The sequence below is a fragment of the uncultured Halomonas sp. genome, from assembly GCF_947501415.1.
Classification (GTDB): domain Bacteria; phylum Pseudomonadota; class Gammaproteobacteria; order Pseudomonadales; family Halomonadaceae; genus Halomonas.
The window spans coordinates 223883-325210 of sequence record NZ_CANMVL010000009.1; the positions used below are offsets into that span (position 1 = coordinate 223883).

86 protein-coding genes, 1 tRNA gene and 1 pseudogene (1 of these 88 running past the window's edge) are annotated in these 101328 nt (G+C 64.7%); 38 read left to right on the forward strand and 50 right to left on the reverse strand.

Translation table 11 applies throughout. The features are described from left to right. The 8 genes from pheT to Q0894_RS07185 all read right to left on the reverse strand — a co-directional run. Positions 1-8, reverse strand: partial view of a phenylalanine--tRNA ligase subunit beta gene (pheT, locus tag Q0894_RS07150; RefSeq protein ID WP_299232933.1) — the 5' end (the start) only. The gene continues 2389 nt to the left of window position 1, outside the view; only the first 8 of its 2397 coding nucleotides appear in the window; its start codon is at positions 6-8; the stop codon falls past the left edge of the window. A 40-nt stretch (positions 9-48) separates the two neighbouring features. Further along, positions 49-1068: a phenylalanine--tRNA ligase subunit alpha gene (gene pheS, locus Q0894_RS07155; protein ID WP_299232937.1), complete on the reverse strand. Its 1020-nt coding sequence runs from the start codon at positions 1066-1068 to the stop codon at positions 49-51. A 127-nt stretch (positions 1069-1195) separates the two neighbouring features. Continuing rightward, on the reverse strand, positions 1196-1549 hold the full coding sequence (gene rplT, locus Q0894_RS07160; RefSeq protein ID WP_013332273.1) for a 50S ribosomal protein L20: 354 nt from the start codon (positions 1547-1549) through the stop codon (positions 1196-1198). Positions 1550-1586: 37 nt separating this feature from the next. After that, positions 1587-1781, reverse strand: coding sequence for a 50S ribosomal protein L35 (rpmI, locus tag Q0894_RS07165; protein WP_132041111.1), 195 nt, complete (start codon positions 1779-1781; stop codon positions 1587-1589). 113 nt (positions 1782-1894) lie between these two features. Further along, on the reverse strand, positions 1895-2437 hold the full coding sequence (infC, locus tag Q0894_RS07170) for a translation initiation factor IF-3 (protein ID WP_299233204.1): 543 nt from the start codon (positions 2435-2437) through the stop codon (positions 1895-1897). An 11-nt stretch (positions 2438-2448) separates the two neighbouring features. Continuing rightward, positions 2449-4368, reverse strand: coding sequence for a threonine--tRNA ligase (thrS, locus tag Q0894_RS07175; protein WP_195687105.1), 1920 nt, complete (start codon positions 4366-4368; stop codon positions 2449-2451). Positions 4369-4642: 274 nt separating this feature from the next. Next, a complete protein-coding gene (locus Q0894_RS07180) occupies positions 4643-5290 on the reverse strand; it encodes an OmpA family protein (protein WP_299232966.1) in 648 nt (215 codons plus the stop codon). Between the two features lie 258 nt (positions 5291-5548). Then, positions 5549-6016: a DUF2489 domain-containing protein gene (locus tag Q0894_RS07185; protein ID WP_299232968.1), complete on the reverse strand. Its 468-nt coding sequence runs from the start codon at positions 6014-6016 to the stop codon at positions 5549-5551. Positions 6017-6210: 194 nt separating this feature from the next. Between Q0894_RS07185 and Q0894_RS07190 the strand changes: the two genes are divergently transcribed. After that, a complete protein-coding gene (locus tag Q0894_RS07190) occupies positions 6211-7668 on the forward strand; it encodes a DASS family sodium-coupled anion symporter (protein WP_299232971.1) in 1458 nt (485 codons plus the stop codon). Between the two features lie 116 nt (positions 7669-7784). Here the strand turns inward: Q0894_RS07190 and cyoE are convergent, their stop codons facing one another. The 4 genes from cyoE to Q0894_RS07210 are packed head-to-tail and all read right to left on the reverse strand — an operon-like array spanning position 7785 to position 11098. Then, complete coding sequence (cyoE, locus tag Q0894_RS07195; RefSeq protein WP_299232973.1) at positions 7785-8738, reverse strand: heme o synthase; 954 nt, start codon at positions 8736-8738, stop codon at positions 7785-7787. Then, the gene (locus tag Q0894_RS07200) at positions 8731-9798 is read right to left on the reverse strand and encodes a COX15/CtaA family protein (protein WP_299232976.1); all 1068 of its coding nucleotides are present in this window, start codon (positions 9796-9798) and stop codon (positions 8731-8733) included. Before Q0894_RS07200 ends, cyoE begins: the two co-directional genes overlap by 8 nt. Positions 9799-9824: 26 nt before the next feature. Continuing rightward, complete coding sequence (locus Q0894_RS07205) at positions 9825-10373, reverse strand: hypothetical protein (protein WP_299232979.1); 549 nt, start codon at positions 10371-10373, stop codon at positions 9825-9827. After that, entirely contained in the window at positions 10370-11098 is a 729-nt protein-coding gene (locus tag Q0894_RS07210; protein WP_299232981.1) for an SURF1 family protein, read from the reverse strand. Before Q0894_RS07210 ends, Q0894_RS07205 begins: the two co-directional genes overlap by 4 nt. On the opposite strand from Q0894_RS07210, the gene Q0894_RS07215 reads away from it, so the two are divergent. Continuing rightward, a complete protein-coding gene (locus Q0894_RS07215; protein WP_195687112.1) occupies positions 11097-11288 on the forward strand; it encodes a DUF2909 family protein in 192 nt (63 codons plus the stop codon). The two genes, Q0894_RS07210 and Q0894_RS07215, sit on opposite strands and share 2 nt — an antisense overlap. A 71-nt stretch (positions 11289-11359) precedes the next feature. Here Q0894_RS07215 and Q0894_RS07220 read toward each other — a convergent pair whose 3' ends face one another. From Q0894_RS07220 to Q0894_RS07240, 5 genes are all read right to left on the reverse strand, one after another. Then, positions 11360-12217 carry a cytochrome c oxidase subunit 3 gene (locus Q0894_RS07220; RefSeq protein WP_299232989.1) on the reverse strand — a complete coding sequence of 286 codons (858 nt, stop codon included), beginning with the start codon at positions 12215-12217 and terminating at the stop codon, positions 11360-11362. Beyond that, a complete protein-coding gene (locus tag Q0894_RS07225; protein ID WP_299232991.1) occupies positions 12214-12813 on the reverse strand; it encodes a cytochrome c oxidase assembly protein in 600 nt (199 codons plus the stop codon). Before Q0894_RS07225 ends, Q0894_RS07220 begins: the two co-directional genes overlap by 4 nt. A gap of 61 nt (positions 12814-12874) precedes the next feature. Continuing rightward, positions 12875-14512, reverse strand: a complete 1638-nt coding sequence (gene ctaD, locus Q0894_RS07230; RefSeq protein WP_299232994.1) for a cytochrome c oxidase subunit I — start codon at positions 14510-14512, stop codon at positions 12875-12877. Positions 14513-14571: 59 nt separating this feature from the next. Next, positions 14572-15690, reverse strand: coding sequence for a cytochrome c oxidase subunit II (gene coxB / locus Q0894_RS07235; protein WP_299232996.1), 1119 nt, complete (start codon positions 15688-15690; stop codon positions 14572-14574). Positions 15691-15844: 154 nt separating this feature from the next. Then, the gene (locus Q0894_RS07240) at positions 15845-16018 is read right to left on the reverse strand and encodes a DUF2970 domain-containing protein (RefSeq protein ID WP_299232999.1); all 174 of its coding nucleotides are present in this window, start codon (positions 16016-16018) and stop codon (positions 15845-15847) included. A gap of 137 nt (positions 16019-16155) precedes the next feature. Here Q0894_RS07240 and Q0894_RS07245 point away from each other — a divergent pair, with 137 nt between their 5' ends. Then, on the forward strand, positions 16156-16485 hold the full coding sequence (locus Q0894_RS07245) for a hypothetical protein (protein WP_299233001.1): 330 nt from the start codon (positions 16156-16158) through the stop codon (positions 16483-16485). A gap of 106 nt (positions 16486-16591) precedes the next feature. On the opposite strand, the gene Q0894_RS07250 is transcribed toward Q0894_RS07245, so the two are convergent. Beyond that, complete coding sequence (locus Q0894_RS07250) at positions 16592-17326, reverse strand: LrgB family protein (RefSeq protein ID WP_299233004.1); 735 nt, start codon at positions 17324-17326, stop codon at positions 16592-16594. Beyond that, entirely contained in the window at positions 17323-17682 is a 360-nt protein-coding gene (locus Q0894_RS07255) for a CidA/LrgA family protein (protein ID WP_299233007.1), read from the reverse strand. Before Q0894_RS07255 ends, Q0894_RS07250 begins: the two co-directional genes overlap by 4 nt. Positions 17683-17895: 213 nt before the next feature. Here Q0894_RS07255 and Q0894_RS07260 point away from each other — a divergent pair. The 8 genes from Q0894_RS07260 to Q0894_RS07295 all read left to right on the forward strand — a co-directional run bounded on the left by Q0894_RS07260 (position 17896) and on the right by Q0894_RS07295 (position 27070). Then, a tRNA-Pro gene (locus Q0894_RS07260) sits at positions 17896-17972 on the forward strand. A gap of 355 nt (positions 17973-18327) precedes the next feature. Then, positions 18328-20976, forward strand: coding sequence for an AAA family ATPase (locus Q0894_RS07265; protein WP_299233010.1), 2649 nt, complete (start codon positions 18328-18330; stop codon positions 20974-20976). Continuing rightward, a complete protein-coding gene (locus Q0894_RS07270; RefSeq protein ID WP_299233013.1) occupies positions 20973-22214 on the forward strand; it encodes a hypothetical protein in 1242 nt (413 codons plus the stop codon). The genes Q0894_RS07265 and Q0894_RS07270 overlap by 4 nt, the downstream gene beginning before the upstream one ends. Before the next feature lie 130 nt (positions 22215-22344). Further along, complete coding sequence (locus Q0894_RS07275; RefSeq protein ID WP_299233016.1) at positions 22345-22728, forward strand: lysozyme inhibitor LprI family protein; 384 nt, start codon at positions 22345-22347, stop codon at positions 22726-22728. A gap of 278 nt (positions 22729-23006) precedes the next feature. Beyond that, positions 23007-24164 (forward strand): hypothetical protein, encoded by a 1158-nt coding sequence (locus tag Q0894_RS07280; RefSeq protein ID WP_299233019.1) that lies wholly within the window; start codon positions 23007-23009, stop codon positions 24162-24164. Positions 24165-24530: 366 nt separating this feature from the next. Further along, positions 24531-25043 (forward strand): CIA30 family protein, encoded by a 513-nt coding sequence (locus Q0894_RS07285; protein WP_299233022.1) that lies wholly within the window; start codon positions 24531-24533, stop codon positions 25041-25043. Between the two features lie 166 nt (positions 25044-25209). After that, positions 25210-25467 carry a hypothetical protein gene (locus Q0894_RS07290; protein ID WP_299233024.1) on the forward strand — a complete coding sequence of 86 codons (258 nt, stop codon included), beginning with the start codon at positions 25210-25212 and terminating at the stop codon, positions 25465-25467. A 202-nt stretch (positions 25468-25669) separates the two neighbouring features. Beyond that, a complete protein-coding gene (locus Q0894_RS07295) occupies positions 25670-27070 on the forward strand; it encodes an amidase family protein (RefSeq protein WP_299233027.1) in 1401 nt (466 codons plus the stop codon). 31 nt (positions 27071-27101) lie between these two features. On the opposite strand, the gene Q0894_RS07300 is transcribed toward Q0894_RS07295, so the two are convergent. The 7 genes from Q0894_RS07300 to Q0894_RS07330 form a co-directional block, all read right to left on the reverse strand. Further along, positions 27102-27563, reverse strand: coding sequence for a hypothetical protein (locus tag Q0894_RS07300; RefSeq protein ID WP_299233030.1), 462 nt, complete (start codon positions 27561-27563; stop codon positions 27102-27104). Between the two features lie 124 nt (positions 27564-27687). Continuing rightward, on the reverse strand, positions 27688-28974 hold the full coding sequence (locus tag Q0894_RS07305) for a DUF4236 domain-containing protein (protein WP_299233033.1): 1287 nt from the start codon (positions 28972-28974) through the stop codon (positions 27688-27690). A 70-nt stretch (positions 28975-29044) separates the two neighbouring features. Continuing rightward, positions 29045-30478: a DNA recombination protein RmuC gene (gene rmuC, locus Q0894_RS07310; protein WP_299233036.1), complete on the reverse strand. Its 1434-nt coding sequence runs from the start codon at positions 30476-30478 to the stop codon at positions 29045-29047. A gap of 45 nt (positions 30479-30523) precedes the next feature. Next, positions 30524-31423, reverse strand: a complete 900-nt coding sequence (locus tag Q0894_RS07315; protein ID WP_299233039.1) for a hypothetical protein — start codon at positions 31421-31423, stop codon at positions 30524-30526. A gap of 117 nt (positions 31424-31540) precedes the next feature. Beyond that, entirely contained in the window at positions 31541-32779 is a 1239-nt protein-coding gene (locus tag Q0894_RS07320; RefSeq protein WP_299233042.1) for a hypothetical protein, read from the reverse strand. Further along, a complete protein-coding gene (locus Q0894_RS07325; RefSeq protein WP_366130979.1) occupies positions 32776-33402 on the reverse strand; it encodes a hypothetical protein in 627 nt (208 codons plus the stop codon). The genes Q0894_RS07320 and Q0894_RS07325 overlap by 4 nt, the downstream gene beginning before the upstream one ends. Before the next feature lie 71 nt (positions 33403-33473). After that, on the reverse strand, positions 33474-37151 hold the full coding sequence (locus tag Q0894_RS07330) for an ATP-binding protein (protein ID WP_299233049.1): 3678 nt from the start codon (positions 37149-37151) through the stop codon (positions 33474-33476). Positions 37152-37842: 691 nt separating this feature from the next. Between Q0894_RS07330 and Q0894_RS07335 the strand changes: the two genes are divergently transcribed. The 5 genes from Q0894_RS07335 to Q0894_RS07355 all read left to right on the forward strand — a co-directional run bounded on the left by Q0894_RS07335 (position 37843) and on the right by Q0894_RS07355 (position 42592). Next, the gene (locus Q0894_RS07335) at positions 37843-38796 is read left to right on the forward strand and encodes a zinc metalloprotease HtpX (protein ID WP_299233052.1); all 954 of its coding nucleotides are present in this window, start codon (positions 37843-37845) and stop codon (positions 38794-38796) included. Positions 38797-38860: 64 nt separating this feature from the next. Further along, positions 38861-39715 carry a deoxyribonuclease IV gene (gene nfo, locus Q0894_RS07340; protein ID WP_299233054.1) on the forward strand — a complete coding sequence of 285 codons (855 nt, stop codon included), beginning with the start codon at positions 38861-38863 and terminating at the stop codon, positions 39713-39715. A gap of 91 nt (positions 39716-39806) precedes the next feature. Next, positions 39807-40802 carry a TRAP transporter substrate-binding protein gene (locus Q0894_RS07345; protein ID WP_299233056.1) on the forward strand — a complete coding sequence of 332 codons (996 nt, stop codon included), beginning with the start codon at positions 39807-39809 and terminating at the stop codon, positions 40800-40802. Then, complete coding sequence (locus tag Q0894_RS07350) at positions 40803-41333, forward strand: TRAP transporter small permease (RefSeq protein ID WP_299233059.1); 531 nt, start codon at positions 40803-40805, stop codon at positions 41331-41333. Continuing rightward, positions 41330-42592, forward strand: coding sequence for a TRAP transporter large permease (locus Q0894_RS07355; protein WP_299233062.1), 1263 nt, complete (start codon positions 41330-41332; stop codon positions 42590-42592). The genes Q0894_RS07350 and Q0894_RS07355 overlap by 4 nt, the downstream gene beginning before the upstream one ends. Before the next feature lie 100 nt (positions 42593-42692). Here Q0894_RS07355 and Q0894_RS07360 read toward each other — a convergent pair whose 3' ends face one another. Beyond that, positions 42693-44072: an FAD-binding oxidoreductase gene (locus Q0894_RS07360; protein ID WP_299233065.1), complete on the reverse strand. Its 1380-nt coding sequence runs from the start codon at positions 44070-44072 to the stop codon at positions 42693-42695. Positions 44073-44312: 240 nt separating this feature from the next. Here Q0894_RS07360 and Q0894_RS07365 point away from each other — a divergent pair, with 240 nt between their 5' ends. Beyond that, complete coding sequence (locus Q0894_RS07365; RefSeq protein WP_299233068.1) at positions 44313-44513, forward strand: hypothetical protein; 201 nt, start codon at positions 44313-44315, stop codon at positions 44511-44513. On the opposite strand, the gene Q0894_RS07370 is transcribed toward Q0894_RS07365, so the two are convergent. From Q0894_RS07370 to Q0894_RS07380, 3 genes are all read right to left on the reverse strand, one after another. Beyond that, positions 44510-45115, reverse strand: a complete 606-nt coding sequence (locus Q0894_RS07370; RefSeq protein WP_299233071.1) for a DUF938 domain-containing protein — start codon at positions 45113-45115, stop codon at positions 44510-44512. The two genes, Q0894_RS07365 and Q0894_RS07370, sit on opposite strands and share 4 nt — an antisense overlap. Before the next feature lie 32 nt (positions 45116-45147). After that, a complete protein-coding gene (rluF, locus tag Q0894_RS07375) occupies positions 45148-46299 on the reverse strand; it encodes a 23S rRNA pseudouridine(2604) synthase RluF (RefSeq protein ID WP_299233074.1) in 1152 nt (383 codons plus the stop codon). A gap of 91 nt (positions 46300-46390) precedes the next feature. After that, entirely contained in the window at positions 46391-47011 is a 621-nt protein-coding gene (locus tag Q0894_RS07380; RefSeq protein WP_366130977.1) for a YchJ family metal-binding protein, read from the reverse strand. Positions 47012-47060: 49 nt separating this feature from the next. Here Q0894_RS07380 and Q0894_RS07385 point away from each other — a divergent pair, with 49 nt between their 5' ends. Next, complete coding sequence (locus tag Q0894_RS07385) at positions 47061-49808, forward strand: HAD-IC family P-type ATPase (protein WP_299233078.1); 2748 nt, start codon at positions 47061-47063, stop codon at positions 49806-49808. Here Q0894_RS07385 and hrpB read toward each other — a convergent pair. Together hrpB and Q0894_RS07395 are read right to left on the reverse strand one after the other, a co-directional pair. Further along, positions 49805-52237 (reverse strand): ATP-dependent helicase HrpB, encoded by a 2433-nt coding sequence (gene hrpB / locus Q0894_RS07390; RefSeq protein ID WP_299233080.1) that lies wholly within the window; start codon positions 52235-52237, stop codon positions 49805-49807. The genes Q0894_RS07385 and hrpB overlap by 4 nt on opposite strands. A 6-nt stretch (positions 52238-52243) precedes the next feature. Then, positions 52244-52915, reverse strand: a complete 672-nt coding sequence (locus Q0894_RS07395; RefSeq protein ID WP_299233083.1) for a TetR/AcrR family transcriptional regulator — start codon at positions 52913-52915, stop codon at positions 52244-52246. 420 nt (positions 52916-53335) lie between these two features. On the opposite strand from Q0894_RS07395, the gene xdhA reads away from it, so the two are divergent. The 5 genes from xdhA (at position 53336) to Q0894_RS07420 (ending at position 61124) form a co-directional block, all read left to right on the forward strand. Beyond that, a complete protein-coding gene (gene xdhA, locus Q0894_RS07400) occupies positions 53336-54871 on the forward strand; it encodes a xanthine dehydrogenase small subunit (RefSeq protein ID WP_299233086.1) in 1536 nt (511 codons plus the stop codon). Further along, positions 54855-57278, forward strand: a complete 2424-nt coding sequence (gene xdhB / locus Q0894_RS07405) for a xanthine dehydrogenase molybdopterin binding subunit (protein ID WP_299233089.1) — start codon at positions 54855-54857, stop codon at positions 57276-57278. The genes xdhA and xdhB overlap by 17 nt, the downstream gene beginning before the upstream one ends. Then, a complete protein-coding gene (gene xdhC / locus Q0894_RS07410; protein ID WP_299233091.1) occupies positions 57275-58168 on the forward strand; it encodes a xanthine dehydrogenase accessory protein XdhC in 894 nt (297 codons plus the stop codon). The genes xdhB and xdhC overlap by 4 nt, the downstream gene beginning before the upstream one ends. Before the next feature lie 87 nt (positions 58169-58255). Further along, on the forward strand, positions 58256-59596 hold the full coding sequence (gene guaD / locus Q0894_RS07415; RefSeq protein WP_299233094.1) for a guanine deaminase: 1341 nt from the start codon (positions 58256-58258) through the stop codon (positions 59594-59596). Between the two features lie 160 nt (positions 59597-59756). Next, a complete protein-coding gene (locus Q0894_RS07420) occupies positions 59757-61124 on the forward strand; it encodes an NCS2 family permease (RefSeq protein ID WP_132041158.1) in 1368 nt (455 codons plus the stop codon). Between the two features lie 101 nt (positions 61125-61225). Here the strand turns inward: Q0894_RS07420 and Q0894_RS07425 are convergent, their stop codons facing one another. The 7 genes from Q0894_RS07425 to Q0894_RS07455 form a co-directional block, all read right to left on the reverse strand. Continuing rightward, entirely contained in the window at positions 61226-62218 is a 993-nt protein-coding gene (locus tag Q0894_RS07425) for an adenosine deaminase (protein WP_299233098.1), read from the reverse strand. Positions 62219-62300: 82 nt separating this feature from the next. After that, complete coding sequence (locus Q0894_RS07430; protein ID WP_299233101.1) at positions 62301-64280, reverse strand: DUF4139 domain-containing protein; 1980 nt, start codon at positions 64278-64280, stop codon at positions 62301-62303. Beyond that, positions 64277-66016, reverse strand: coding sequence for a thiol reductant ABC exporter subunit CydC (cydC, locus tag Q0894_RS07435; protein ID WP_299233103.1), 1740 nt, complete (start codon positions 66014-66016; stop codon positions 64277-64279). Before cydC ends, Q0894_RS07430 begins: the two co-directional genes overlap by 4 nt. Beyond that, positions 66013-67692: a thiol reductant ABC exporter subunit CydD gene (gene cydD, locus Q0894_RS07440; protein ID WP_299233105.1), complete on the reverse strand. Its 1680-nt coding sequence runs from the start codon at positions 67690-67692 to the stop codon at positions 66013-66015. The genes cydC and cydD overlap by 4 nt, the downstream gene beginning before the upstream one ends. A 3-nt stretch (positions 67693-67695) precedes the next feature. Further along, positions 67696-68697: a cytochrome d ubiquinol oxidase subunit II gene (gene cydB / locus Q0894_RS07445; RefSeq protein WP_299233108.1), complete on the reverse strand. Its 1002-nt coding sequence runs from the start codon at positions 68695-68697 to the stop codon at positions 67696-67698. 1 nt (position 68698) lies between these two features. Continuing rightward, positions 68699-70111, reverse strand: coding sequence for a cytochrome ubiquinol oxidase subunit I (locus tag Q0894_RS07450; protein WP_299233111.1), 1413 nt, complete (start codon positions 70109-70111; stop codon positions 68699-68701). Positions 70112-70343: 232 nt separating this feature from the next. Continuing rightward, complete coding sequence (locus tag Q0894_RS07455) at positions 70344-71327, reverse strand: calcium/sodium antiporter (protein WP_299233114.1); 984 nt, start codon at positions 71325-71327, stop codon at positions 70344-70346. Positions 71328-71558: 231 nt separating this feature from the next. Between Q0894_RS07455 and Q0894_RS07460 the strand changes: the two genes are divergently transcribed. From Q0894_RS07460 to Q0894_RS07495, 8 genes are all read left to right on the forward strand, one after another. Beyond that, a complete protein-coding gene (locus Q0894_RS07460) occupies positions 71559-72875 on the forward strand; it encodes a paraquat-inducible protein A (protein WP_299233207.1) in 1317 nt (438 codons plus the stop codon). Next, positions 72868-74544: an intermembrane transport protein PqiB gene (gene pqiB, locus Q0894_RS07465; protein WP_299233117.1), complete on the forward strand. Its 1677-nt coding sequence runs from the start codon at positions 72868-72870 to the stop codon at positions 74542-74544. Before Q0894_RS07460 ends, pqiB begins: the two co-directional genes overlap by 8 nt. Positions 74545-74582: 38 nt before the next feature. Next, entirely contained in the window at positions 74583-75203 is a 621-nt protein-coding gene (locus Q0894_RS07470; RefSeq protein ID WP_299233120.1) for an ABC-type transport auxiliary lipoprotein family protein, read from the forward strand. Positions 75204-75354: 151 nt separating this feature from the next. After that, positions 75355-76677 (forward strand): DEAD/DEAH box helicase, encoded by a 1323-nt coding sequence (locus Q0894_RS07475; RefSeq protein WP_299233122.1) that lies wholly within the window; start codon positions 75355-75357, stop codon positions 76675-76677. Between the two features lie 68 nt (positions 76678-76745). After that, entirely contained in the window at positions 76746-77300 is a 555-nt protein-coding gene (locus Q0894_RS07480; RefSeq protein ID WP_299233125.1) for a hypothetical protein, read from the forward strand. Next, positions 77287-78498 carry an MFS transporter gene (locus Q0894_RS07485; protein WP_299233127.1) on the forward strand — a complete coding sequence of 404 codons (1212 nt, stop codon included), beginning with the start codon at positions 77287-77289 and terminating at the stop codon, positions 78496-78498. The genes Q0894_RS07480 and Q0894_RS07485 overlap by 14 nt, the downstream gene beginning before the upstream one ends. 68 nt (positions 78499-78566) lie before the next feature. Next, positions 78567-79640: an asparaginase gene (locus Q0894_RS07490; protein ID WP_299233130.1), complete on the forward strand. Its 1074-nt coding sequence runs from the start codon at positions 78567-78569 to the stop codon at positions 79638-79640. 124 nt (positions 79641-79764) lie between these two features. Then, positions 79765-80001: a DUF2789 domain-containing protein gene (locus Q0894_RS07495; protein WP_195687158.1), complete on the forward strand. Its 237-nt coding sequence runs from the start codon at positions 79765-79767 to the stop codon at positions 79999-80001. A 117-nt stretch (positions 80002-80118) separates the two neighbouring features. Here the strand turns inward: Q0894_RS07495 and yegQ are convergent, their stop codons facing one another. Next, positions 80119-81543 carry a tRNA 5-hydroxyuridine modification protein YegQ gene (gene yegQ, locus Q0894_RS07500; RefSeq protein WP_299233137.1) on the reverse strand — a complete coding sequence of 475 codons (1425 nt, stop codon included), beginning with the start codon at positions 81541-81543 and terminating at the stop codon, positions 80119-80121. Between the two features lie 225 nt (positions 81544-81768). Between yegQ and queC the strand changes: the two genes are divergently transcribed. The 4 genes and pseudogenes from queC to Q0894_RS07520 all read left to right on the forward strand — a co-directional run bounded on the left by queC (position 81769) and on the right by Q0894_RS07520 (position 84348). Further along, positions 81769-82548 (forward strand): 7-cyano-7-deazaguanine synthase QueC, encoded by a 780-nt coding sequence (gene queC / locus Q0894_RS07505; protein WP_299233140.1) that lies wholly within the window; start codon positions 81769-81771, stop codon positions 82546-82548. After that, on the forward strand, positions 82548-83192 hold the full coding sequence (queE, locus tag Q0894_RS07510) for a 7-carboxy-7-deazaguanine synthase (protein ID WP_299233143.1): 645 nt from the start codon (positions 82548-82550) through the stop codon (positions 83190-83192). The genes queC and queE overlap by 1 nt, the downstream gene beginning before the upstream one ends. Next, positions 83192-84038: pseudogene (locus tag Q0894_RS07515) on the forward strand (6-carboxytetrahydropterin synthase). Before queE ends, Q0894_RS07515 begins: the two are co-directional and overlap by 1 nt. Positions 84039-84069: 31 nt before the next feature. Then, positions 84070-84348 carry a YkgJ family cysteine cluster protein gene (locus tag Q0894_RS07520; RefSeq protein ID WP_299233146.1) on the forward strand — a complete coding sequence of 93 codons (279 nt, stop codon included), beginning with the start codon at positions 84070-84072 and terminating at the stop codon, positions 84346-84348. Positions 84349-84353: 5 nt separating this feature from the next. On the opposite strand, the gene Q0894_RS07525 is transcribed toward Q0894_RS07520, so the two are convergent. The 9 genes from Q0894_RS07525 to Q0894_RS07565 all read right to left on the reverse strand — a co-directional run bounded on the left by Q0894_RS07525 (position 84354) and on the right by Q0894_RS07565 (position 96037). After that, positions 84354-84647 carry a hypothetical protein gene (locus Q0894_RS07525; protein WP_299233149.1) on the reverse strand — a complete coding sequence of 98 codons (294 nt, stop codon included), beginning with the start codon at positions 84645-84647 and terminating at the stop codon, positions 84354-84356. A gap of 257 nt (positions 84648-84904) precedes the next feature. Then, positions 84905-85285, reverse strand: coding sequence for a histone-like nucleoid-structuring protein, MvaT/MvaU family (locus tag Q0894_RS07530; protein WP_299233152.1), 381 nt, complete (start codon positions 85283-85285; stop codon positions 84905-84907). Positions 85286-85632: 347 nt separating this feature from the next. Then, the gene (gene rpsA / locus Q0894_RS07535; protein WP_299233155.1) at positions 85633-87309 is read right to left on the reverse strand and encodes a 30S ribosomal protein S1; all 1677 of its coding nucleotides are present in this window, start codon (positions 87307-87309) and stop codon (positions 85633-85635) included. A 180-nt stretch (positions 87310-87489) separates the two neighbouring features. After that, positions 87490-88194, reverse strand: a complete 705-nt coding sequence (gene cmk, locus Q0894_RS07540; protein ID WP_299233158.1) for a (d)CMP kinase — start codon at positions 88192-88194, stop codon at positions 87490-87492. Further along, positions 88191-90500, reverse strand: coding sequence for a bifunctional prephenate dehydrogenase/3-phosphoshikimate 1-carboxyvinyltransferase (locus tag Q0894_RS07545; RefSeq protein WP_299233160.1), 2310 nt, complete (start codon positions 90498-90500; stop codon positions 88191-88193). The genes cmk and Q0894_RS07545 overlap by 4 nt, the downstream gene beginning before the upstream one ends. Positions 90501-90512: 12 nt before the next feature. Further along, complete coding sequence (gene pheA / locus Q0894_RS07550) at positions 90513-91604, reverse strand: prephenate dehydratase (protein WP_161422634.1); 1092 nt, start codon at positions 91602-91604, stop codon at positions 90513-90515. Positions 91605-91609: 5 nt separating this feature from the next. After that, positions 91610-92713: a 3-phosphoserine/phosphohydroxythreonine transaminase gene (serC, locus tag Q0894_RS07555; protein WP_299233162.1), complete on the reverse strand. Its 1104-nt coding sequence runs from the start codon at positions 92711-92713 to the stop codon at positions 91610-91612. A 32-nt stretch (positions 92714-92745) separates the two neighbouring features. Continuing rightward, positions 92746-95481, reverse strand: coding sequence for a DNA gyrase subunit A (gyrA, locus tag Q0894_RS07560; RefSeq protein ID WP_299233165.1), 2736 nt, complete (start codon positions 95479-95481; stop codon positions 92746-92748). Between the two features lie 136 nt (positions 95482-95617). After that, the gene (locus Q0894_RS07565; protein ID WP_299233168.1) at positions 95618-96037 is read right to left on the reverse strand and encodes a thioesterase family protein; all 420 of its coding nucleotides are present in this window, start codon (positions 96035-96037) and stop codon (positions 95618-95620) included. Positions 96038-96190: 153 nt separating this feature from the next. On the opposite strand from Q0894_RS07565, the gene Q0894_RS07570 reads away from it, so the two are divergent. The 3 genes from Q0894_RS07570 to Q0894_RS07580 all read left to right on the forward strand — a co-directional run bounded on the left by Q0894_RS07570 (position 96191) and on the right by Q0894_RS07580 (position 100615). Beyond that, positions 96191-97123: a recombination-associated protein RdgC gene (locus Q0894_RS07570; protein ID WP_299233171.1), complete on the forward strand. Its 933-nt coding sequence runs from the start codon at positions 96191-96193 to the stop codon at positions 97121-97123. Then, positions 97120-98334 (forward strand): 1-acyl-sn-glycerol-3-phosphate acyltransferase, encoded by a 1215-nt coding sequence (locus tag Q0894_RS07575; RefSeq protein WP_299233174.1) that lies wholly within the window; start codon positions 97120-97122, stop codon positions 98332-98334. The genes Q0894_RS07570 and Q0894_RS07575 overlap by 4 nt, the downstream gene beginning before the upstream one ends. Before the next feature lie 343 nt (positions 98335-98677). After that, positions 98678-100615 carry an EAL domain-containing protein gene (locus tag Q0894_RS07580; protein ID WP_299233177.1) on the forward strand — a complete coding sequence of 646 codons (1938 nt, stop codon included), beginning with the start codon at positions 98678-98680 and terminating at the stop codon, positions 100613-100615. Between the two features lie 96 nt (positions 100616-100711). Here Q0894_RS07580 and Q0894_RS07585 read toward each other — a convergent pair whose 3' ends face one another. Then, on the reverse strand, positions 100712-101050 hold the full coding sequence (locus Q0894_RS07585; RefSeq protein ID WP_299233180.1) for a tryptophan synthase subunit beta like protein: 339 nt from the start codon (positions 101048-101050) through the stop codon (positions 100712-100714). Positions 101051-101328 lie beyond the last annotated feature (278 nt).

Genomic DNA, 101328 nt, shown 5'->3' on the forward strand with positions numbered 1-101328 from the left:
AATTTCATGACAAATCCTATCGCTGTGTTCTGCGTTTCCGGTGGACGATCAGGCGAACTGGCGCAGGAAGCGCAGGTCGTTGTCGAAAAACAGCCGCAGGTCGTTGACCCCATAGCGCAGCATCGCCAGGCGCTCGGCTCCCATGCCGAAGGCGAAGCCGGTATAGCGCTCGCTGTCGATGCCGGCGTGCCGGAACACTTCGGGGTGCACCATGCCGCAGCCCATCACTTCCAGCCAGCCGCTATGGCCACACACCCGACACCCCTCGCCTGCGCACATCACGCACTGGATATCGACCTCGGCGGAGGGCTCGGTGAAGGGGAAGTAGGAGGGGCGGAAGCGCACCGAGAGATCATCACGCTCGAAGAAGGCGTGCAGGAAGTCCTCGATCGTGCCCTTGAGGTCGGCGAAGTTCACCCCCTCGTCCACCAGCAGTCCCTCCACCTGGTGGAACATCGGGGTATGGGTGAGATCCGAGTCACTGCGGTAGACCCGCCCGGGGCAGACGATACGAATCGGCAGACTGCCCTCCTTCATGGTACGCACCTGAACCGGCGAGGTGTGGGTGCGCAGCAGCCGGGTAGCGTCGAAATAGAAGGTGTCGGCCATGCCCCGCGCCGGGTGATGGGCGGGAATATTTAGCGCCTCGAAGTTGTGGTAGTCATCCTCGATCTCGGGGCCCACCGCGACGTCATAGCCAACGCGGGTGAACAGGCCCTCGATGCGCTCCAGGGTGCGAGTCACCGGGTGCAGGCCACCGCTGGGCTGACCACGGCCGGGGAGGGTCACATCGAGTCGCTCGGCGGCGAGACGCGCCTCGAGAGCGGCCTTCTCGAGAGTGGCCTTGCGTGACTCAAGCTCGGCCCCCAGAGCCTGCTTGGCCTCGTTGATCCGCTCGCCGGCAGCCGGGCGCTCGGCGGCGGGCAGCTTGCCCAGCCCCTTGAGCAGCGCGGTGATCTCGCCCTTCTTGCCGAGGTAGCGCACGCGCAGCTCGTCCAGTGCCGGGATGCTGTCGGCGGCCTGGATCGCCTGGCGGGCCTCGGTGACCAGGTTGGGAAGGTGGTCCATCCGTTGCGCTCCGAATTCGATACGTAAAACACAGGGCTAAAAAAAACAGGGGAAGAGCGGCTGCTCTTCCCCTGCGACGTCTACAGCCACCCGGCAGATGCCGGGTGGCCGAAAATGACGCTGTCTCTTACTGGGCAGCCTTGGCCTTCTCGACGATGGCAGCGAAGGCTGCCTTCTCGTTGACGGCCAGGTCAGCCAGGACCTTGCGGTCGATCTCGATTCCGGCCTTCTTCAGGCCACCGACGAAGCGGCTGTAGGACAGGCCATGCTGACGAGCACCGGCGTTGATACGCTGGATCCACAGGGCGCGGAACTGACGCTTGCGCTGACGACGGTCACGGTAGGCGTACTGGCCTGCCTTGATGACCGCCTGCTTGGCGACGCGAAAGACGCGGCTCCGGGCACCGTAGTAACCCTTGGCCTGCTTGAGAATCTTCTTGTGACGGCGACGGGCGACGACGCCCCGCTTGACACGAGTCATAGCTTACTCCTGACGAAAAATGGGTCTACCAAGGGTCTTACAGGTTGGGCAGCATCCGCTGAATGAGCGGCTTGTCCGCGTCGTGGATCTGCTTCATGCCACGCAGTTGACGCTTACGCTTGGTGGACTTCTTGGTCAGGATGTGGCTACGGAACGACTGCTTGTGCTTGAAGCCGTTGGCCGTCTTCTTGAAGCGCTTGGCAGCGCCGCTGTTGCTCTTGATCTTCGGCATGAGAATAACTCCGCTCGAGGTTCTTCAGAAAACCCGAGGCCGACGCAAGGCATGACACCTTGCGCCCGTTGAACCGGCCACCGGATCACTTCTTTTGGTACTGCTGGTACCGCTTACTGCTTCTTCTTGGGCGCAATGATCATGATCATCTGACGACCTTCCATCTTCGGGAAGGATTCGACACTCCCGAGATCTTCGAGGTCGGCAGCGATCCGCTCCATCAGCTTGCGACCGATGTCCTGGTGCGCCATTTCACGACCGCGGAAACGCAGCGTGACCTTGCCCTTGTCGCCCGCTTCGAGGAAACGTGTCAGGTTCTTCATCTTGACCTGATAGTCGCCCTCGTCGGTGCCAGGCCGGAACTTCACTTCCTTGACCTGAATCTGCTTTGTCTTCTTCTTCTGAGCCGCCTTCTGCTTCTTCTGCTCGAAGACAAACTTGCCGTAATCCATGATCTTGCAGACGATCGGATCGGCATTGGAAATCTGTACGAGATCCATACCGGCGGTCTCGGCGCGCTCCAGCGCCTCGCTGGTGGGCACGATGCCCAGCTGCTCGCCGTCGCTGTCAATCAGGCGAACCTGATCATCGGTAATACGCTCGTTCATGGGCGGACGCTTGTCCTGAGGACGTCCACGTTGGTTGCTACGCTTGATGTTCCGTCTCCTTAGGCAATTGACGAATGTCTCTCACCGAGCTCTTCTCCGAGGCGCGCCATGAGGTCATCGACCGTCATGGTGCCCAGATCTTCACCACTGCGCGTACGCAGGGCGACCGAATCGGCTTCGACTTCCTTATCTCCTACCACCAGGAGATAGGGAACTTTCTGCAAGGTATGCTCCCGGATTTTAAAGCCGATCTTCTCATTCCTCAAGTCCGCCTTGACGCGCAAGCCGAATTTCTGCAGCCGACGCTCAAGATCCAGCACAAACTCACGCTGGGAATCGGTGATATTGAGGATCGCCACCTGCTGGGGAGCCAGCCAGAGCGGCATGGCGCCGGCATGATGCTCGATCAGGATCCCCAGGAAGCGTTCGAACGAGCCGAGAATCGCACGGTGCAGCATTACCGGTGTCTTGCGGGCACCGTCTTCATCGACGAACTGAGCACCCAGCCGTCCTGGCAAATTGAAGTCGAGCTGCAGGGTACCACACTGCCAGACCCGATTGAGGCAGTCGCGCAGGGAGAATTCGATCTTGGGACCGTAGAAGGCGCCCTCGCCCGGCTGAAGTTCCCACTCGAGGCCGGTGGAGTCGAGCGCGGCCTCGAGACCCGCCTCGGCGCGATCCCACAGCTCTGCCTCGCCCATGAAGTCATCGGGGCGCGTCGACAGCTTGAGCTCTACCTCGTCGAAGCCGAGATCCTTGTAGACCTTGAGGGTCAGGGCAATAAACGCCTCGGCCTCGGACTGAATCTGCTTTTCCGTACAGAAGATATGGGCGTCATCCTGGGTGAAGCCACGCACCCGCATCAGACCATGCAGGGAACCGGAGGGTTCATTGCGGTGGCAGCTGCCGAACTCCGCCAGACGCAGCGGCAGATCCCGATAGCTCTTGAGCCCCTGATTGAACACCTGCACATGGCAGGGACAGTTCATGGGCTTGATGGCGTAATCGCGCTTCTCCGACTCGGTGGTGAACATCAGCTCGCTGTAGTGTCCCCAGTGACCGGACTTCTTCCACAGCGACAGATCCACCACCTGAGGCGTCTTGATCTCCTGGTAACCATTCTCGATCTGCACCCGACGCATATACTGCTCGAGCGCCTGATACATGGTCCAGCCGTTGGGGTGCCAGAACACCATCCCCGGCGCTTCTTCCTGGAGGTGGAAGAGATCCATCTTGCGCGCCAGCTTGCGGTGATCGCGCTTCTCCGCCTCCTCGAGGCGCTTCAGGTAGGCCTTGAGCTGCTTCTTGTCGGGCCAGGCGGTTCCATAGATGCGCGTCAGCATGGGCTTGGTGGCATCGCCACGCCAGTAGGCACCGGCCAGCTTGGTCAGCTTGAATGACTTCAGGTGCCGGGTATTGGGCACATGTGGCCCCCGACACATGTCGACATACTCTTCATGATGATAGAGCCGAATCGTCTCCCCTTCGGGAATTTCCCGCACGATCTCCTGCTTGTAGGGTTCGTCGCGGTGCAGGAAGGCAAGCATTGCCTTATCGCGATCGACATACTCGCGAACCACATCATAGCCCTTGTCGATCAGCGCCTTCATGCGCTGTTCGATGGCCTCGAGGTCCTCGGGAGTCGCCGAGCGGCCAAAGTCGATATCGTAGTAGAAGCCATCATCAATGACCGGGCCAATGGCCATCTTCGCATCGGGATAGAGCTGCTTGACGGCATGACCGATCAGGTGGGCACAGGAGTGACGCACCACCTCCAGACCCTCGGGGTCCTTGGCGGTGAGGATCGCCACCTCGGCATCACGATCGATGATATCGGCGGCGTCCACCGGCACTCCGTCGATCTTTCCGGCCACACAGGCCTTGGCGAGTCCGGGGCCGATGTCCTCGGCCAGTTGCATCACGCTCAGCGGGGCATCGAAGCGTCTCTGGCTGCCGTCAGGCAGGGTCACGATTGGCATGAAGGGGGTCCTTTCGCGCAGTGGTGGCCCATACGAAAGACCACATGTCGCAGTGAACAAAGAGTGAAAAGGTACTTGTCAGCCGGAACCCGGCCATCGCCATGATTGGAGAAGAGCTACTCCAGGCGAGACGGTGCCGGGCCGGATGACGCGCCACGATAACAAAGCACCACTTATGGCGCCACTGTTATGGCGCCACAGTACCGACGCAACAGGGGCGCCCTGAGGCGCCCCTGCAGGCGAGCCGAAGCTCGCCGTGAACATGAACCCGGACTTACTGGCTCATGATCTCCACGCGACGGTTCTTGGCACGGCCAGCGTCGGTCTCGTTGGTGGCAACCGGGCGCTCTTCACCGTAACCCACGGTGCGCATGCGGTTACCGGCAACGCCCTGGCTCGACAGGTAGCTGGCGACGGAGTCAGCGCGGTCCTTGGAGAGGCCCAGGTTGTACTCATTGGTACCAACCGCATCAGTGTGACCGGCGATGGTCACGCGCACCTCGGGGTTATCATTGAGGGTGCGGGCGACCTTGTTCAGCTCGGAAGCAGCGCCCGGGCGCAGCTCGGCGGAGTCGAAGGCAAAGGTCACATCGCTCTGCAGGGTCACCGGCTCGAACACGGGCTCGGGCTCGGGCTCGGGCATCGGCGCGGGCTCGGCCACCGGCTCCGGCGTGTCGGCACACAGCATGGCACCAATGGTGGCACCAGCGGTCCCGCCAATGGCGGCACCGTCATCCTCATCGGACTCGCTGCTGGTGGCATAGCCGATACCACCGCCGATGACACCACCGGCCAGGCCGCACACCATCGGGTGCTGGTACCAGGGCTTGTCGACAGAGGTAGTACTGTTTGAAGTGGCGCAGCCGGAAAGGCCGACCACCAGAGCAGAACCGAGCAGCAAGCCAGTCGTGGACTTCTTCATGTGAAACTCCTTCTCTTTGCTTTTTTTCGCTCCAGGGTAGGCAACCGCTTGCCGCCTCCCAGATGATCCCGACGATCAGGCGCTGCGATCTTTGTCGCAACACCCATGCCGAAGACGTCTGTCACTCGTGACAAGACGTTCTCGGCACGCCGCCAAGCTTGCAGCAGCTCGGCAACTTGTTCAATCGTCTAGGGATAGACTAGCAAATCCTGGCGGCATCGCACAGTGTTCGATAAAGCACCCTTGAGTGCCTGATCCTCAATGCAGGCTGGCCGGCCAGTCGCGCCGAAACACCAGCGCGGCCCGGGCGGCCTCGAGGACGGCATCGCGATGCTCCTCTTCGACCGCAAAGCGCTCCTTGTCTTCCTTGAAGCGCTCCTTGGGGGTCAGCGCCTTGCGTGCTTCATGCGTATGAAGGTGGCGAGTCCGCGCATGAACCTCACCGAAGGGGCGAAAGCTTTCACGCTCCAACAGCCGTGAGTCGAGGATCTCGAGCAGCACCTTGCAACGCCAGGCGCCCTCGGTGATATCCACCTGCTCCTGCAGCAGTGCCGAGGCCACCAGTTCCAGGTTCTCAAGACAGTTTTCATGGGCCCGACGCAGCTCGTCCTGCTGCATGGCCCGCCGCCGTCGAACCTCGCGCCACAGGGTGAAGGCATAGGCACCGAGGCCGGCGATGATCACCAGGGCTAGGCCGGCAAGAATCAGGGCGGTGGTGGAGCTCATCGAGTATCACCATGGCATGACAGAAAGTGAGCGTACAATTCTACCCCCTTGCAGGCCGCGACCCCAACGTTCCTCGACCCGAAGCCCGCCAGGGCATGCCCCTGACGCGGTATAGGATTCTTGAGTACAATGCGGCCGCCTCATTGTCAGGCACTCACCCCTTCGATGCACTCACCCCGGTAATGGAACCCGCCATGCCTGATCACTCCAGCTCGCCCAGGGCACCGGCACCGCCCGCACTCGCCGCCAGGATCGGCCTGTGGCTTGGCCCCGCCCTGCTGCTCCTCACCCTGCTGTTACCGCCGCCCGCGGAGATGCCACCGGCGGCCTGGGCCTGTGTCGGCATGGCGCTGTGGATGGCCGCCTGGTGGTCTACCGAGGCGATCCCGATTCCTGCCACCTCGCTGCTCCCCATGGTGCTGGTACCCGCACTGGGGCTGGGCAGCATGGGCGAGGCGACCGCCAGCTACGCCAACCCGATCATCTACCTGTTTCTGGGCGGCTTCCTGCTCGGCATCGCCATGCAGCGCTGGGATTTGCATCGCCGCCTCGCCCTGCACGTGCTCAAGCTGGTGGGGCACCAGCCACGTCGACAGATCGCCGGTTTCATGGTCGCCACCGGTTTCCTCAGCATGTGGGTGTCGAATACCGCCACCTCGATCATGATGTTGCCCATCGGCATGTCGGTGATCAGCCTGCTCGAAGACAACGATCCCGAGGAGCTGAGCCGTTACGCGACCGCCCTGCTGCTGGCCATCGCCTACTCGGCCAGCATCGGCGGTGTCGCCACCCTGATCGGCACGCCACCCAATGCGCTACTGGCCGGCTACCTGGCCGAGGACCGCGGCATCGACCTGGGCTTCGCTCAGTGGATGCTGGTGGGCCTGCCGATCAGCATCACCATGATGGTGGCGGCCTGGTGGTGGCTGACGCGACGCGGTTTCAAGCTCGATGCGGCAAACCAGAGTGCCGAGCTGATCGATACCGAGCTGGCCAACCTCGGCCCGATGTCCTCCGCCGAGCGGCGCGTGGCGGTGCTGTTCTCTCTGGCCGCCATCGCCTGGGTGGCACGCCCGCTGCTCAACGACGTCGGGCTGCCCTGGTTGACCGACACCGGCATCGCCATCGCGGCTGGTATTGCGCTGTTTTTGATCCCGAGCGGGGGGCAGTCCCGCGAACGTCTCCTGGCCTGGGGTGATGCCCAGCAGGTGCCCTGGGGCATCCTGCTGCTGTTTGGAGGCGGCCTGGCCCTGGCCGGCACCATCACCCGGACCGGCCTGGCGGAGTGGATCGCCGGCCAGCTGGGCATCTTCGGTACCCTGCCACTGCTGGCCATGATCGGCATCGTGGTGCTGGTGATCATCTTCCTGACCGAGGTGACCTCCAACACCGCCACCGCCGCCGCCTTCCTGCCGCTGCTGGGCGCCCTGGCACTATCGCTGGATATCTCGCCGCTGCTGGTCACCGTGCCGGCCGCCATCGCCGCCAGCTGTGCCTTCATGATGCCGGTGGCCACGCCACCCAATGCCATCGTCTTCGGCACCGGGCATATGAAGATTCAGTCGATGATCCGAGCCGGCTTCGCCCTGAACCTGGCCGGCAGCGTGGTGGTCACCGTGATGGCCTACCTGCTGGTCGTCCTGTTCTGGTAACCCTGCATTGATAAACCTGATCTGACAAACAGGCTCCAGACCAACACGACACGGCCCGGCAATTGCCGGGCCGTGTCGTATCACGGGCTGCGCCTTCCGTCGGCGTCATTCCCCACTTATTGGATCGCCGGCGCCAGCCACAGCGTCCAGGCCTGAGCGTAGTGGTCCAGCAGCAGCACGCCGAACAGCCCCAGGATATAGCGAATCGAGAACCAGAAGGCGGCCAGCGGTGCCCTGGGGTCCTGCCCCCGCCAGACGCGGTAGTTCCAGAACATGAAGCGCGCATTGAGCGCCATCACCCCGACCAGATAGACCGCACCACTCATGCCGATCACGAACGGCAACAGCGTCACTGCCACGGTCAGCCAGCCATAGAGCCATACCTGCAGGCGGGTGAAGGCCACGCCGTGGGTCACGGGCAGCATCGGCACCCCGGCACGGGCGTACTCATCACGCTTGTGCAACGCCAGCGCCCAGAAGTGCGGTGGCGTCCAGGCGAAGATGATCAACACCAGCAGCAGTGGCTCGGGCCCCACCTGGCCGGTGACTGACGTCCAGCCAAGCAGCGGTGGTGCGGCACCGGCCAGCCCACCGATCACGATATTCTGGGGCGTGGCATGCTTGAGGAAGGTCGTGTAGACCAGCGCATAGCCGATCAGTGACCCCAGGGTCAGCCAGGCCGTCAACCCATTGACCTGCCACACCAGCAGCCCGAGGCCGACCAGCGACAGCAGCGTGGCCCAGGCCAGGGCAATGCTGCCGGGCATGCGTCGGGTGGCGAGCGGTCGCCGCGAGGTGCGCAGCATCATGGCATCGAGTCGCCTGTCGACCACATGGTTGAAAGCGGCCGCACCACAGGCGGTCAGGCCGATGCCTGCCAGGCCGAAGAAGACGACCCCAAGCGACGGCAACACCGGCCGCGCCAGCGCCATGCCGACAAGGGCACACACCAGCATCACCAGCACCACGCGTGGCTTGCACAGGGTAACCAGGTCCCGCCAGCCCCAACCGCTCAGCGAAGGGGATGCGAGCTCGGAGACGCGGATCTCGGTGGTCAGTGAATCAGACATGGACCCACTCCTTCTTCTGCTGCGTTATGGGTTGTGATCTGTGCGGGGATGGTTCGAGAGAGCGCCACCGCCAGGCCGCCAGCGCGAGGCTCACGACCAGCCCCACGGCCCCCGCGGTATGCAGCAGCGCCAGCCATAGCGGCAACCACAGCAGTACATTGGCGACACCCAGGGAAAACTGCACGGCGTAGGTCAGCACCAGCGCCAGCAGGGGACCACGCATCGCCCTCTCGCGTCGGTAGCCGACCCACAGTCCCAGAATGGCGAGACCCAGCGCCAGCGCGCCCAGACGGTGCCCCACCTGGATGGCGCTACGTGCCTCGGCATGCAGCTGACCATGCAGGTAGTTAGGGCCGACGCTCTGAGTCAGATGAAACCCCTCGCTCCAGTCCAGGGCCGGCCACCACTGGGAGTTACAGGTAGGGAAGCCCTGGCAGGCGATGCCGGCATAGTTGCTCGAGACCCAGCCCCCCAGGGCCAGCTGAATCACCAGCAGTACCGCGGCCAGTCCCCATAGCGGGGTGAGACGACGAGGGGGCGGCGCCACACCTCCCAAGGTCAGATTCCCACTGGCACAGCGACGCAGGCGCAGATGCAGCCACAGAAACACCAGCATCACACCAAGCCCGCCGAGCAGATGCAGCGTCACCACCTGAGGCCACAGCTTCAGCGTCACGGTGAAGGCACCGAACGCCCCCTGCACCATGATCAGCCCAAGCAGACCCAGGGAAAGCCGCCAGGGATAGTCGGCATGGCGCCTGAGTGGCCAGCCCAGCACCACCAGGGCAATCACCAGCAGGCCCAGGGCGGAGGCCACATAGCGATGGACCATCTCCATCCAGGCCTTGGCGCTCTCCAGGGGCGAGTCCGGACTATGCGCCAGCGCCTGCCCTTCGTCGGGCACCACCAGGGCGCCGTAGCAGCCCGGCCAGTCCGGGCAACCCAGGCCGGCATCCACCAGGCGCGTCCAGGCCCCCAGCAGTATCACCCCCACCGTGAACACCACACCCGCCAGACTCAACGCCTTGAGCAGTGCCAACCGCCGACGTGCTGCATGCATCGCCAACCCTCCCTTGCCATATGGGCTCAGCGCCCCGCCATTTCCTGGCCAACCTGCCAGGGTGCCTCCGGGTTCATGCGCAACAGGCGCCCCAGGTCTGCCTTGACCGCATAGGGGTCCGCCTCGGGTTCATAACCGAGCACCACCTGACCCCGCGGATCGATCACCCATAACCGGTCCGACTCGAGCCAGGCGGGGCGCTCGGCCCACTGCCCCACCACCGCACCCGGCAGTGCATCGTCAATGCCGCCCACGCGAAGCCGGCTGACCCTCGGCGCGTCGCTGCCCAGTGCGCGATGCAGGCGCCACCACTGATCGCTGAGCTCGTTACAGCGCTCGCCGCAGTCGAATGCCAGGACCCAGTCGCCGGAGACCGCGGGTGCCATCGGCGTGGTCAGCGGCCACTCGGCCAGCACCGGCACCCCAGGCGCCAGCTCGCCATGCGCGGTGCGCCCCTCGGGAATGCCGATACGCCATAGCGCCATCACCGTGGCGACCAGCACCGGCAGCGAGAGAAACAGCAGCAGCGCCGCCAGCTTGAGCCGTCCATAGGGGGTGGCATGGGCCATCGTCATGATCGATCCTCCGTGAGTATCTCATCGGGATGCCGCCCCATGCGCCGGCCACCGAGCACCATCACCACCAGCGCCGCCAGAGCCAGTCCCCACCACTGCACGGCATAACCGACATGGCGACTCGGGGGCATGACGCTCGGTGACCACCAGCGGGGCAGCACACCGGCCCCCTCCTCAAGGTGCAGCCAGCCGGCGTGGGCGAAGTCGAGCGGCCAGGCATCGAGTTCGATGCGCTGAAGCCTGGCGCCCTCTCGATTGGGTCCGAACAGCGGGGCGCCATCCCCTGCCGCCTGCCAGCGGCCACGCAGGGTGACCCGCCCTTTGGGTGTCGCCACTTCGGGGTCGGAACGACTGGTGCCGGTCTCCAGAAAACCACGCTGCATCAGCCAGACGCGACCATCATCGCCGCGCAACGGCGTCAGGGGTGCCACCCCCAGGCGCCCCTCGTGGGTGCGGTTATCCAGAAACAGGGTCTTGTCGGCCAGGTATTCGCCGGACAGCGTCAGCCGGCTACCCTCGGGGGGAGCCTCTCTGGGGTCGGTAAGCGCTGGTGCCGCCTCCAGCTGCGCCAGGTAGGCACGTTTCTGCTCGCCACGCTCCCACTGCCACGCCCCCAGCGCCACCCCCAGCACGACCAGCAGGGACCAGAGCGTCCACCACAGGCGTTGCCGCCACCGTCCCGGGCGGGCATGCTGGGAAACCTTCATATCCAAGGAGTGCGCCATGCTGCTCAAGATCCTGATTGCCCTGGTGTTCCTGGCTATGGTGACCAGCCTCGCCGCCGGTGCCGGCTTCCTGCTGCGTGACGACGCCGCCTCACGGCGGCTGCTGGTCTCCCTCAAGTTGCGGGTCGCCCTCGCCGCCATCCTGCTGGCCCTGCTCTTCTATGGCTTCTACGCGGGCAATCTCGGCTGAATCCCGACAATCGCAACAGTCTTAAGGACATAGCCTCAGAGGCTCGGAAGACGGCTTTCAGAAAGCTAGGGTCAGAAAACATAGACGAACAGGAAGAGGCCGACCCAAACCACATCCACGAAGTGCCAGTACCAGCAGGCCGCCTCGAAGCCGAAGTGATTCTCGGCGGCGAAGTGACCACGCAGGATCCGCAGCAGCATCACCGCCAGGATGGTGGCCCCGATGATCACGTGGGCCCCATGGAAGCCGGTCAGCAGGAAGAAGGTCGAACCATAGATGCCCGTCTCCAGGGTAATCCCGTAGTGGTGATAGGCCTCGTAGTACTCGACCCCCTGAATGATGATAAAGCTCAGGCCCAGCAGCACGGTCACCAGCAGCCAGTTGCGCGTGGTCTCGCGCATGCCCTCCTTCAACCCCTCGTGGGCCACGGTCAGCGTGATGCTGGACCCCACCAGGATCAGGGTATTCACCAACGGCAGCTGCCAGGGGCTCAACACCTCCCGCGGCCCCGCCACATCGCCGGGCGGCTCCATCAACGGCCAGCTGGCGGTAAACTCCGGCCACAGCAGGGCCGCCACCCCCTTGGCGCCCTCTCCGTCCAGCCACGGCAGCGCAAAGGTACGCACATAGAAGAGCGCACCGAAGAAGGCGGCGAAGAACATCACCTCGGAGAAGATGAACCAGGCCATGCCCTGGCGGAAGGAGCGATCCATCTGATCATCGTAGAGCCCCCCGCGCGACTCCTTGATCACGTCGCGAAACCACAACCCCATCACGGTCAGGAGCGCCACGAAGCCGACCGCCATCATGATGCCGTTCATTCCGTGTACCAGGATCATCCCGAAACCGATCAACATCAGACCCAGCGCCAGCGAGCCGAGGACCGGCCACTTGCTGGTTGGGGGAACGTAGTAGCTGCCACCACTCATGCCTCACCTCCTATGTCGCCGCTCGCGCGTGCCTGAAGCGCTGCTTCATCACGGTCAACCGGATACAGGGTATAGACCAGGGTTACGGTATTGACGTCGGCAGGCAGATCCCGGGTCAGCTGGAAGATCAGGGGTAGCTCGATCCGCTCCCCCGCCTGCAGGCGCTGCTCCTCGAAACAGAAGCACGCCAGCTTGCGCAGATGCAGGTTGGCGCGGGCCGGCGTCACGCTGGGTACGGCCCGCCCCCAGACGGCGCTGTCTGCCGTGTTGTGGAAGGCGAACCCGACCTCGGCACTCTGCCCGGGGTGCACGCGAATCTGACGCGTCTCCACTTCGAGGTTCCATGGCAGGCCGGCACTGGTGCGCGTCACGAACTGCACGGTTACCGCGCGGCTCTGGTCGACCTCCTCCGCGACCAGTGCCTGGCCCTGGGTATCCACCTTGCCATTGAGCCCCGTCACCTCGCAGAAGACGTCATAGAGAGGCACCAGGGCGAAGGCGAAGGCGAACATGCCGGCCAGGGCGAAGAGGGTTCGGGCCACGGTTCGCCTGACCCCTCGGGCCCTCTGGCTGCCGTGCTGCTGACGCTCCTCCATATCTCTCCTCCCGCTAGTCGCTAGGGACGCCGCTGCTACTTCTCGTCACGCCTAATTTTCGTCATGCCGAATTCTCGTCACGACGAAAGGTGGGCGGATGCTCGAAGGTGTGCAGCGGAGCCGGACTCGGCACGCTCCACTCGAGGTCCTCCGCACCCTCCCAGGCCTTGGCCGGGGCCTTCTCGCCACCGCGCACGCACTTGATGATCAGCCAGACGAAGAGCAGCTGAGAGGCACCGAACAGGAAGGCGCCCAGGCTGGATGCCAGGTTGAAATCCGCGAACTGCAGGGCGTAGTCGGGGATCCGCCGCGGCATGCCGGCAAGCCCCGAGAAGTGCATGGGGAAGAAGGTCAGGTTGACGCCGATCACCGAGAGCCAGAAGTGCCAGTGGGCCAACTTCAGATTGGGGTAGTGGCCGGTCCACTTGGGTAGCCAGTAGTAGGCCGCGGCCAGGATCGCGAACAGCGCCCCCGGCACCAGCACATAATGGAAGTGCGCCACCACGAAATAGGTGTCGTGATACTGGAAGTCTGCCGGCGAGATGGCCAGCATCAATCCCGAAAACCCGCCGATGGTGAACTGCACCACGAAGGCCAGGGCAAACAGCATGGGCGGCTCGAAACTGATCGAGCCGCGGAACATCGTGGCCACCCAGTTGAACACCTTCACGCCGGTGGGCACCGCGATCAGCATGGTGGTGTACATGAAGAACAGCTCGGCGGTCAGCGGCAGGCCCACGGTGAACATATGGTGCGCCCAGACCATGAACGACAGGATGGCGATGGCCCCGGTGGCATAGACCATGGAGGCGTAACCGAACAGCCGCTTGCGGGAGAAGGTGGGGATGATCGCCGAGACGATCCCGAAGGCGGGCAGGATCATGATGTAGACCTCGGGATGCCCGAAGAACCAGAACAGATGCTGGAAGAGCACCGGATCCCCGCCACCGGCGGCATTGAAGAAGCTGGTGCCGAAGTTGATATCCATCAGCATCATGGTCACCGCCCCGGCGAGCACCGGCATCACCGCGATCAGCAGGAAGGCGGTGATCAACCAGGTCCAGCAGAACAGCGGCATGTCCATCATCCGCATGCCCGGCGCGCGCAGGTTGAGCACCGTGGCGATGATATTGATGGCGCCGAGGATCGAGCTGATACCGGCGATATGCAACGAGAGGATAAAGAAGGTGGTGGAAGGCGGTGCGTAGGTGGTGGAGAGCGGCGCGTAGAAGGTCCAGCCGAAGTTGGGGCCACCCCCGGGCATCAACAGGGTGCTCAGCAGCAGCGTGAAGGCCACCGGCAGCAACCAGAAGCTGAAGTTGTTCAGGCGCGGCAGGGCCATGTCCGGCGCGCCGATCTGCAGCGGTATCATCCAGTTGGCCAGCCCCACGAAGGAGGGCATGATCGCCCCGAACACCATGATCAGGCCATGCATGGTGGTCATCTGGTTGAAGAATTCCGGCTCCACCAGCTGCAGCCCGGGCTGGAACAGCTCGGCGCGCACCACCAGCGCAAAGACACCACCGATAAAGAACATCGTCAGTGAGAAGATCAGATAGAGGCTGCCGATCTCCTTGTGATTGGTGGTCAGCAGCCAGCGCATCAGGCCACGGGGTGGGGCCGAGTGCGCCGCCTGGCCGCCGGCACTGGCGGTAGAGCTCTGCTCGACGGGGTGATGCAAGGGCAGCTTGGGCGCCATGGTCAATCTCCCTGATTGTCGCTGTTCTTATCTGATCGCTTGGGACAACCGCGGCCGGCCTACTCCTCCAGCCGCTCGGCAATCTCCAACGGCTGAACCACATCGCCGGTCTCGTTCCCCCAGGCGTTGCGCTCGTAGGTGATCACGGCGGCAATCTCCACCGGGCTCAGGGTATTGCGGAAGGCCGGCATGGCGGCGCCCGAGACCCCGTTGACCACGGTCTCGATATGCCGCTCGCGCTCCTCCATTAGTGCCTGGTTGCCCGCCAGCGCCGGGAAGGCCGGCTCATTACCGCTTCCATCGGGCTGGTGGCAGGAGGCACACACCGCGTTGTAGCTCTGCTCGCCACGCGCCATCAGCTCGTCCAGGGTCCATTCGCGGTCGACGCCGGAGGCCTCCTGGGCGGCCGCCTCCTTGCGCTCGGCGAGCCAGGCATCGAACTCCTCCTCCTCCAGCGCCTGCACCACGATCGGCATGAAACCGTGGTCCATACCACATAGCTCGGCGCACTGACCGCGATAGACCCCGGGCTCGTTGATCCGCACCCAATTCTCGTTGACGAAGCCGGGAATGGTGTCCTGCTTGACGGCCAGGTCCGGCACCCACCAGGAGTGGATGACATCATCGGAAGTCATCAGGAAGCGCACCTTGCGACCCACGGGTAACACCAGCGGTTCATCGACCTCGAGCAGGTAGTGCTCGCCTCGTTCCCCCTTGCCACGAATCGTCTCCCGGGGGGTGCCGAGGTTGGAGGTAAAGGCGACATCCTCGCCGAGATACTCGTAGCGCCAGCGCCACTGCTGGCCGGTAATCATTACATCCAGATCGGCATCGGAGGGGTCATACATCTTCTTGAGGGTGGCGGTAGCGGGTACCGCCATGCCGATCAGGATCAACAGCGGAATCGCCGTCCAGATCACCTCGACCAGGGTGTGTTCATGGAAGTGCGCCGCCTTGGCCCCCTTGGAGTGGCGAAAGCGGAACAGGGAGTAGAACATCGCCCCGAACACGATCACGCCGATGACCACACAGATCCAGAAGATGGTCATGTGCAGGGAGTGGACCTCTCGACTCACGTCGGTCACCCCCACCGGCATGTTCCAGCCATTGGCCATGGCCAGCGTCGTCATCAGGGGGACGACCAGGCAACCTGCTGTCCACACGATGAACGTGCGCATCGGCGCCTCCTCCTTGCTGGTTATCGTGACTTGTTATTGTCGTACCACGCGCTAGCTACGTGGAACGTCGTTCGATTCAGCTATAACTGTAAGGCAGTGTAGTCACCCACACTGCGGCCAACAGTCGCGCCCTCGTCCACCGCCAACGCCTTTTTCAACGGGCCGCCGACACGGCGACGAACGCCACGACCGCCACCAATACCAGGCCCATCAGGATTCCCACGGTAATAAAGGCCACGGGATGGCCCTTTTCGAAGTCCTCCCGGCGCTGGGCATCCTTCTGTACGCCGAAGAAAGCCGCCAACACCGACTTGACCACACTCCACATCGCACTCGCTCCCTGACATGCATCAAAGGAAAGCGCCCCGGCGGCGTCCTCCCGCCTACGCTCTCCTATACTCTAGTCAACATCACGAGGCGTATGCCGCATCCGCCATCCGCTGAACCAGTGACCAGGAGGTCGTCATGCCCCAGAACCCCTTCTCCAACCCGATGCTTGAGTGGTGGCAGCAGCAGTGGACCAAGGGTGCCAACCCCATGGCGCGCACCCAGCTGGCCTGGATGGAAGGCCTAGCCGAGGCCCTGCAGTTCGAAGCCGAATTCCTGAAAGCCATCGCCGAGAGCGGTGAAAGAATCGCCGAATGCTTCGACGGCCCCCAACCCACGACTCCGGAGCAGGTACAGGCCTGCTATGAAAAGCTGGTGAAGGAGGTGAGTAACGCGCAGATGAAACGCCTGGAGCATGCCACCAAGCTCAGTCACGATTTCCGCAAGCGCCTATGGGAGGAGATCTAGGCTTGACCGAAAAGTCGGCGAGCGCAGCCAGTTTTCGGACAGAGCCCGGCCACCCTTCAGCGATCAACATCGCCAGATAAACCAGGCGCCCTGATCGGGCGCCTTTTCAGTTCCCCAGCCCGAAGATCCGCGTGATCAGCGGCAGCAGAAACGCCGTAAGCAGCCCTGTCAGCCCCATGGCCAGCCCCGAGAAGGCCCCGGCCACGGCGCCGATCCGCGCAAACGCCTGGGCCGTGCCGAAGCCATGGGCCGACAGCCCCAGGGTGAACCCCTGCACCGCCGGATCCTTAATCCGCAACAGACGGAATACCCAGGGCGAAAGCGCACAGCCGATCGAACCCGTCAGCAGCACCAGACCCGCCGCCAGCGAAGGAATACCTCCGATCTGCTCGGCGATCCCCATGGCAATGGGAGATGTCACCGAACGCGGCGCCAGGGAGAGCACCGTTTCCAGACGAGCCCCCAATGCCAGGGCAATGCCCAGGGTGCTGGCCACCGCCGTGACGATGCCCAGCAGACAAGCCAGCAGCAGCGGCACCAGCAGCCGCCTGACACGCTCACGATGGTCATACAGGGGAATCGCCAGCGCCACGGTGGCCGGCCCCAGCAGGAAGTGGATGAACTGCGCCCCCTCGAAGTAGGTGGCGTAATCCATATCCACCAGCAGCAGCAGGCCGATCAGAATGGCAATGGAGAGCGTTACCGGGTGCAGCAATGGCGTGCCGCCGAGGGCAGTGTTGATGCGCACCGCCAGGCTAAACACCAGCAGCGTCATCAACAGCGAAAGCAGCGGGTTCCCGGAGAGATAGACCCACAGCTGATCCAGCGTTGCGAGGCTCATCGCGACTCCCCTCCCCGGCGCCGGTTTAGCCGGTCCAATCCCCAGGCGGTCGCGGCCAGGGTCAGTCCCGTGGACACCACCAGGGTGATCAGGATGGGCCAGAGGTCACGACCGATCAGCGCGAAATGCACCATCAGCCCCACCCCCGCCGGCACAAACAGCAGGGTAAGGTAGCGCAGCAGACCCTCGCCGGCCATGCGCAGGCTCCTGGGCACCTTGCCATTCACCAGCAGCCCAATCAGCAGGATCACCATGCCAATCACCGGGCCTGGAATCGGCAACGTCAGCCCACGCGCGACCAGCTCCCCCAGGAACTGGCAAGCCAGCAACAAACTCATCCCCATGATCAACGGCATGGCAACTCCCCCCCCTCTGCGACCCCGACAACGCCCGACACGCGGCGTAAACCGCCGACATCATAGAGCATCATCGCGGCACGCCCCAGCGCTCACAACCCAAGCATCTGAAAAGAAAGTGCAAAAGGGGCTTTTCATTTGCCGGCTAACGCGCTAGTATACGCCTCGTTCTCGGGGCACAGGCCGGACGGCCAGGAAACCGAAAACGAGAGTCGGAGCGTGGCGCAGCTTGGTAGCGCGTTGCAATGGGGTTGCAAAGGTCGCAGGTTCGAATCCTGTCGCTCCGACCAGAAACATCAAGAGAAATCGCCACTAACGGGTCATGCCGAGTGGCGGTTTTTCGTTGCTGCGTGTATAGAACCCATGCAGCAGAAACCTCAAGATTATCTAGTCTCCTATTTTTCCTATTGCTGCCTCACCTCCTTCCTACCCCCGTCTTTAACAGACACAACGCACCTGAGTAAAAACCGTACTGAACCAGAGCGAGATTACACCAGCTGCATCAACTGCCCTGAAGCACATAGGGTGCTAAGCTCAAACTCAAGAAGACAGCATGATGTAGGCTGCGAGTAGTTTATCGTGACCTAACAAACAGAAGGTTGTTCTCCTCATCACATTATTTGCGAACGACAAGGAAGCCTTCGCGTGAGCCACTATAGCCACAAGCACGAAACCACACACCTGCTGGCCGCAGCCAATCGCTGGAAAGAAATCTGCTTACTCCAGGACGGCAGCCTGTTCTGTGACAAGGACCTCTGGACGCACGACAACCTGGAGGAATTGGACCGAAGCTTTACCCAGAACCCCATCGAGGGCGGCGACAGCTACATTCACAAACTATCGCTTCAGCTAGCCGACACCTCGGCTGATGCCATTCAGCTGATGGCGGAACTCAACTGGCTATTGCTACTTTTCTCGAGCAATATCAAGCCTGCCACCAAGCGCCGCATGGTGAAGGAGATCTGGGAGCTGAGCGGTGAGGCTTTCCCCGAGCCACCCCCCTGCCTCAATGACCAGGCCCTCGGTGGCGTCGGCAGCACCGGTACGGGCTTCAATACCCATCGCTGGCGTGAGCTTGTCTTTCTGATCGACCTGATCCGCGCCTTCAAATCGCTCCCACCCGACCAGCAGCAGCGGCAGGCTGAAGACCCCTGGGCCTTCGCCGACTGGATGGCCACGGTACGCCGCGATGGCATACGACAGCTCCCGCATATCCTGAGCTACCTGCTCTTTCCGGATAGCTTCGAGTACATCTCCATCATACTCGACAAGCAAAAAATCCTGGAAAAGATGGCTGGTCTCTCCAAACACCGGCTTAAACAACTCTCGGACCGAGAGATCGACCAGTCTCTCCTGGAGCTTCGCCAGCGCTTGGAAAGTGAGGGCGACCAAAAGGTAGACTTCTACGACTCCCCCTGGCTGGAGCAGTGGCGCCCTTCCCCCGGCATCTGGCTGATGGCCTGGAATCCGAAGCACTGGCCTTGGAAGTCCTATCAGGATGATCGTTTGAAGATCGCCAGTGGCGAGAACGTCACCCTGTCCTGGCGCACCGCCTCCACCCACCCCCGCGAAGGCGACACCTTCTACCTGGTACGGGTGGGCCAGGAGCCTCGCGGGCTAATCGCTCGGGGCAATATCGCCTCGGCGCCATATGAAGATGAACACTACAACCCGGACCGCGCCGACAACGGCGAGAAAGCTCGCTTTGTCGATATCACCCTGACCGACCTGCGCGATCCTGACGTCGACACCTACATCAGCATGGACAAGCTCCAGGCCGATACCACCGATGGGCAGAACTGGTCGCCCCAGGGCTCGGGCATTGAGGTCAAGTCGCTCTCGGCGAAGCTGATCGGCAAGCTGTGGGACAAACTGCCGCCGGTGAAGGTCTCAGCCGCGAAGGCCGACACGCCTATACAGGAGGCCATCCAGATCGCCCGGCCGGCCAACACGATCTTCTATGGCCCGCCCGGCACCGGCAAGACCTATCACCTGCAGAAGCACCTGATGCCTAAGTACGAGAGTGAGGCGAAGCAGGCCCCCACTGGCAAGTGGTTGGAGGAGCAGCTGGCGGGCACCGCGTGGTGGGAGGCCATCGCCCTGGCGCTGGCAGACCTGGGTGGCATTGCCACGGTCAATGACCTGATCGTCCACCCCTACTTCAAGGCCAAGGCACGCGTGCAGGGGCGGGCCAACAATCCGCACCTGCGCCAGACCTGCTGGGGTGCGCTTCAGCAGCATGCGGTACTGGAGTCAGAAACGGTGAAGACCGCAGCCGAGAAGCGCATCTCACCGCTGATCTTTGACAAGCAGCATGGCGGCCGATGGATCCTGACTGGCGACTGGGAGGAAGCCGGCGAAGGGCTACGTGAGAAGCTCGCTCAACTCAAGCAAGGCCCAGCCAGCGACGACGCCCGCATCAAGCGCCACCTGACGGTAACCTTCCATCAGTCCTACAGCTACGAGGACTTCGTCGAGGGCATCCGCCCGCAGACCACCGAAGACGGCGCCATCAGTTACGAGGTGCGTGACGGCCTGTTCAAGGCGTTCTGCCTGCGCGCCAGCCAGGACCCCAAGCAGCGCTACGCGCTGTTCATCGACGAGATCAATCGCGGCAATATCTCACGTATCTTCGGCGAGCTGATCACCCTGATCGAGGCCGACAAGCGCGCCTGGTGGGACGAGGAAGGCCAGCTGGTCGAAGGCATCGAGCTGGTATTGCCCTACTCGGGCGAGCGGTTCGGGGTGCCCAAGAACCTCGATATCTACGCCACCATGAACACCGCCGACCGCTCCATCGCGCTGATGGATGCCGCCCTGCGCCGGCGCTTCCACTTCCACGAGCTGATGCCGGAACCCAAGCGGATTCCCGGCGGCCAGGGGGACGGCTATATCCCCGACGGTGAAGGCGGCCTGCTCAACTTGCGCGCCCTGCTGGAAGCGATCAACTTGCGCCTGCGCTACCTGCTGCACCGCGATCAGACCTTCGGCCACGCCTACTTCACCGAGGTGAAGGACCTCGAGGCCCTGCGACGGGTGATGGTCTACGACATCATCCCCATGCTGGCGGAGTACTTCTATGACGACTGGCGCCAGATCCGCCGCGTGCTGGCAGACGAAGGGGCCGATGTGGAGCAGCAGCTGATCACCGCCGAGACCCTCGATCCGGCCCGCCTCTTCCCCGACAGCGACGACCTGCTCCCCGAGCGGCCCGACTACCGCGTCAAGGCGCCGGGAAAGATCAGCGCCGACGCCATCAAGAAGATCTACGAGTCGCTGGAAGCCGAGGCATGAGGCAACTCACCGCCTACGAGCACGGCTGGCTTGCGGTCGGCGAGGGGCGCGACCTGGCACCCCACGAGGCTGACGCCCTGGCCGGCGCCGAGAGCATGCTGCCGCCAGGCTGCCTGCAGTGGGGTCATCAACGGGTGAAGTTCACCCAGTTTTGCGGGGTGGTCCAGGTGGACGGCCTGCAGGTGGAGGTGCTGCCCAAGCTCACCCCGTATCAGACCGAAGCCCAGCAGCGCGACACCCTGCTGACCATGCTGGCCTGCGCCGGTGACTTGGAGGGCGTCGATACGCTCGGTGCTGGCCTGGCTACCAGCCGAACTACCCTGCTGGACCTCTTTATCCGCCACTTCGCTCACCTGCTGGAGCGCCAGCTACAACAGGGGCTACTGCGGGACTATCGGGATATCGACGACACCCTTGACCAGGTGCGCGGCCGCATCGACCTGGTGCGCCAACAGCGCGAGAACCTCTTCAAGCCCCAACGCCTGGCCTGTCACTACAGCGAGTTGATCGCCGACATTCCGATCAACCGCCTGCTGCACTCAGCACTGCGGCTGGTGATCTCCCTTACCACCAGCCCCCTGCTTGCCCAGCAGCTCCACGCCCTGCGAATGCGCTTCGGTGACGTCGGCACTCTGACGCCCCATGAGCGAGGCCCTACGGCCGATCAGCTCAACCGGATGCAGAGCCGCTACGCCCCGCTGGTGACGCTGGCCCACCTTTTCCTGGAGGGTCAGTTTCTGGATGCCCGCTCAGGGCGCCAACAGGCCTTCAGCCTGCTCTTCGACATGAACCGTCTCTTCGAACGCTATACCGCCAGCCGCCTGCGCCCGCTGGCGCGTCGCCACGGGCTCAAGCTAATGGAACAGGGCCCGCGGCGCTATCTGGGTCACGAGGAGAACGGCCTCGGCCGACTCCTTATGCGGCCGGATATCAGCCTGCTGGACGAATCCCGGCGGCCGGTGATCATCCTGGATACCAAGTGGAAGCGCATCGAGGGGCCGGATGCCCTGGCCGCCCTCTCGACGTCGGATCTCTACCAGCTGGCAACCTATGCCAGCGCCTACGACTGTGAGTCGGTGGTACTGCTCTACCCCGAGCAGGCGCATCTCCGAGCCGGTCAGCGCCATGCCATGACCCTCGCTGGCTCTGGAGCCAGGCTGACACTTGCCGGCATACCACTGGATGGCACAGCCATCGGAAGTGAGCTGATGGCCACTGACACCATCGCACGTGTATAACCTGCCTAGGCAGTAGGATCCAGCGAAAGGGCTATGTGGCTGGGGAGAAAAACACATTAGAAACAGCAAACCGGATTCCTCGACCGGCATCACGGGAACATCAACCTCAATCGCAAGGAAACTACGAATCATGATGAAGCGAGTTTTTGCAGGAGCATTGTTCTTAGCCATCTCGCCAATGACGCCCGCAGAGGACCTCTATACGGGTAGGTACTCGAACTGTATGGACGCATCGGGTGGCGTCACCGTCAATATGATGAACTGCATCGGTGAGGAGATAAAAACCCAAGATGCTCGACTGAATGGGGCTTACCAGAAGTTGCGTAACAATATCTCGGGCGAGCGCCGGCAAGAGCTTCTAGATGCGCAGCGCCTTTGGATTCAGTACCGGGATGCAAACTGTCAATTCTACGCTACAGCGGGAGGAACCTTGGCAATGGTCGCCTCGAATGAGTGCGTGCTGCGTGAGACGGCGCAGAGAGCACAAGAACTCGAGAACCTAGCCAATTGGTGATTACCGGGAAGCCTGGAATAGGCTCTTCATTCCTGCCGTGCGTGCGTAGGTCAGGCCGGAGAGCCAGTGCCACACCTTCCGCTAGGCATGACGTACCAGCGTGATTGAGTCTTTCGCCATCGGATTCAGAAGAGCGTTGTCATAGGCGGCATCATAAGGTAACAGGCACGACTAAACATCCGCGATGGCCATCAGGCTTTGGAACGAGTCTAATTCACAATACCTTTTTTGCGCCATGACACATGGCGACATTCACTTTTACTGCTAGGACAGCATTGATGGACGACACCCTGCTGGTCAGCCTCCGCCGCTATCGCCCCCGAGAAGGCCGCGATAGCCTCGAGGATTACCTCACCGAGATTTTCGCCTGGCTGCTGCGGAATTCCCGTAATGTGGCCGATGCCTTTCTCGACACCGTTATGACGCATGTGCCGGAGACGGATCGCCTCGAGCTGCCTGCTGACGATCAGGAAGTCACCTGGGAGACACAAGCGACCTATCCAGGTGCTCGGCTCGACATGCTCGCCAAGTGGCCGGGCGGCGCATTGCTTTTCGAGCATAAGGTGCATGCTCCGCTCTCCGCTGAGCAGGTGAACAAGTATCGCGACCTGGCGGCATCGGAGTTTCCCGGCCGGACCGCTCGGGTAATCGTGATCTCTGCCAATACCGGCCAGCATCGGCCGGAAGCGCATGGTTGTCTGTGCTGGGAGAACGTGTACGAGCTGCTGGAGACACAGCACAACACACTGAGTGACCCAGCAGAGCAATTTCATATCGCCAGTTTTTTGGCCCTGTTGCGGCACGAAGGGCTGCACCCGGCTAAAGCGATCAGCCATCAGGCGCTTGCGTTCTACCCGGTGGTGTGGCGTTTTCCGGAGCAACTGGGAGATGCGCTGGCACCGCTGGCATACGAGCAATGGCCGCTCAAGGAGCGCTATGAAGGACGCAACCCCAAGACGCGTTGGGGCCGGCTGGGGTTTGAACTGATCCCCGCCGGAGGGCCCCTTCACTGGATGCCGGGACTGTTCGTGGGAGTGATTCTCGACGGTCGCGACCACCTGGTGGAGAACCGGCATACCAACCGAGTGATGCTAAACATCATTCTCGACTTCTCGGTCAAGTTACACGACATCTACCCGCAACTACCGAGCTATCGGCGACTCGTGCAACAGCTTCGAGAGAGGACGCCCCACAAGGGCTGGCACTTCTATGATCACCTCGAGGAACGCCCGGCCAATCGCTATCATCCCCTGTACCTGGAGACCCCCCTACTGGAAGTGCTGCGTGGAACGACCACTATGGCAGAGCAGCGCGACGCGATTCGCCGCGCCGTTTGTGACGCGATCGAGCTGCTGCAGCAGGATAATGCCCTGAAGACACTGACCGACGAGGTTCGGCATGAAGCTATCTTGTTGACCGAGCCCGAGCACCAATGACGAGCCAGAATTCCCGGGGCCAGCTCAGTGAAGCCGATGTGCTTGACGCCATGCTCAGAACACTGAGTCGCGGCACCCAGGCTAGATAAAGCTCATACACGCCAGGTCCTGACGGCGAAGCATGGGCCGAGCAGGCCTTTCCGCACTTCGTCCAGGGATAGAGACTGCCTCGCTCAAAACGAGGCAGCACAGTAATGGCGAAAGGGAAATATTCTGACTTGTGGCGTTCACTTGACTCAGGACATGAGCGCATTGATCGGCCGGTGAACGGCAGCGTTTCTCTTTCGCAACGGTGAGCCAACATAAGACGAGAATGCCTTGGCAGGAAAACTGGGCAGTCGGCAACAAGCAACCCCGGAGACCCCGATGACGGCACACCTGATCGACTTTCAACACGCGGCCGAGGCCAAGCGCTGGCAAGCCATCAACGATGATGTGATGGGCGGCGTCTCCCTCGGCAACCTGCAGGTGCAAGACGGCGTCGGGGTGTTCAGTGGCGAGACGTCCCTGGAGAACAACGGCGGTTTCGCTTCGGTTCGCCGCGAGCGCGAGGCCATGGACCTGAGCGGCGCTCCGGGCCTGTTGCTCGATGTGCGCGGCGACGGCCGCCGCTACCAGCTGCGCCTGCGCACCAACCAACTGTTCGAGGGCGCGGCCTACCGGGCGCTGTTCCAGCCCCCCACCGGCGAGTGGCAACGCCTTGCCCTGCCCTGGCACGAGTTCGAGGCGGTGTTTCGCGGTCGGCGACTGGAGGATGCGCCGCCGCTCGATCCCGCGGCGCTCCGGCAGGTGGGATTGCTTATCGCCGACCGGCGGTCGGGGCCCTTTCGGCTGGAGCTGGAGTGGATCGGGAAGATGAACGGCCAGGAAAGCAAATAAGACCTCGTTTACTCCACTTTTTCAACACTCCTAAAACTTCCAAATTAGCTACTTTTTATTGCAAATGGTACAATATAGGGTCAGCTAAAAAGTGTTACTTCAAGGCATGATGCTGGATTCTTTTCCTGGCATGGGGGTCTGGTATGTTTAGGAGGTCAACGCATTTATGATGGATATTTTCAAGGTGGTTTACGATGGGGACACCATTGGGTTCTTCCCTGCCACCACCTGGTGTCAGGCTTCCAAAACGGGAGCGAACTTTCACCGTAAGCAGACCGGTGAAAACGTACCTTGGGAGCATGTAACGACCACCTGGGTCAATCCGAAGCACTACGAACAAGAGGGTGTTCCAGAAGAACTTTATGCCACGCCCTCCTCGACCGATGAAAATAGTTCCGTCGAAAACGATCTTGCCACAGCCTAATCGCTGCGCCTGCCCTTATGACATATAAGCCATGCCATCCCGGTATGGCTTTTTCTGTTATTTGCTCCATTTTCTTTTCTGGCTTTGGATCTTATACAAGTTCATTAATAATATGGGAAGCTAACCCATCCCTCGCATCACACAGAGCTCTCTGAAGCCAAACCACGTCTCGATTCGTGACTGACAATAAGGAAATACAGCCATGACCGACTCCCCCCTCAAACTCCCGCTCCGCGAGCAGTATGCCGCTCTGCGCAGCGGTAAACTCACGGCCACCACGCTGGCAGAAACATCGCTGGAAGCTCACCGCATCCGCGGCCAGCACGATCACGCCTACATGACCTGGAACGGCGAGGCTGCCCTCGCCCACGCCCGGGCCACAGATCAAGTGATTCGTCAGGGGGGAGACACCGGCGCGCTGATGGGCATCCCCGTATCGCTCAAGGATTTATTTGCGGTGCCGGGGCTGCCGACCTATGCCGGCTCGTCCCGGCGGCTACCACCACAGTGGGAGCAGGCCGGCCCGCTGGTCAGGGCCCTGCTCGCCCAACTGCCCAGCGTGATGGGCAAGACCCATACGGTGGAGTTTGCCTTCGGCGGCCTCGGGACCAATGCCCACTGGGGAGCTCCGCGCAACCCCTGGGATCTTGAGAATCACCGAATCCCCGGGGGCTCGAGCTCCGGTGCGGGTGTATCGCTGGTCGGTGGAACCGCAAGCCTGGCCTTCGGGACGGATACCGCGGGCTCGGTGCGCATCCCCGCCTCCATGACGGGAGTGGCAGGCCTCAAGACCACCGCGGGACGCTGGCCGGGGAAGCAGATCGTGCCGCTCTCCCCGACCCTGGACACCCCTGGGCTGCTGGCTCAACGCGTCGACGACCTGGCGTTTGCCTTCGACGCCCTGGATGGTGCACTGACAGGCCGCGATGACCGCGTCCCGGCCCCTCCCACTCTCGCCGATCTCACCCTTGGCGTGCCCAGTGCGTTTTTCTGGGACGACTGCAGCCCAGGCATTGCAGAGAGCGTCGAACGCGCCATCCGCCAGCTCGAGGCCGCCGGGGCGCGCCTGGTGACCCTGGATCTGCCCAACACCGATGAGGCGTATAGGCTGTTCCTGGAGGGGGGAGTTGCCGCGGCGGAGCTGTCGGCCTTTCTCAAGACCGACCTTCCCGAAGCGATCACCGCGCTGGACCCCAATGTTGCCGCCAGGGTCGAGGCGGTAGACGACATGCCCGCCTGGGAGTACGTGCGTCGACGCGCCCTTATCGACAAGCTGTATGGCATGGCCGAGAGGGAGATCGCCGGTGTGGACGCCATGCTCACCCCCACTGTGGCGATCACGCCGCCCACCGTGGAAAGTCTGCTTTCGGTGGAGGCCTATGCAAGGGCCAATATGCAGGCGCTCCGCAATACCATGATCGCCAACTTCATGGGGCTGTGCGGCCTGACGCTGCCGGTGGGTAACGATAGCGCCGGCATGCCGGTGGGCTTGCAGGTAATGGCGGGGCCCCGGCAGGAGGCGCGACTACTGGCCATCGGTCAGAGCATCGAACAGCGGCTCGGTACTGGGATCAGCATCCTTGGTGAGCCGCCCGCACCATGATGATCCTTTGGCCTGGGCAGCTGAAGCGACGCTACGCTTCTGTCTCGGCCAGTGTCTTCAGCCGACCGACGCTCTCCTCCAGCTCCTCAACGACTCGGTCCATCGCCTCGATGCGGGCATCCAGATAGTCCTGGGCGTCATCATCGGTGGCATGACGGCTGTCCAGTCGTGCCTGGCTGGCGGCGCTCTTCAGCGCCCCCGCCAGGGCCTGCAGGCTCTCGGCGGTCCGCTGGGCCTGGGCGGCATTCTCCCGCTCGGCGTCGGCGCTGTGGCCAAAGAAGATAGGCACCACGTTGTCGTCGGCGTCGAAGGCGATGGCGTCACGCAGGGCCAGCTCTGCCGCACTGTAGCCGCCGGCACTGCTGTCGTCGGTGGCGCTGTCGCGCACCACCTGATCTGAATGGTCGAGAATGCGCCACTCGTAGGGCTCGTCGCCGTAGACCTCGATGCGGCCGGAGTCATAGGGGCGATCGATGCGGTATATGACGTTCATCACGACTTCCTCCAGACGGACGGCTGGGCGCCAGCAGGATGATTCGGCGCCGTTCTTTTCACTGATACCAGCTTATCGCGACGTTAAGGCCAGCATCTTGACCGGGCTCAGGCCCGCCCTTCGCTTATACCAGCTTCAGCGGCTCGATATCGCGAAAGATGCCGGTCTTGGTCATGTCCCGGCGCAGGGTGAAGGCCTCGAGCGCCGCCACCGGATCGATCTGTTCGAGGTTGTCGAACGCGATACGCTCCCACTGTTCCCGGGTCACCTTGACGCTATAAAGATACTGATCAGATTCACTGCCGGTCGCTGGGTCGGTGGTCTGGCGGTAGCCCGACACACGCGCCTCCTTGACCCCAGGCAGGCGGGCAAACACCGCTCCCAGCACGCGAAAGGCGATGCCATGCACGTGATCGCGATAGAGCTCGCGCTGACGCGTGGCACTCAGCCGGCGGGGCGAAAGCTTGAGCTGCTTGGGGGGCATGGCCCAGTAGCGGTCCGGCATCTCCTCTTCCCGGGGCAGGTCGATATCCACCGCAATGGTCGCGGTATTGCTGCCCAGCTCGAAGTCGACCAGCGTCTCGCGGGGCCAGTCGATCTCCTCGAGCCGCTCGCGCAGCGTCGCCTCCATGGCCTCTGGGTCATCCCACACTCCATCGCTCTCGCGCTGGTAACGGGAAAACTCCGCGGCATCATGCTCGGCCTTGCGCCACTCCCAGGCGCGATAACGCTCATCGAACTCGCTCTTGAGACGGGCATTGCGCGCCTCTCGGCGACGCCTCGCCGGCGGAACCAGGGCATGCCACCATACCGGCGACAGCGGTTGAAATGGCGGTGGCGGGGCCTCGTCGAACTCGCTGACCTCATAGCCGTTGGACTCGGGCGATGGGGTCTCCTCGTGCAGCCGCCCCAGTCCCTCGATCTCGGCATTCAAACGGTCACAGTAGGCCTGGAGCTGCTCGCGCAGGCTCGCCTCGGCATGACGACGAATGATGCGTGCCTCGGCATCACCCATGGGAGTGCCATCGTCGTGGAAGTAGTGGAGCTGACCGCTCTCGTCGACCTCCAGGCGAATCGGCACACTATCGCCCTCGGTCAACCGCGCCTCGAGCGCCGCGGCATCGCCATGACTACCATCGGCACGACCGCTATCGCCACGACCGCTATCGCCACGACCGCTAGGGGGCGCAGCCTTCTGGCGGCCGCCGCTTGACTCCCCGGTATCGCGGCCATCCAGACCCTGGCGATAGGCCAGGCCGGTGCCTGGCACCCCCACATGGCCCTGCACACCAGCGGGGCCAACGCTCAGGCTGGCCCCCCGTGGCCCCACCGAAAGGCCGAGCCCTCCCTTGCCGAGGTTGAGGCGAACACCCGGCGCCAGACGGATACGGCGCTGAAAACGAAAGGCCATGTCGGTTATCTACCATCCCTGTCGAAGTGACACTCAACGCCAGTCTAGCCCTCCCGGGCCGGCAGAGCATTTAACGCTCTTCTCCCGCTGTCGGCTCGATCTGACTGGCGGGCCCCGAAGTGCCGACCTCCAGCCGGGCCCGTTCCAGCACCTCGGCGGGCAGCTCCTTCTTCACCGCCACGCCCAGCTCGCGGAACTCGCTGGCCTGCTTGACCAGGTTGCCACGCCCGTTGACCAGCTGACCCAGCGCCTTGTCGTAGCTCTCGCGGGCGCCGTCGAGCTTCCTGCCCACCTCCTGCATGCTCTCCAGGAAGGAGGAGAGCTTGGTATGAAAGCGCTCGGCCTTTCTCGCAAGCTCGGCGCTGTGGCGGCTCTGATTCTCGAAGCGCCATAGCTGGCTTACGATATTCAGGCTGGTCAGCAGCGTGGTGGGGGTGGCCACCAGCACGTTGCGCTCGATGGCCCGCTGATAAAGGGTCGCATCGTGAAGCAGGGCCTCGATATAGGCCGACTCCACCGGGATAAACATGATCACCACCTCCGGGGAGTTGAGTCCCGGCAGATCATAGTAGTGCTTGTCCGCCAGCTCCTCGATGCGATCGCCCACGGCGCTGGCATGATCGGCCAGCGCGCGCTTGCGGGTCATTTCATCCTCGGCGTTGACATACTCCAGATAGGCGGCAAGCGACGTCTTGGCATCGATCACCAGATGGCGCCCCTCGGGCAGATAGACCAGGGCATCCGGGCGGCGCTTGCCCTGCTCGGTGGTGAAGCTCTTCTCGCGCTGATAGTCCACCCCTGCGCGCAGGCCCGCACTGTCCAATACGTTTTCCAGCATCAGCTCGCCCCAGTTGCCCTGCACCTTCTTCTGCCCCTTGAGGGCTTCGGTCAACTGAGCGGCCTGGTCGGTGATATCACGATTTAGCTGCTGCAGGTGCTTGAGCTCGGTGGTGAGGCTGGCACGCTGGGCGGTCTCCTGGGTGTGCAGGGTCTCGACCTTGTCGCGAAAGCCCTTGATCTCCTCCTGAAACGGCTTGAGCAGCCCCTCAAGGCTGCGCTCGGAGAGCGAGGTGAAGGCCCTGCCCTTCTGCTCCAGCAGCTCGTTGGCGAGGTTCTCGAACTCCACCTTGAGCTGCTGCTTGCTCCCCTCCATCCAGGCCAGCTGACGGGCGAAGTGAGCCTCCTTCTCTTCCAGTCGGGTGGTCAGTTCGCCATGGGTCTGCTTGAGCGCATAATAGGCGTCGCGGAAGCGCTCGAGCTCACGCCCCCTGGCCTCGACGGCCTCGCGCTGGGTCTCCACCTCGCCCTCCGCCACCTGCAGCGCCACCGTCTGTTCGCGGGCCTCCAGCTGCTGGGCGTGAAGCGCATCGCGGGCCACATCCCGCTGATGGCGCAAGGCGCCTAGCCGGCGCTGCTGGAGAGAGAAGGTGATCAGGACACCGACCACAAGCGCTACCAGGCCGGTCAGGGCATGGCGCATATCGAGCTGCTGAAGAAGTTCCACGGTCACGTCATCCAGATAGGGAAGTTCGAGGGCATCGGTGCCTAGTCACGGCGAGGATGGCAAACCATCGTACAGCGCCACCCGCCGCCAGCGCTCGGCATCGCCAAACCACTGCTGGCGCAGGCCGCGCTGGTCGTCCAGCAGAATCGCCAGCGAGTCGGCCAGCGGATGCGCGGCGGGCAACCCGGCGACGTGGGCTCGCAGTCGTTGCTGATCGCCCTGCTGCTCTGGCGGCAAGTGCTGGGGGTTGGCCCGCTCGGCAAGGACCAACAGCGGCGGCAGCAGCAGATGCGTGGCGCCACTGGAGAGCGCGATGCCGACCCCCTTGGCGTCGAAATCCCCCAGATAGAGATGCGGCTTGCCGCCCGCTTGCCAGGCCTCGGCCAGCCGTGAGAAGCCACCGCCATAGTGGCGGTCGCCACGGTAGAGCACCAGCAGCGATGACCAGCCCTCCAGGGCGGGAATCGCCGGCGAGAAGTCATAGAAGCCATCCAGGTTCTCGATCTGCACCAGCACCTCGAAGGCGTCGAGGTCGATATCCCGCCAGTCGATATCCGCTACCTCTCGCTCGCGCCGAACCAGGCCGACTCGCTTTCCCATCGCCGGCAGGCTGGCCAGCACTCGCTGCGCCCGGGGCTTCTCGCGCACCGCCTTGTCCTCGCGATTGCCAAGCGCCGCCTGCTGCGTGGTGCTCAGGCCAGCGAGGTCGGCCCCCAGGGCAGGCTCGCCCAGGCCGACCAGGGTCTCATCGATCACTCCAAGCAGCTCGGCGTCGAGTCGCAGCCGGTCATGGGAGAGACGCGCCCCAAGCTCGATATCGTGATCCCGGCACCAATCGACGATATCGTTGATGACGGGCCGGCGCTTCCTGTCCACGACGGGTCGGGTGGCCAGCTCCTGCAGGCCGTCGCGCAGCAGCTTACGGGCTCGGTTGGATAGCAGCATGGTGGGTACGCAGCCTGTTGGATAGCGGGTTGCTGGATATCGGTTTGTTGGATAGCGGTTTGTTGGATAGCGGTTTAAATATCGACATGGAGAGCGGCATGGCAAGCGCCTAGGCGCTTACGCCAGTTGCACGACGACGTCGTGGATCAGTCGCAGATGATTGTAGGGGCTGGCCTGGCTCTCCTGCTGGCTCAGGCGAAAGGCGCGTTGTTCGTTGCGGGGCAGGCCCTGGAACTCGGCGATCACCTGGAATAGCCAGATCTCCTCGCCCCACTCAAGCGCGCCTTCCTGCCGATACTCCAGGGCGCTGACGCCTTCGCCACCACGGTCCACCACCGAGAGGTAGAAGCGCTCCACCTCCTCCTTGAGGGCCTGGTGACGAGCGGCGACCAGGGCGTCCTCCTGGGGCGCGGCGGCACCGGCGGCGGTCACCGGCTCCGGACGCTGGGCCGGGCGCGGCAACCGGTGCAGCAGCTCGGTCAGCGCCCGGCTATCGGGATGGTGGTCCAGGGCCGCGGCACCGGCGGCGACCAGCGGCGTGGCGCGATTGACCAGCGCCGGCACCTCGCCGCGCCGGGCATAGTTGCCAGGCACGAACCCCGGGTGCTCGCGCAGGAAACCGGCCATTCCAGCCACCAGGCGGCTGCGCGACTGCTGCTGGCGGAAGCGTGCCATCAGCTCAACCATGCGCCGCTGCACCTCGCGCAGGCTGGTGTAGTGCTGGGTCAGCTGCTGCTGCAGGCCGCTGACCAGCAGCTTGCGCAGGGCGCCGTCGCTGCCTACCAGCTCGATCAGCTCGTCGAAGTCGATCAGCGCCAGCCCATCGAGCAGCCGTACGATCTGCTTCTGGGCACGCTCGTTCTCGCGGATCTTGTCGCCCAGCCGGCTGACGAAACCGAAGTCGCCGTTGAGGCGTCGCCACAGGCTGTCGATGGCATCGGCGAAGCGGCCGTTGAGGTCATCCACCTCCTGGCGAAGGCGCAACAGCTGCTGCTCCTGCCGCCAGTATTCACCGCCATCGCGGGCCTCGCGGTAGCTCTGCACCAGGCTGCGCATAAGCTCCAGGGTCTCGGCGACATCGGCGTTGACGTGGCGGCGACTCTCGTCGGCCAGCATCTCGGCAATCAGCTCCCGCACCTTGGGGGCGAGCTTGACGCCCCCCTGCTCGTCCGGACGCCACAGGATGCGGGCCGCCAGCAGCCGGTTGAGCGCAGTGGTGCTGAGCCCCTCCAGCGGCACCTCGTCCCGGGCGTAGCCCGCCATCAAGGCTTCGGCATGCTTGCCGAGCAGCGCCAGCCGCTCGACCCCGGTGGTGATCAGGCGGCTCTCCAGATCATGGGAAGGGGCATCACTCACAGCAGGCTCTCCTGGCCACTGGGCGCCTGGTCATCCACCGGCAGGTTCTCCTCGTCGCGAATGAAGCGCACCAGATCGATGAGGTAGTCGATCTTGGCGGTGACCAGGTAGTACTGGCGATCGGGATGGGGTTGCAGCAGATAGCCATGCTCCCTGAGCCGCTTGAACACCTGCTTGAGCTGGGCATCGAGCTGGTCGCTCTGGGAGCCGAAGAAGGGATCGCCCGCCAGGCGCTCGAGGCGCTCGCGCAGCCCCTGATGATCCTCACAGCGGGAGCTGAAGTCGGCGGGCTTGAGCACGTCACCCGGGGCGGCAGGGCCATCGCGCCCCAACGCCTCCTGCACCAGCTGCAACCACTCCAGTAGCGGGAGCAGGCTGTTGACGGTATCCGCCAGCTGTCGGGAGAGCTGCTCCCGGGCCCCTTCATCGAGGGTCCGCCAGGCCAGGAAATAGACGCTGCCCTCGTGGTTGGTGGCCAGTCGCCGATTGAGCGGACGTAGATAGGCATCGATCTGCTCGCGGGTCCGCTCGTCCTGCAGGTGACGAAAGGCGCTTTCGTCGCTGACCGCACAGAGGAACTCGCCGGCCAGCAGCCGCTCGACCAGGGGCCCCAGCGCCACCAGGGAGCGCTCGGGGCTCGCATGTGCCGAGATCATCGCCTCGTCGCTTTCCGCTTGAGGGTTCATGTCCTGGCTCATGATGCCACCTCCTCGGCGCGTGCCTGCAGGCGCTGTGCCAGGCGGCTCAGGCGTGGCTCGATACGCTTGAGCCGCCGCTTGGCGGGCTCGGCCTCGTCACGGTCGATCAGATAACGGTTATGGAACAGCAGCAGCACGTCCGACTCCGGGTTGGGGAAGGCGCCGACGATGTGAATATGGTTGTTGTCGCAGGCATCGAACAGCTTCTCGACGTTGTGGTAGGCGAGAGTACCGATCTCGTCGATCGGCCAGTGGATGGCGATCTCCGCCGGCCCGCGCAGCAGCCGGGTAAAGGCGAGCAGGAACTTGCACAGGATCAGATAGGCCATGCCGTGGCTGGAGGACTCCAGCAGCTGACGATCATTGCGGATCACCAGGTCGGTACCGCCCTCGTTGAGATGCAGCTCCAGGCGCAGCAGGCTCTCGAAGCTGTACTGCTGGTCACTGCGCAACAGCTCGACCACATCGGCCAGGCTATCGAGATAGTCGTCACCGGGAAGCGGCTGGCCCGAGTCGCGCCACTCGCGGTAGTGCTGAGAGAATCGCTTGAGCGGCTCCCAAAAGCCCAACTCGTCGATGGTGGACTGGATCTTCACCTCGGCGCGACCGATGCCCTCGAGCTTGAGATCGTCAGCCACCTCATCCGACAGGCGCCGGCTCTGGGCACTGATACGCCGGTTGAGGTCGCTGAACACGGTAAAGAACTTGTCGAGGTCATCGGAGAGGTTGCGCCCCTCCTGCAGCAGCTGCTGCTGTTGGCCCTCGAGAAGCTGCAGCATGCCGGCGATCACCGGCAGCAGGCGGCGCGGGCTATCGCCATCGAGCCGGGCACGCTCGGCCTCCAGGGTATCCTGGAAGTCGGCGCTGGCCCCCTTGATCAGCTCGGACTCCAGTTTCTCGCAGCCGCGGCGCAGTGCCTCGAGTTCGCGGGCATGATCGGTAAGCCCCTGGCGCAGGCGCTCGATGCGCTCCTCGGTATCCCCGGGCACCTCGCCGAGGGGCTCGGGGGCCGCCACCAAGGCGAGGGACTCGAGCTTGTCGAGCAGCGGAGCGAGGGTCTCCACCAGCCTGCTGGCCGCATCACGGCGGGCCGTGAGCTCATTCACCGTCGCCCGGTACTCGTCGCGAGCGGCGTGGAAGTCGGCGCGGTGCTGTTGACGTCGACGCTCGAGGGCATCGCGTTCGCGAGAGAGCTCGGCCTCCTTCTCCACCAGCCGCGGCTTGCGCTCGCCCCACTCCACGCGCATGAAGCGGGCATAGGCATCCAGCTCATCGCGGCGTCCCTCGGTATCGCGAATGCGACTGGCCAGGGCCTCCATGCGCGCACGGGTCTCGCGCACGCTGACCGGATCGACCCCCTGCTCCGCCAATTCGCGGTCGTAAGCGGCGTTGAGCTCGTCACGCTGGCGGCGGTGCTCCTCCTTGTGCTCGGTGAGCTGACGGCGGTGCTGCTGGATCTGTTGATCGAAGCCGGTCAGCCGCGCCTGGAAATCGGCGGTTAGCTCGAGGCGCTGGGCACGGTGGCCATCGGCCAGTGACTCCAGGGCCTGGCGCTGCTCCTCACGTACGGCCTGATGGGCGGCCTCCTGCTCGGCCAGCGATTCACGGCTGGCGGCCTGGCGCGCCTGCTGGGCGGCGGCATGGCGCTGCTGGCACTGGCTGCGCGCCTGCAGGGCGTAATCCACCTCTTCGGCGGCGCGGCGTCGCGTGGTGCGGGCGCGCTCCAGGCGGGCATCGACCTCCTGCACTCGCTGATGGCTGGCCCGCAGGGACTTCTCGGCCGCCTTCTCATCCTCCTGGGCTTCGCCCAGCGCCGCCTCGGCGGCAGCGATGGCGGCCTGCAGCTCGGCCTCGTCCTGGGCATAGTCGGGCGGTTCGATGGCAGCCAGATCCAGTGTCAGGCCGAAGAGGTCGTCGCTCGCCCTCTCGTTGAACTGCGGGGCGAGGTCGCGCCGCTCCAGCAGCTCGGGCGCCACCACCTTGCCCAGGGTCTGCTCCCAGCCCGGGCGGTGATGGCGCAGAAAGTGACGCAGGCTGCCCTGGGCGGGGTCGCGTTGCAGCTGCAGCGCCGCAAGGTGCGCCTCGGCGCGGGTGCGCCGGGCCCGGGCCCTCTCCAGCGCGTGCTCGGCGGCGTCGCGCTCCTGCTTGCGCCCATCGAGCTCGCCACGCAGCTGCTCCATGGCCGCCGCGGCAGACGCCTGTTCACTCTGGGCCTGGTCGACCCGAGCCTGGGCCTGCTCCGCCTCGCGGGCCTCTTCGGGGCTCTGGGCGGTGTGCGAAAGGCCCGCCTTGAGCTCGGCAAGGCGCTCGGTGATCTGCTCCAGACGGGCGCGGTAGTCATCGTCCAGCGCCTGGCGGCGAGCCTGATAGTCGGCATCCAGGCGCCCCTCGGCCTCACTCTGCTGGTCGCGGCAGGCCTCCTTCTCCTCCCCCAGGGCATCGATCAGGCCCTGAAGCTCATCGCGCCGCGCCTCGAGTAGGTCACCCAGCTCCACCAGGCGTGCCTCCAGCTTGGCCTTGCTCTCCTTGACCGCCTGCTGCATCACTTCCAGATGATCACGGAGCTGCTGCTGCTGCTCACGCCACTGGGGCAGCGCCTTGAGATCCTGCTCCAGACTCGGCATATCGGCCGCCTCGAAGGCCTCATACTGGCGCTGCAGGTCATCGAGCACGCCGCGGGTCTGCTCCAGCTCACTCTGCAGCTCGCTGGCGCGGTCGTTGTAGGCATCGCGCTGCTCGCGGTAGGCCGTTTCGCGGGTCTGGAAATCACGCTGTCGCTGCTGAATCTCGGCCTCACGCTCGGCCTTCTCGCGCTCGGCGCGGTGACGATCGGCCTCCAGCTGGGGCTTGAGCTGCCAGAGCGAGGCCTCGAGATCGGCGATCTCGCGATCCAGTCGCTCCAGCTCACCCAGTGAGCGCTGCAGGGGCTCCAGACGCATGGACTGGCGCATGCGGGCGATCCACTCACGGGCCTTGGTGTTGCGAATACGGGTCACCGGCAGCTCGACGCCATCCTCCTCGAAGATCGCCGCCAGCATGGTCTTGAGGGTGTCCATCTTGCCCTCCTTGGCGTGCACCGCCGAGACCAGCTTCTCGATATGGCGGATGCGCTGACCGGGCCGCACCAGGCTGAAGCGAGCGGCGGTCTGGCGCAGGCGCAGCCCCTCCTTGCTGTTGCCCCGGGGCTGACTGCAGGTCTGGGTGAAGTCATTCTGGATCACCGCACGATACTCGGAGGTGGCACCCAGCTTGGGCGAGACCGATACCCCCCGGCGGCGCAGGCCATTGCTCCACTGGGCATAGTCCAGCGCCACCACGCCGGCGTCGCTCTGCACCAGATAGTCCTCGGGCCGGTAGGCATCGCCCACGAAGCGGTACTCGACCCCGCCCTCGGCACGGCGGGTCAACACCGCCTGGCAGAGATCCCCCTCCTCGCGACGGTACTCATACACGAGGTAGCTGTTGCGATGGGGTAGATAGAAGGCATCGAACTTGAGGCGTGTACGCGGCACCACCCGATTGGGCAGCTCACCATAGAACACCGGCACCAGCCGCTGGAGGGTGGTCTTGCCCGAGGCATTGGTACCGCAGATATTGGTGTGGCCATCCACACTGAGCTCGACCACTCCCTCGAGGTGGCCGTGGATCATCACGATGCGTAGCAGCTGGCCCATGTCGCGTCCCTGGTCGTTGGCAAACCGATCACCGACCCGTCGCCGGTGAGCGCACATAGTGCCGGAGGCGTAACCTCATCTCAATTGGACGCTGTCGTCAGCATTCCTTGCCGAGCCGGGGGCCGCGCTAGCTAACAGGCATGCAGAGAGCTGGAAGTAAGTTGGGGAAAGGGGCGTGGTGAAGGTTGCATCGCTATCGCAGATGGCAGCAACACTCAAGGCTGTTCCGGCGACAGGCCGTCGAGGGGGCGCTACGAGTACTTCCTTGTAGGCTACCTCGGCCATCCCTGGTCCTCGGACCCCCTCTCCGACCTGCCCCCGGAGCCTTTCACTATTCATGCTTCCGGAAGCTGCGATAGCCCTGAGAAGGGTCGGCCGTCCCTGGCCCGTGAGCGCTCAGTCGATGTAGGTGCTGAGGGCCTCTTCAGACGCCTTGATCGCTTCCGCCTGACGCAGCAGATGCTCCAGAACTTCCGGAATGTGAATGGGCAGTGACATCGTGACTCTCCTAGTTGTTTATCCGGCTAATAAAACGCATCACTGCAGGGTTTTCAATCCTTGGGAAGTATTTCCATAAAATTTTTACGTGCTGACATACACTGTTACATACAGGGTTGCCGCCTTGGTCAGCGGCCAGGGCTATCACGGGTCTGCCGGGGCCTTCCCTATGGCCCCCAACAGGAGATTCGCCATGCGCTCTCGCCTCACCGCCCAACGGCTGCATAACACCTGCCAGCACCTGCTGATTCTGGTCGGCATGTCGATACTGCTCGCCATGCCGGCCTGGCTGCTGGCGGGCCCCGTGGGCGTACTGTGGGTCTTCGGCCTGGTAATGCTGACCCTCTACCTCGGAGGACGAATTCCGGCCAGGCTGGTGCTGGCGCGCAGTGGCGCCGGGGCGCTGCACCGACATCAGGCGCCGCAGCTCTACCGGGTGATGGAGCTGCTCTACCGATGCGCGGGGATCACCCAGCCACCCTGGCTCTTCTATGTTCCCTCCGCGGATCTCAACGCCTTCGCCGTGGGCGATGCCCGGGACGGTGGCATCGCGATAACCGAAGGCCTGCTGCACAACCTGCCCCTGCGCCAGCTGGCCGGCGTGCTGGCCCATGAGGTCAGCCATCTGCGCCACGGTGATACCCGGGTGATGTCCATGGCCGCTACCATGACGCGACTCACCGTGTGGGGGGCCATGCTGGTGCAGCTGGCGCTGATTGCCCTGCTGCCGATGGTCATGGCCGGCGAGATCCGCATGCCCTGGCTCGAGCTGCTCGCGGTCGGCCTGGCGCCTCTGGCCAGCTCCCTGCTGCAGCTGGCCCTGTCGCGCAACCGCGAGTTCACCGCGGACCTGGAGGCGGCGGCACTGACTCGCGACCCGAAGGCACTGGCCGAGGCACTCTCTCTTCTGGAACAGCGCAACGGCATCTGGCTGACGACCCTGTTCGGTCGCCGGCAGCTGCCGGGCTGGCTGCGTTACCTGCAGACCCACCCGCCTACCGGCGAGCGAATCCAGCGCCTGATGGCGCTGGCCGAACGCCAGGGCCCCAGGCCACCCTCAGGACGACCCTATCGCCCTCGTGAACCACTGGTGGAGGCGCGCCCCGAACGACGCGGCCATCGCTACTGGCTGGGGCGACGACCTTGAGAGTTGCCGTCCCGCCCTGGACGCCTACAATGCCGCGACATCAAACCGTTACAGGGAGAGAGCAGTGAAATTTATCGGAGCCCATGTCAGCGCCGCCGGCGGCGTCGACAAGGCGGTCGAACGTGCGGTGGAGATCGGCGCCAACGCCTTCGCCCTTTTCACCAAAAACCACCGCCAGTGGCGGGCCAAGCCCCTCACCGACGAGGTGATCGAGGCCTTCCGCAGCGCCTGCCGGCGCCATGGCTTCGGACCCGGCCAGATCCTTCCCCATGACAGCTATCTGATCAATCTGGGTCACCCGGAGGCCGAGGGACTGGCCAAGTCACGGGCGGCGTTTCTCGATGAGCTGCAACGCTGCGAGCAGCTCGGCATCGATCGCCTCAACTTCCATCCGGGCAGCCATCTGCGCAAGATCAGCGAAAGCGACTGCCTGGCGCGCATCGCCGAATCGCTCAACGAGACGCTCGCCCAGACCCGTGGCGTCACCGCGGTACTCGAGAACACCGCCGGCCAGGGCAGTAACCTGGGCTGGCGTTTCGAGCATCTCGCCGAGATCATCGAACAGGTGGAGGACAAGTCACGGGTCGGGGTATGCATCGATACCTGCCACGCCTTCGCCGCCGGGTACGAGCTACGCACCCGGGAGGCCAGTGTGGCGATGCTCGATGAGTTCGATACCGTGGTGGGCATCGAGTACCTCAAGGGCATGCATCTCAACGATGCCAAGAGCGAGTTCGGCAGCCGGGTCGACCGCCATCACAGTCTCGGTCAGGGCAATATCGGCAGCGACTGCTTTACCGTCCTGATGCAGGACCCGCGCACCAACAATATGCCGCTGGTGCTGGAGACCATCGAGCCCGCCATCTGGGCCGAGGAGATCGCCTGGCTGCGTGCCCAGGCCGCCGCGTTGGCGGAGTGACCCCTCGGCTCGATTGACCGCGGCGCCCAGCGCGATGCATGCTTTCCAGCGCTGGACTCTGCAACTTGCTGACACACAAAGGAAACCGATAATGAACGGCTTTATCCGCAGCACGCTGGCACTCTCCGTCTCCCTGGCCATGACCGCCAATGCCCAGGCTGACGAGTTCGATGACATGGACCCAATGACCCTGCGCCTGGCCCATGTGGTCAATGAACAGGATGGCTTCCACCTCGCCGCCATGAAGTTCGAGGAGCTGGTGGAGGAGCGCACCGCCGGCAAGCTGGATATCGAGCTCTACCCCAACGCCACCCTGGGCGACGAGCGCACCCTGCTCGAGGGCATGCAGATCGGCACCGTCGACATGGGCGTGATCACCAACGGGCCGGTGGCCAACTTCCTGGAGGAGATGGCGGTCTTCGAGCTGCCCTTCCTGTTCCCCAGCCCCGAGGCGGCCTATGAGGCGCTCGACGGCGAGATCGGCCAGGAGCTGCTGGACCGACTCTCCGAGGTCAACCTCAAGGGCCTGGCCTATGCCGAGCGCGGCTTTCGCAACCTGACCAACAGCGAGCGCGCCGTGGAGAGCCCCGAGGATATTGACGGCCTGCGCATCCGCGTGATGGAGAACCCCGTCTACGTCGACACCTTCCGCGAGCTGGGCGCCAACGCCGTGCCCATGGCCTGGACCGAGGCCCTGACCGCCATGCAGCAGGGCACCATCGACGGCCAGGAGAACCCGGTCAACGTGATCCACTCCTTCAAGCTCCATGAGACCCAGGACCATATGACGCTGTCGCGCCATACCTACGCCCCTGCGCTCTTCGTGATGGGCATGCCGGCCTGGAACAAGCTCCCGGAGGCCGCCCAGTCGGTGATCGAGCAGGCCGCCCAGGAAGCCGCCGAGCATGAGCGCCGGGTCAACGCCGAGATGGAGGCCGAACAGCTGGCAGCGCTGCGTGAGGCGGGCATGCAGATCGTCGAGGAGCCGGATATCGCCGCCTTCCAGCAGGCCGTGACCCCGGTCTATGAGCAGTATGGCGAGCAGTTCGGTGACTACCTGCCGCGCATCCAGGAGGCGCTGAAGTAAGTGCCTTCCCTCGCCCATTCCCTGCTGCGACCGCTGCAGTGGAGTGAGCGCGCCCTCGACGCCGTCATCGCACCCGTGGTCTTCACGGCGATGGCGGCGTTGATCGGCGTGATCACCCTGCAGATCCTGTCGCGGGTGCTCTTCACCGCCGTGGGCTGGACCGAGGAGGTGGCCCGCTTCCTGCTGGTCTGGATCACCTTCCTGGCCGGTACCCTGGCGTTCCGCCGTGGACGCCATATCGCGGTGACCTTCGTGGTCGATGCCCTGACCGCGCTACCGCGGCGCCTGGCACGCATCGTCGCCCTGCTGGTGGCACTGAGCTTTCTACTCGCCCTGGTCATGATCGGCTGGGAGTACATGCAGGTCCAGAGCTTCCAGAAGTCCGCCTCGCTGCGCGTTTCCATGACCTGGATCTACGCCGTGATTCCTCTCTCGGCGGCGATCATGGCCTGGTACGCCCTGGTGGATATCGCCACCCTGGCCCTGAGCGGTGATGCTGCCTCCCCGAGCGACAACGAGGAGGCGCCATGACCGCCCTGCTCTTCCTGCTGTTTCTGCTCTTCATGCTGCTGGGGGTACCCATCGCCCTGGCCATCGGTGCCAGCACCCTGGTGGCGCTCAATGCCCAGGGCGTGCCGCTGATGGTGGTCACCCAGCAGATGTTCCAGGGCATCAACTCCTTCGCCCTGGTCGCGGTACCGATGTTTATCCTGGCAGGCGACCTGATGGCCCAGGGCAAGGTGAGCGAGAAGCTTGTCGATTTCGCCGATTCGCTGTTCGGCTTTCTCAAGGGTGGCCTGTCGATCGTCTCGGTAGGCGCCGGGATGTTCTTCGCCGCCATCTCGGGCTCCGGTGCCGCCACCACCGCCGCGGTGGGCTCGAGCCTGGTGCCGGAGCTGCGCAAGAAGGGCTATGAGCCCGCCTCGGCCGCCAGCCTGATCGCCGCCAGCGGCACCATCGGGGTGGTGATCCCGCCCTCGGTGCCGATGATCATCTATGCCGTGATCGCTCAACAGTCGGTGTCGACGCTGTTTTTGAGCGGTATCCTGCCGGGCATCGCCATGGGCCTCGGGCTCTCCGCCATCGCCATCGTGCAGGCCTATCGTCGCAACTACCCGCGTGGCACCGCCCTGTCGGCGGCCACCATCTGGCGTACCTTCAAGAGCGCCAGCTGGGGACTGATGACGCCGGTGATCATCCTCGGCGGGATCTTCTCCGGGGTCTTTACCCCCAGCGAGGCGGCGGTGATCGCGGTCAACTACGCCCTGCTGGTGTCGCTGTTCGTCTATCGCGATCTGGGAATCAAGGATGTCTACCGCATCCTGATCCGCTCGGCCATCACCACCTCGGTGATCATGCTGGTGATCGCCACCTCGGCGGTGCTCAGCTGGACCCTGTCGAGCTGGCAGGTGCCCGGCGCCATCGCCCAGGCGGTGCTCTCGCTCTCCACCGACCCGATGGTGATCATGCTGCTGGTGGTCGCGGTGATCCTGCTCACCGGCGTTTTTATCGAGACCGCCAGCGCCCTGATCATCCTGACGCCGGTGCTGCTGCCGCTGGTCACCCAGCTGGGCATCGACCCCATTCACTTCGGGCTGATCATCGTGGTGGGCCTGGCCATCGGCATGATCACCCCGCCGGTGGCGATCAATCTCTATGTGGCATCGTCGGTGACCCAGCTGCCGCTGGAGCGCATCACCCGGGCGATCATTCCCTACCTGCTGGGGCTGATCGCGGTGCTGCTGCTGGTGGTCTACGTGCCCATCCTGGCCGGCTGGTCGGGGGCATGAAACTGCGATGCCGCCTGGTCAGGCGGCATCGCTCATCGCTCAAGTGTCGGGCAAGGCCCCTCTCGTTCTCTCCAGGCCCGACCGCCTGTCCCGGCAGCGCTCAGGGCAACAGCTTGCCGGGATTGAGCAGTCCCTTAGGGTCAAGCGCCTTCTTGAGCATCTTCATCACCTCGATCTCATCCTCGTTGCGGCTCAGATAGAGGTAGTCACGCTTCTCCATTCCGATGCCATGTTCGGCCGAGATGGAGCCGCCGATCTCGGCCAGGGGGTGATACACCATCTTTTCGACCGCATAACGGCTCTCCCTGCCGGCATCGCCCACGGTCACCATGATATGCAGGTTACCGTCCCCCAGATGGCCGAAGGTGACCAGTCGGCCCGCTTCGGGGAACGCCTCCGCCAGCTGCCGCTCCAGGTCGGCCACATAGGTCTCCATGGCGGGAATCGGCAGGCTGACATCGAAGGAGAACATCGGATCCAGGGCCCGGACCAGCACCTCGATATTCTCCCGGATCGCCCATAGCTCCTGGCGCTGGGCCTCGGAACTGGCCAGCACGGCATCGCTGACCAGCCCCTCTTCGAACGCCTGCTCGAGAAGCGTCTGGAAGCGCTCGGCATCGAGTTCCCGATCCACTCCCTGGGTCTCGATGATGGCATAGAAGGGGGAGTCGGCTGCCAGAGGTGGCCGGTGGGCACCACTCTCCTCGGTCATCAGCCGATAGTGACTGTTCCAGAGCGCCTCGAAGGCGCTCAGGCCGAGTCGCCTCGAGGTCAGGTCGAGCAGTGAAGTCAGGGCATCGAAGGTGGGGACCGCAACCAGGGCACACTGCTCGCTGGGCAGCCTCGGCTGCAGCCTCAGCACGGCACGGGTAACGATGCCCAGGGTGCCCTCACTGCCGATAAACAGCTGCTTGAGGTCATAGCCGGCATTGTTCTTCAGCATCCTGTTCATGGAGCTGACCACTCGACCATCCGCCAGCACCGCCTCGAGGCCGAGTACCTGTTGGCGCATCATGCCGTAGCGGATCACCCGAACCCCACCGGCGTTGGTCGAGATGTTCCCACCGATGGTGCAGGAGCCTCGGGCCCCAAGGTCCAGCGGGAACTGCATGTCGATCTCGGCGGCGGCTTCCTGCACGCTCTGAAGAGGAATGCCGGCCTGCACCGTCATGGTGCCGCCCACCGCATCCACCTCTTCGATGGCCGTCATGCGCTCCAGCGAGACCACCAGTTCGTTGGCACTGGCAACGGCCCCCTGCACCACGCCGGTCACGCCCCCATGGGTCACCACCGGCTGGCGAGCCTTGTGGCAGAGCGTCATGATCTGACTCAACTGCTCGGTGGTGGCCGGGCGCACGATGGCCGCCGCCTCACAGGGCAGCGACGTGAACCAGTCGGAAGAGCGTTCCAGCACGGCCTCGCCTGTCAGCACATTTTCCGGTCCCAGAATTTCCGTCAGGCTTTCGAGCAGTTGGTCCATGTGTTTCGATCCTGTGTTGACGTGAGGTCATGCTAAGTTCAGCGAGATTACTCGCCGCCACTGCCCGACTCAAGTCCCGCAACTCGCTGCCGCCACAAAGAAATTGGCCTCATGCCGTTGCGGACCCGCAAGTGCCCTGAAGAGAAGCCGAGCACTTCCCTGGTATCGCCAGACAGGGTAGCGTTGGGGTTCCTGCCCGGCGCTCGCCTTGAGCGCTGCTCGATGACAACTGGATGCCCCATGCTGACGACACGCCTACTTCTGCCTGCCACCCTGCTGGGGACTCTGCTGCTTGCCGGCTGCACCACCTATACCTTCGACGACGGGCATAGAGAGACGGTATGGGGGGTACCCGCCGAGGACGAGACCCTCAGCCGCGAGGAGCGCGAGAACGCACCTCCCCGCTACCGTGAGCCCGGCGAAATCCCCGAGGCTCCCTAGTCGCGAACGAGTACCACGCTAAGATTATTGGCGGGCATCTCCACCGTGCGCTCGAGCCTGAGGCCATGGCGCTCGGCCTCGGCGACCACCTCCTCGAGATCCCGCACCCCCCAGCGTGGGTCGCGGCGTCGTAGGTCGGCATCGAAGGCGGCGTTGCTGGGTGCGGTGTGCTCGCCAGCGCGGCGGTAGGGACCATAGAGATAGAGCACACCGCCGGAGACGAGTCGCTCACCGGCGCGCGCCATCAACGCCTCGCTCACCCCCCAGGGCGAGATATGGACCAGGTTGATCACAACGATCGCCTCGAAGGGCCCCGCCGGCCAGCTTTCCTTATCGGTGGCGTCGAGACGCATCGGCTCGAGCAGGTTGGCCTGGCCCATTTGCTCGCGCCAGGCGGCGATGGAGGCCAGCGCCTCGGCGTTCGGATCACTCGGCTGCCATACCCACTGCGGCATGGCGGTGGCGCAGTGCACGGCATGTTCACCGCTGCCGCTGGCGAGCTCCAGCACCCGTGCGCGCTCGGGCAACGCGGCCTGAAGCACCTCGAGAATCGGCTGACGATTGCGTGCCGCGGCAGGGCTGTATCGACGAAGGTCGGTCATAAGGGTCTCTCTTTTTTATCTGGAGCGAAGCGCTACTTTTTCCTGCCACGGGGTTTGCTGCCCGGGGCCATTGCCTTGGCACGGGAGCCGGAGGGGCGGCCGCCCTTCGGCTTGGCTCCCGGCTTCTTGGCAGCAGCCGACTTCCCGGCGAACGCCTTCCCGGCAGCCGCGCCCTTCCCCGTCACCTTACGCTTGCCGGCACCGGGCTTTCCTGAGCCGGGCTTTCCTGAGCCGGGCTTGCCGGCGGCGGACTTATCCGCACCGGATTTTCCAGCACTGGGTTTTCCTACGCCGGGCTTTCCAGTGCGAGAGCTGGCCCCGTCAGCGCCACGCGGCGTGCGTTTCTGGCGTGCTCCCGCCTTACCTGCCGGCTTTCCCGCCGAGCTGCCGGTACGGGCCTTCCCACCGCCCGCCCCCTTGCGCCGGGTCTTGCGACGCGCGGGCTCGCCGGCTTCCGAGGCGGAGTCTTCGGTCATGGCGAGGATCGTCGATACCTCGTCTGGGGTCAGATCACGCCAGTCACCGATGGCCAGCCCCTTGAGCGACACATTCATGATGCGGATGCGCTCCAGCTTTACCACCTCGTAGCCGAACACCTCGCACATCCGGCGAATCTGACGGTTGAGGCCCTGCACCAGGGTGATGTTAAAGACGAAACGCGATTCCCTGACCACCCGGCACTTCTTGGTGACCTCACCGAGGATCGGCACACCACCGGCCATGCCGGCGAGAAACTCGTCGGTCACCGGCTTGTTGACGGTGACCAGGTACTCCTTTTCGTGATTGTTGCTGGCGCGCAGGATGCGGTTGACCAGGTCGCCGTTGTTGGTCAGGAAGATCAGCCCCTGGGAGTCCTTGTCGAGACGGCCGATGGGAAAGATTCGGGTGCCGTGCTTGACGAAGTCGACGATATTGGCCTTCTCGTCCGGGTCGGTGGTGCTGACGATGCCTACCGGCTTGTTGAGGGCGATGAAGACCAGATCCTCCTCCTCCAGCGCCAGGGGCTCGACGACCTGGCCATTCACCTTGACCACGCTGCCGGGGGCGACACGGTCGCCGGGGGTGGCTCGCCTGCCATCGATACGCACATTGCCCTGCTCGATGTACCTGTCGGCCTCTCGCCGCGAGCACATGCCGCTTTCGCTGATGTACTTGTTGATTCGTTTCGAGAGGGTCTGGGCCATGGGAGATATCCGATCGCAGGAGTGAAGAGTGTTGAGGCGGCGGCCGGCCAGTCTAAGGGCTCATCCGGAGGACGGCCAGCCGTAGGAGGGGCTAGCCCAGGGCGCAGCAACGCTTGAACTTGCGCCCGCTGCCGCAGAGGCAGGCGTCGTTGCGCCCGGGCTTCAGGCGCGACACGGCCGGCTGTCCATCCAGGTAGCGCCAGTGGCCCGCCTCCCGGCGGAACCGTGACGCCTCTTCGAGCACCCCGTAATGGTGGCCCTCACGGAAGGTGGCACGAAACGTCACCCAGCCTTCATCCCCCTGCTCGCCGCTGCTCACTACCTGCAGCCGAAGCCAGTGGGTGGTGTCATCCGCCGTCAGCGACGCGGGTCGGGTCTCGGGATGCCAGCTCGTGAGCAGATAGTCGGTAAGGTGCAACACAAAGGCGCTGTAGCGCGAACGCATCAGGGACTCGGGCGTGGGGGCGACCTCCCCGGCATGGTAGCGGCCACAGCACGCGTCCAGCGGCTTGCCACTATCACAAGGACAGGCACCAGGACAGACACGAGGACAAGTAGTTGAAGGGCTCGGCATGGAGGCTCCTGTGAGCTTGGCAGTCCTCCATCTTACCAAGGGTCGGAAGACGGCTCGACCAGCAGTGCCGCCACCCTTCTCGCCTCGAGACCAGCCACTTGAGCCGATAACTTGTCCTGCATTACGGCACTGCAACATCGAGTGTGTTACATCTGGAATAGATTGCCCCGCCGCTGGAGGTTACTGGATGTCCGAGCCCCGCCCCTGGAAGAGAGTCGCCTGGCATGCCCAGTCTGAACAGCAGGCCCTCGAGCACCTCGAGGCCGATCGTCACGGGCTGAGCGAGGCCGAGGCCCGAGCTCGTCTGGCGCGCTTCGGCCCCAACCTGCTTCAGCGGGCCGAGGGCCGTCCATGGTGGAAGCGACTGCTGGAGCAGCTCAACAATATCCTGATGCTGGTGCTGATCGGCGCCGGTGTGGCGAGCCTGGGGCTTGGCCATACTCTGGATGCCATCGCCATCTTCGGCGTGGTGCTGATCATCGCCCTGATCGGTTTCCTTCAGGAAGGCAAGGCCGAGCAGGCCCTGGAGAGCATACGCGATATGCTCTCGCCACAGGCCAGGGTGCTGCGAAACGGCAAGCGCCAGACGATCGATGCCGAGGCGCTGGTGCCGGGCGATGTGGTCATGCTGGAGGGCGGTGATCGCGTGCCGGCGGACCTGCGCCTGCTGGAGGCCAAGCGCCTGCGCACCGACGAGGCCTCCCTGACCGGGGAGTCCACCGCGGTGGAGAAGGCTACCGCACCGGTGGCGGATGACGCGGACCTTGGCGACCGCACCGGCATGGCCTACGCCGGCACCCTCGTGGTCCAGGGTACCGCTCGCGGGCTGGTGGTGGAGACCGGCATCCGCACCGAGATCGGCCGCATCTCCGAGATGTTGCGCGGTGTGGAACAGCTCAAGACGCCGCTACTGCGCCAGATCGACCGGGCCGGTCACATCCTGGCCCTGGTCATCGTGGCCATCGCCGTGCTCACCGCCGCCTTCGGGGTGCTCGTTCATGACAAGCCCGTCGGCGAGATGTTCATGGCGGCGGTGGGGCTCGCCGTGGCGGCCATCCCGGAAGGCATGCCGGCCATCGTCACCATCGGCCTGGCCCTGGGGGTGCAGGCCATGGCTCGACAGAATGCCATTATTCGGCGCCTGCCGGCGGTGGAGACCCTCGGCTCGATCTCCACCATCTTCACCGACAAGACCGGCACCCTGACCCGCAACGAGATGACCGCCAGGGCGATCTGGCTGCCGGAGGGAGAGATCCATATCACCGGCACCGGCTTCGCCCCCGACGGTGACTTCCACGCGCTGGATGCCGACGACAACTCGCTTTCGCCCCCTCTGGTAACCGAGGCGCATCGCGCCCTGCACCACTTCCTCGAGGTCGGCGTACTCTGCAACGATGCCGAGCTGGCCCATGAGGAGGACCAGTGGGTGATCCACGGTGACCCCACGGAGGGTGCCCTGGTGGTGGCGGCGGCCAAGGCGGGAATCGTGGCACGCTCCCTGCGTGACGAGCACCGCCGCCTGGACACCATCCCCTTCGACTCCAGACGCAAGTCCATGGCCACCCTGCATGAACGCGAGGGGCAGCAGGTTCTGCTGATCAAGGGGGCGCCCGACCGCCTGCTGGAGCGATGCACTCGGGTGCGTCGCGAAGATGGCGGGGAGATGGCGATTGAGCGCCAGCAGTGGGAAGCACGTATCCATGCGCTGTCGGCCCAGGGCCTTCGAGTCCTGGCCCTGGGCGAGAAGCCACTCCAGGAGGTTCAGGCGCTGGAGGATCACCACACTGAGGACGACCTGATACTGCTGGGGCTGGTGGGACTGCTCGATCCACCTCGCGACGAGGCCATCACGGCGGTGCGGGAGTGCCTGGCCGCCGGCATCCGCCCGGTGATGATCACCGGCGACCACGCGGTTACCGCCCTGGCCATCGCCCGCCAGCTGGGCTTCGCCCATACCGAACGCGCGATACGCGGCCGCGAGATCGAGGCGATGAGCGATGCCGAGCTTCGCGAGGTGGTCCTCCAGGTGGATGTGTTCGCCCGGGCGGCGCCCGAGCACAAGCTGCGCCTGGTTCGGGCGATGCAGGAGCATGGCGGCATCTGTGCCATGACCGGTGACGGGGTCAATGACGGTCCGGCGCTAAAGCGTGCCGACGTCGGCGTCGCCATGGGCATCCAGGGCACCGAAGCCGCGAAGGAGGCCGCGGAGATGGTGCTGGCCGACGACAACTTCGCCACCATCGTCGGGGCCATCCGCGAGGGCCGCAAGGTCTACGACAATATCCGCAAGACCATCACCTATCTGCTGCCCGCCAATGGCGCCCAGGGTCTGGCCATCCTGCTGGCCGTGGTAGCCGGCACACAGCTACCGGTCACGCCGGTTCAGGCGCTGTGGGTCAATATGGTGGTGGCCGTGACCCTGGGCCTGGCGCTGGCCTTCGAGAAGGGTGAGCACAACCTGATGAGGCGGCGCCCGCGAAAACCGGACGCCGCCCTGCTCGACCTCTTCCTGCTGTGGCGGGTGGGCTTTGTCTCCCTGTTGCTGCTGCTCGGCGTGTTCGGGGTCTTCTCATGGATTCTCAACGCCCAGGGCGGCAGCATCGAGCTGGCACGGGCGGGGGCCGTCAACATGCTGGTGATGGGCAGCGCCGCCTACCTGATCAATAGCCGCTTCCTGATCGGCAGCACCCTCAGCCTCGGCGGTATCTTCGGCAGCCGGCCGGTGTGGGGCTCCATCATGGCCGTGGTAGCGTTGCAGCTAGTTTGGACCTACCTGCCCGTCATGCAGCTGGTGTTCGGTGCCGAGGGACTCGCCCCGTTCCACTGGCTGGTGATCCTTGCGGTCAGCATCGGCCTCTACCTGGTGATCGAGGTCGAGAAATGGGTGCTGAGGCGGCGCCGTCGGTCTCGATGCCTGCGGTATGACCACTCCTAGCCGCGACGCTTGGTACGGGCGGTGGCCTCGGCGGCCATGGGATCCTCGGGCCAGGGATGCTTGGGGTACCTACCTCGCATCTCGCGACGCACCTGCGCATACCCCCCGGCCCAGAAGCTGGCCAGGTCGGCAGTGACCTGCAGCGGCCGACGCGCCGGCGAGAGCAGATGCAACAGTACCGCCTCGCGCCCCTCGGCAACCCGCGGCGAGGCGTGCCAGCCGAAGCACTCCTGCAACTTCACCGCCAGCACCGGTGGCTTGCCCGCCAGGCAGGGCGCGTAGTCGACCCGGTGGGTGGCACCGCTGGGCACCGTCAGGCGCTCCGGGGCGAGCTCATCGAGACGTCCACGCAGGGACCAGTCGAGACTATGCAGCAGCAGACGCGCCAGCGGCAGGCGCTCCACGGCATCCAGCCGACGAATGCCGTCGAGGTGGGGCCCCAGCCAGTCGTCGAGCTCCTCGAGCAGCGCCTCGTCGGACACCTCCGGCCACGCTTCCCCCAGGGTGCGGTGCAGCAGCGCCAGCCGGCCCCGCAGTTGGGTCAGCGCCTGGTTATCCGGGAGCCCGCGGCGGCGCAGGGCATCGAGCAGAGCTTGGCGCACCGCTTCCGGCGGCAACGCCTGAAGGGCACGTCGCTCGAGCACCACGGCCCCCAGGCCGCGCACCTCCTCCCCCGTCAGCCCACCCTGCTCGTCGGACCACTCGAGACGCGTGCGCCACTCGGCACACTCGGGATAGAGCGCCTCCAGGCGCTCACAAGACAGCGCCACGGCGCGAAAGATACGCGCGCCGCTGGCCTCACCGGAGAGCTCGGCGGCCACCAGCAGCTCGGTATGGGCCAGGGGATGGCCCTCGGGCAGGGTGGCATGCCCACCCCCGGCGAGGCGGAAGCGTCCCGGCGACTCGAGGCGCTGGGCGATACGCTCCGGGTAGGCGATGGCCATCAGCTCTCCGAGTGGGCTCGGGTCGGAGACCTTGAGTGCCACCCCGGCGATGCGGGCCAGGCGCTCGGCGTCTCGTTGCCACTGTCGGTGCGAACGAGGCTCACTCAGCCGGGCCTGCAACATGCGCTCCAGGTCACGCTCCTGGTCGACCCCGCGCTCCTCGAGCAGTGCCACCAGGGCACAGGCCAGTGCGGACGCCCGGCGCTCGCCGGCACGCTCCAACATCGCCGCCAGGCGAGGATGCGTGGGCCAGCGTGATGCGCCTCGCCCAAGCTCGGTGAGGTGGTCGGCATCATCCACCAGCCCAAGGCGGCGAAGCAGGTCGCGACCGGCGGCCAGGGGGCCGGTCGGTGGCGGCGTCACCCAGGCTAGCTGGTGTGCGTCGGTAATACCCCAGCGCGCCAGCTCGAAGGCCAGCGGCGCCAGGTCGGCCTGACGAATCTCCGGCTCACCATGGGGGATCAGCGGCTGCTCCTCGGCCCACAGCCGGACGCAGAGCCCCGGCCCCTGCCTGCCGGCACGCCCGCGTCGCTGGTCGGCGCTGGCACGGTTAACGCGCCGGGTCTCCAGCCGGGTCAGGCCGCTGCGCGGCTGGAACACCGGTACCCGTTCGCGACCGGCATCCATCACCAGGCGCACGCCATCCACGGTGACGCTGGATTCGGCGATGGCGGTGGCCAGCACCACCCGGCGGCGCCCCTCCGAGTCGGGGCGCAGGGCGCGGCGCTGGGCGTCGAGAGGCAGGCGTCCGTGGAGCTCCAGGGCAAGCAGCTCGGGGGCACGGCTGGCCAGTTCCGCCGCCAGGCGACGAATCTCCGCCACCCCGGGCAGGATCACCAGGGCATCCCCCTGCTGCTCGGCCATGGCGTCGAGCAGTGCCCTGGCCTGTTGGGCAGGCATTTCCTGGCGGGCATCGAGCGTTCGATAGCGGGTCTCGACCGGAAAGGTTCGCCCCGGACACTCGATCACCGGCGTCTCCTGACCCAGCACGCCGAGCAGGGCATCGACATCCAGGGTGGCCGACATCACCAGCAGGCGCAGGTCATCACGCACCGTCTGGGCGTCCAGGGCCAGGGCGAGGCCCAGATCCGCCTCCAGGCTACGTTCATGAAACTCATCTAAGACGATCCCGGACACGCCCTCGAGCAGGGGGTCCTCCTGCAGCATCCGGGTGAGCACCCCCTGGGTCACCACCTCCAGACGCGTGGCAGGGCCCACCCGGCTCTCGCCGCGCATCCGGTAGCCCACCGTCTCCCCGAGCCGTTCACCCAGTTGATCGGCCATAAAGCCGGCGGCCAGTCGTGCCGCCACTCGTCGCGGCTCGAGCACCAGCAGGCGACCCTCCCGGGCCCAGGGGGCATCGAGCAGGGAGAGCGGCACTCGGGTGGTCTTGCCGGCACCAGGTTCGGCCACCAGCAGCGCACGGGAGTGATCGGCCAACGCCGCATGGATAGCGTCGAGGCGAGCGTCGATGGGCAGGGTCATGTGGTGTCAGCGCTCCGTCTCGGCACGCGCTTCAACACCACAGCCCTTGAGGATCACCCGGGTCAGGAAGTTGGTGATGCTCTCGACATCGCTGTCGCTGAGCGACTCCCGGTCGGTGATGCCGACCACCTGGGCCTCGAAATCGGCGTAGTGCTGGGTCGCCGACCAGATCAGGAAGATCAGCCATACCGGGTCGACCGGGTCCATCAGCCCGCGCTCGGCCCATTGGCGGAAGATCGCCGCGCGGGCCTCTACCCAGTCCCGCAGGTCGCCACGCAGGTACTCCTGGAGAAAGGGGGCACCGGCCAGGATCTCGGCGGCAAACAGTCGCGACCCCTCCGGGTGTCGCCGGGAGAGCTGCATCTTGCTGCGGATAAAGGCCTCCAGCACCTCGGCCGGGTCGTCATCCACGGAGATCTCGTCGAGCAGCGCATTCCAGCGCGCCATCATCCGCTCCAGCAGACGCACATAGAGGCCACGCTTGCTACCCATGTAGTAGAGGAGGTTGGACTTGGGAAGCCCCGCCTGGGCCGCGATCTCGGCCAGGCTGGCGCCGCGGTAGCCATGATCCGCGAACACCCGCTCGGCGGCAGCCAGTATCTCGCGTTCGTTGCGCTCCCGGGTGGCCCCGCTGCCGTTGTCGGTGCGAACGGAAACGACAGCATCACGCTGGGTCATGGGGCTCTCCTGGGCGGTCTGAATGGCAGGAGTTTGCCGCACGCCCCCAAGGCGTGCAAACCATGGTGGCGATGGTCGGCAGGGATATCGCCGTTATCGGAAACAAGGGGCGCTGGGGACAAGCCGAAAAGGAGGTCCTACGCCAGGGAAGGCGTCGGTAGCGTACAGGGAAGTATTCACAGCGCCTCCTCGTCGGTCCGGCGCTCCGGGGCTTGTCGCCAGATCAGCCCCGAGCCACCAGGCTGCCAAGCTATCTTGCGATTGCCCTGGAGCAGTCGGGTCAGAGCTTGCATTCCTTCCTTTCCTGAACCAAGCTAAAAGCATTCCTGACCGATCGGTCAGATTGGATTCGAGGCTTACCCCTGACACCTAAGCCTCGGATTCCGCCACCGCCCCAAGACCAACCACAAGAGAACGGTGATGATTGAATTCCTGCTCAACGGCCAACCGCGCCGGTGCGAGGCGACGCCCGACACCAGCGTGCTCGAGCTGCTGCGCGACACCCTGGGCCAGACCGGTACCAAGGAGGGCTGCGCCACCGGTGACTGCGGCGCCTGCACCGTGGCCATCGGCGAGCGCGACGACCAGGGTACCCTTCGCTATCAGGCCGCCAACGCCTGCATCACACCCGCTCATCAGCTCAACGATCGCGCCCTGGTAACCGTCGAGGGGTTGTCCCGGGGCGATGCCCTGCATCCGGCACAGGCGGCCATGGTCGAGTGCCACGCCAGCCAGTGTGGCTTCTGTACCCCGGGGATCGTGATGTCGCTGTTTACCCTTCACGAAGAACAACAGCGCGCACCTGCCCCGCTGACGGCGGCGCGCCTGGAGGCAACGCTTGGCGGCAACCTCTGCCGCTGCACCGGCTATCGCCCGATTCGCGATGCCGCCATGGCCATGGGTGACTACCCCGCCCCCGTCGTCAGGGTCTGGGAGCCGACAGCCCCGGAAGGCAACAGCGCCATGGTCGGTGAGAAACCGGAGAACGCCGGGCCGGCGCTCCAGTCGAAGGAGTCCGGTTTTATTCAGCCCGCCTCGCTTGAGTCGCTGATAGCCGAGCGCCGAACTCACCCCGAGGCACCACTGGTCGCCGGGGGCACCGACCTCTGGCTCGAGGTGACCCAACGCCTGGCCCGCTTCCCGCGCGTCGTGGACCTGACCCGGGTGGCAGAGCTCCAGCACATCGAGCCGGCCACGCTGGATGACGGACGGCACGGCTGGTGGATCGGCGGGGCGGTAACCTATGCACGCCTCGAGCCGCTGCTGGCCGAGCACTATCCCTCCTTCGAGCATCTACTCCATCGTCTGGGCTCGGCCCAGGTACGCAACCGCGGCACCCTGGGTGGCAATATCGCCAACGCCTCGCCCATCGGCGACACCCCACCGGTGCTGCTCGCCCTGGGCAGTCGCCTCCGGCTGGCGGGCCCGGGAGACCCTGAAGGAGGAGACGATGAAGGAATAGCCGAGCGCGAGCTCCCCCTCGATGAATTCTTCCTCGATTACAAGCACACCGAACTACGCCCGGGCGAGGTGATTCGCGCCATCTTCCTGCCCCACCCCCAGCCCGAGCGAGAGCTGAGGATCTGGAAGCTCTCGAAGCGCCGGGAGGATGATATCTCCGCGGTACTTGGGGCCTTCACCTGGCACCTTGACGACGGCGTGATGCGTGACGTGCGCCTGGCCTTCGGCGGCATGGCGGCGATCCCCAGACGCGCCGAGGCGGCCGAGGCGGCCCTGGAGGGGCACGCCCCCACACCTGCGGCCTTCGCTGCGGCCCGTGCCGCTCTCGAGACGGACTTCCAACCCATGAGTGATGTGCGCGGCAGTGCCGACTACCGCCGCCTGAGCGCCGCCAATCTGCTCGAACGCTTGCGGCTGGTGGTAAGCGAATCGCACCCGTCCAACGATAACCCCCAAGGCTCTCGGGAGGTCATGCTCCATGCGTACGCTCACTAAGCCCCGCCAGCGCCAGGGGAGCGTCACCGCCAGCAATATCCACGCCCACGCGCATGCCCACGAAAGCGCCGTCAAGCACGTGACCGGGAAAGCCGCCTATATCGACGATATTCAGGCACCGTCCAATTGCCTGCATCTCGCGCTGGCGCTCTCCCCGGTCGCCCACGGCCGCCTGGCGCCGATCGACATGGAACGCGTCCGCGCCCTGCCAGGCGTGGTCGATGCGGTCGGCTTTCACGACGTGCCGGGGCATACCGATATTGGTCCGGTATTTCCCGGCGACCCGATCTTTGTGGAAGAGGAGATCAGCTACGCGGGCCAGGTCCTGTTTGCGGTCGCCGGAGAGAGTCACCGGGCCGCCCGGGAGGCGGTCAAGGCCGCCATGGATGCAGGCGTCGTGAAGATCGACGAGCAGCCGGCCAGCCTCGACCCGGTGGCCGCCGCCGAGCGCGGCGAGTTCGTGCGCCCGACCCACGTTCAAGAGAGCGGCGACTGGCAAGCCACCCTCGCCATGGCCTCCTCGGTCGTGGAAGGCGAGCAGTTCGTCGGCGGTCAGGAGCACTTCTATCTCGAGGGCCAGGCCTGCCTGGTGACGCCTACCGAGGACGAGGGCGTCGTGGTTCACACCTCCAACCAGCACCCCAGCGAGACCCAGAAGCTGGTCGCCGAGGTGTTGGGCGTGCCGCTGCATGCGGTCACGGTGGAGGTGCGTCGCATGGGGGGCGGCTTCGGGGGCAAGGAGACCCAGGCCTCGCCGTGGGCGTGCATCGCTGCCCTGATCAGCCGTCGCACCGGGCGTGCCGCCAAGCTGCGCCTGCCCCGCGCCGAGGACATGCGCGTCACCGGCAAGCGCCACCCCTTCCACAATCGCTACCGTCTGGCCATCGACGAGTCGGGCGTGATCCAGGGCGGCGAACTTACCCTGATCGGCGATTGCGGATACTCGCCGGACCTCTCCGAGGCAATCGTCGACCGCGCCATGTTCCACGCCGACAACGCCTACTCGCTGGGCCAGGCCCGGGTCACCGGCCACCGAGCACGCACCCACTTCGCCTCCAACACCGCCTTCCGCGGCTTCGGGGGTCCCCAGGGCATGATGGTGATCGAAGCGGCCATGGACGACATTGCGCGGCGTGTCGGCGAGGACCCGCTGACCATTCGCAAGCGCAATCTCTATCGAGGGGGCGAGACGCCCCTGCGCCGAACCACACACTATGGCCAGACGGTGGAACAGCTTGGCCTGCTCCACGAGTTGATCGAGCGTCTGGAAGCCTCCAGCGACTACTGGCAGCGCCGGCGTGAGATCACCGAGTTCAATGCCCAAGGCTCCGTGATCAAGCGGGGACTGGCGCTGACGCCGGTGAAGTTCGGCATCTCCTTTACCGCCAAACACCTCAACCAGGCCGGTGCCCTGCTCCACGTCTATACCGACGGTAGCATGCAGATCAATCATGGCGGTACCGAGATGGGCCAGGGCCTGCACACCAAGATCTGTCAGGTGGTCGCACGCGAGCTGGGACTGGATCTCGAGGCGGTACGCATCACCGCTACCCGCACCGACAAGGTTCCCAACACATCACCGACAGCCGCCTCCAGCGGCGCCGACCTCAACGGCATGGCCGCCCGGGACGCCTGTCTCAGGCTCAAGGAACGGCTCTTCGATTTCGCCGCCGCGAACCTGCATGCCGACCAGGGCCTCGAGCGTGACGGCATGCGCCTGGAAGCGGGCCACCTGGTGGCCGGCAGCGGCGAGAGCGAACGGCGCATCCCCTGGGGTGAGCTGGTGCAGGCGGCCTACTTCGGTCGTATATCGCTCTCCGAGAAGGGCTTCTATGCCACCCCGCTGATCCACTATGACCGGGAAACCGGCAAAGGGCGCCCCTTCTACTACTACGCCTTCGGCGCCGCTGTAAGCGAAGTCCACGTCGATACCCTGACCGGGGAGTACCAGGTAGCGCGCGTCGATATCCTTCACGACGTCGGCGACTCGCTCAACCCGGCCATCGACCTGGGCCAGGTCGAAGGCGGCTTTATCCAGGGCATGGGCTGGCTGACCAGCGAGGAGCTCAGGTGGAACGACGACGGGCGCCTACTCAACGAGGGGCCAGCCACCTACAAGATCCCCACCTACGGGGACCTGCCGCCGGTGTTCAATGTCGAGCTGATGGAGGGCCACCCCAACTCCATGGCCAGCCTCTACCGCTCCAAGGCGGTGGGTGAACCCCCCTTCATGCTGGCCATCTCGGTATGGTCGGCGCTTCGTGATGCCCTGGCTAGCCTTGCTGGCTACCATGCCTCGCCACGCCTGGATACGCCGGCAACGCCGGAGCGGGTATTGATGGCCGCCGAGGCGTTGCGCCGCCATGGCCATCAGGAGGCAAGGGCCAGCGAGGAGGTAGTGCCATGAGTGCGCGCCCGGAAAGCTGGCACGCCGCCCTTCATCGCCTGCAGCAGGAGGGCGTGCCCCATGCCCTGGCCACCCAGGTCACCAGTGCCGGCTCGACGCCACGCGAGCCCGGGGCACGCATGGTGATCACCGCAGACGCCGTCTATGACACCCTGGGAGGCGGCACCTTCGAGTGGCAGACCATCGCCGCCGCCCGGCAGCGTCTGGCCGGACACGCAGGGCGCCCGGAACCCGGCATCAGCCTGGAAGCCTTCAGCCTGGGCGGTCGCAGCGGCCAGTGCTGTGGAGGTTTCGTCAATGTGCTGATCGAGGTCTTTCCCGGCAGCACCACCACCCTTGCGCTATTCGGCGCCGGCCATGTGGGCGGCGAGATCGCCCGCCTGATCGAGCCCCTCGGCTGGCAGCTGCTATGGCATGACAGCCGCGAGGGCGTCTTTCCCGACTGGGCATCCCACCAGGCGCGACTGGCATGTCGTCCGGCACCGGATCCCGAGGCCGCCGTGGCCGCCCTGCCGCCGGTCGCCCACTGTCTGGTGATGACCCACGACCATGCCGAAGACCGCGCTCTGATAGACGCCCTGCTGCGTCGCGGTGACTGCGCCTCCATCGGCCTGATCGGCTCCCGGAGCAAATGGGCCAGCTTCCGCTCGCGTCTGCGCGACGCCGGCCACGATGAGGCTGCCCTGGCTCGGGTGCGCTGTCCCATGGGCATGACGACAGGAGCAGAGGGAAATAGGCAGAGAGGCAGCGACAAGCGCCCCTACGCCATCGCCCTGGCCACCGTGGCCGAGCTGCTGCCACTGGTGGCGGACAACGAACGCCCCGAACAGCGGGGCCTGGATCCGGCCGAACTGCGAAGTGCCCTTGGCCTGACGACACCAAAAACCTAGGGGCGCCGGGGGCAGGCCGAAGAGGAGAGAGGCAGGCCTACCCCGGATTAGCCCCGATTAGCGCCCATACCACGAGCCTCAACGAAAATGACGACGACCAATTCGCGCGTTGTACGCGCCGAACTGCTGAGCTTCGATGCCGATCCCGGCGATGACGATACGCCCGCCCCGGGCAGTGTGCGCCATATCGCCGACGGTGCCCTGTGGGTCGAGAATGGCCGGATCCGGGCGGTGGAGGAGTACGCCAGCCTGGCACCGATTCTGCCCCCCGACACTGAGGTGATCGATCATCGCGGCAAGCTGATTACACCGGGCTTTATCGACAGCCACGTGCACTATGTGCAACTCGAGATCATCGCCTCCTACGGTCGCCAGCTACTCGACTGGCTCAATGACTACACCTTCCCCGAGGAGCAGCGCTTCGCTGACCCCGACCACGCCGCGGCGCTTTCCGATGCCTTTCTCGACGAGCTGTTGCGGGTCGGCACTACCACCGCCCAGGTGTTCTGCTCCAGCCATCCCGCCTCGGTGGATGCCTTCTTCGCCGCCAGTCACCGCCGCGGCCTGTGCATGCTGGCGGGAAAGGTGCTGATGGACCGCCATGCCCCAGCTGGGTTGACCGACGACCTCGAGGGGGGCATCCGTGACAGTGAGCGACTGATCGGCGACTGGCACGGCAAGGGGCGGCTCGGCTACAGCCTGACGCCGCGCTTCGCCCCGACCTCCACTCGCGCGCAGCTCGACGCCGCCGGTGGGGTGCTGCGCAGCGACGACAGCCTGTGGGTGCAGACCCACTTGGCCGAGAACACCGGCGAGCTCGACTGGGTCGCCGAGCTCTTCCCGGGTAGTCGGGACTACCTCGAGGTCTATGAACAGTCGGGGCTGGTAGGACCACGCAGCACCTTCGCCCATGGCATCCACCTCGACAACGAGATGCGTGGCCGTCTCGCCGAGCGCGGGGCTAACCTGGCCTTCTGCCCCAGCTCCAATCTCTTCCTGGGCAGCGGATTGTTCGACCGTCAGGCCGCCCGGGAGATGGCATTGAACGTCACCTTCGCCAGTGACGTAGGCGCCGGAACCGACCTCTCCGGTCTAGCCACGCTCAAGGCCGCCTATCAGGTGGGACAGCTGCGCGGTCAGCCTCTCACCGCCTGGCAGGGACTCTATGGACTGACGCTGGGCAATGCCCGGGCACTCTCTCTCGACGCCCATATCGGCCGTCTGGCGCCGGGCATGGCCGCCGACTTCGTGGTGCTCGACCCTGCCGCCACACCGCTGATGGCGCGGCGTACGGCGCGAAGCACCTCGCTTTCCGAAACGCTCTTCGCGGTGATGATGATGGGCGACGACCGCTGTGTCGCCGAAACCTGGGCCGATGGTCGTTTACAACATCGACGTGATGACCTGGAAGAAAGGCACAGGTCCTGAACACGAGTGAAGGGCTCCTCGTGTCGGCGTACCAGCGAGGCGCCGACACGTCCCGGCCATGATGGGCACCAGGGAGCGTTCCATCATCATGGCCCATCAAGAATCGCCGATCGACAACAACTGATTCAGTACTGCTACTCAACAACAACAAGGGGTATCCATGAGCGCCAACACTTCGCCACTGGCCGATAAATCGACGAGCGTGCCGACGCCGGCCGACGTGCACCCACTCGATCGTTACTTCGGTGTCAGCCGACGAGGCTCCAGCATAAGGACCGAGATCCTTGCCGGCGTCGCCACCTTCCTGGCTTCGATGTATATCATCGTGGTCAACCCGGCGATCCTGGCCGAGGCCGGCATCCCCTTCTCGGCGGCACTCTCCGCCACCGTGCTGATCAGTTTCATGAGCAGCCTGGCCATGGGCCTGTATGCGCGCAACCCCATCCTGGTCGCACCGGGCATGGGCATGAACGCCCTGTTCACCTATACGCTGGTGCTGGGGGCCGGCCTCTCCTGGGAGGTCGCCCTGGGCTGCGTGTTCTGGTCGGGTGTGCTGTTTGCCGTGCTCGCGGTCTTCAATGTGCGCAAGGCGATCATCGAGGCGATTCCCGCCTCGCTACGCTATGCCATCACCTGCGGCATCGGCCTCTTTATCACCTTTATCGGGCTGAAGAACGCCGGCTTTATCGTGGGCAGCGAGGCCACCCTGGTGACCCTGGGCAGCTTTGATCCCGGTCTGGTGACCTTCTTCATCGGCCTGATGGCCACCGCCGTGATGGTGATCCTGCGCATGAACGGCGCCCTGATCCTGGGCATCGCGCTGACCACGCTGCTGGCGGCCCCCATGGGTCGGCTGTGGGGCGAGGAGCTGATGGTGGAGTGGAGCGGTCTCGCCGCCTGGCCAGACTTCGGTGCCGTCTTGAGGGTCGATATCCTCGGTGCCCTCAAGGTGGCCTACCTGCCCTTCATCTTCGTGATGCTGTTCACCAACTTTTTCGACGCCCTCTCCTGCTTCATGGCGCTGTCGGAGTCCGCCGACCTCAAGGACGAAGATGGCAACCCGCGCAACCTCAAGCGCTCCATGACCGTGGACGCCTTCGCCTCGATGATCGCGGCACCACTGGGCACCAGTGCCGCCCAGACCTTTATCGAGTCCGGGGCGGGCGTGGCCCAGGGGGGACGCACCGGGCTGGTTGCGGTGACCATCGCCCTGCTGTTCCTGCCCTTCCTGTTCCTGTCGCCGCTGCTGTCGCTGGTGCCAGCCATCGCCACCGCCCCGGCCCTGGTGCTGGTTGGGCTGTTCATGCTGTCGCCGATCGGCCGCATCGACTGGGGTCGTTACGAAGAGGCCTTTCCCGCCTTCCTGGCGATCATCCTGATGCCGCTCACCTACTCCATCACGCTGGGCATCGCCTTTGGCTTCCTGAGTTACGTGCTGATCAAGCTGGCCACCGGCAAGGGTGGCGAGATTCGACTCGCAATGTGGGTCTCCGCCGCCCTCTGCGTGGTGCTGCTCGCCACCACATGAGCCCGATGGCAATGGTGCAGGCCTGACCATGCGCCGGGCCTGGATAGCAAGACGGCAGCCTCTGAGCTGCCGTCTTCGGTCATGGCGATACGACTGGTCGGTCAGGCCTCCGCCAGCTGCCGACGCCACTCCTGGCGGCGCTCTTCGCCGACGAAGGCGGCCTCGATGGCGTTGCCGGCCAGGCGGCGGAAAGTCTCCTTGTCCCAGCCGAAGGCACGCTTGCAGGCCAGGAAATTGGCCAGCATGCCGCCTCCGAAGTAGGCGGGATCGTCGGAGTTGAGGGTCACATTGAGCCCTTCGGCCAGCATTCGTGGCAGCGGGTGCTCCTCGAGCCGTTCGACCACCTTGAGGCGCAGATTGGAGAGCGGACATACCGTCAGCACCACCTGCTCGTCGCGCAGGCGGGCCACCAGGTCCGGATCCTCCAGACAGCGCACCCCGTGATCGATACGACACACGTCGAGCTGGTCGAGAGCGTTGCGTATGTACTCCGGGGGCCCCTCCTCGCCGGCATGCGCCACTCGCGGAATGCCCAGGCGGCGAGCGCGCTCGAAGACCTCGCTGAACGCCTCCGGGGGATTGCCCAGCTCGGCGCTATCCAGCCCCACGGCATCGAGCATCTCCCAATAGGGCGACGCCTGCTCCAGCACCCACACCGCCTCGTCGGCATCGCGGTCGCGCAGAAACGCCATGATCAGCGCCGTGGAGAGGCCCAGCTCCCTCTCGGCCTCGCGGCATGCCAGGGAAAGCCCTTCCATGACGACCGCGAGCCCGACGCCCCGCACGAGATGTGCCTGGGGGTCGAAGTGCATCTCCACATGCACCACGCCCTCGGCATGGGCACGACGGAAATAGGCCATGGCCAGATCATGAAAGTCCCGGGCGGTCTGCAATACGCTCATCCCCTGATAGTAGAGGTCGAGGAAGGATTGCAGGTCACTGAAGTCGTAAGCGGTATGCACCTCCTCCACCGAGGCATAGGGCAGCGTGACGCCGTTGCGCTCGGCCAGGGCGAACATCAGTTCAGGCTCCAGGGTGCCTTCGATATGCAGGTGCAGCTCGACCTTGGGCAGTCGGGTCAGGAAGTCTCGCATCGCTTATCTCACTCTCCCGGAACGGTATGGCCCCATCCTGAAAGAAAGCGGGCCAACACGAAAGCCGCACCTGTCAACGCTTCTACGGCAACTCACGCAGCGTCTCGGCCAGGGCCTCACGGCGCGTTTCCCGCTCGGACTCGAGTGCCTCTCGCTGCTCCTCCAGGGAGGCGATCTTCTCCTCTTCGGCCTCGAGATCCTCCAGATAGCGCTGGCCGAGATCGTTGTCGGTACCCACCGCCGCCAGGTTGTCACGAATTCGTGCCTGGCGTTCTGCGGCTCGCGTCAGCCGCTCCTCGAGACCCGCAAGCTCTCGCTCGACCTCGGCCAGTGCCCGGCGACGCTCCAGCACTTGCTCAAGATGCGCCGCGGTCTCGCCGTCGGCGGCCTCTCGCCACTCGACAAGCTGGGTCACGCCGGCATTCGCCAGCGCCAGGCTCTGACGCCGCACCCGGGTCTCCCGCGCCACGACCTCACCACTCTCGCCAGGCGCGAGGGCAAGCGCCAGGCGATGATGGCTGGGGGTGCTCTCCATCAGGGCCTCGGAGGCGAACTCCCAGCCGCTGCGCCGGGGATGCTCGATCAACACCTGACGGGCCTCACGGGCATCATTCTCTACCGCGTAATGCGTTACCCGCCGCGACTGGTGAGTGATCCGCAGGGCACCATCGACGATGACCATGCGCTCGAGCCGCTCCTCGGGATGGGCGCTCTCGACGATACGCACCTTGCGGTCGGCGGCGAAGCTGGCCAGACGCGACTCCCCGGCGGGAATCCCCGGCAGGTTGACATCACCCACGTGCCCCACTCCTGCGTCATAGACGGCCACCAGGCCCGGCGGCAGCCAGGCATCGGTGCTATTCTCCAGACGCACCGCCGCCACCGGATGACGCTCGCCGCGCTCGGGCTGGTAGAGCGAGACACGGCGGGCCGGCAGGGCGGCATCGATATAGGGTAGCGAGAGGGTCCGCCCCGCCGCGAGATCCACCGAGGTGGGGAGACGCCAGGTGGCCGTCGTTGCGCTCTCGACCACCTCGGGGCGCGATGCCGGGGCAGAGGGCGCCACCGCGCTGCGGCTCACTGCAGCGTCGCCATAGGCCATCATGGATTCGGCCTTGGCACCACGAAGCGCCTCCATGGCACCCTCGTCGGGCCGCACTGGTGCGATGCTGTCGGCAGTGACCGGCACCTCCGTGCGCGTTGGCCAGTAGCGCTCGAGCAGACGCTGGGTCAGGGTGACCGGGGCGCCGCTGGACAGCGTCAGCGCCACATCGCTCCAGTCGCTGCCGCTGGCATTCTCGATCACCGACCACGCCTGCAGGCGAGCCTTGCCGTCGGCCTCGAGCAGCAATCGGTAGGTACTCTTCCAGACCGGAGCCGCCACCACATAGGTAAGCGACACATCACGTTCGCCCTCGCCCTCGAGGTCGATGGCGATGCGACGCATCTCGTCGGTACGGGCGCGGCCACTGACCTCGGCGGCCTCGGCCAGGCGCTCACGCAGGTCAGGGTCCAGCAACTCGAGGCGGGCATCGTCGCCCAGGCGCAATGTGGCCACGCCACCCTCATCCTCGAGCAGCGACAGGGTCTGCACGGCGCGCCCGTTTTCGTCGGCACCCTGCTCCGCGACACCCAACAGCAGCCCTTCGAGGCGCTGCCCACCGGAGCTCACCCTTACCTTGACCCCTTGCAGGCTATCGGCCAGCCGGGCCACCGAGCCCAGATCCTCCGGACCAAAGGGCAGCCGACGGAAGGTCTCATCAAGCGTCGCCAGGCCATCGAGGCTGAGCCCCTGAAGGCGTCCCGCCGGGTCACGCACCACCAGGCTCTTGAGCACATCGTTGACCTGCTCCAGGGGCACCTCCAAATGGAGGGTGCCATCCCCCTCGAGACTGGCCCTGCGCTGCACCTCTGCCAGGCCGCCGGAGGAGAGCGTCACCGCCTCGACGGGCAGCTCGGCGGCCAGGGCCGAGCCTAGTGGCCATGCCCCGGCCAGCAAGATGGCGAGGCGAAGGGAGAGATGGCGACGGCCCCGCTCGGGTAGTGCGTCCCTGACAGTCATATCGACTCCTTGTATGAATTTACCTGACCTTCGACCAGTATCAGGCTGTGATCGATCCCGGGTGGGTCGAAATCTCCGCCATCCAGCTGGTGCACGAGGTAGATCGTGGTACGCCCCTCGAGCCAGGTATTCAGGCGGGGGCTCAGCCGCGCCACGGTAGCGGCATCGAGGCTGGCGAAGGGCTCGTCGAGCAGTACCAGATCGGGGTCCAGCAGGTACAGCCGAGCCAGGGCCAGGCGTCGCGCCTGGCCACCGGAGAGGCGTCGCCCCCCCTCGCCGACTCGAGTGGCGAGGCCCGCGGGCAATGTCATCGCCCAGTCGGCCAGCTCGACCCAGGCCAGTGCCGCCCATAACGCCTCATCCTCCGCCTCCGGTCGGGCCAGGCGCAGGTTGGCGGCCAGGCTGTCATCGAGCAGGTCGATATGCTGGGTCAGCACGGCCACCCGCCGGCGAAGCGATGCCTCTGGCCAGGCGTCCAGGGCCACGCCTCCCAGCAGGATCTCGCCGGCGCTGGGCGTGAGCTGACGCAGCAGCAGCCCCGCGACACTCGACTTGCCTGCCCCCGAGACACCGCACAGTGCCAGCCGCTCACCGGCAGCGAGCCGGAACGAGAGCCCCTCAAGAGCCGCCAGTGGCGCCCCGGGATAGTGCAGCGAGACCCTGTCGATGTTTACCGAAAGAGGACCGGGGCGTGCGTCCCGGCCACTGCTCACCGCCGGCGGCCGAGGCGCGGCCCGGCGCAGCCCGTTGAGTCGTCGGGCCGCGCCCCGGGTGGCGCCCAGCCAGGTAAAGGCAGCTGGAAGACCGGTCAGTGCCTCGTTCAAGGCCAGCACCGCCAGGGGCATCATCACCGCCACCGGTCCGCTGAGCATGTCGGCCTGCCAGGCCGTGGCGGCGAGCCACAGCGCGGTGAGTGCCGCCCCTCCCACCAGCATCGTGACCAGGGCATTGCCCAGCGCCACCAGGGTCCCGAGCCATCGCTGATCCCGATAGAGTTCCGCCTCCAGGGCCTCGATCCGCTGACGATGATGAGCAAGGGCGCCATAGGCTTCCAGCTCTGCCATGCCCTGCATCTGCTCTACAAGACGCCCCCGAAGTAACTCGCGAGTGGTGACCTGGCGCCGACTAGCGGCCATTCCGAGACGCGCCTGGCCGACCACCAGCCAGCCCCAGCCGATCAGCAACACGCCCCCGACCACGAGCCCCGCCATGGGCACCCAGAGGGCCAGGAAGCCCCCCAATCCCAGGATGGTAAGCAGCGACACCATAGCCGGGGCCAGCAATCGCAGAAAGAGGCTGTCCAGGGTATCGATATCGGCGGTCAACCGATTGAGCCAGTCGCTGGCGCGCCGCTCTCTCAGGGCGTGCGCATCGAGAGCGGCGATCACCCCGAACAGCCGTCCACGTAGATCGGCGAGCAGTCGCAGCACCGTGTCGTGGTTGTAGAGTCGCTCCATATAACGAGCCACGGTTCGCGTCACCGCAAAGGCACGGATGCCGCCTCCCGGCAGATAGACGTCCAGGCGCGCCGCCACTCCTGCGGCCAGCAGCATGCCGGTAAGACCGGTGGCGGTGATAAACCAGCCGGAGAGCGCCAGCAGTCCGATGGCCGACAGCAGCGTCACTGCCATCAACCCGGCGCCAGCGGCCAGTCGTCCGCGGCGGCGTGCCAGCAGTTGTAGCCAGGGGGCCAATTCGCCCCACAGATCACGACGCTCCTCGACAGATTTTCTCATCGGATGCGCTCCCCCTGCCGATCGAATATCAGCTGCCGGTCGGCCAGTGCCATCAGCCCCGGGTGGTGGGTAGCGATCACCAGACAGCGTCCCTCCCGGGCCAGCTCCCTCAGCGCCGCGATGATATCCGCCTCGGTCGCCACATCCAGGCTCGCCGTGGGCTCATCGAGCAGCACCAGCGGGGCATCACACAGGAAGACCCTGGCGAGCGCCAGCCGTTGCGCCTGACCACCGGAGAGCCCCGCCCCTCGCTCGCCCAGCGGTGTATCGAGCCCCTCGGGCAGGCGTGCCAGCAGCTCGCCCAGGCCGGCACGCTCCAGGGCCCGGCGCATGGCCCTCACACCCGGCTGAGGTGCCGACAAGCACAGGTTATCGGCCAGGCTGCCCTTGACCAGCAGCGGCCGCTGATCCATCCAGGCGTAGCGCAGCCCCGGCGCCATCCACCGATGCCCCCCCTCGGGGCCAACGAAGCCCGCCAGCAGCTGCAGCAGCGTGGACTTTCCTCCCCCCGAGGGGGCGCTCACCACCACCACCTCGCCGGGCACCAGGACCAGGTCGAGGGGGCCGAGCACACGGCCGCGTTGGGGATAGCTCACCGTGGCCGCCTCGAGGCGAATCAGCTCCCCCGATATGGCGGCGGGTGGCGCTTCTTCACCGTCGCTACCACGCAGGCCCTCGACACTCTCGGCGAGCAGTGTCATCAGCCCGTCGGCGGCGCCCAGGGCAGCGGCCCGATCATGATAATGCTGGGAGAGCACACGCAGCGGCTGGAAGAACTCCGGAGCGAGCAGCAGCACCAGCAGGCCGCTGAACAGGGTCAGCTCAGGCGAGGGACCCAACGTGATATAGCCGAGTAGACCGAACCCGACATAGATCGCCACCACGGCGATGGCCACCGAGGCGAAGAACTCCAGCACCGCCGAGGAGAGGAAAGCCACGCGCAGGGTTCGCAGGCTGCGCCGACGATAGTCGTCGGCGGCGCCATGCACCTCGGCGGTCGCCTCCTGGGTGCGCCCGAAGAGCTGCAGGGTAGTGACCGCCCGGACCCGGTCGATAAAGTGGCCCGACAGCCGCGAGACCGCCTCGAACTGTTCGCGATTGAGGCGTTCGGCCCCCATGCCCACCAGGGCCATGAACAAGGGGATCAGTGGCGCCGACAGCAGCAGGAAGAGCGCCGCCAGCCAGTCGAGCCAGGCCACCGCCACGAGCACCACCAGCGGCTGGAGTATTGCCAGGGCGAGCTGCGGGCGATAACGCGCCATATAGCCATCCAGGGCCTCGACCTGCTCGACCAGCTGGCTGGCCAATGACGCCGAGTGCCTGGTGGAGAGCCCCGCCGGCCCCAACCTGGCCAGGTGATCAAGCAGTTCGCCGCGTATCCGCCGTCGCAGGGCCAGGCTGGCAACGAGCCCCAGGCGCTCCTGAAAGAACAGCGCCAGGCTGCGCACCAGCAGCAGCGCCAGGATGCCCAGCGCCAGGGGAGTCAACCTCGACAACGGCGCCTGCGCCACCAGCAGCTCGCTGATAAATCGAGCGAGCAGCGCCAGCTGCCCCAGGGTGGCCAGGGCGGCCACCACTCCGGCGGCGACCGCCAGCGTCAGGCGCCAGCGCTCACCGGCAGCATAAGCGGCCAGCCACCGGGAGGCCTCCCGGGTGGCACCATGACGGCTACCCACCGACTAGTGGTAGCCGTCGCCGGGACGGACCTTGCCGCGGAATACCCAATAGGACCAGGCGGTATAGGCCAGCACGATGGGAATCACGAAGAGCACACCGATCAGCAGGAAGAGCTGTGATTCCGGGGCCGAGGCGGCGTCCCAGATCGTGTAGTCGGGGGGCACGATCACCGGCCACTTGCTGGCTACCAGGCCCAGGTAGGTAAAGAGGAAGAGTCCCAGCGTCGCGATGAAGGGTTGCCCCTCCTGACGCCGATGGACCGCCATCAACAGCCAGGCGGCACAGGCCAGTGCCAGGGCCGGCAGCACCCAGATCAGATGAATATGGTCGAACCAGCGCTGGAACACCGCCGGATCCACCAGCGGGGTCCAGACGCTGATCATGGCGAAGGCGGAGAGCACCGCCAGCAGCAGGACCGGAGTGATGCGGTAGGCCCAGCGCTGGATCTCGCCCTCCGACTTGAGGATCAGCCAGGTGGCCCCCAGCAGTGCATAGCCGACCATCAGGCTGATGCCCGTCAAGACCGCGAAGGGCGTCAACCAGTCCATGGCCCCTCCGACGAAGACGAAGTTCTCGACCGGGAAGCCCTCGATATAGGCCCCCACCACGGCGCCCTGGGCGAAGGCGGCGACCGCCGAGCCCCAGCAGAAGGCACGGTTCCACCACACTCGGTTGCGTCGCGACTTGAAGCGGAACTCGAAGGCGATGCCGCGGAATATCAGGCCGGCGAGCATCAGGAAGACACCGATATAGAGGGCCGGCAGGTAGACCGAGTAGACCAGCGGAAAGGCCCCCAGCAGCCCGGCCCCGCCCAGCACCAGCCAGGTCTCGTTGCCGTCCCACACCGGGGCGACGGAGTTCATCATCACGTCCCGGGCCTCCTCGCTCGGCGCGAAGGGGTAGAGGATGCCGAGCCCCAGGTCGAAACCGTCCATCAGCACGTACATGATCACGCCGAAACCGATGATCACCGCCCAGATCATGGAGAGATCGAAGGATTCCATATCACTGCCTCCAGGTTGGGGCCGCATCGTCATCGAAGCGGGCATTGGCTGCCGAGAAGGGCCGCTTGGCATGAGGCGAAGGGTCGGCATCGTCACCCGAAGCGGGCAGCATGCCCTGTCGCACCACGCGAGTGAGATAGTAGAGGCCACAGGCAAACACCACCGCATAGACCGTCATGTACCCGATCAGGGTAAACAGTGCCATGCCCCCGGTCAGTGACGGGGTGACCCCTTCGGCGTGGGTCATGAGTCCGTAGACCAGCCAGGGCGCGCGGCCCGTTTCGGTCACGAACCATCCGGCCAGCACCGCGACAAAGGGCGTTACGCTCATCAGCCTCAGCACCTGCAGGTAACCTCGCTGCCGATAGAGGCGGCCGCCGCGACGCAGCCACAGCCCCACCAGGGAGACACCGATCATCAGCACGCCCAGGCCGACCATGACCCGGAACGACCAGAACACCAGCCATACCGTCGGCTGTTCATCCTCCGGCACCTCGTTGAGGCCCGGTATCTCGCCATCGACATGGTGAGTCAGGATCAGGCTGGCCAGGTTGGGGATGCCGATCTCGAAGCGATTATCTTGGGCCGCCTGGTCGGGCCAGGCAGCCAGCAGCAGCGGCACATTGGTATCGGTCTCCCAGTTGCCCTCCATGGCGGCCACCTTGGTCGGCTGGTGCTCCAGGGTGTTGAGGCCGTGGAAATCGCCGATCACCGCCTGGGCGGGTGTCAGCACGAGTAGCAGCCACAGGCACATGGAGAGCGCACGGCGGTTGGCCTCGACATCGCGGCCGATCAGCAGGTACCAGGCGCTGACGCCCGCCACCACAAAGCCACCGGTAACGAACGATGCCATCACCTTGTGGGAGAAGCGCCAGGGGAAGGACGGGTTGAAGATCGCCGCCGACCAGTCGGTGATATGGAAGCGGCCATCGATCAGCTCCGCGCCGGCCGGGGTCTGCATCCAGCTATTGGCGGAGAGAATCCAGAACGACGAGATGAAGGTGCCCAGCGCTACCATGATCGCGGCGAACAGGTGCACCCCCTGGGGCACCTTGCCACGCCCGAACAGCAGCACCCCGAGGAAGGCCGCCTCCAGGAAGAAGGCCGTGACCACCTCATAGCTGAGCATCGGTCCGATAAAGTTGGCGGTGGCATAGGAGAAGTTGCTCCAGTTGGTACCGAACTGGAACGACATGACGATGCCCGATACCACGCCCATGCCGAACACCACCGCAAAGACTCGGGTCCAGAACTGCGCGAGGCGGTCCCAGGCGGGATGATCCGTCTTGTAGAAGAGGCCGTTGAGCACGGCAATGTAGGATGCCAGGCCGATGGTGAACACCGGGAAGATGGCATGAAAGGAGACCACAAAGGCGAACTGTAGTCGCGACAGCAGAAGAGGATCCAGTTCCATGGCGCTTGCCTCGTTACGCTGGTAACTCGAGAAGGTCACAAGGGGGTGCGTATATGCACGCCTCCTGGACACCAAGGGTCAGTCAAAGCCTAGCAGGCCCGAGTGAAACGAGGGCCGCGATCAGCCGGCCACCGATACCCACTCGGTTTTCCTATCAGCATACGCTCATTCACCAACGACCCGACAGCATGGGAGCCTTGGCGAGGGGTGTCGCATTGTCGCAGCCGGGGGATCAGCCACCCCCGCCGCTAACCACCAGGTTCACCATCCAACCGGTGTACCCCAGAAACATCGCGAGCAGCGTCGTCCCCTCGAGGCGGTTGATGCACCCCTCTCGTCCTCGCCAGCCCATGGCGAAGAGCGCCAGCATAATAGTCATGACGGTCATCAGGCTCCAGTCGCGCAGCAGCACCTCGGAGCCCACCTCGATGGGATGAATCACCGCCGCCAGGCCCACGACCCCGAGGGTATTGAAGAGGTTGGACCCCACCACATTGCCCAGCACCAGGTCATGCTCGTTGCGACGCAGCGCGCTGATTGATGACGCGAGTTCCGGCAGCGACGTGCCCACCGCCACCACGGTAAGCCCGATGATCAGGTCGCTGACCCCGAGGCCCTGGGCGATGGCCACGGCGCCCCATACCAGGACTCGCGAGCTGACCACCAGCAACACCAGGCCGATACCGGTCCAGATCAGGCCCGCCTTCAGGCTCATGGGGTGAACCGTCAGGCTCTCCTCGGTATCGGCGGCCAGCGGATCCGAGACCTCGTGACGGGCACGCCAGATGCTCCCTCCCATGAAGGCGGCCAGCAGGACCAACAGCAAGACCCCTTCGAGACGACCGATGACGCCTCCCCACATCAACAACGCCGAAAGCAGTGTCGCGACGCCGAGCACCGGCAGTTCGCGACGCACCACCGAGGAGTGCACCGTCAGCGGCGCGATCAGCGCCACCAGCCCCAGGATCAGACCGATATTGGCGATATTGGAGCCGTAGGCGTTGCCCAGCGCCAGCCCGGGGTTGCCCTGCCCTGCCGCCAGCGCCGAGACCACCAGCTCCGGCGCCGAGGTGCCGAAGCCGATCACCAGCATGCCGATCAGCAGCGGCGACAACCCCAGGCGGCCCGAGGTTGCCGCCGCACCATCGACGAAGCGTTCGGCGCTCCATACCAGCAGGATCAGTCCCGCCACTACCGCCACCGCGGGTAGGATCATCGTCTCGTTCCCGTTACATTCATATGTGCATGTTGAAAAATGGCAGTGCCCGTGGTGACGTGTCACACTTTCCGTCAGCCCATGGCCCGGCGCAGTGTACGCCTGCGCCGCCCTTCGAGTGAAGCCGCGCCCCAGGAGAGATCAGCCCCCTTGGCCACGCCCTCAATTCCTCTTCGCCAACGCCTGGCCACCCCGCCGCTGCTGCAGGGTGAGGCACCACGTGTCGAGCGCATGCCACCGGAGAGTCGCGCACGCCGTCGCCTGCGTGCCTGCCAGGAGTGCGACTGGCTGGTCGCCCTGCCACCACTACGCCCCGGCGAGAAGGCCGACTGCCCACGCTGCCATCACACCCTGGTGACCCGCCATTTTCGCCCCGTCCAGCGCAGCCTGGCCCTGGCGCTGGCTGCCCTGATGGCTCTGGGCCTGGCCCTGGCGTTTCCCTTCCTCAGCTTCAGTGTGGGGGGCATCGGTAATCGCATCGAGCTGACCCAGACCGCCACGACTCTGATCGGATTCCACCAGCCGATAGTGGGCGGCGCCGTGATCCTGACCATCGTGGTACTGCCTGCGATCTATCTGGCCGGGGTGATCTGGCTGCAGCTTGGGCTGCTACGCGACACCCCGCTACCGGCCAGCCGAACGATCGCGCGCTCCCTGGCACACCTCACGCCCTGGATGATGGCCGATGTCTTTATCATTGGCGCCCTGGTGAGCCTGATCAAGATCGCCGGTATGGCTGAAATCGACCTCGGCGTGTCGTTCTGGTCTTTCTGCGCCTTCGCCCTCCTGTTGCTGCTGACCACCCAGTCGCTGGATGCCGACTGGATGTGGTTCTCGCTGGCCGGCGAGCCGCGTGCGCCGAAGGGGGCCCGCACCGGCGAGACCGCGGCTCCTCAGGACCTCACCGGCTGTCACACCTGTGGGCTGGTCGGCCGCCTCGATGCCGCTGGTCATGGCCAGTGTGAGCGCTGCGGCGAGACACTGCATGCCCGGCGTTCATATAGCCTGCAACGCACCTGGGCGCTGTTGGCAGGTGCGTCGATCATGTATATCCCGGCCAATGTCTATCCGATAATGACCACCACCAGCCTGGGACATAGCTCCCCCTCGACGATTGTCGGCGGAGTCGTCGAGCTGATCGGCATGGGCTCCTGGCCGGTCGCCGCCGTCATCTTCATCGCCAGCGTGATCGTGCCGGTCGGCAAGCTGGTGGCCCTGGCCTGGCTGTGCCTGATGGTCAGGCGCAGCAGCGAGCTCAATGCGGCGGCCCGCACACGGCTCTATCGAGTCACCGAATTCATCGGTCGCTGGTCGATGATCGACGTCTTCGTGGTCGCCATCCTGGTGGCGCTGATTCGCGCCGGCACGCTGATGTCCATCGAGCCGGGGCCCGCCGCCCTCGCCTTCGGCGCCGTGGTCGTGATCACCATGCTGGCCGCCATGACCTTCGACCCCCGACTGATCTGGGACTCGCCGACGCCCTCTGAGACAACGGCATCTCGGCCGCCCTCCATGGACGACACCCTGAAGGAAGCTCTGGATGAGTGAAGAGACACAGCGCCACGATGACGCCTCCACCCCACAGCACCATGCCCGGGCAACGCCCCAGGCACGCGTCTCACCGATCTGGATCGTGCCCATCGTCGCCTTGTTGATCGGTGCCTGGCTGGTTTACGACAACTATCGTAGTCGTGGCCCGCAGATCACCCTGACCATCAGCAACGCCGAGGGCATCGAGGCGGGCAGCACCCTGATCAAGACGCGCAATGTGGAGGTAGGCCGGGTCGAGCAGGTGCACCTCTCCGAGGACCTCTCTACCGCCGTCATCACCGCACGCATGGGACCGGACAACGAGGCGATGCTGGTCGAGGATAGCCAGTTCTGGGTGGTCAAGCCGCGAGTGGGGCGCGAAGGCATCAGCGGCCTGAACACCGTGCTGTCCGGTGCCTATATTCAGCTGCAGCCGGGCGAAAGCGAGATCGAGGCGCGCGAGTTCGAGGTGAGCGACCAGCCGCCCGTGGCACCCGCCGGGGCCGCCGGCCTGCGCATCAACCTGATCAGCCAGCTGGGCAACTCGCTGCGGGTGGGTGACCCGGTCACCTACCAGGGTTACACCGTGGGCCGCGTGGAAGAGGCCAATTTCGACGCCACCACCCGGCGCATGCAGCATCGCGTCTTTATTGAGGCCCCCTACGCCAGCCTGGTGACCGACAGCACTCGCTTCTGGTCGGCCAGCGGCATCGACCTGCGTCTGGATTCCGAAGGCTTTCGGGTCAATGTCGAATCCTTCGAGGCCCTGCTCGGTGGTGGCGTCACCTTCGGCATTCCCGAGGACCTGCCGCTGGGCGGCACGGTGGCCGCCGACACGACCTTCACCCTCTATCCCGACGAGGACACCGCACGCCAGGGAACCTTCAACCGCTATCTGGAATACGTGCTGTTGGTCGACGACTCCGTTCGCGGTCTCACCAAGGGAGCGCCGGTGGAGTTTCGCGGCGTGCGCCTGGGTACCGTGGCCGCCGTGCCCTGGAACTTTACCGCCGAGCAGCCCGGCGGTCGCAATGGTTTCGCCATTCCGGTACTGATCCGCATCGAGCCCCAGCGCCTGGGCATCGAAAACCAGGCGGTCGACATCGACGAGTGGCGGGAACGGTATGAGCGCTTCTTCGAGCTGGGGCTGCGTGCCAGCCTCAAGAGCGGCAACCTGCTGACCGGGGCGCTGTTCGTGGACCTCAACTTCCACAGCGAGCTGGAGGAGGAGTATGCACCGCTCACCTTCGCCGAGCAGCGTGTCTTCCCCACCACGTCCGGCGGCTTCGCGCTGATCGAGTCCCAGATCACCAGTCTGCTGGCCAAGCTCAACGATCTGGAGGTGGAGCCCCTGCTGGAGGGCCTCGACCGTAATCTCGATGCCTCAGAGGCGATGCTCGAGGAGGTACGCACGCTCTCCGCTTCCCTGAGGGAGCTGGTGGAAGCCCCCGGAACCCGCGAGGCCCCGGCCAACCTCAATGCCACCCTGGAGGGGCTGCGCACCACCCTGGAGGGACTCTCGCCCGAGTCATCGGCCTACCAGGAGCTGGTGACCGTCAGCCAGCGCCTGGAGCGGCTGCTGCGTGACCTCCAGCCGGTGGCCAGAACGCTGTCCGACAACCCGCGTGCCCTGCTGTTCGACAGCCTGGATGCCGAGGACCCCGTGCCGCGCGCACCACGAGAGTGACCACCCACCGCCTGGAGAGCCTGTATGGAGAGCTTGTAATGATGGCAAGAAGATGGATTGGTGCCGCCCTGGCCCCCCTGCTGCTGGCTGGCACGCTGGGGGGGTGCGCCAGCAGCAAGCCCGCGCCCGAGCGCTACACACTGCCAGAAGCCACCCTGCCAGAGACCGCTCGGCAGGGTGCGGCGCGAGCTGAATCGCGCTATCAGCTGCAGGTTGCCACGCCACGACTCGCCGACTACCTGGATGTCGAGGGCATCGTCATGCAGATCGACGATATCACCCTGGTGGAAGCCCGCGGTCATCAATGGGCCGAAGCCCTCGGCAAGCAGCTGCAACGCGGCCTGCGCGACCGCCTGGCGCAGCGGCTTCCCGATACCCGAGTACTGCTCGATGGCACGGCCCCCCGCGAGACCCACGCCCTGCGCCTGGCGCTGGAGATCGACCGTTTCCAGGGGCGTCATGATGGCCGGGCCGTCATCGGCGGCCGCTGGCGTCTGCATGCCGCCGACGGGAGCCTGCTGGCGATGCAGCCCCTGGAGATCGAAAACGTCCTCGAGGCCGATGGTTATCCTGCGCTGGTCCGCGCCCTGGGCCGAGGGTGGGACAGCGCGGCCGACGAGCTCGCCGCGGCCGTTCGCAGCACACGCCGACAAGAGTAGCTGCGCCCAAGCCCGGAATCTGGCATAATGCGCGTCGCGGCACATCAGCGAGTCCCTCCTGCCGCGCCATGACCCCGAATCTTTCACACCCCGGCCCGGGACTGGCTGCGCACGATCGCGCGGCACGGCCGAGGTGTTCTGCGGAGACCGCATGACCTTTTCCGAACTCGGCCTGCGTGCCGAACTGCTGAACGCCGTCGAGGCACAAGGCTACACCACCCCGACTCCCATCCAGCAGCAGGCGATCCCAGCCGTGCTCAAGGGCGGTGACCTGTTGGCCAGCGCCCAGACCGGTACCGGCAAGACCGCCGGCTTTACCCTGCCGATGCTTCAGCGCCTGGCCGACGGCCCACGTCCCGGCAAGCGCCAGGTGCGCGCCCTGGTGCTGACACCGACCCGTGAGCTGGCCGCTCAGGTGGGCGAGAGCGTGGCCGACTATGGTCGCCTGCTGACCCTGAAGAGCCACGTGATCTTCGGCGGCGTCGGCCAGCAGCCCCAGGTCGATGCCATCCGCCCGGGCCTCGATGTGCTCGTTGCCACCCCCGGGCGTCTGCTCGATCTGCAGCAGCAGAAACACGTCGACCTGTCGAAGGTGGAGATTCTGGTGCTCGACGAAGCCGACCGCATGCTCGACATGGGCTTCATTCACGATATCAAGAAGATCCTGCGGGTCCTGCCCGAGAAGCGCCAGAACCTGCTGTTCTCGGCGACCTTCTCCAACGAGATCCAGGCGCTGGCCAACAAGCTGCTCGATGATCCCAAGATGATCGAGGTCGCTCGCCGCAACACCACCGCCGAGCTCGTCGACCAGACGATCTACCGTGTCGACCGCGAGAAGAAGCGCGAGCTGCTGGCCCACCTGATTACCGAGCACGACTGGCATCAGGTACTGGTCTTCACCCGCACCAAGCACGGTGCCAACCGTCTGGCCGAACAGCTCTCCAAGCAGGAGATCCCGGCCATGGCGATCCATGGCAACAAGAGCCAGTCCGCGCGCACCAAGGCCCTGGCCGCCTTTAAGACCGGCGACCTGCAGGTGCTGGTGGCTACCGACATCGCCGCCCGCGGCCTCGATATCGAAGAGCTGCCCCACGTGGTCAACTTCGAGCTGCCCAATGTCGCCGAAGACTATGTCCACCGTATCGGCCGCACCGGCCGTGCCGGTAGCGAAGGCCAGGCGGTGTCGCTGGTCTGCGTCGACGAGCATGGGTTGCTCAAGGGCATCGAGCGGTTGATCAAGCGCGACCTCGAAAAGCGCATCGAGCCCGGCTTCGAGCCCGACCCCAATGCCAAGCCGGAGCCCATCGAAAACGGCCGCAATCGTCGTGGCGGTGGTGGACGCGGCGGAAATGGCCAGAATCGCGGTGGCGGTGGCCAGAACCGCAGGCAGGCGCAGAGCCGTGGCGCCGAACAGCCAGCGGGCACGCGTCGCCGGCGCCGCGGAGGCAGTGGCGGCGGCCGTCAGCAGGCCTGACCCGGCGGTAGCAGACAGCATCACAATATGTGAATATACCCCCACTCCCCTGACAATGTCACTCAACCATGCTCAAACATCTGTTTGGCAAGCAATCTATTGATATCTGGGTTATCAAGCAGGTCGACCACGACCTGCTGCATCTTTGTGGTCGTGCGACACTGCCCGCCAAGCCGAATCGCAAGGCGGTAATGAACGCGCTGGCCGAGTCTCGCTACACGGGCCCCGTAACCATGGCCACTGGTGGTCGAGCCGTGCTCAACGCCCGACTCTTCCAGGCGCTTGTGCCGCTGGATGAGCTGCAACTGCTGCCTGATGGCCGGGCCCGCTGGCAGGGACGCGACTGGCAGATCGCCCAGGTTCCCCAGCGCTGCTGGCTCTTCGAGGGTCGCCTGGTGGCCCAGCCCGACCCGCTAAACGGTGGCGGCGCACTGGTCAGTGCGGAGGATGTCACCGATATCCTGCGCCAGGTGAAACAAGAGATGCCCCACCATCTTGGCAGGGTGGTCTTTCGGCCCGAGAACCAAAGCGAGGAGCATCCTCTCCTGGCACCCCGCAGAGAAGAGCAGCGCCTGAGACTGCGACCCAAGCAGACCAGGGAGTGGCGCCATGACCGCGGATAGGCGGGGCTCCACCTTCAGCCTGGGATTGTTTATCTCCCTGATGGTGCTGGTGGGACTCAATCTGCGTCCCGCCCTCTCCTCTCTGGCCCCGGTACTGACTCGTGTCCAGCAGGACACGGGGCTGTCGCCCTTGGCCATCGGCACCCTCACCACGCTACCGGTTCTCTGCCTGGGGCTGTTTGCCCCCATGGCCCCCTGGCTGGCCAAGCGACTGGGACCCGAGCGGGCTCTGGCCGCCGGGCTGATACTGCTGGCCGTGGGACTGGCGCTGCGAGGCATTCCCGTCGTCGCCACGCTCTTTATCGGCACGCTGATGGCGGGTGCCGCCATCGGGGTGGCTGGCACCCTGCTGCCGGCGCTGGTCAAGCGCGAGCTCCCCGCGGGGGCCGATCTGATGACAGGCGTCTACACCATGGCACTGTGCCTGGGCGGGGCCCTAGGAGCGGGCTTGAGCATTCCTCTGGCCGACTGGCTGGGCGCGTGGCATCTGGGGCTTGCCAGCTGGTCGGCGCTGGCGCTCATCGCCCTGGTGGCCTGGCAGACCCTGGCTCCCCGCCGCGATGAAACGGCGCTGCCCGGCGGCGGCGGTTCGATGCGCGCGGTGCTGACCCAGCCCCTGGCGTGGCAGGTCATGTTGATGATGGGGCTGCAGTCATCCCTGGCCTATATCGTCTTTGGCTGGCTTCCCACCCTGCTGGTGGCCCGTGGCTACGGTGAAGCCGAGGCCGGCTGGATGATGGGTGCCTCGGTAATGGTGCAGTTGCCGGCCGCCCTGGCCGCCCCCTGGCTGGCACGCCTGGGCCGGGATCAGCGTCCCGTCCTGCTCCTGGTACTGGCTCTGGTCGCCTCGGGGTTCTGGCTGCTGCTGCAGGGCGCATCCTCACTGCGCTGGATCGGCGTGGTCCTGCTCGGTCTGGGTCAGGGGGGCAGCTTCAGTCTCGCCCTGACGCTGATCGTACTGCGCACCGGCAACTCGCGCCTGGCCGGCAAGCTCTCCGGCCTGGCCCAAGGCGGTGGCTACACCCTGGCTGCCATGGGTCCGCTGGGGGTGGGCGTGATGCTTCAGCTCGACCTGGGGCTTGGCATCATCACCGGCGTGCTGCTGGCGATCTGTGCGTTAGCCGCCACCTTTGCCCTCTTTGCCGGTCGCAACCGCCGCCTGGAGATCGACAATGATGGCCAGGTGGTCACCCGATAGCGACCAGACGCTCTGATCATGCCCCTGTGCCGCCATGATATCGGCCACACGCCACTTTGGAGCTGCCCATGAGCATGCCTGACTCCCGACGGCCTCGCCCCCTGCTGGTGATCTACACCGGCGGTACCCTGGGGATGCAGGAGACGCCCAGAGGACTGGCCCCGGGCGGCAATATCGAAGCCCGCCTGGCACGCGCCCTGAAGGGCCTGCCGGGGGGCACCCTCGCCGAACTGCCCGCCTACGAGCTGCTCTCCCTATCGAACCCCATCGACTCCAGCGCGGCCACCCCCGCCGACTGGTCGCGACTGGCCGCGATCATCGCCGCCCGCTACCGTGACCATCCCGGCATCGTGGTGCTTCACGGCACCGATACCCTGGCCTGGAGCGCCGCGAGTCTCGCCTACCAGCTGCAGGGCATCGACCGCCCCGTAGTGCTCACCGGCGCCATGCAGCCCCTGGAGGCGCCCGACAGCGACGCCGCGGGAAACGTCGCCCTGGCACTGCGCTTCGCCGCCAACCCGGTGCTCCAGGAGGTTGCCATCGCCTTCGGGGGAAGGCTGCTGCGTGGCGCGTGTGCCCGCAAGTGGCATACTCGCGATGCCATCGCCTTCGAAAGCCCCAACGCCCCACTGCTAGGCGAGCTGATCGCAGGCACCGCCAGGCATTATCCCGAACATGGCCTTGCCCCTGAGCATGGCCTCGCCCGAGAGGAGGAGATCGCGCCACGCTTTGAGCTACCCGACTATGCGCCACTTGGCGACGGCGGCGTGGCGCGTATCGCGCTGTGGCCTGGCATCAGCACCCGGCAGCTGGCGGCCTGGCTCAACGACCCACGCCTCAAGGGGGCCCTGTTAGAGGTGTGGGGAGCCGGCAACCTGCCCGACGATCCTGCCCTGCTGGAACAGCTGACCCGAGCCAGCGCTGGCGGCAAACTGATCGTCGCCATCAGCCAGTGCCCCCATGGCACCGTCCGTCCGGGGGACTATGCCGCCGGCCAGGGGCTCACCGATGCCGGGGTGCTGGCGGGTGGCACCATGACTCCGGAGGCGGCCCTGACCAAGCTGGTTCACTTGCTCGCCCAGCCACTGGAGGATGCCGAGCGGCGACGTCGCTTCCTTGCGCCACTGGTGGGGGAGCGTTAGAGCCACCTACTCAGGAGCGTTGACGCGCTTCAGGCAGAGGCCGCGACAAATGGCTATGGTGGGGGTGCATGCTTCGCGGTCACCATCGGCTGACCGCCCCACTGACCCAGCCGGGGACGCCACCATGGAACATCCCGACCACCCCTTCAGCGAACTCTTCGAGCAGCTCGGGCTCGCTTCTGATCCCGATTCGATCAAGCGCTTTATCGACCGCCACGCCCCCATCCCCGAGGAGACGGCCCTGCCCGATGCCGCCTGCTGGAACGAAGGACAGGCGGAGTTCCTGCGCGAAGCGATAGAGGAGGATGCCGACTGGGCCGAGGTGGTCGACCACCTCAACGCCTCACTACGCAAGGGGTGACATCCCAGCCGGGTGACCGCCATATACGCCGCGAGCCCACCCCCTGGAAAAAGGGGTGGGCTCGCATCGTCTCTCACCGGTATGACGCCGACAAACTCTTACCCCAGCAGTCTCCCGTCAGCCCAGGTCGCGCATCAGCAGCGCAAACTCGATTCGCTCCGGGGCGATCGCCTCGCCAGGCACCGGGATCCGCACCACATGACCCGAACCGGGGGCTGCGCCGACGGATTCACCGCGCCTGTTCTCGATATGCTCGAGGACGAAACGACGATTGCCACCCGGCAACATCAGCTCCATGCCATCCCCCACCTCGAAGCGGTTCTTGACGTCGACCTCGAGAACGCCGCGGTCGGGGTCGTAGCCGATCACCTCACCGACAAACTGCTGGTGCACCCCCACCGAGTTGCCACGCTCATAGTTCTGGTACTCGTCGTGGACATGACGGCGATAGAAGCCCTCCGTGTAGCCGCGGTTGGCGAGGTTGTCGAGTTCATCCATCAGACGCATGTCGAAGGGACGGCCCGCCACGGCGTCATCGATGGCCCGACGATAGACCTGGGCGGTGCGCGCCACATAGTAGTGGGACTTGGTGCGCCCCTCGATCTTCAACGAGGAGACGCCCATCTCGGTGAGCCGCGGCACGTGCTGCACGGCGCGCAGATCCTTGGAGTTCATGATATAGGTGCCGTGCTCATCCTCGAAGATCGGCATCAGCTCACCGGGGCGTGTGGCATCCTCGATCAGGGCCGAGAGCTCATCCTGCCCCTCTATCCCACCGGCCGTGGCCGTGCTGTGGCGCGCGCTGCCACCGCCCGATGCGATCAACCCGCCCTGGCCGCCCCCCTGGCCCGGTGTCCAGACACCGCTGGCGGCATGGGCCGCGGCCGAGTTGGCCGGCACCAGGTCGCCAGTCTCGTCGTGGGCCGCCGCCACGGTGTTGTACTGCCAGCGGCAGGCGTTGGTGCAGGTACCCTGGTTGGGGTCGCGGTGATTGAAGTAGCCCGAGAGCAGGCAGCGACCGGAATAGGCGATGCACAGGGCACCGTGCACGAAGGTCTCGATCTCGAGATCGGGGCACTCGGCACGGATCTCGGCGATCTCCTCGAGCGACAGCTCGCGAGAGAGAATGATTCGGCTGATCCCCTGCTGCTGCCAGAAGCGCGCCGCCGCCCAGTTGACCACATTGGACTGCACCGAGAGGTGAATCTCCTGCTCGGGCCAGCGCTCGCGAATCATCATGATCAGCCCAGGGTCGGACATGATCAGCGCATCCGGTCCGGCCTCGATCACCGGCTCCATATCGCGCAGATAGGTCTTCAGCTTGCTGTTATGCGGCGCAATATTCGAGGCCACGTAGAACTGCTTGCCCCGCTCATGCGCATAGGCAATGCCCTTGTGCAGGTTATCGAGCTTGAAATCATTGTTGCGTACGCGCAGCGAGTAGCGCGGCTGGCCGGCATAGACCGCATCCGCGCCATAGGCGAAGGCGTAACGCATGTTCTTGAAGGTGCCCGCGGGGGACAGCAGTTCAGGGGCTTGCATGGGGATCACCGTTGTCAGGACGATGGCATCCTCGACGGCGCCTGGCCGCAGGGATGCAAGGGGATGAAAGGCGCGAAAGTTTAGCAACTCACGCCGATTCTGGCCAGAATCCCCTGGCTTGCGTAGACTAGGCGGCCTTCCGGACCGGACCCCGGCCAAGGTCCCGACGCGCCCGATAGATGGTGCGACGGGACGGACAAATTCTCCGACTCATCAGGTATCCTCATGACCCAACCCGACTCCCCGGCCACCGTGGTGATCTACTCCGGTGGCATGGACTCCTATACCGTGCTGCACCGAGCCCTACGCGAGGGCCGCCGGGTACACGCCCTCTCCTTCGATTACGGCCAGCGCCATGCCCGCGAGCTCGAGGTCGCCCGCCGGGTCTGCCAGCGGCTCGGCGTGCCCCATCAGGTGGTCGACATCACCGCCATCCATGGCCTGATCGACGCCTCGGCTCTGACCGATGCCAGCCGTACGCTACCGGAGGCCGACTACGAAGAGACCAGCCTTCAGGACACCGTGGTACCCAACCGCAACATGATCCTGCTCTCGCTGGCCATCGCCAAGGCGGTGAACATCGGCGCCGACCGGGTCGACTACGGTGCCCATGGCGGCGACCACGTGCTCTACCCGGACTGCCGACCCGAGTTCGTCGCGGCCATGCAGGCCGTGGCCGGCCTCGCCCACTTCACCCCGATCGCCGTTCATGCGCCCTACCTGCACCACGACAAGGCCGCTATCCTCGCCGATGGCCTGGCCATGGGGCTCGACTACGCCGAGACCTGGACCTGCTACCGGGGCGAAGCCCTGGCCTGCGGGCGTTGCGGCAGCTGCCGGGAGCGCCTGGCGGCCTTCGCCGCCAATGGGGTGCGCGATCCGCTGAGCTACTCCCAACGGCGCGTCTCCGACGCCGACTCTCAGCACCCCAGCTCCGGCGCAGCTGATCAGCAACCCGACCCCGCCGTCTCGTCGGCCCCACGCTCTGCCACAGGAGATCACTGATGTATCAGGTCAAGGAGGCCTTCTACTCGCTGCAGGGCGAAGGCGGCCAGGCCGGTCGCGCCAGCGTCTTCTGCCGCTTTTCCGGCTGCAACCTCTGGTCGGGTCGCGAGGAGGACCGGGCCCGGGCAATGTGCCGCTTCTGCGATACCGACTTTGTGGGCACCGATGGTCAGAACGGCGGTCGATTCGCCTCGGCCTCGGCGCTGGCCGACCATCTGGCCGCCCTGTGGCCGGACGCCCCCGGCACGGCCACACCGCAGGTGATCTTTACCGGAGGCGAGCCGCTGCTGCAACTCGACAACTCCCTGATTGCCGCCATGCATGCCCGCAATTTCGATGTCGCCGTGGAAACCAACGGCACCCTGCCGGCGCCACCTGGCATCGACTGGCTGTGCGTCAGCCCCAAGGGCACCGTCCCGCTCGTTCAGACCTCAGGCGACGAGCTCAAGCTGGTCTATCCCCAGGCCGAGGCGCTGCCCGAACAGTTTGTCGACCTGGGCTTCCGGCACTTCTTCCTGCAGCCCATGGACACCGCTCCCCAAGGAGATGTCGGCGATACCCTTGCCGAGACCGTGGCCTACTGCCTGGCCAACCCACAGTGGCGGCTGTCGCTGCAGACCCACAAGATTGCGGGGATCGACTGATGACACTGTTCGTCAACCATCTCACCCACCTCGATGTTTCCCTGTGGTGTCCCAACCGGGGCCTGATCGGCGCCACCTGGTCCGTGGATGCCGAGCTCGATGGCGAGCTCGGCGAGGATGGCATGCTATTCGACTTCGGCGAGGTGAAGCCGTGGATCAAGTCGCGCCTCGACCAGGGTGCCGACCACACCCTGCTGGTACCCACCGAAGCCCCCGGCATCAGTGTGAACGATTGCGACGAGGGGCTCTGTGTGCGCACCGAGAGCCCCTATGCCATGGAGGTCCGTGGCCCTCGCCAGGCCTTCACCCTGCTGCCCTGGGATACGATCACCCCGAGCCGACTGGCCGAGCAGCTGGCCGCCGAGCTGTCGCACGAGCCACCACCGCGGGTTGAGGCCATTCGACTGACACTGCGCAAAGAGACCATCGAGGGGGCAAGCTACACCTATAGCCATGGCCTCAGGCGCCATGCAGGCAACTGCCAGCGCATCGCCCACGGCCATCGCTCGAGACTGTACATTTGGCAGGATGGGCGGCGCCAACCGGCGCTCGAAGCCGACTGGGCCTCGCGCCTGTCGGATCGCTACCTGGTGGACACGGCCGACGTGGCCGAGGGGCCGGGCGCCACCTCTCTCGGCAGGCTGACCAGCCGTTACACCGCCGAACAGGGTCACTTCACGCTGACCCTGCCTCGGGAGCGCTGCGTGGTGTTGCCGAGCACCGACCACGGTGGAGCATATCGCCGCGTGGCTAGCCGACGAGATCAGCCAGGAAACCGGTCGAGCGACTCGCGTGCAGGCCTTCGAGGGTGTCGACAAGGGCGCGGTGGCCACGGCCCGGCCATAGCGAGCCGCTCCCCAGTCGCGAGGAGAACATCATGCCATATGAACAGGAGTCGCCGGGGTGTCGCCCCGGCTGCGGGGCGTGCTGTATCGCCCCCTCGATCACCTCGCCCATACCCGGCATGCCGGAGGGCAAACCGGCCGGGACACGCTGCGTACAGCTGGACGAGCACAACCTTTGCCGACTGTTCGGGGATCCCTCTCGGCCGGCTGTTTGCCGGCTATTCGACTATGACGCCGAACTGTGCGGTCATCATCGCCATCAGGCGCTGGAGCGTATCACGGCGCTTGAGCTTTCCACCCGAGAGGCGTGATGCCTTCAGGTATCCGACTCGAAGTGCTGCAGGGTTTCCAGCAGCTCCTTGACACGCTGTGACGAGAAATCATACTCCGCCATCAGTGCCTCGAGTCGTTGTTCAAACTCTTCGGGGGCCGTTGTCGTCCGAGCCATATCCTCTGCGTCGGAAGGCTCCAGCGTCAGTTCGGAAGCAGGCTCGGCCGCCGGAGTGGCGTCCAGCGCGCGCAGTGCCTCGGCAAAGGCATCGTCGAGTTCCCGGAACTGGCGCAGTTTATCGCGCTCACCCATGGCTTTGCGTGGTGTCTGTTGTTTCATTGGTGGTCATCTTTAAGCGGGCTGAATGTGGTGTGCATGGCACACCGCCCGATTGGAGAAGCATCGATTATACTCGCATTCAGCGCAATCGCTAAAGCCATCATGCGCCACACGCCACAGCCAGCCCTAGGGAATGACTCCAGCCTGGCGGCTCGCTCTCCCGTTCAAGAGCAGACTTCGGCCTGGTGGCGGGATACACGAACGGCGCCCACAGGCGCCGTTCGCAAGAGCCGCTCTCTGCCATTCACGCCAGAGAACTAGTCTTCGACACGCACCAGCCAGGACTCGACGGTGTCGGAACCAAACTCATCCTTCCACGCCTTGAGAGTCTTCTGGTTACCACCGCGAGTCTCGACAACTTCTCCGGTATTGGGATTCTTGTAGATCTTCAGCTTACGCTTGCGACGCGTGCCGGTGGAAGCGGTTGACGCCGCCTTAGCCCCGGAAGTTGCCGGCTTGGGGTCGAGCAGTGCAATGACCTCGGCTGCACTCTTGCCATACTCCTTCATCAGCGACTCGAGCTTTTCCTTGAACTCGAGCTCGCTCTGTAGGCGCTTATCATTTTGCAGCTTATCAAGATTGGCCTGGAGCTCCTTCAACTGCTGCTCCATCTGCATATATTCGTTAAGAAGAGACATGGGAAGTTTCCTTGGAAATTACGACAGGATGCAAGGGATGTATATTATGCGCGCTAAGATCAATCCTTGGCAATAGTCTGGTTGAATTGATTAGCCTGTGCAAGTTAGCGCAATTAAACACTTCCACCCACACTCAAACTCAGCAGTAGTGGCAAAGATAAAACACCAAGATGATGAACTCTCCCTGGCGAATAACTTTACGAGTTCATGGCACCACTATTCGGCATAGACTCCGAGAGACTGAAGTTCGCCCACTATTTCGAGCATCGAGAGAGGGAAATATCTCGTACAAAAAAACCGCCGCCCCGGAGGGCGGCGGTCTTGGCGGATCGGAAAGCGTTATCCGATCAGTCCTGACCCATCTGCTGCTTGATCAGGTCACCGATGGTGGTCGGACCACCGCTCTCGGGAGCCTCTTCACGCAGCTTCTTCAGGTTCTGACGAGTGTCGTCCTGATCCTTGGCCTTGATGGAGAGGTTGATCTGGCGGTTCTTGCGATCCACACCGATGATACGAGCCTCGACGCTGTCACCCTCGTTGAGGACGTTGCGAGCATCCTCGACGCGGTCGGCGCTGATTTCGGAGGCCTTGAGCACGGCAACGACATCGGTGGCCAGCTCGACCTGAGCTTCCTTGGCATCGACCTCGATCACACGACCGGTAACCACAGTACCCTTGTCATTGACCGCCAGGAACTCGGCGACCGGATCGGTATCCAGCTGCTTGATGCCCAGGGAGATGCGCTCACGCTCCGGATCGATGGAGAGGATCACGGCCTCGGCCTCGTCGCCCTTCTTGAACTGGCGAACCGCTTCTTCGCCGGTATCGGTCCAGGAGATGTCGGAGAGGTGCACCAGGCCATCGATGCCGCCTTCCAGACCGATGAAGATACCGAAGTCGGTGATCGACTTGATGGTACCGGCAACGCGATCGCCCTTGTTGTACGTGGCGCTGAAGGTCTCCCACGGGTTGGCAGTGCACTGCTTGATACCCAGGGAGATACGACGACGCTCCTCGTCGATATCCAGTACCATGACGTCCACGTCGTCGCCGACCTGCACCACCTTGGACGGATGGATGTTCTTGTTGGTCCAGTCCATCTCGGAGACGTGAACCAGACCCTCGACACCCTCTTCCAGCTCGGCGAAGCAGCCGTAATCGGTGAGATTGGTGACGGTGGCGTGAACCTTGGTGCCTTCCGGGTAACGATCCTTGATGTTGACCCACGGATCCTCGCCCAGCTGCTTCAGACCCAGAGACACACGGTTGCGCTCGCGGTCGAACTTGAGGACCTTGACGCTGATCTCGTCACCCACGGCCACGATCTCGCTCGGATGCTTGATACGCTTCCAGGCCATGTCGGTGATGTGCAGCAGACCGTCGACGCCACCCAGATCGACGAAGGCGCCGTAATCGGTGAGGTTCTTGACGATACCCAGGATCTGCTGGCCTTCCTGCAGAGTCGCAAGCAGGGCCTCGCGCTCGGCGCTGTTCTCGGCCTCGAGGACGGCACGACGGGAAACGACAACGTTGTTGCGCTTCGGGTCAAGCTTGATGACCTTGAAGTCGAGTTCCTTGTTCTCGAGGTGCGTGGTGTCGCGCACCGGACGCACGTCGACCAGGGAGCCCGGCAGGAAGGCACGGATGGAGTCGACATCGACGGTGAAGCCACCCTTGACCTTACCGTTGATCACGCCCTTGACGATCTCGTCCTTCTCGAAGGCAGCTTCCAACACCTTCCACGCTTCGGCACGCTTGGCCTTCTCGCGGGACAGGCGGGTCTCGCCGAAACCGTCTTCAACGGCTTCCAGGGCGACGTGGACCTCGTCACCGACGGCGATGGCCAGCTCACCGTTCTCGTCACGGAACTGGGCCGAGGGGATCTGACCTTCGGACTTCAGGCCGGCATTGACGGTAACCCAGTCACCCTCGATGTCGACAACGGTAGCCACGACGATGGCGCCCGGCTCCATGTTGATGTCCTGGAGAGACTGTTCAAAAAGTTCAGCAAAGCTTTCGCTCATGATGTTCCTACGTGATCAACGTTAAAGTGCGACGGAGTCGCTTCCTCCGCACCACCAGCGAGTGCGGGCCTTATTCACCAAACCCCCGGAGATGTTGGCGCTGGTTCGACCTGGCTCAGCTCTCGGCAAACGGTGCCGAGCCACGTCATCACATGCTGCCGGGGGCGCCGCAAGGGAGTTTCAGGCGTCGGGGAGCAGACCACGCTGGGTCAGCAGCTCCGTCAGCCGATCCACCACTTCCGGTATCGTCAGGCGCGTGGTATCAAGCGTGATGGCATCTTCTGCCGGCTTGAGTGGCGCCACGCTGCGCTGCATGTCGCGGGCGTCGCGCGCCTGAATCTCCTTCAAAAGACTCGATAGACTAGCACCCACACCGGCCTCCCGCAACTGAGCCTGGCGACGATGGGCTCGCTCCTCGGCACTCGCGGTGAGAAATATCTTCAGAGGCGCATCGGTGAATACCACGGTGCCCATATCACGGCCATCGGCCACCAGCCCCGGGGGCTGGCGGAAGTCGCGCTGGCGGCTCAGCAATGCCTCGCGGACCCCCGGCAGCGCCGCCACACGGGAGGCCGCATCCCCCACCTGCTCGGTACGGATGGTGGTGGTGGCATCGCTGCCCTCGAGCATCACCCGGGTGGTGCCGCCTTCGGCGACAAACATCACCTCGAGATGGCGCGCCACCTCGGCGAGACTCGCCTCATCATCCAGGGACACGTCATGCTTGCCGGCAGCCAGCGCCGTGAGTCGATAGAGGGCGCCGCTGTCGAGCAGGTGCCAGCCCAGGCGCTCAGCCACCAGGCGGCTGATGGTGCCCTTGCCGGCTCCACCGGGGCCATCGATCGTCAACACTGGCGCCTGGAGATTGGTCTGGGAATCGCTCATGCCCCCTCCTCGCCGCTCTCTTCCGTGAGTGTCAGTCCGACCTTGCGTGCCAGGTCGACGAACCCGGGGAAGGAGGTAGCCACGTTGGCACAGTCATCGATGATGATCTCCTCGCTCGCTCGCAGCGCAGCGATGGCGAACGACATGGCGATGCGATGGTCCTCGAGACTGTCGATACGGCCGCCACCATAGTTGGAACCCTCGGCATTGCCTCCACCAACGATATCGATGCCATCGGGATAGAGAGTGTGCTCGACGCCGATGGCGGCCAGCCCGTCGGCCATCGCCTGCAACCGGTCGGACTCCTTGACACGCAACTCTTCCGCGCCGCGCAGACGCGTGGTTCCCCGGGCATTGGCCGCGGCAATAAATAGCGCCGGAAACTCGTCGATGGCCAGGGGCACCTGCTCCAGTGGGATATCGATGCCCTGCAGCGGCGCATGGCGGATATGCAGATCGGCTACCGGCTCCCCCCCTACCTCGCGCTCGTTCTCCAGGCGCAGATCTGCCCCCATCAACTTGAGGATATTGATCACGCCGATACGAGTCGGGTTGATGCCCACATGCTCAAGCACCAGGTCCGAACCCGGGGTTATCGCCGCGGCCACCAGGAAGAAGGTCGCCGAGGAGATATCGCTGGGCACATCGATGGGCGCCGCGGTGAGACGACCACCACCGGAGAGCCAGCAGGTACCCCCATCACGGTGCACCGTATAGCCGAACCCGGCCAGCATCCGCTCGGTGTGATCACGGGTCGGGGCCGGCTCGCTAACCCGTGTCTCCCCCTCCGCATACAGGCCGGCGAGCAGCAGGCAGGACTTCACCTGGGCACTGGCCATGGGCATGTCGTAGGTGATGCCCTTGAGCGCACGACCACCATGGAGTTGCAGCGGCGGTCGCCCCCCCTCGGCGGTGTCGATCTCGGCCCCCATCAGGCGCAGCGGGTCGGCCACCCGGTTCATGGGACGCTTGGTCAAGGAGGTATCGCCGGTGAGCTCGGTATCGAAGGCCTGACCGGCCAACAGCCCGGCGAACAGGCGCATGGCGGTACCGGCATTGCCGACATACAGGGGACCTGAGGGCTTCTTGAGGCCGTGCAGGCCGACTCCATGGACGGTGACTCGCCCCTGATATGGCCCCTCGATGGCCACCCCCATCTCGCGGAATGCCTGGAGGGTCGCCAGACTGTCCTCTCCCTCCAGAAACCCCTTGATCTCGGTGACTCCCTCGGCCAGGGCGCCGAGCATGATGGAGCGATGAGAGATCGACTTGTCACCGGGAACACGAATGCGCCCGACCACGGCACCACCGGGGCTCATCCGGTAGCGCAGATTACCTTGCTGTTGCATCTGATATTCCGCCTGATAGCTGGTCTTGTTGAGCAGGGATTCGAAGTAGTGCCGAGCATGGCTGGCGCGATCGAAGATCGCCAACATGGCGTCACCATCACCACGCTCCACGGCATCACGCAGGCGTGCCACGCCGGCCTCGAAGTCATCGAGGGAGGCGAGCACGGCATCACGATTAGCGGTAAAGATGTCACGCCACATGACGGGGTCGCTGCCGGCGATACGCGTGAAGTCACGAAAACCACCGGCGGCATAACGAAAGATCTCCAGACGCTCATCCTGGCGCGCCAGCGTGTCCACCAGCGAGAAGGCCAGCAGATGCGGCAGGTGGCTGGTGCGAGCCAGCACCTGATCGTGGCGCTCCACCCCCATCTCCAGCACGTCGGCACCACAGGCGCCCCAAAGTGCCTGTACGCGGGCCAGCGCCTCGGGGTCGGTATCCGGTTCGGGCGTGAGGATCACCTTGTGGCCGATATAGAGTTCGGGATCAGCCGCCGCCACACCGCTCTTTTCGGAGCCGGCAATGGGGTGGCCGAGCACCAGGTTGGCCGGCATCCGGCCGAAGACCTCCAGCGCACAGTCGCGGATGGCTGCCTTGGTACTGCCCACATCGGTGATCACCACGTCGCCGGCTGCGTCACCCAGATAGCGGGCCAGCTCACCCATCACGCTGCGCATGGCCAGCACCGGCACGGCCAGCACGATTAGCGAAGCACCGTCGACCATCCTTTCGAGGCGAGTATCACCGCGATCAATCAACCCCATCTCGAGGCCGCGCCGGATCTCGTCCGGATCCGGATCACAGGCGACGATTTGCTCAGCCGGCCCGAAGCCGCCGAGATCGTCGCTGTCGCGACGACCGTAGCCACTGGCTCTCAGGGCGGCGGCCAGCGAGCCCCCGATCAGGCCAAGACCGACGATCAGGATGCAAGACTCCTCGTGCTTACGCGTCACCATCGATGCCATGCCCTAGAGCACGCCGACGGGGTAGGACCCCAGCACCTTGACCTCGGCGGCGCGCAGGCGCACCTCCTCCAGCACCGCGGCAACCCGGGGCTCCTCGTGATGCCCCTTGAAGTCGATAAAGAAGACATAGTTCCACACGCCGCTGCGCGAGGGACGGGTCTCCAGACGTGTCATGTCGATCTGATGGCGATGGAAGGGCTCGAGCAGATCATGCAGCGCTCCGGGCTGGTTGCGCATGGCCACCACGATCGAGGTCTTGTCGTCGCCGGACATGGGCACATCCTGATTGCCGATAATCAGGAATCGCGTGGAGTTGTCCGGGCGGTCCTCGATCTTCTCGGCCAGGCGGGTCAGACCATAGAGCTTGGCCGACATGTCGCCGGCAATTGCCGCGCTGTGCCACTCCGTCTTGACCAGGCGTGCCGCCTCGGCATTGGAGGAGACCGGCACCCGCTCGGCCTGGGGATAGTGGGCATCCAGCCACTTGCGGCACTGGGCGAAGGACTGCGGATGCGAGTAGATCCGCGACACCTTGTCACGCCGGGTGGTCTCGCCCACCAGCAGGTGATGGTGAATTCGCAGCACCACCTCGCCGCAGATACGCAGGCCGGAATCGATGAAGGAATCCAGGGTGTGATTGATCACGCCCTCGGTGGAGTTTTCCACCGGCACCACCCCGTAGTTAACCGCCCCGGCCTCCACCTCACGAAACACTTCGTCGATGGCGGCCATCGGCAGGCTGATGGCACTCTCGCCGAAGTGCTTGAGGGTCGCCTGCTGGGTAAAGGTACCCTCGGGGCCGAGATAGGCAACCTTGATGGGCTGCTCCAGCGCCAGACAGGCCGACATGATCTCGCGGAACAGGCGTGCGACCTCCTCGCTATCCAGCGGCCCCTTGTTGAGCGCCATGATACGACGCAGCACCTGGGCCTCGCGCTCGGGGCGATAGAACACCGCCCCGGCATCCTCGGCGGTCTTGACCTGGGCCACCTGCTGGGCGCACTGGGCGCGCTCGTTCATCAGCGTCAGCAGCTGGCTGTCCAGATCATCGATGCGGCTACGCAGCGCATCGAGATCGATGGGGGTGTCGCTCATGATATTCAGCCCTTTCTATTTTCGAAGTCGGCCATGAAATCGATCAGTGCATCCACGGCAGCTTCGGGAACGGCGTTGTAAAGGCTGGCCCGCATGCCGCCCACGCTGCGGTGGCCCTTGAGGTTGAGGAGCCCCGCCTGCTCGGCCTCGGCGAGGAACGGCTTGTCCAGTCGCTCATCGGCAAGCACGAACGGGACGTTCATGCGTGAACGGTTCGCCGGCGCGATGGGATTGGAGTAGAGCTCGCTGCCATCGATGGCGGCATACAACTTGGCGGCCTTGCGCGCATTGATGGCTTCCATGGCCGGCAAGCCACCAATATCGTGCCTGAGCCACTCGAACACCAGCCCTGCCAGATACCAGCTGTAGGTCGCCGGCGTATTGACCATCGAGCCGCCCTCGGCGAGGGTCTTGTAGCCAAACAGCGTGGGCATGTCGGGGCGTGCGCGCTCGAGCAGATCGTCACGCACGATCACCACGACCAACCCGGCGGGGCCGATATTTTTCTGCGCTCCGGCGTAGATAACGCCGTATCGCGAGACATCCAGCGGCCCGGAGAGGATCGACGAGGACATGTCGCAGACCAGCGGCACCTCGACCCCGTCCGGACGCACCGCCCGCGGGGTATAGTCGAAGGCGAGTCCGCCGATGGTCTCGTTGGCGGTGACATGCAGGTAGGCCGCATCATGGGAGAGCTCGATCTCCCCCTGCTGCGGCACCCGGGTATTGCCGCTGGTCTCACTCGAAGCCGCCACCCGGGCATCACCGAACAGGTGGCGTGACTCGGCGATGGCCTTGCGGCTCCAGATGCCGGTATCCACGAAGTTGGCGGTGCCGCCGCCTCCCAGCAGATTGAAGGGCACCGCGGCAAACTGCTGCGTCGCCCCGCCCTGGGTAAAGAGCACCCGATAGTTGGCGGGGATCGCCAGCAGCTCGCGCAGATCGGCCTCGGCCTTTTCGGCGATGGCAACATACTCCGCAGAGCGGTGGCTCATCTCCATTACCGACAGGCCGTGACCACGGTAGTCGAGCATCTCGTCGCGGGCCCGCTCCAGCACCGCGGTAGGCAGCGCCGCCGGACCGGCGCAGAAGTTGAAATGACGTGTCATGCGTCCTGGTTCTCCATTGGGGTCAGCCCCTCTCAATCCTCTTCGGGGTCTGACCCCGCACCCTCGTTGCCTGCCTCGGCGGAGGCATCGTCTGCGCCTTCAGCCTCTCCAGCGCCCTCAGGCTCTTCCGACTCCTCGGGCTCATCGACGCGAACCGTCTTGACCAGTTTCTCCTCGTTACCCAGTCGAATCAGCATCACGCCCTGGGTATTTCGCGAAGTGATCGAGACCTCATCGACGCGGGTGCGCACCAGGGTGCCACGGTCGGTGATCAGCATCATCTCATCGGAGGAGTAGACCTGCATGGCCGCTACCAGCGAACCATTGCGCTCGCTGGTCTGCATGGCGATGACACCCTGACCGCCACGGCCGCGCAGCGGGAACTCCTCAAGGCGACTGCGCTTGCCGTAGCCGTTCTCGGAGGCGGTCAGGATATAGATCTGGCCGCCATTACCGGCCTCCACGGACGCTCCCTCCTCGCCTTCAATCTCGGCGTCACTCTCCGCCCTTCTATCAAAGCTGGCCTCCGCATCGATCAGCTGGCTCTGGGGGATAATCAGGCTGATCACTTCGGCACTGTCGAGGAGGCGCATGCCGCGCACGCCGCGCGCGGTCCGCCCCATGGCCCGCACATTTCCCTCCTCGAAACGGATCGCCTTGCCATTGGAGGAGAGCAGCATGACATGATCGGAACCCGTGGTAATGGCCGCACCGACCAGGCGATCGCCCTCCTCGAGATCGATGGCAATCAGGCCGACGCTGCGCGGCCGCGAGAACTGCTCGAGGCTGGTACGCTTCACCGTCCCCTTGGCGGTGGCGAAGAAGATATAGCTTTCGGGGTCATAGTCGCGCACCGGCAGGATGGCATTGATCGACTCGCCCTCATCCAGCGGCAGCATGTTGACCAGCGGCTTGCCGCGTGACCCACGGCTGGCCGCCGGCATCTCGTAGACCTTGAGCCAGTAGACCTTGCCGCGATTGGAGAACAGCAGCACGGTGTCATGGGTCGAGGCCACCAGCAGATGCTCGATGACATCCTCGTCCTTCATGGCGGTGGCGGACTTGCCGCGACCACCGCGTCGCTGGGCCTGGTAGTCCGAGAGCGGCTGGGTCTTGGCATAGCCGGAGCGAGACACGGTGACCACCATATCCTCCTCGGCGATCAGGTCCTCCATGGAGAGGTCAAGGTGGCTGGCCTGAATCTCGGTCTTGCGCGGATTGCCGAACTGGTCACGTACCGCAACCAGCTCCTCGCGAATCACCTCGAGAAGACGCTCGGCGGACGCCAGGATGGCCATCAATTCGGCGATCTTTTCGAGGATACCGAGATATTCGTCGAGCAACTTCTCGGTTTCGAGACCTGTCAGGCGGTGCAGACGCAGCTCGAGGATAGCCTGGGCCTGAGCCGGCGACAGGCGATACTCGCTGCCCGCCGTATTGAGCCCGAAGCCCTCTTCGAGATCCTCGGGCTTGCAGGAGGTGGCGCCGGCCCGCTCGAGCATTCCGGTGACCTGCCCGGGCGACCAGTCTCGTGCAAGCAGCTTCTCCTTTGCCTCGGCCGCATTGGGCGAGGCCTTGATCAGCTCGATGACCTCGTCGATGTTCGAGATGGCAACGGTGAGGCCCTCGAGAATGTGGCCACGTTCGCGAGCCTTGCGAAGCTCGTACAGGGTGCGCCGTGTCACCACCTCGCGACGATGACGAATGAATGCCTCGAGAATCTCTTTCAGATTGAGGATCTTCGGTTGACCGTTTTCGATCGCCACCATGTTGATGCCAAAAACGGTCTGCAGCTGGGTCTGGGCGAACAGGTTGTTGACCACTACCTCCCCGGACTCGCCACGCTTGACCTCAATCACCACCCGCAAACCGTCCTTGTCGGACTCGTCACGCAGCTCGGCGATCCCCTCGATTCGCTTCTCCTTGACCAGCTCGGCGATCTTCTCGATCAGACGCGCCTTGTTCACCTGGTAGGGCAGCTCATCGATGATGATGTGATCCCGGCCACTCTTTTCGTCATGCTCGATGGTATGGCAGGCACGCACGTAGATGCGCCCACGGCCGGTGCGATAGGCCTCGAGAATCCCGGCACGGCCGTTGATGATGCCGCCCGTGGGGAAGTCGGGGCCGGGGATATGCTCCATCAGGTCGTCGACGGTGAGGGTGTAGTCATCGATCAACGCCAGACAGGCGTTGATGATCTCCCCCATGTTGTGCGGTGGGATATTGGTGGCCATGCCCACGGCGATACCCGACGAGCCGTTGACGAGCAGGTTGGGCACCTTGGTGGGCAGCACCTCGGGGATACGCTCGGTGCCGTCGTAGTTGTCGACCCAGTCGACGGTCTCCTTCTCCAGATCGGCGAGTAGCTCGTGAGAGAGCCGCGCCATGCGAACCTCGGTGTAACGCATGGCGGCGGCACTGTCGCCGTCAATGGAGCCGAAGTTGCCCTGGCCGTCGACCAGCACATGGCGCATGGAGAAATCCTGGGCCATGCGCACGATGGTGTCGTAGACGGCACTATCACCGTGGGGGTGATACTTACCGATGACATCGCCCACCACGCGAGCGGACTTCTTGTAGGGTTTGTTCCAGTCATTGCCGAGCTCGTGCATGGCAAACAGCACGCGCCGATGCACGGGCTTGAGGCCGTCGCGCACATCCGGCAGCGCCCGGCCGATGATCACGCTCATCGCGTAATCGAGGTACGACTGCTTGAGTTCGTCCTCGATGTTGACTGGCAGAATCTCTCTGGCGAGCTCACCCATGGGTCGTCGAATCCTTTGCACTGCAGGAGGTTGGCCGCCCGCCGTGGCGTTGCCCGGGGCGCCATTTACAGCCGCACATCATATCACTCCGGCGCGGGCAAAGGGAGCTGACTATTCGAGTTCCGCCCCGCCACCGCTACTCCAGCACGAGGGGAGCCAACAGCTCATGCAGCTCCCCCTCGATGGGAATGGCACGGTTGGCGGCCACGTCGAGCAATACGAAGGTAATGGTGGCACGACTGATCAGTGCATCATCGCCACGTCGATGAATCTCCTGGGCCATGCGCGCGCTACGCGTGCCAAGCTCGCAGACCCTGCTGCTGACCTTGAGATCGTCGCCGGCCACGGCCGCCGCGCAGTAGTCGATATTGACATTTACCGCCACGAAGGCCAGATCACCGCGCTGCAGACGATGAAACAGCTCGGGGCGATCATCGAAATAGGCCCAGCGCCCCTCTTCCAGGAACTCAAGATAACGGGCATTGTTGACGTGACCATAACCATCGAGATGGTAACCACGCACGCGCAGTGAAACAGAGGAAATTCGACTATCCATGGGTCATCACTCCTTGGCCTGAAAAGGCTCGATTCTAGGCATCCACACCGCCCGAATTCAAACATTCGTTTTATATCTGACTCATGATCGATGCTGGCACCCTCGCGCCCCTTCGGTGATAATGGCGGCCCTTTTCTCCGGGAAAAATGCTGCATGTGGTTCAAGCACTTACACCTTTATCGGCTACACGACGCACCTGAGCTGGATGCCGCCACGCTCGAAGAAGCCCTTGCCGAACAGGCGGCGCGACCTCTGGGCGGACAGGATCCCCGCCGCCTTGGCTGGACCTTCCCGGGCGGTCGTGCCGACACCAGCCGCCTCCACGAGCTGCAGGGGCAACGCCTGCTCAGCGCCCTGCGTCAGGAACGGCTGCTGCCCGCCAGCGTCGTCAAGGAAGAGGTCGACGAGCGCGCCGCCGAGGTAGAGGCTCGCGAGGGGCGCAAGCTGCGCCGCCAGGAGAAGATCACCCTCAAGGAGCAGGTAGTCGAGGAGCTGCTGCCTCGTGCATTCGTTCGCAGCCAGAAGATCGACCTCTGGTGGGACACCCGGCGCCGACTGATCGGGGTCAACGCAAGTTCGCGAACGCGAGCCGAGGAGCTACTCGACCTACTGCGGGAAACCCTGGGCAGTCTCAAGGTCACGCCACTGGCAACCCAGGTAATGCCAATGCGCGCCATGACCCAGTGGCTTACCGACCCCGCCTCACGCCCCGCCGACCTGGTGGTGGGTGACCAGGTGGAGCTTAAGGCCAAGGGCGATGACGGCGTACTGCGTGCCCGCCAGGTCGACCTCGACAGCGACGAGATCCAGCAACTGCTGGAGAGCGGACGGCAGGCCAGCAAGCTGGCGGTGGAGATCGAGGGCCGGCTAAGCTTCGTCCTGCATGACGACCTGGCGCTGAAGTCGCTGCGCTTCGGCGACGCACTGATCGACGAGGCCAACGCCAGCGATGATGGCGATGACGCCCTGCTGCGCCTGGATACCGATTTCGTACTGATGGCCCAGGCTTTGGGCGAAAACACCGAACGCCTCATTGCCTGGCTGGGCGGCGAGGCCGGCACCGCAAGCGACATCCAAGCACCATGACCGAGAACCGACCCGACAGCAGCGCTCAGGACCCCTGGGCCGACATCCGCCCCTTCAACGACGACGAGGTCGCGGGGGTGCTAGCGAACCTCACCCAGGAGCCAGAGCTGCTCGATGCCCTGACCCGCTATCGCCTGCCGCGACTCTCGCGCCTGATGCCTGGCCTCTCGCGTCGACTGGCAAGCCTGGCGCTGCGCCGGCAGGTGCGTGGCGTTCAAAGCATCAAGCAGTTCCAGCAGCGTATCGCCGGCTACATGGAGCGGATGATTCGCACCACGACCGATGAGTTCACCACCGCCGGACTCGACAGGCTCGACCCGGCAACGGCGTATCTGTTTATCGGTAACCACCGCGACATTTCCCTGGACCCCGCCTTCGTCAACTACGCCCTCTACCTGGCGGGTCGCAACACGGTGCGCATCGCCATCGGCGACAACCTGCTCAAGAAGCCCTATGTCACCGACCTGATGCGCCTCAACAAGAGCTTCATCGTGCCGCGCAGCGCACGTGGCAAGCGCGCCATGCTGGCCGCCTACCAGAAGCTTTCCGGCTATATGCGTCACTCCATTACCGGCGACAATCACTCCATCTGGATGGCCCAGCGTGAGGGGCGCGCCAAGGACGGTGTCGATGGTACCGACCCGGCGATCATCAAGATGATGACGATGTCGCGGCGGGCCGAGGATCGCCAGGCAAGCCTCGGCGAGGCGATCCGCGAACTGCGCCTGGTACCGGTCGCGATCAGCTACGAGTATGATCCGTGCGATGTACAGAAGGCCCGCGAACTGCACGCGATGCACACACTCGGCAAATACGAAAAGGGTCAGTACGAGGACATCAGCTCCATTGTTGCCGGCATCACCGGCCACAAGGGGCGCGTCAAGCTCACCTTCGGCACCCCGCTCAGCGCCGACTTCACGGCGCCTGACGAGGTCGCCGCCGAGATCGACCGGCAGGTACTGGAAGGCTACCAGCTATTCCCGAGCCACTATCTGGCACTGGAGGCCCTTGGTCACGCAGCGGAGCTTGTCGACCCTGGTGAGATCACCGAGGCCGATCGCGAGCGCTTCGAGACACGGCTTGCTCAGGTGCCTGCCGAGCTTCGGGAGTGGTGGCTGACCCAGTACGCCAACCCGGTTCTCAACAAGGCGGGGCGCCCCCCCTTCACGCCAGGCGCGGTCCAGAACGAACCCAGAAGCGAGGCACACTAAGCTCAGGCCGACGGCACGCCTGGGGCACCTGAGACGAGGCAAGCCCCAAGCGGCCCACAAACTCTCATGCCGGCCGACACTCACGTGCACTGGATATGGAGGGACCGGGTAGGGAATAAGGATGCGTCTTGAGCAGAGCAACCGACTCCTCCGACTCGAACTTCAGCCTTGTCTGGCGCACCTGTAAGTTGATGTAAAACTGCGTTAGCTACTGTAAGCTGACACTCATGACCCGTCGCGAGCCACCCAGCTAAAAGAAGCTCGCGCTGACGCAGCCGTTACGCCTCGATATTTGACCTGAAGCGTGACTGCTGGACGCCAACCCCATGGGGAGTACATCGACGTGTCGCTTATCAAGCAGCTCTGGCTGACTATCGCCCTGGTACTCTTATTAGCCTTTAGCGGCACCCTGTATATTGGATTGACCAGCTTCCGACTCCAGTTGGAGCAGGAAGCCGAAATACGCAACCGTCTGAATGCCGAGGCTGTGGCACTGGCCATCAGCCAGGTGAGCATGACCCCGGATAACATTGGCCAACTGCTTGCCACCCAGTCTGACTCCGGCCACTACCGCCGAATCGAACTGCGTGACACACAAGGCAATGTCGTGGCCCTGCATGAGGGCAGCAAGCCGTCTATCGAGGTTCCGAGTTGGTTTGTCAACCTGGCCAACATCGAAGCACCGGCCGGCCATGCGACCGTTAATGACCCCTTGAACCGATACAGCACTCTGACCCTCGAGAGCCAGCCCGACATCGCCTATCGGTCGCTGTGGTTCGCGACTCTAAAGCTTGCCGGCTGGTTCGGAATACTCTGCCTGGTCGGCCTATTACTCGCTGCATGGGTCGCACGTAGCATTCGCCGACCGCTGCGACGCCTGATAAAGCAAGCCCACGATATTGGTAACCGCCAGTTTATCACCACTCCCGAACCTCGACTGCGCGAGGTGCGGAAGGTGGTCAAAGCCATGAACCGCCTTTCCGAATCTCTTGCCGAGATACTTGGCCGTGAGAGCGAGCGCCTCGACCTGCTTCGCAAGCGATTGCAGCACGACCCGGTCTCGGGCGTACTCAATCGAGAGGCCTTCATGAACCAGTTGTACAACAAGCTCAGGTGTAGCGACCGCCAAGCCACAGGCACACTCGCCATGGTCCGGCTGTCACGACTGAGGAAAGTCAACGAAAGCCTGGGGCAGGCCGAAACCGATATGCTGCTGCACGAGCTGGGGCAGAGCCTCGTACAGGTTGGCACGCTGGTGGGCGAAGGGGTTGCCGGCCGTCTGAGCGGCAGTGATTTCGCCCTGCTGATCCCCTCTTCCAGTGATACTGCGCTGATCGGCGAAGAGATCATCAAGCGGCTGACCCTCCTCGAGCAGGCACAGCAGGAGACTACCCTCACGCTTCCTTCGGCGTTGATCACCTACGCCCAGGGCGACCAACCGAGCGCCCTTCTGGCAAGCCTCGACGGGGCACTCGCCAACGCCGAGAATAGCGGCCATCTTGTCCAGCTGGTGGCCAAGGGGGCTCAGCGCCTGACACTTTTCAACAGCCACGCCGAATGGCGCCAGGCCTTGTCTCAGGCACTCGAGGATGGCGTATATCTAGGCCGCTACCCGGTGCTCGATGCTCAAGGTCAGCTGTTGCATCTCGAGTGCCCGGCGCGTCTGCGCCTGAAGGGCGAATGGCGCCCGGCCGATATTTTCATGCCCTGGATCTCTCGCCTTGGATTCGAACCCCTGATGGACCTGACGGTGGCTCGAGAGACGCTGCGCGAGATCAATCGCCACGGCATGCCACTGGGCATCAACCTCTCCCCGGCGTCGTTGCGCGATGGGCGTTTCATGCTGGACTTCCACCATCTGCTCCAGGGCAACCGGGAAGCCGCACGCCAGCTTTGGATCGAAGTGCCGGAAGCCATGTTGACCCACGACCTGGAGACACTGCGCAGTCTGGGTCGCGAGCTACAGCTCTTCGGCTGCCGACTGGGGGTGGAACATGTGGGTCGCGAGTTCCGCCGCATTACCGATCTCGAGGGCTTGGGTCTGAGCTACATCAAGATTGACGCCACCCTGGTCGAGGGTCTTCACGAGAGCCTGGATCACCAGACACTCCTCCGGGGAATCGCCACCCTCTGCCACTCCATTGGCATGATACCCATTGCCGAGGGCGTCGCCAGCCTGAAAGAGGCCGAGGTGATCTTCAAGCTCGGCATCAAGGGGGTCACCGGCCCAGGCATTCGCCAGCTGGATCGGCCCGGCTACCAGGCGAGGCTTGTTGACTGAAGCGAAGAACCAACCACCCACCGGGCTGTGATACGAATGTGGACTCCGTCCTCGGCTCAACTCTTGGCCCTCTCGGCAGGAGCCAACTCAATCCATTCAGATCACCCCGCCCTCTTCATCCTCGGCCCCCACCAGGCCAAGTCCATTCAGCCGTCGCCGCAGTGACTGTCGTGCCATCATCTTCTCCTGGGCCGCTTCCGGTAACTCGGTGAAATTTATCACCCCCTTATCCATCAACAGCCCGATCACATCTTCCAGCACGCGCACGAAGGCCAGGTCCGACGTCTGCAGGGAGGCCTCATCGTGCCCCATCTCCTCGTCGACAAGAAACGCCACCAGTGCCGGCGACCCAGCCATCACATACTCGTTACACTCCGGCGTCTTATCTCGACTGACCTGTGCGATACGACCGCTGGCATCCCGCTTTACGTACATGGGTGGTCTCCTGAGGTTACTGAAGCCAGCAGAATGGCCCGAGATGAAAATCGACTTCACTAAAAGTTCATTTACACGGCATCACCACTGGCCAGTGCCGCCACTTCCACTCCGGGCGGGAGTACTCCGACCCCTATCGCTCATCCTTATCGCTCACCCATCGAATTGCTCCACGCTCGAAGCACGGGTTTCAGCATAAACTGAACCGTACCGGCTTTCTCGGAGACCCGTTGGTTTGAGTCAGGCCACCTTCTTGGCTTGACTCTGTTGCTCATAGT

Excerpts from the sequence above, each read along its gene's own strand:
- pheS (WP_299232937.1), bottom strand. The coding sequence starts at position 1,068 with ATGGACCACCTTCCCAACCTGGTCACCGAGGCCCGCCAGGCGATCCAG.
- rplT (WP_013332273.1), bottom strand. The coding sequence starts at position 1,549 with ATGACTCGTGTCAAGCGGGGCGTCGTCGCCCGTCGCCGTCACAAGAAG.
- rpmI (WP_132041111.1), bottom strand. The coding sequence starts at position 1,781 with ATGCCGAAGATCAAGAGCAACAGCGGCGCTGCCAAGCGCTTCAAGAAG.
- thrS (WP_195687105.1), bottom strand. The coding sequence starts at position 4,368 with ATGCCAATCGTGACCCTGCCTGACGGCAGCCAGAGACGCTTCGATGCC.
- Q0894_RS07180 (WP_299232966.1), bottom strand. The coding sequence starts at position 5,290 with ATGAAGAAGTCCACGACTGGCTTGCTGCTCGGTTCTGCTCTGGTGGTC.
- Q0894_RS07185 (WP_299232968.1), bottom strand. The coding sequence starts at position 6,016 with ATGAGCTCCACCACCGCCCTGATTCTTGCCGGCCTAGCCCTGGTGATC.
- Q0894_RS07190 (WP_299232971.1), top strand. The coding sequence starts at position 6,211 with ATGCCTGATCACTCCAGCTCGCCCAGGGCACCGGCACCGCCCGCACTC.
- cyoE (WP_299232973.1), bottom strand. The coding sequence starts at position 8,738 with ATGTCTGATTCACTGACCACCGAGATCCGCGTCTCCGAGCTCGCATCC.
- Q0894_RS07200 (WP_299232976.1), bottom strand. The coding sequence starts at position 9,798 with ATGCATGCAGCACGTCGGCGGTTGGCACTGCTCAAGGCGTTGAGTCTG.
- Q0894_RS07205 (WP_299232979.1), bottom strand. The coding sequence starts at position 10,373 with ATGACGATGGCCCATGCCACCCCCTATGGACGGCTCAAGCTGGCGGCG.
- Q0894_RS07215 (WP_195687112.1), top strand. The coding sequence starts at position 11,097 with ATGCTGCTCAAGATCCTGATTGCCCTGGTGTTCCTGGCTATGGTGACC.
- Q0894_RS07210 (WP_299232981.1), bottom strand. The coding sequence starts at position 11,098 with ATGGCGCACTCCTTGGATATGAAGGTTTCCCAGCATGCCCGCCCGGGA.
- Q0894_RS07220 (WP_299232989.1), bottom strand. The coding sequence starts at position 12,217 with ATGAGTGGTGGCAGCTACTACGTTCCCCCAACCAGCAAGTGGCCGGTC.
- Q0894_RS07225 (WP_299232991.1), bottom strand. The coding sequence starts at position 12,813 with ATGGAGGAGCGTCAGCAGCACGGCAGCCAGAGGGCCCGAGGGGTCAGG.
- ctaD (WP_299232994.1), bottom strand. The coding sequence starts at position 14,512 with ATGGCGCCCAAGCTGCCCTTGCATCACCCCGTCGAGCAGAGCTCTACC.
- coxB (WP_299232996.1), bottom strand. The coding sequence starts at position 15,690 with ATGCGCACGTTCATCGTGTGGACAGCAGGTTGCCTGGTCGTCCCCCTG.
- Q0894_RS07240 (WP_299232999.1), bottom strand. The coding sequence starts at position 16,018 with ATGTGGAGTGTGGTCAAGTCGGTGTTGGCGGCTTTCTTCGGCGTACAG.
- Q0894_RS07245 (WP_299233001.1), top strand. The coding sequence starts at position 16,156 with ATGCCCCAGAACCCCTTCTCCAACCCGATGCTTGAGTGGTGGCAGCAG.
- Q0894_RS07250 (WP_299233004.1), bottom strand. The coding sequence starts at position 17,326 with ATGAGCCTCGCAACGCTGGATCAGCTGTGGGTCTATCTCTCCGGGAAC.
- Q0894_RS07255 (WP_299233007.1), bottom strand. The coding sequence starts at position 17,682 with ATGCCGTTGATCATGGGGATGAGTTTGTTGCTGGCTTGCCAGTTCCTG.
- Q0894_RS07270 (WP_299233013.1), top strand. The coding sequence starts at position 20,973 with ATGAGGCAACTCACCGCCTACGAGCACGGCTGGCTTGCGGTCGGCGAG.
- Q0894_RS07275 (WP_299233016.1), top strand. The coding sequence starts at position 22,345 with ATGATGAAGCGAGTTTTTGCAGGAGCATTGTTCTTAGCCATCTCGCCA.
- Q0894_RS07280 (WP_299233019.1), top strand. The coding sequence starts at position 23,007 with ATGGACGACACCCTGCTGGTCAGCCTCCGCCGCTATCGCCCCCGAGAA.
- Q0894_RS07285 (WP_299233022.1), top strand. The coding sequence starts at position 24,531 with ATGACGGCACACCTGATCGACTTTCAACACGCGGCCGAGGCCAAGCGC.
- Q0894_RS07290 (WP_299233024.1), top strand. The coding sequence starts at position 25,210 with ATGATGGATATTTTCAAGGTGGTTTACGATGGGGACACCATTGGGTTC.
- Q0894_RS07295 (WP_299233027.1), top strand. The coding sequence starts at position 25,670 with ATGACCGACTCCCCCCTCAAACTCCCGCTCCGCGAGCAGTATGCCGCT.
- Q0894_RS07300 (WP_299233030.1), bottom strand. The coding sequence starts at position 27,563 with ATGAACGTCATATACCGCATCGATCGCCCCTATGACTCCGGCCGCATC.
- Q0894_RS07305 (WP_299233033.1), bottom strand. The coding sequence starts at position 28,974 with ATGGCCTTTCGTTTTCAGCGCCGTATCCGTCTGGCGCCGGGTGTTCGC.
- Q0894_RS07315 (WP_299233039.1), bottom strand. The coding sequence starts at position 31,423 with ATGCTGCTATCCAACCGAGCCCGTAAGCTGCTGCGCGACGGCCTGCAG.
- Q0894_RS07330 (WP_299233049.1), bottom strand. The coding sequence starts at position 37,151 with ATGGGCCAGCTGCTACGCATCGTGATGATCCACGGCCACCTCGAGGGA.
- Q0894_RS07335 (WP_299233052.1), top strand. The coding sequence starts at position 37,843 with ATGCGCTCTCGCCTCACCGCCCAACGGCTGCATAACACCTGCCAGCAC.
- Q0894_RS07345 (WP_299233056.1), top strand. The coding sequence starts at position 39,807 with ATGAACGGCTTTATCCGCAGCACGCTGGCACTCTCCGTCTCCCTGGCC.
- Q0894_RS07355 (WP_299233062.1), top strand. The coding sequence starts at position 41,330 with ATGACCGCCCTGCTCTTCCTGCTGTTTCTGCTCTTCATGCTGCTGGGG.
- Q0894_RS07360 (WP_299233065.1), bottom strand. The coding sequence starts at position 44,072 with ATGGACCAACTGCTCGAAAGCCTGACGGAAATTCTGGGACCGGAAAAT.
- Q0894_RS07365 (WP_299233068.1), top strand. The coding sequence starts at position 44,313 with ATGCTGACGACACGCCTACTTCTGCCTGCCACCCTGCTGGGGACTCTG.
- Q0894_RS07370 (WP_299233071.1), bottom strand. The coding sequence starts at position 45,115 with ATGACCGACCTTCGTCGATACAGCCCTGCCGCGGCACGCAATCGTCAG.
- rluF (WP_299233074.1), bottom strand. The coding sequence starts at position 46,299 with ATGGCCCAGACCCTCTCGAAACGAATCAACAAGTACATCAGCGAAAGC.
- Q0894_RS07380 (WP_366130977.1), bottom strand. The coding sequence starts at position 47,011 with ATGTTGCAGTGCCGTAATGCAGGACAAGTTATCGGCTCAAGTGGCTGG.
- Q0894_RS07385 (WP_299233078.1), top strand. The coding sequence starts at position 47,061 with ATGTCCGAGCCCCGCCCCTGGAAGAGAGTCGCCTGGCATGCCCAGTCT.
- hrpB (WP_299233080.1), bottom strand. The coding sequence starts at position 52,237 with ATGACCCTGCCCATCGACGCTCGCCTCGACGCTATCCATGCGGCGTTG.
- Q0894_RS07395 (WP_299233083.1), bottom strand. The coding sequence starts at position 52,915 with ATGACCCAGCGTGATGCTGTCGTTTCCGTTCGCACCGACAACGGCAGC.
- xdhA (WP_299233086.1), top strand. The coding sequence starts at position 53,336 with ATGATTGAATTCCTGCTCAACGGCCAACCGCGCCGGTGCGAGGCGACG.
- xdhB (WP_299233089.1), top strand. The coding sequence starts at position 54,855 with ATGCGTACGCTCACTAAGCCCCGCCAGCGCCAGGGGAGCGTCACCGCC.
- xdhC (WP_299233091.1), top strand. The coding sequence starts at position 57,275 with ATGAGTGCGCGCCCGGAAAGCTGGCACGCCGCCCTTCATCGCCTGCAG.
- guaD (WP_299233094.1), top strand. The coding sequence starts at position 58,256 with ATGACGACGACCAATTCGCGCGTTGTACGCGCCGAACTGCTGAGCTTC.
- Q0894_RS07420 (WP_132041158.1), top strand. The coding sequence starts at position 59,757 with ATGAGCGCCAACACTTCGCCACTGGCCGATAAATCGACGAGCGTGCCG.
- Q0894_RS07425 (WP_299233098.1), bottom strand. The coding sequence starts at position 62,218 with ATGCGAGACTTCCTGACCCGACTGCCCAAGGTCGAGCTGCACCTGCAT.
- Q0894_RS07430 (WP_299233101.1), bottom strand. The coding sequence starts at position 64,280 with ATGACTGTCAGGGACGCACTACCCGAGCGGGGCCGTCGCCATCTCTCC.
- cydC (WP_299233103.1), bottom strand. The coding sequence starts at position 66,016 with ATGAGAAAATCTGTCGAGGAGCGTCGTGATCTGTGGGGCGAATTGGCC.
- cydB (WP_299233108.1), bottom strand. The coding sequence starts at position 68,697 with ATGGAATCCTTCGATCTCTCCATGATCTGGGCGGTGATCATCGGTTTC.
- Q0894_RS07450 (WP_299233111.1), bottom strand. The coding sequence starts at position 70,111 with ATGGAACTGGATCCTCTTCTGCTGTCGCGACTACAGTTCGCCTTTGTG.
- Q0894_RS07455 (WP_299233114.1), bottom strand. The coding sequence starts at position 71,327 with ATGATCCTACCCGCGGTGGCGGTAGTGGCGGGACTGATCCTGCTGGTA.
- Q0894_RS07460 (WP_299233207.1), top strand. The coding sequence starts at position 71,559 with ATGCCACCGGAGAGTCGCGCACGCCGTCGCCTGCGTGCCTGCCAGGAG.
- pqiB (WP_299233117.1), top strand. The coding sequence starts at position 72,868 with ATGAGTGAAGAGACACAGCGCCACGATGACGCCTCCACCCCACAGCAC.
- Q0894_RS07470 (WP_299233120.1), top strand. The coding sequence starts at position 74,583 with ATGATGGCAAGAAGATGGATTGGTGCCGCCCTGGCCCCCCTGCTGCTG.
- Q0894_RS07475 (WP_299233122.1), top strand. The coding sequence starts at position 75,355 with ATGACCTTTTCCGAACTCGGCCTGCGTGCCGAACTGCTGAACGCCGTC.
- Q0894_RS07480 (WP_299233125.1), top strand. The coding sequence starts at position 76,746 with ATGCTCAAACATCTGTTTGGCAAGCAATCTATTGATATCTGGGTTATC.
- Q0894_RS07485 (WP_299233127.1), top strand. The coding sequence starts at position 77,287 with ATGACCGCGGATAGGCGGGGCTCCACCTTCAGCCTGGGATTGTTTATC.
- Q0894_RS07490 (WP_299233130.1), top strand. The coding sequence starts at position 78,567 with ATGAGCATGCCTGACTCCCGACGGCCTCGCCCCCTGCTGGTGATCTAC.
- Q0894_RS07495 (WP_195687158.1), top strand. The coding sequence starts at position 79,765 with ATGGAACATCCCGACCACCCCTTCAGCGAACTCTTCGAGCAGCTCGGG.
- yegQ (WP_299233137.1), bottom strand. The coding sequence starts at position 81,543 with ATGCAAGCCCCTGAACTGCTGTCCCCCGCGGGCACCTTCAAGAACATG.
- queC (WP_299233140.1), top strand. The coding sequence starts at position 81,769 with ATGACCCAACCCGACTCCCCGGCCACCGTGGTGATCTACTCCGGTGGC.
- queE (WP_299233143.1), top strand. The coding sequence starts at position 82,548 with ATGTATCAGGTCAAGGAGGCCTTCTACTCGCTGCAGGGCGAAGGCGGC.
- Q0894_RS07520 (WP_299233146.1), top strand. The coding sequence starts at position 84,070 with ATGCCATATGAACAGGAGTCGCCGGGGTGTCGCCCCGGCTGCGGGGCG.
- Q0894_RS07525 (WP_299233149.1), bottom strand. The coding sequence starts at position 84,647 with ATGAAACAACAGACACCACGCAAAGCCATGGGTGAGCGCGATAAACTG.
- Q0894_RS07530 (WP_299233152.1), bottom strand. The coding sequence starts at position 85,285 with ATGTCTCTTCTTAACGAATATATGCAGATGGAGCAGCAGTTGAAGGAG.
- rpsA (WP_299233155.1), bottom strand. The coding sequence starts at position 87,309 with ATGAGCGAAAGCTTTGCTGAACTTTTTGAACAGTCTCTCCAGGACATC.
- cmk (WP_299233158.1), bottom strand. The coding sequence starts at position 88,194 with ATGAGCGATTCCCAGACCAATCTCCAGGCGCCAGTGTTGACGATCGAT.
- Q0894_RS07545 (WP_299233160.1), bottom strand. The coding sequence starts at position 90,500 with ATGGTGACGCGTAAGCACGAGGAGTCTTGCATCCTGATCGTCGGTCTT.
- pheA (WP_161422634.1), bottom strand. The coding sequence starts at position 91,604 with ATGAGCGACACCCCCATCGATCTCGATGCGCTGCGTAGCCGCATCGAT.
- serC (WP_299233162.1), bottom strand. The coding sequence starts at position 92,713 with ATGACACGTCATTTCAACTTCTGCGCCGGTCCGGCGGCGCTGCCTACC.
- gyrA (WP_299233165.1), bottom strand. The coding sequence starts at position 95,481 with ATGGGTGAGCTCGCCAGAGAGATTCTGCCAGTCAACATCGAGGACGAA.
- Q0894_RS07565 (WP_299233168.1), bottom strand. The coding sequence starts at position 96,037 with ATGGATAGTCGAATTTCCTCTGTTTCACTGCGCGTGCGTGGTTACCAT.
- Q0894_RS07570 (WP_299233171.1), top strand. The coding sequence starts at position 96,191 with ATGTGGTTCAAGCACTTACACCTTTATCGGCTACACGACGCACCTGAG.
- Q0894_RS07575 (WP_299233174.1), top strand. The coding sequence starts at position 97,120 with ATGACCGAGAACCGACCCGACAGCAGCGCTCAGGACCCCTGGGCCGAC.
- Q0894_RS07585 (WP_299233180.1), bottom strand. The coding sequence starts at position 101,050 with ATGTACGTAAAGCGGGATGCCAGCGGTCGTATCGCACAGGTCAGTCGA.